The 108791-nt window shown below is 70.4% G+C and carries 113 protein-coding genes and 1 tRNA gene (2 of these 114 running past the window's edge); 64 read left to right on the top strand and 50 right to left on the bottom strand.

Features of this window, described 5'->3' with window-relative positions:
- The 4 genes in view from dnaX to F0415_RS03080 are tightly spaced (at most 19 nt apart) and all read left to right on the top strand, a layout consistent with a single transcriptional unit that may run on beyond the window.
- Positions 1-1286, top strand: the 3' portion of a protein-coding gene (dnaX, locus tag F0415_RS03095) for a DNA polymerase III subunit gamma/tau (RefSeq protein ID WP_149859742.1). 439 nt of this gene lie to the left of the window's left edge; only the last 1286 of its 1725 coding nucleotides appear in the window; its start codon lies off the left edge, out of view; its stop codon occupies positions 1284-1286.
- A gap of 19 nt (positions 1287-1305) precedes the next feature.
- On the top strand, positions 1306-1632 hold the full coding sequence (locus tag F0415_RS03090; protein WP_149859741.1) for a YbaB/EbfC family nucleoid-associated protein: 327 nt from the start codon (positions 1306-1308) through the stop codon (positions 1630-1632).
- Between the two features lie 16 nt (positions 1633-1648).
- On the top strand, positions 1649-2251 hold the full coding sequence (recR, locus tag F0415_RS03085) for a recombination mediator RecR (protein WP_149859740.1): 603 nt from the start codon (positions 1649-1651) through the stop codon (positions 2249-2251).
- An 11-nt stretch (positions 2252-2262) separates the two neighbouring features.
- Positions 2263-2607 (top strand): histidine triad nucleotide-binding protein, encoded by a 345-nt coding sequence (locus F0415_RS03080; protein WP_149859739.1) that lies wholly within the window; start codon positions 2263-2265, stop codon positions 2605-2607.
- 13 nt (positions 2608-2620) lie between these two features.
- Here the strand turns inward: F0415_RS03080 and F0415_RS03075 are convergent, their stop codons facing one another.
- Genes F0415_RS03075 through F0415_RS03060 form a run of 4 tightly spaced genes read right to left on the bottom strand, consistent with a single transcriptional unit; the run spans position 2621 to position 6997 of the window.
- Complete coding sequence (locus F0415_RS03075; RefSeq protein WP_149859738.1) at positions 2621-3100, bottom strand: Slp family lipoprotein; 480 nt, start codon at positions 3098-3100, stop codon at positions 2621-2623.
- Positions 3101-3135: 35 nt separating this feature from the next.
- Positions 3136-5076: a transglutaminase TgpA family protein gene (locus F0415_RS03070; RefSeq protein WP_149859737.1), complete on the bottom strand. Its 1941-nt coding sequence runs from the start codon at positions 5074-5076 to the stop codon at positions 3136-3138.
- The gene (locus F0415_RS03065) at positions 5069-6037 is read right to left on the bottom strand and encodes a DUF58 domain-containing protein (RefSeq protein WP_246149838.1); all 969 of its coding nucleotides are present in this window, start codon (positions 6035-6037) and stop codon (positions 5069-5071) included. Before F0415_RS03065 ends, F0415_RS03070 begins: the two co-directional genes overlap by 8 nt.
- Positions 6038-6043: 6 nt before the next feature.
- Complete coding sequence (locus tag F0415_RS03060; RefSeq protein ID WP_149859736.1) at positions 6044-6997, bottom strand: AAA family ATPase; 954 nt, start codon at positions 6995-6997, stop codon at positions 6044-6046.
- Between the two features lie 38 nt (positions 6998-7035).
- On the opposite strand from F0415_RS03060, the gene F0415_RS03055 reads away from it, so the two are divergent.
- Positions 7036-8877 carry an ArnT family glycosyltransferase gene (locus F0415_RS03055; protein ID WP_149859735.1) on the top strand — a complete coding sequence of 614 codons (1842 nt, stop codon included), beginning with the start codon at positions 7036-7038 and terminating at the stop codon, positions 8875-8877.
- Positions 8878-8879: 2 nt separating this feature from the next.
- On the opposite strand, the gene F0415_RS03050 is transcribed toward F0415_RS03055, so the two are convergent.
- Together F0415_RS03050 and F0415_RS03045 are read right to left on the bottom strand one after the other, a co-directional pair.
- On the bottom strand, positions 8880-9458 hold the full coding sequence (locus tag F0415_RS03050; protein ID WP_149859734.1) for a Maf family protein: 579 nt from the start codon (positions 9456-9458) through the stop codon (positions 8880-8882).
- On the bottom strand, positions 9455-9940 hold the full coding sequence (locus tag F0415_RS03045) for a hypothetical protein (RefSeq protein WP_149859733.1): 486 nt from the start codon (positions 9938-9940) through the stop codon (positions 9455-9457). The genes F0415_RS03050 and F0415_RS03045 overlap by 4 nt, the downstream gene beginning before the upstream one ends.
- Positions 9941-10056: 116 nt before the next feature.
- Here F0415_RS03045 and F0415_RS03040 point away from each other — a divergent pair, with 116 nt between their 5' ends.
- From F0415_RS03040 to F0415_RS02975, 14 genes are all read left to right on the top strand, one after another.
- On the top strand, positions 10057-10566 hold the full coding sequence (locus F0415_RS03040) for a YceD family protein (RefSeq protein WP_149859732.1): 510 nt from the start codon (positions 10057-10059) through the stop codon (positions 10564-10566).
- Positions 10567-10582: 16 nt separating this feature from the next.
- On the top strand, positions 10583-10777 hold the full coding sequence (gene rpmF, locus F0415_RS03035) for a 50S ribosomal protein L32 (RefSeq protein WP_149859731.1): 195 nt from the start codon (positions 10583-10585) through the stop codon (positions 10775-10777).
- Between the two features lie 123 nt (positions 10778-10900).
- The gene (locus F0415_RS03030) at positions 10901-11875 is read left to right on the top strand and encodes a beta-ketoacyl-ACP synthase III (RefSeq protein ID WP_425457810.1); all 975 of its coding nucleotides are present in this window, start codon (positions 10901-10903) and stop codon (positions 11873-11875) included.
- Positions 11876-11879: 4 nt separating this feature from the next.
- Entirely contained in the window at positions 11880-12599 is a 720-nt protein-coding gene (locus tag F0415_RS03025; protein ID WP_149859730.1) for a BUD32 family EKC/KEOPS complex subunit, read from the top strand.
- 73 nt (positions 12600-12672) lie between these two features.
- Positions 12673-13614: an ACP S-malonyltransferase gene (gene fabD, locus F0415_RS03020; protein ID WP_149859729.1), complete on the top strand. Its 942-nt coding sequence runs from the start codon at positions 12673-12675 to the stop codon at positions 13612-13614.
- 38 nt (positions 13615-13652) lie between these two features.
- Positions 13653-14396 carry a 3-oxoacyl-ACP reductase FabG gene (gene fabG / locus F0415_RS03015; RefSeq protein ID WP_149859728.1) on the top strand — a complete coding sequence of 248 codons (744 nt, stop codon included), beginning with the start codon at positions 13653-13655 and terminating at the stop codon, positions 14394-14396.
- Between the two features lie 132 nt (positions 14397-14528).
- On the top strand, positions 14529-14768 hold the full coding sequence (gene acpP / locus F0415_RS03010) for an acyl carrier protein (protein ID WP_149859727.1): 240 nt from the start codon (positions 14529-14531) through the stop codon (positions 14766-14768).
- Between the two features lie 120 nt (positions 14769-14888).
- Entirely contained in the window at positions 14889-16127 is a 1239-nt protein-coding gene (gene fabF, locus F0415_RS03005) for a beta-ketoacyl-ACP synthase II (protein ID WP_149859726.1), read from the top strand.
- Between the two features lie 23 nt (positions 16128-16150).
- Positions 16151-17524 carry an aminodeoxychorismate synthase component I gene (locus tag F0415_RS03000; RefSeq protein ID WP_149859725.1) on the top strand — a complete coding sequence of 458 codons (1374 nt, stop codon included), beginning with the start codon at positions 16151-16153 and terminating at the stop codon, positions 17522-17524.
- Positions 17521-18354: an aminodeoxychorismate lyase gene (pabC, locus tag F0415_RS02995; protein WP_149859724.1), complete on the top strand. Its 834-nt coding sequence runs from the start codon at positions 17521-17523 to the stop codon at positions 18352-18354. The genes F0415_RS03000 and pabC overlap by 4 nt, the downstream gene beginning before the upstream one ends.
- Before the next feature lie 57 nt (positions 18355-18411).
- Positions 18412-19407 carry an endolytic transglycosylase MltG gene (mltG, locus tag F0415_RS02990; protein WP_149859956.1) on the top strand — a complete coding sequence of 332 codons (996 nt, stop codon included), beginning with the start codon at positions 18412-18414 and terminating at the stop codon, positions 19405-19407.
- Positions 19404-20030, top strand: a complete 627-nt coding sequence (tmk, locus tag F0415_RS02985) for a dTMP kinase (protein WP_149859723.1) — start codon at positions 19404-19406, stop codon at positions 20028-20030. The genes mltG and tmk overlap by 4 nt, the downstream gene beginning before the upstream one ends.
- On the top strand, positions 20027-21025 hold the full coding sequence (gene holB / locus F0415_RS02980) for a DNA polymerase III subunit delta' (protein WP_149859722.1): 999 nt from the start codon (positions 20027-20029) through the stop codon (positions 21023-21025). Before tmk ends, holB begins: the two co-directional genes overlap by 4 nt.
- A 2-nt stretch (positions 21026-21027) precedes the next feature.
- Complete coding sequence (locus F0415_RS02975; RefSeq protein WP_149859721.1) at positions 21028-21384, top strand: PilZ domain-containing protein; 357 nt, start codon at positions 21028-21030, stop codon at positions 21382-21384.
- Between the two features lie 12 nt (positions 21385-21396).
- Here F0415_RS02975 and F0415_RS02970 read toward each other — a convergent pair whose 3' ends face one another.
- From F0415_RS02970 to F0415_RS02945, 6 genes are read right to left on the bottom strand one after another with little or no spacing between them, the layout of a single operon-like run.
- The gene (locus tag F0415_RS02970; protein WP_149859720.1) at positions 21397-22542 is read right to left on the bottom strand and encodes an RNA polymerase sigma factor; all 1146 of its coding nucleotides are present in this window, start codon (positions 22540-22542) and stop codon (positions 21397-21399) included.
- Positions 22543-22601: 59 nt separating this feature from the next.
- On the bottom strand, positions 22602-23282 hold the full coding sequence (locus tag F0415_RS02965) for a hypothetical protein (protein ID WP_149859719.1): 681 nt from the start codon (positions 23280-23282) through the stop codon (positions 22602-22604).
- A complete protein-coding gene (locus tag F0415_RS02960) occupies positions 23279-23857 on the bottom strand; it encodes a hypothetical protein (RefSeq protein ID WP_149859718.1) in 579 nt (192 codons plus the stop codon). The genes F0415_RS02965 and F0415_RS02960 overlap by 4 nt, the downstream gene beginning before the upstream one ends.
- Positions 23858-23917: 60 nt before the next feature.
- On the bottom strand, positions 23918-24313 hold the full coding sequence (locus tag F0415_RS02955) for a pathogenicity-like protein (RefSeq protein ID WP_149859717.1): 396 nt from the start codon (positions 24311-24313) through the stop codon (positions 23918-23920).
- Positions 24313-25194, bottom strand: coding sequence for an acyl-CoA thioesterase II (gene tesB, locus F0415_RS02950; protein WP_149859716.1), 882 nt, complete (start codon positions 25192-25194; stop codon positions 24313-24315). Before tesB ends, F0415_RS02955 begins: the two co-directional genes overlap by 1 nt.
- A 50-nt stretch (positions 25195-25244) precedes the next feature.
- Positions 25245-25820 (bottom strand): N-acetylmuramoyl-L-alanine amidase, encoded by a 576-nt coding sequence (locus F0415_RS02945; protein ID WP_149859715.1) that lies wholly within the window; start codon positions 25818-25820, stop codon positions 25245-25247.
- A 76-nt stretch (positions 25821-25896) separates the two neighbouring features.
- Between F0415_RS02945 and F0415_RS02940 the strand changes: the two genes are divergently transcribed.
- The gene (locus F0415_RS02940) at positions 25897-26418 is read left to right on the top strand and encodes an alpha/beta hydrolase (RefSeq protein WP_149859714.1); all 522 of its coding nucleotides are present in this window, start codon (positions 25897-25899) and stop codon (positions 26416-26418) included.
- Positions 26415-28550 (top strand): bifunctional 23S rRNA (guanine(2069)-N(7))-methyltransferase RlmK/23S rRNA (guanine(2445)-N(2))-methyltransferase RlmL, encoded by a 2136-nt coding sequence (rlmKL, locus tag F0415_RS02935; protein WP_149859713.1) that lies wholly within the window; start codon positions 26415-26417, stop codon positions 28548-28550. The genes F0415_RS02940 and rlmKL overlap by 4 nt, the downstream gene beginning before the upstream one ends.
- Position 28551: 1 nt before the next feature.
- Here rlmKL and F0415_RS02930 read toward each other — a convergent pair whose 3' ends face one another.
- Positions 28552-28956, bottom strand: a complete 405-nt coding sequence (locus F0415_RS02930) for a DUF6491 family protein (protein ID WP_149859712.1) — start codon at positions 28954-28956, stop codon at positions 28552-28554.
- A 100-nt stretch (positions 28957-29056) separates the two neighbouring features.
- On the opposite strand from F0415_RS02930, the gene F0415_RS02925 reads away from it, so the two are divergent.
- Complete coding sequence (locus F0415_RS02925; protein ID WP_149859711.1) at positions 29057-29686, top strand: class I SAM-dependent methyltransferase; 630 nt, start codon at positions 29057-29059, stop codon at positions 29684-29686.
- A 61-nt stretch (positions 29687-29747) separates the two neighbouring features.
- On the opposite strand, the gene F0415_RS02920 is transcribed toward F0415_RS02925, so the two are convergent.
- Together F0415_RS02920 and F0415_RS02915 are read right to left on the bottom strand one after the other, a co-directional pair.
- Positions 29748-30893 (bottom strand): polyamine ABC transporter substrate-binding protein, encoded by a 1146-nt coding sequence (locus F0415_RS02920; protein ID WP_149859710.1) that lies wholly within the window; start codon positions 30891-30893, stop codon positions 29748-29750.
- Between the two features lie 70 nt (positions 30894-30963).
- Positions 30964-31581, bottom strand: a complete 618-nt coding sequence (locus F0415_RS02915; protein ID WP_149859709.1) for a GNAT family N-acetyltransferase — start codon at positions 31579-31581, stop codon at positions 30964-30966.
- 183 nt (positions 31582-31764) lie between these two features.
- On the opposite strand from F0415_RS02915, the gene F0415_RS02910 reads away from it, so the two are divergent.
- A complete protein-coding gene (locus tag F0415_RS02910) occupies positions 31765-32613 on the top strand; it encodes a pirin family protein (protein WP_149859708.1) in 849 nt (282 codons plus the stop codon).
- 26 nt (positions 32614-32639) lie between these two features.
- On the top strand, positions 32640-33041 hold the full coding sequence (locus F0415_RS02905; protein ID WP_149859707.1) for an OsmC family protein: 402 nt from the start codon (positions 32640-32642) through the stop codon (positions 33039-33041).
- Positions 33042-33054: 13 nt separating this feature from the next.
- Here F0415_RS02905 and F0415_RS02900 read toward each other — a convergent pair whose 3' ends face one another.
- The 5 genes from F0415_RS02900 to F0415_RS02880 form a co-directional block, all read right to left on the bottom strand.
- A complete protein-coding gene (locus F0415_RS02900; protein WP_149859706.1) occupies positions 33055-33918 on the bottom strand; it encodes a pirin family protein in 864 nt (287 codons plus the stop codon).
- A 14-nt stretch (positions 33919-33932) separates the two neighbouring features.
- The gene (locus F0415_RS02895) at positions 33933-34415 is read right to left on the bottom strand and encodes a SixA phosphatase family protein (protein ID WP_149859705.1); all 483 of its coding nucleotides are present in this window, start codon (positions 34413-34415) and stop codon (positions 33933-33935) included.
- Positions 34415-34699 (bottom strand): hypothetical protein, encoded by a 285-nt coding sequence (locus F0415_RS02890; protein WP_149859704.1) that lies wholly within the window; start codon positions 34697-34699, stop codon positions 34415-34417. The genes F0415_RS02895 and F0415_RS02890 overlap by 1 nt, the downstream gene beginning before the upstream one ends.
- An 82-nt stretch (positions 34700-34781) precedes the next feature.
- On the bottom strand, positions 34782-38237 hold the full coding sequence (gene mfd, locus F0415_RS02885; RefSeq protein WP_149859703.1) for a transcription-repair coupling factor: 3456 nt from the start codon (positions 38235-38237) through the stop codon (positions 34782-34784).
- 45 nt (positions 38238-38282) lie between these two features.
- Complete coding sequence (locus tag F0415_RS02880) at positions 38283-38873, bottom strand: GNAT family N-acetyltransferase (RefSeq protein WP_149859702.1); 591 nt, start codon at positions 38871-38873, stop codon at positions 38283-38285.
- Between the two features lie 78 nt (positions 38874-38951).
- Between F0415_RS02880 and F0415_RS12570 the strand changes: the two genes are divergently transcribed.
- On the top strand, positions 38952-39302 hold the full coding sequence (locus F0415_RS12570) for an MmcQ/YjbR family DNA-binding protein (protein WP_188310283.1): 351 nt from the start codon (positions 38952-38954) through the stop codon (positions 39300-39302).
- A 12-nt stretch (positions 39303-39314) separates the two neighbouring features.
- On the opposite strand, the gene F0415_RS02870 is transcribed toward F0415_RS12570, so the two are convergent.
- The gene (locus tag F0415_RS02870) at positions 39315-39716 is read right to left on the bottom strand and encodes a VOC family protein (protein WP_149859700.1); all 402 of its coding nucleotides are present in this window, start codon (positions 39714-39716) and stop codon (positions 39315-39317) included.
- A gap of 100 nt (positions 39717-39816) precedes the next feature.
- On the opposite strand from F0415_RS02870, the gene F0415_RS02865 reads away from it, so the two are divergent.
- The 3 genes from F0415_RS02865 to F0415_RS02855 all read left to right on the top strand — a co-directional run bounded on the left by F0415_RS02865 (position 39817) and on the right by F0415_RS02855 (position 42645).
- Positions 39817-41463: an isovaleryl-CoA dehydrogenase gene (locus F0415_RS02865; protein WP_149859699.1), complete on the top strand. Its 1647-nt coding sequence runs from the start codon at positions 39817-39819 to the stop codon at positions 41461-41463.
- 73 nt (positions 41464-41536) lie between these two features.
- On the top strand, positions 41537-42286 hold the full coding sequence (locus tag F0415_RS02860) for a DUF481 domain-containing protein (protein ID WP_188310269.1): 750 nt from the start codon (positions 41537-41539) through the stop codon (positions 42284-42286).
- Positions 42287-42393: 107 nt separating this feature from the next.
- On the top strand, positions 42394-42645 hold the full coding sequence (locus tag F0415_RS02855; protein ID WP_149859697.1) for a hypothetical protein: 252 nt from the start codon (positions 42394-42396) through the stop codon (positions 42643-42645).
- Here F0415_RS02855 and map read toward each other — a convergent pair.
- Entirely contained in the window at positions 42642-43454 is an 813-nt protein-coding gene (map, locus tag F0415_RS02850; RefSeq protein ID WP_149859696.1) for a type I methionyl aminopeptidase, read from the bottom strand. The two genes, F0415_RS02855 and map, sit on opposite strands and share 4 nt — an antisense overlap.
- A gap of 88 nt (positions 43455-43542) precedes the next feature.
- On the opposite strand from map, the gene F0415_RS02845 reads away from it, so the two are divergent.
- From F0415_RS02845 to F0415_RS02825, 5 genes are all read left to right on the top strand, one after another.
- Positions 43543-44496: a DUF2268 domain-containing putative Zn-dependent protease gene (locus F0415_RS02845; protein WP_149859695.1), complete on the top strand. Its 954-nt coding sequence runs from the start codon at positions 43543-43545 to the stop codon at positions 44494-44496.
- 220 nt (positions 44497-44716) lie between these two features.
- Positions 44717-45406: a YIP1 family protein gene (locus F0415_RS02840; protein ID WP_188310268.1), complete on the top strand. Its 690-nt coding sequence runs from the start codon at positions 44717-44719 to the stop codon at positions 45404-45406.
- A gap of 19 nt (positions 45407-45425) precedes the next feature.
- On the top strand, positions 45426-46634 hold the full coding sequence (locus tag F0415_RS02835; RefSeq protein WP_149859693.1) for an efflux RND transporter periplasmic adaptor subunit: 1209 nt from the start codon (positions 45426-45428) through the stop codon (positions 46632-46634).
- Positions 46631-47329 carry an ABC transporter ATP-binding protein gene (locus tag F0415_RS02830; protein ID WP_149859692.1) on the top strand — a complete coding sequence of 233 codons (699 nt, stop codon included), beginning with the start codon at positions 46631-46633 and terminating at the stop codon, positions 47327-47329. The genes F0415_RS02835 and F0415_RS02830 overlap by 4 nt, the downstream gene beginning before the upstream one ends.
- Positions 47329-48549 carry an ABC transporter permease gene (locus tag F0415_RS02825; RefSeq protein ID WP_149859691.1) on the top strand — a complete coding sequence of 407 codons (1221 nt, stop codon included), beginning with the start codon at positions 47329-47331 and terminating at the stop codon, positions 48547-48549. The genes F0415_RS02830 and F0415_RS02825 overlap by 1 nt, the downstream gene beginning before the upstream one ends.
- 3 nt (positions 48550-48552) lie before the next feature.
- On the opposite strand, the gene F0415_RS02820 is transcribed toward F0415_RS02825, so the two are convergent.
- Positions 48553-49413: a 23S rRNA (adenine(2030)-N(6))-methyltransferase RlmJ gene (locus F0415_RS02820; protein ID WP_149859690.1), complete on the bottom strand. Its 861-nt coding sequence runs from the start codon at positions 49411-49413 to the stop codon at positions 48553-48555.
- Positions 49414-49518: 105 nt separating this feature from the next.
- On the opposite strand from F0415_RS02820, the gene F0415_RS02815 reads away from it, so the two are divergent.
- A complete protein-coding gene (locus tag F0415_RS02815) occupies positions 49519-50115 on the top strand; it encodes a GNAT family N-acetyltransferase (protein ID WP_149859689.1) in 597 nt (198 codons plus the stop codon).
- Between the two features lie 59 nt (positions 50116-50174).
- On the opposite strand, the gene F0415_RS02810 is transcribed toward F0415_RS02815, so the two are convergent.
- The 7 genes from F0415_RS02810 to F0415_RS02780 all read right to left on the bottom strand — a co-directional run bounded on the left by F0415_RS02810 (position 50175) and on the right by F0415_RS02780 (position 59298).
- Positions 50175-50708: a phosphatase PAP2 family protein gene (locus F0415_RS02810; protein WP_425457808.1), complete on the bottom strand. Its 534-nt coding sequence runs from the start codon at positions 50706-50708 to the stop codon at positions 50175-50177.
- The gene (locus F0415_RS02805) at positions 50705-51838 is read right to left on the bottom strand and encodes a glycosyltransferase family 4 protein (RefSeq protein ID WP_149859954.1); all 1134 of its coding nucleotides are present in this window, start codon (positions 51836-51838) and stop codon (positions 50705-50707) included. Before F0415_RS02805 ends, F0415_RS02810 begins: the two co-directional genes overlap by 4 nt.
- Positions 51839-51913: 75 nt before the next feature.
- Positions 51914-53434 (bottom strand): exopolyphosphatase, encoded by a 1521-nt coding sequence (ppx, locus tag F0415_RS02800; protein WP_149859688.1) that lies wholly within the window; start codon positions 53432-53434, stop codon positions 51914-51916.
- 3 nt (positions 53435-53437) lie between these two features.
- Complete coding sequence (ppk1, locus tag F0415_RS02795; protein ID WP_149859687.1) at positions 53438-55519, bottom strand: polyphosphate kinase 1; 2082 nt, start codon at positions 55517-55519, stop codon at positions 53438-53440.
- A 5-nt stretch (positions 55520-55524) separates the two neighbouring features.
- The gene (gene phoR / locus F0415_RS02790) at positions 55525-56871 is read right to left on the bottom strand and encodes a phosphate regulon sensor histidine kinase PhoR (RefSeq protein WP_149859686.1); all 1347 of its coding nucleotides are present in this window, start codon (positions 56869-56871) and stop codon (positions 55525-55527) included.
- Positions 56872-56890: 19 nt separating this feature from the next.
- The gene (gene phoB, locus F0415_RS02785; RefSeq protein ID WP_149859685.1) at positions 56891-57583 is read right to left on the bottom strand and encodes a phosphate regulon transcriptional regulator PhoB; all 693 of its coding nucleotides are present in this window, start codon (positions 57581-57583) and stop codon (positions 56891-56893) included.
- Between the two features lie 71 nt (positions 57584-57654).
- Positions 57655-59298, bottom strand: coding sequence for a M48 family metalloprotease (locus F0415_RS02780; protein WP_149859684.1), 1644 nt, complete (start codon positions 59296-59298; stop codon positions 57655-57657).
- A gap of 132 nt (positions 59299-59430) precedes the next feature.
- Between F0415_RS02780 and grxC the strand changes: the two genes are divergently transcribed.
- The 3 genes from grxC to F0415_RS02765 all read left to right on the top strand — a co-directional run bounded on the left by grxC (position 59431) and on the right by F0415_RS02765 (position 61241).
- A complete protein-coding gene (gene grxC / locus F0415_RS02775) occupies positions 59431-59691 on the top strand; it encodes a glutaredoxin 3 (protein WP_342780490.1) in 261 nt (86 codons plus the stop codon).
- 47 nt (positions 59692-59738) lie between these two features.
- Positions 59739-60083, top strand: a complete 345-nt coding sequence (locus tag F0415_RS02770) for a carboxymuconolactone decarboxylase family protein (RefSeq protein WP_246149862.1) — start codon at positions 59739-59741, stop codon at positions 60081-60083.
- Positions 60084-60230: 147 nt separating this feature from the next.
- Positions 60231-61241, top strand: coding sequence for an isocitrate dehydrogenase (locus F0415_RS02765; RefSeq protein WP_149859681.1), 1011 nt, complete (start codon positions 60231-60233; stop codon positions 61239-61241).
- A gap of 58 nt (positions 61242-61299) precedes the next feature.
- Here the strand turns inward: F0415_RS02765 and F0415_RS02760 are convergent, their stop codons facing one another.
- From F0415_RS02760 to F0415_RS02725, 8 genes are all read right to left on the bottom strand, one after another.
- Complete coding sequence (locus F0415_RS02760; protein WP_188310267.1) at positions 61300-62286, bottom strand: alpha/beta fold hydrolase; 987 nt, start codon at positions 62284-62286, stop codon at positions 61300-61302.
- Positions 62287-62443: 157 nt separating this feature from the next.
- Positions 62444-63199, bottom strand: coding sequence for a Bax inhibitor-1/YccA family protein (locus tag F0415_RS02755; RefSeq protein ID WP_149859679.1), 756 nt, complete (start codon positions 63197-63199; stop codon positions 62444-62446).
- A 114-nt stretch (positions 63200-63313) separates the two neighbouring features.
- Positions 63314-65032, bottom strand: a complete 1719-nt coding sequence (locus F0415_RS02750) for a SulP family inorganic anion transporter (protein ID WP_149859678.1) — start codon at positions 65030-65032, stop codon at positions 63314-63316.
- Positions 65033-65048: 16 nt separating this feature from the next.
- Positions 65049-65327, bottom strand: a complete 279-nt coding sequence (locus tag F0415_RS02745) for a helix-turn-helix domain-containing protein (protein WP_149859677.1) — start codon at positions 65325-65327, stop codon at positions 65049-65051.
- 98 nt (positions 65328-65425) lie between these two features.
- Positions 65426-66238 carry a bifunctional hydroxymethylpyrimidine kinase/phosphomethylpyrimidine kinase gene (thiD, locus tag F0415_RS02740; protein WP_149859676.1) on the bottom strand — a complete coding sequence of 271 codons (813 nt, stop codon included), beginning with the start codon at positions 66236-66238 and terminating at the stop codon, positions 65426-65428.
- A gap of 8 nt (positions 66239-66246) precedes the next feature.
- Positions 66247-67644 (bottom strand): PhoH family protein, encoded by a 1398-nt coding sequence (locus tag F0415_RS02735; RefSeq protein ID WP_149859675.1) that lies wholly within the window; start codon positions 67642-67644, stop codon positions 66247-66249.
- A 91-nt stretch (positions 67645-67735) separates the two neighbouring features.
- Positions 67736-68218 (bottom strand): peroxiredoxin, encoded by a 483-nt coding sequence (locus F0415_RS02730; protein WP_149859674.1) that lies wholly within the window; start codon positions 68216-68218, stop codon positions 67736-67738.
- 8 nt (positions 68219-68226) lie between these two features.
- Positions 68227-68787 (bottom strand): glycine cleavage system transcriptional repressor, encoded by a 561-nt coding sequence (locus F0415_RS02725; RefSeq protein ID WP_149859673.1) that lies wholly within the window; start codon positions 68785-68787, stop codon positions 68227-68229.
- Positions 68788-68900: 113 nt separating this feature from the next.
- Between F0415_RS02725 and dapA the strand changes: the two genes are divergently transcribed.
- Positions 68901-69791: a 4-hydroxy-tetrahydrodipicolinate synthase gene (gene dapA, locus F0415_RS02720; RefSeq protein ID WP_149859672.1), complete on the top strand. Its 891-nt coding sequence runs from the start codon at positions 68901-68903 to the stop codon at positions 69789-69791.
- Positions 69792-69843: 52 nt separating this feature from the next.
- Entirely contained in the window at positions 69844-70392 is a 549-nt protein-coding gene (locus F0415_RS02715) for a hypothetical protein (protein ID WP_149859671.1), read from the top strand.
- Between the two features lie 104 nt (positions 70393-70496).
- On the opposite strand, the gene fdxA is transcribed toward F0415_RS02715, so the two are convergent.
- Both fdxA and F0415_RS02705 read right to left on the bottom strand, forming a co-directional pair.
- On the bottom strand, positions 70497-70820 hold the full coding sequence (gene fdxA / locus F0415_RS02710) for a ferredoxin FdxA (protein ID WP_149859670.1): 324 nt from the start codon (positions 70818-70820) through the stop codon (positions 70497-70499).
- A 168-nt stretch (positions 70821-70988) separates the two neighbouring features.
- Positions 70989-71064, bottom strand: a tRNA-Glu gene (locus tag F0415_RS02705).
- 111 nt (positions 71065-71175) lie between these two features.
- Here F0415_RS02705 and pcnB point away from each other — a divergent pair.
- From pcnB to pgi, 5 genes are read left to right on the top strand one after another with little or no spacing between them, the layout of a single operon-like run.
- Positions 71176-72528 (top strand): polynucleotide adenylyltransferase PcnB, encoded by a 1353-nt coding sequence (gene pcnB / locus F0415_RS02700; RefSeq protein ID WP_149859669.1) that lies wholly within the window; start codon positions 71176-71178, stop codon positions 72526-72528.
- Positions 72525-73025, top strand: a complete 501-nt coding sequence (gene folK / locus F0415_RS02695; protein ID WP_149859668.1) for a 2-amino-4-hydroxy-6-hydroxymethyldihydropteridine diphosphokinase — start codon at positions 72525-72527, stop codon at positions 73023-73025. The genes pcnB and folK overlap by 4 nt, the downstream gene beginning before the upstream one ends.
- A gap of 22 nt (positions 73026-73047) precedes the next feature.
- The gene (panB, locus tag F0415_RS02690; protein WP_149859667.1) at positions 73048-73875 is read left to right on the top strand and encodes a 3-methyl-2-oxobutanoate hydroxymethyltransferase; all 828 of its coding nucleotides are present in this window, start codon (positions 73048-73050) and stop codon (positions 73873-73875) included.
- Positions 73872-74723 (top strand): pantoate--beta-alanine ligase, encoded by an 852-nt coding sequence (gene panC / locus F0415_RS02685; RefSeq protein ID WP_149859666.1) that lies wholly within the window; start codon positions 73872-73874, stop codon positions 74721-74723. The genes panB and panC overlap by 4 nt, the downstream gene beginning before the upstream one ends.
- A gap of 1 nt (position 74724) precedes the next feature.
- Positions 74725-76248, top strand: a complete 1524-nt coding sequence (pgi, locus tag F0415_RS02680; protein WP_149859665.1) for a glucose-6-phosphate isomerase — start codon at positions 74725-74727, stop codon at positions 76246-76248.
- A gap of 75 nt (positions 76249-76323) precedes the next feature.
- Here pgi and queG read toward each other — a convergent pair whose 3' ends face one another.
- Entirely contained in the window at positions 76324-77415 is a 1092-nt protein-coding gene (gene queG / locus F0415_RS02675) for a tRNA epoxyqueuosine(34) reductase QueG (protein ID WP_149859953.1), read from the bottom strand.
- 22 nt (positions 77416-77437) lie between these two features.
- Between queG and F0415_RS02670 the strand changes: the two genes are divergently transcribed.
- From F0415_RS02670 to F0415_RS02645, 6 genes are all read left to right on the top strand, one after another.
- Complete coding sequence (locus F0415_RS02670; protein ID WP_149859664.1) at positions 77438-78916, top strand: NAD(P)H-hydrate dehydratase; 1479 nt, start codon at positions 77438-77440, stop codon at positions 78914-78916.
- A complete protein-coding gene (gene tsaE / locus F0415_RS02665; RefSeq protein WP_149859663.1) occupies positions 78913-79410 on the top strand; it encodes a tRNA (adenosine(37)-N6)-threonylcarbamoyltransferase complex ATPase subunit type 1 TsaE in 498 nt (165 codons plus the stop codon). The genes F0415_RS02670 and tsaE overlap by 4 nt, the downstream gene beginning before the upstream one ends.
- Before the next feature lie 87 nt (positions 79411-79497).
- Positions 79498-80832, top strand: coding sequence for an N-acetylmuramoyl-L-alanine amidase (locus tag F0415_RS02660; protein ID WP_149859662.1), 1335 nt, complete (start codon positions 79498-79500; stop codon positions 80830-80832).
- Between the two features lie 70 nt (positions 80833-80902).
- Positions 80903-82705, top strand: coding sequence for a DNA mismatch repair endonuclease MutL (gene mutL / locus F0415_RS02655; protein WP_149859661.1), 1803 nt, complete (start codon positions 80903-80905; stop codon positions 82703-82705).
- Positions 82706-83677 (top strand): DUF1684 domain-containing protein, encoded by a 972-nt coding sequence (locus tag F0415_RS02650; protein ID WP_149859660.1) that lies wholly within the window; start codon positions 82706-82708, stop codon positions 83675-83677.
- Positions 83678-83685: 8 nt separating this feature from the next.
- Entirely contained in the window at positions 83686-84573 is an 888-nt protein-coding gene (locus F0415_RS02645; RefSeq protein WP_149859659.1) for a TraB/GumN family protein, read from the top strand.
- Here F0415_RS02645 and rsxB read toward each other — a convergent pair.
- Genes rsxB through metG form a run of 3 tightly spaced genes read right to left on the bottom strand, consistent with a single transcriptional unit; the run spans position 84552 to position 87780 of the window.
- A complete protein-coding gene (rsxB, locus tag F0415_RS02640; protein ID WP_149859658.1) occupies positions 84552-85097 on the bottom strand; it encodes an electron transport complex subunit RsxB in 546 nt (181 codons plus the stop codon). The genes F0415_RS02645 and rsxB overlap by 22 nt on opposite strands.
- Position 85098: 1 nt before the next feature.
- Entirely contained in the window at positions 85099-85683 is a 585-nt protein-coding gene (rsxA, locus tag F0415_RS02635; protein ID WP_149859657.1) for an electron transport complex subunit RsxA, read from the bottom strand.
- A gap of 6 nt (positions 85684-85689) precedes the next feature.
- Positions 85690-87780 carry a methionine--tRNA ligase gene (gene metG / locus F0415_RS02630; RefSeq protein ID WP_149859656.1) on the bottom strand — a complete coding sequence of 697 codons (2091 nt, stop codon included), beginning with the start codon at positions 87778-87780 and terminating at the stop codon, positions 85690-85692.
- Positions 87781-87893: 113 nt separating this feature from the next.
- On the opposite strand from metG, the gene apbC reads away from it, so the two are divergent.
- Entirely contained in the window at positions 87894-88979 is a 1086-nt protein-coding gene (gene apbC, locus F0415_RS02625) for an iron-sulfur cluster carrier protein ApbC (protein WP_425457807.1), read from the top strand.
- 52 nt (positions 88980-89031) lie between these two features.
- Complete coding sequence (gene dcd, locus F0415_RS02620; protein WP_149859654.1) at positions 89032-89598, top strand: dCTP deaminase; 567 nt, start codon at positions 89032-89034, stop codon at positions 89596-89598.
- Positions 89599-89679: 81 nt separating this feature from the next.
- Here dcd and F0415_RS02615 read toward each other — a convergent pair whose 3' ends face one another.
- Positions 89680-90123: an HIT domain-containing protein gene (locus tag F0415_RS02615; RefSeq protein ID WP_149859653.1), complete on the bottom strand. Its 444-nt coding sequence runs from the start codon at positions 90121-90123 to the stop codon at positions 89680-89682.
- A gap of 1 nt (position 90124) precedes the next feature.
- Complete coding sequence (locus F0415_RS02610; protein ID WP_149859652.1) at positions 90125-90787, bottom strand: dienelactone hydrolase family protein; 663 nt, start codon at positions 90785-90787, stop codon at positions 90125-90127.
- A 97-nt stretch (positions 90788-90884) separates the two neighbouring features.
- On the opposite strand from F0415_RS02610, the gene rimO reads away from it, so the two are divergent.
- Positions 90885-92225, top strand: coding sequence for a 30S ribosomal protein S12 methylthiotransferase RimO (rimO, locus tag F0415_RS02605; protein WP_149859651.1), 1341 nt, complete (start codon positions 90885-90887; stop codon positions 92223-92225).
- A gap of 37 nt (positions 92226-92262) precedes the next feature.
- Here the strand turns inward: rimO and greB are convergent, their stop codons facing one another.
- From greB to F0415_RS02590, 3 genes are all read right to left on the bottom strand, one after another.
- A complete protein-coding gene (gene greB, locus F0415_RS02600) occupies positions 92263-92763 on the bottom strand; it encodes a transcription elongation factor GreB (protein ID WP_149859650.1) in 501 nt (166 codons plus the stop codon).
- Positions 92764-92766: 3 nt separating this feature from the next.
- Entirely contained in the window at positions 92767-94347 is a 1581-nt protein-coding gene (locus F0415_RS02595; RefSeq protein ID WP_149859649.1) for an AbgT family transporter, read from the bottom strand.
- A 143-nt stretch (positions 94348-94490) separates the two neighbouring features.
- Positions 94491-96002 carry a helicase HerA-like domain-containing protein gene (locus tag F0415_RS02590; RefSeq protein WP_149859648.1) on the bottom strand — a complete coding sequence of 504 codons (1512 nt, stop codon included), beginning with the start codon at positions 96000-96002 and terminating at the stop codon, positions 94491-94493.
- Positions 96003-96126: 124 nt separating this feature from the next.
- On the opposite strand from F0415_RS02590, the gene F0415_RS02585 reads away from it, so the two are divergent.
- Together F0415_RS02585 and F0415_RS02580 are read left to right on the top strand one after the other, a co-directional pair.
- Positions 96127-97551, top strand: coding sequence for a transglycosylase SLT domain-containing protein (locus F0415_RS02585; protein WP_149859647.1), 1425 nt, complete (start codon positions 96127-96129; stop codon positions 97549-97551).
- A gap of 67 nt (positions 97552-97618) precedes the next feature.
- Entirely contained in the window at positions 97619-99082 is a 1464-nt protein-coding gene (locus F0415_RS02580) for an amidohydrolase family protein (protein WP_210244147.1), read from the top strand.
- Between the two features lie 60 nt (positions 99083-99142).
- Here the strand turns inward: F0415_RS02580 and F0415_RS02575 are convergent, their stop codons facing one another.
- The gene (locus F0415_RS02575) at positions 99143-101182 is read right to left on the bottom strand and encodes a 3-hydroxyacyl-CoA dehydrogenase NAD-binding domain-containing protein (protein ID WP_149859645.1); all 2040 of its coding nucleotides are present in this window, start codon (positions 101180-101182) and stop codon (positions 99143-99145) included.
- Between the two features lie 150 nt (positions 101183-101332).
- Here F0415_RS02575 and rpoE point away from each other — a divergent pair, with 150 nt between their 5' ends.
- The 9 genes from rpoE to rnc all read left to right on the top strand — a co-directional run.
- Positions 101333-101926, top strand: a complete 594-nt coding sequence (rpoE, locus tag F0415_RS02570) for an RNA polymerase sigma factor RpoE (protein WP_149859644.1) — start codon at positions 101333-101335, stop codon at positions 101924-101926.
- On the top strand, positions 101923-102588 hold the full coding sequence (locus tag F0415_RS02565; RefSeq protein WP_188310266.1) for a sigma-E factor negative regulatory protein: 666 nt from the start codon (positions 101923-101925) through the stop codon (positions 102586-102588). The genes rpoE and F0415_RS02565 overlap by 4 nt, the downstream gene beginning before the upstream one ends.
- The gene (locus F0415_RS02560) at positions 102585-103511 is read left to right on the top strand and encodes a MucB/RseB C-terminal domain-containing protein (RefSeq protein ID WP_149859642.1); all 927 of its coding nucleotides are present in this window, start codon (positions 102585-102587) and stop codon (positions 103509-103511) included. Before F0415_RS02565 ends, F0415_RS02560 begins: the two co-directional genes overlap by 4 nt.
- Positions 103504-103947, top strand: coding sequence for a SoxR reducing system RseC family protein (locus F0415_RS02555; RefSeq protein ID WP_188310265.1), 444 nt, complete (start codon positions 103504-103506; stop codon positions 103945-103947). The genes F0415_RS02560 and F0415_RS02555 overlap by 8 nt, the downstream gene beginning before the upstream one ends.
- Positions 103948-103962: 15 nt before the next feature.
- Positions 103963-105387, top strand: coding sequence for a DegQ family serine endoprotease (locus F0415_RS02550; protein ID WP_149859640.1), 1425 nt, complete (start codon positions 103963-103965; stop codon positions 105385-105387).
- Between the two features lie 98 nt (positions 105388-105485).
- Entirely contained in the window at positions 105486-107279 is a 1794-nt protein-coding gene (gene lepA / locus F0415_RS02545) for a translation elongation factor 4 (protein ID WP_149859639.1), read from the top strand.
- 34 nt (positions 107280-107313) lie between these two features.
- The gene (gene lepB, locus F0415_RS02540; RefSeq protein ID WP_425457814.1) at positions 107314-108129 is read left to right on the top strand and encodes a signal peptidase I; all 816 of its coding nucleotides are present in this window, start codon (positions 107314-107316) and stop codon (positions 108127-108129) included.
- Between the two features lie 30 nt (positions 108130-108159).
- A complete protein-coding gene (locus F0415_RS02535; protein WP_149859637.1) occupies positions 108160-108537 on the top strand; it encodes a DUF4845 domain-containing protein in 378 nt (125 codons plus the stop codon).
- Positions 108534-108791 carry the start of a ribonuclease III gene (rnc, locus tag F0415_RS02530; protein WP_149859636.1) on the top strand. Its footprint extends 399 nt past the window's final position, so only the first 258 of its 657 coding nucleotides appear in the window; the start codon lies at positions 108534-108536; its stop codon lies off the right edge, out of view. The genes F0415_RS02535 and rnc overlap by 4 nt, the downstream gene beginning before the upstream one ends.

The following is a 108791-nucleotide window of genomic DNA, read 5'->3' as shown; positions in this document are numbered from 1 at the left end:
CGGAGCACGTGAAGTTCCTGCTGGCCACCACCGACCCGCAGAAGCTGCCGGTCACCGTGCTGTCGCGCTGCCTGCAGTTCAACCTGCGCCGGCTGGAGCAGGAGCAGATCGCCGGGCAGATGCGCCGCATTCTCGAGGCCGAGGGCGTGCCGGCCGAGGCCGGCGCCATCACCCTGCTGGCCAGGGCGGCCGACGGCAGCCTGCGCGACGGTCTGTCCCTGCTGGACCAGGCCATCGCCTTCACCGGCGGCAAGCTGGACGAGGCGGCGGTGAACGCCATGCTGGGCACGGTGGACCGGGCCCGTGTGGGCGAGCTGCTGGAAGCCTTGGCGGCCGGCGACGGCGCCGCCCTGATGGCCAGGGTGGAAGACCTGGCCGCCTATTCGCCCGACTACGGGCACGTGCTCGAGGATCTGGCCACGGCCCTGCACCGGATCCAGCTGCAGCAGCTGGTGCCGGGAGCTGTCGCCGGCGACGAGCGGGTGGACCTGGCAGGCCTGGCCGGCAAGCTTGCGCCCGAGCTGGTCCAGCTCTGGTACCAGATGGCCGTCTCCGGGCGTCGTGATCTCGGCCTGGCCCCCAGCCCGCGCACCGGCTTCGAGATGAGCCTGTTGCGCATGCTGGCCTTCCGGCCGGCGGGTGGCGGCAGCGGCGGCGGCCTGCAGCACAGCGCCGGCGCAGCGGCTTCGCCCGCTCCGGCTGCGTCACCGGTGTCGGCGGTGCCTGCTTCGGTCGCGGCGCCGGCCTCCGACCCCGCCTCCGACGCCGCGCCCGCTCCGCAGGTAGCGCCGGCGCGGCGGCCTGAAGGCCTTGCCGCCGCGCCGCTCGCGTCCATTTCCACAGCCGCCCGGTCCGGCAACGGGTCGGGCAGCGTCCCGGGCGCCGGCCGCCGCCTGGCCAGCGCGGAAGACTGGCTGTCCCTGGTCGCCGGCGCCGGCCTCAAGGGCCCGGTGCGGGAACTGGCGGCGCACTGTGCATTTTGCGGCCATGCCGAGGGCGTGTTGTCGCTGTCGCTGCCCGACAGCTTCGAGCACCTGCGCAGCGACAGCCTGGTGCGGCAGCTGGCCCGGGCCCTGGCAGGGCCCCTGGGAGGCGAGCCGCGCATCCGCTTCGAATCAGCCCGCGCGGCCGACGGCGAAACCCTGCACGCGCGCAACGAGCGCGAGCGCGGCGAACGCCAGGCCGAAGCCGAGTCGGCTTTCCTGGCCGATCCCGTGGTGGCGAGCCTGGTCAGCCAGGGCGCCACCGTCCTCCCCGACACCATCCGTCCGCTGGACGATCACTGAGCACACGAAGGACACGACCATGCGAGGCAACATCGCCCAACTCATGCAGCAGGCCCAGCGCATGCAGGACAACCTCAAGAAGGCCCAGGAGGAACTGGCCGCGCTGGAGGTGCAGGGCCAGTCCGGCGGCGGCATGGTCAGGGTGAGCCTGACCGGTCGCATGGAATGCCGCGCGGTGCGCATCGATCCCTCGGCGCTGGCCGACGCGGAGATGCTCGAGGACCTGATCGCCGCCGCCTTCAACGACGCGGTGAACAAGGCCAACGAGGAAAGCCAGAAGCGCATGTCGGCAGCGACTGCCGGCCTGCCGCTGCCGCCGGGCATGAAGCTGCCGGGCATGTTCTGAGCGGGTAACACCGGCCGTGTCCGCCTCGCCCTTGCTGGAGCAGCTGATCGAAGCCCTGCGCTGCCTGCCGGGGGTCGGTCGCAAGTCTGCCCAGCGCATGGCCTACCACCTGCTCGAGCGCGACCGCGAAGGCGGCCTGCGTCTGGCCGGCGCACTGGCCGAGGCGGTGGAGCGGGTCGGGCATTGCGAACAATGCCGCGACTTCAGCGAGACGCCGGTCTGCCCGATCTGCGCCAGCGCTTCGCGGGAGCGCAGCCAGCTGTGCGCCATCGAATCGCCGGCCGATCGCCTGGCCATCGAGACCGCCACCGGCTACCGCGGCCTGTACTTCGTGCTGCAGGGCCGGCTCTCGCCGCTGGACGGCATCGGCCCGCGCGAGCTGGGCCTGGAGCGGCTGGCGGCGCGCCTGGCCGCCGGCGAGGTGCGCGAGCTGATCATTGCCACCAACCCGACGGTCGAGGGCGAGGCCACGGCTCATTACCTGGCTCAGCTGGCCCGCCAGGCCGGAGTGCGACCCAGCCGGTTGGCGCATGGCCTGCCCCTGGGCGGCGAACTGGAATACGTGGACCGCGGCACCCTGGCCCATGCCTTCGGGTCGCGCACCGAGATCCTTCCCTGAGGAGCAGCGACATGGCCGGCAGCATCTTCGACAAGATCATCGCCCGGGAAATCCCCGCCGACATCGTCCACGAGGACGAAGACGTCCTGGCGTTCCGCGACATCAACCCGCAGGCGCCGGTGCACGTGCTGTTCATTCCCAAGCGGCCGATCGCCACGCTCAACGACCTGCGGGCGGGCGACGAGGCGCTGGTCGGTCGCCTGGTCATGGCGGCGGCAGCCTGGGCCAAGGCGCAGGGCTTCGCCGAGAACGGTTACAGGTTGGTGATGAACTGCAACCGCGACGGCGGCCAGACCGTTTTCCACATTCACCTGCACCTGCTGGCCGGGCGAGCCATGCACTGGCCGCCGGGGTGAGCGTTCAGGCCGCTTACCACCACCAGTAGGGGTACCGTTCGATCACCACCACATCGCGGCGCTCCGGCCACAGGTACACGACCTCGGCGGCCAGGCGCGGGTACCGGTAGCCGTAGTCGCCGACCTTGCGGTGTTCGAAGCCGTCGATGCGGCCTACGAAAGACACGTCGCGGCCGGGACGGAACACCTCGGGGTCGTAGAAACCGGCCCTGCAGGCGATGAAACGGCCGGTGCTGCCGTCCCGGTCGACCGGCCGGCCGTCGCCGGCCAGCGGCCGCGAAACCACTTCGAAACAGCTTTCCTCCGCCAGCGGTTCGACGCTGACGATGCGGCCGCCCCAGCGCACGCGCTCGCCGAGGCTGCCGGCGCGTACCGCATCCGCGGGCGAGAGGGCGACGAATTCACCCTGCAGGGGTTTTGGCGCACTGGCGCAGGCGGCCAGCAGCAGTCCGGCCAGCGCCGTTACCGTCGTGCGAAGCGGGGACCGGTGCATGGGGTTCTCCTGGATCCATTGCGAATGCGATTGCTTCAGCGACCGCGGCCGGAAGGCCGGAACGCGTCCAGTTCGTCCGCCAGCCGGGTCTGTTCCTGTGCCGGCAATCCGCCCGGAGCGTAGCGGTGCCGGGCGTAACGTCCGCTGAGCGAGCGCAGGATCTCGGCATGGGCGGGAAAGGCGGCGGCGGCGCGTTCGCCGAAGCTCAGCGGCGGCTCCCAGGGGTGGCGCGCCAGTCCGGCCCTGGCCAGCCGGCGATCGAAACGGCGCCAGGCGGCCCGCAGGGGGTCGTGCGGCTGCCGGCGCCCACGCAGCATGAGCCACAGGGTCAGGCCCAGCGCCAAGGCGGCACCGGCGGCGAATGCGGCAGCCAGCTGCAGCGCGTCGGCGCGGTCCAGGCCCAGGGGGCGCAGCAGGCCGGCCTGGCGCTCGGCGTTGAAGCCAAGGAAAAAATCGTTCCAGCCGCGACGCACCCAGTCGGCGACGTTGCGCAGGGGCAGCAGGGCATCGGGCGGCAGCAGGGCCTCGCGTCGGGCGAGGTCCTGCACCGTGTCGAGCACGCGTTCTGGCCGTACCGCCGCAGTCGGATCCACGCGCACCCAGCCGCGTCCTTCGAGCCAGATCTCGGTCCAGGCGTGCGCATCCATCGAACGCACGATCCAGTAGCCGCCGATCGGGTTGCGATAACCGCCTGCGTAACCGATCACCACCCGCGAGGGAATGCCGGCCGCGCGCATCAGTACCGCGAAGGAGGAGCTGAAGTGCTGGCAGAAGCCAACCCGGGAGTCGAACAGGAACTCGTCCACGGCGTGCCGCCCGGAAGGGGGCACATGCAGGCTGTAGCTGAAGTCGCTGGCGATCCAGTCCAGTGCCCGGGCGACCAACGCGGTGTCGTCTTCGCCAAGCTCCCGGCGCCATTGCCGGGCCAGGGCCAGGGTGCGGGGATTGAGGTCCGGCGGCAGCGACAGCAGCTGCCGGCGGGCGACACCCGTCGGCGCGTCGGTGATGGTGCCGCCCGGCGCTGACAGGGCGTCGTAGCTGACCAGGCGGCTGACCGGCGCCGACGCCAGCACCGTGCCGTCGCGCCGCAGCTGGCCGTCGGCGGGCGAGGCCAGGGGTATGTCCAGGGTGACCAGGTAGCGGCGGTCGGTGGGTTCGAGCGTCACCCGGTAGCGCAGCGGCGGCAGCGGTGAACGCACCCGCGGCGGTTGCGGCTCGGGCGCCAGGCCGCGATCCCAACTGCGGCCGTCGAAGCGCGACAGCACCTGGGCGCGCCAGTACAGCTCGGGCCGGGCGGGCTCCTGGCCGTCGAAGCGCGCGCGCAACACCGGCGCGTCGTCGGCGAACAGGTCGATCCAGCGATCCGGCGTCATGCTTTCACCCAGGCCGCTGCGACCCAGGGCGTTTTCCGGCATGCCCCAGAGCGGGCTGGCCAGACGCGGGAACAGCCAGAAGCCGGCAGCGGCCAGGGGCAGCGCCATCAGCAGGGTGAAGCCGACCTGGCGCAGCCTGGCCCGGCCCGAGCCGGGCGACCTGCCGTCGCCGCCCTCGGCCAACAAGGCCAGCACCGCCAGCACCACGGCGACCGCGGGCAGGGCCAGGCCCAGGCTCAGCGGCCCCTGGTCCTGCAGGAAGGCGGCAAAGGGTGCGAACAGGGAAAAACCCAACAGGGAATGAGCATCGCGCACGCTGCGCGTTTCCAGGGGCTTGATTGCCAGCAGGCAGGCCAGCAGGGCGCAGCCGGTATCGCGGCCCAGCCGGAACTCATGGCTGGCCAGCACGTAGCCCACCAGGCAAGTCAGCAGCAGGCCGCGCAGCCAGCCGGGCCAGGGGCGATGCACGGCCAGGCCCAGCGCGGCCAGGGCCAGCGAGACCATCGCCAGGCCCGGCGGCACCAGCGGCAACAGCGGCAACAGACAGGCGAGGGCGGCCAGGACCGCCCAGCGCCGCAGGCCGATCGGCAAGGTCTCAGGCATGCGGCATCAGCGCCAGCGCGCGCAGGCAGGCATGGCGATGCTCGGGACCGCGTCCGGGGCCGATCCGCTGTCCCGGCAGGCTCAGGCGATAGCGTCGCCCTTCGCGCTCGGCTTCGATCACCCAGCGGGTCAGGCGGCGGATTCGGGCCTCGTGCGCCAGGCCGGTCAGGGCGTACCAGTCCAGGTCCAGTTCGCGCTGGGCGCTGGCCTCGTACTCGCGCACCAGCAAGCGCTGGTTGCGAGCCGAGGACTTCCAGGCGATCTGCCGCATCGGATCGCCCGGGCGGTACTCGCGCAGGTGATCCGGTTGTTCGCCGCTGCTGCGGCTGCGCCGCGCCGCTCCCTCGCCGCCGCTGTCGGGCAAGGGCACCGGTTCCGCTTCGGGCGCCGGATAGACCAGCAGGCGGACGTCCGGCTGCAGCCAGCACCAGGCCCTGGCCAGGCCCAGCGGGCGGATGGTCGAGAGGCGGATCCGGCCAGGACGCAGCCAGCCGCGCTGCCGGGTGGGGCAGGGCAGGCCCACTTCGCGGCGCTCGCCCGGCGCCAGGTCGAAGCGGGCGTGGGCGTCGCCCAGGCGCAGTTCCAGGCCGGGACGGTCGTGTTTGCCCTGGGCTTCGAAGGCCAGGCGCAGGCGCAGCGGCTGGCCCGCGTGCACCGGCTCGGCGTGCAGGGCGCGCAACCGCAATCCCGACAGCAGCAGGTGCGATTGCACCAGGCTGTTGTGCGCCACCGCCAACAGCAGGAAGGCCAGCAGCAGGGCCGGGTTGTTGTTGTAGTTCAGACCGCCGACCAGCATGGCCAGCAGCATCAGGCCGAGGAACAGCCCGAAGCCGGTGGGCAGGATGTAGACCCGGCGCCGGTCCACGCGGACGGGCAGGACTTCCGGGCGGCGTGGCCGCACCAGCGGCAGCGAGGAAAGCCGCTCGCTGAGCCGTTCGACCAGGTCCGGTGCCGGCGTCACGGCCGCTCAGTCCACCGGAACCGCCCGCAGGATGCCCTCGGCCAGCGCCTCGCGGCCTTCGGCCTCGGACTCGGGCACCAGGCGGTGGGCGGCGACCGCCTGGAACAGCGCCTGAACGTCCTCGGGCAACGCGTGGTCGCGCCCTTCCAGCAAGGCCAGGGCACGCGCGCCGCGCAGCAGGCCCAGGCCGGCCCGCGGCGACAGACCGACCTGCACACCGGCATGGCGGCGGCTTTCCTGCAACAGCGCCTGCACGTAGGCCACCAGCGGTGCGCTCGCGTGCACGCCTTCGGCGGCCGCCCGCAGGGCCAGGACGTCGTCGGCGCCCAGGCAGGGCATGCACTGGGCGATCAGGTCGCGGCGATCCTCGCCGGCCAGCATCTCGCGCTCCGCCTGCGCGTCCGGATAGCCGAGGCGCAGGCGCAGCAGGAAGCGGTCCATCTGCGAGTCCGGCAGGGGGAAGGTGCCGGCCAGGTCCACCGGGTTCTGGGTGGCGATGACGAAGAAGGGCTGGGGCAGGGCGTGGGTCACGCCGTCCACGGTGACCTGCTGCTCGGCCATCGCTTCCAGTAGCGCGCTTTGCGTGCGCGGCGGCGCGCGGTTGATCTCGTCGGCCAGCAGCAACTGCGTGAACACCGGCCCCGGATGGAAACGGAACTCGCGGCTGGCCTGGTCGAAGATGGAAACGCCGACGATGTCGGACGGCAACAGGTCGGCGGTGAACTGGCTGCGCTGGAAATCCAGGCCGAGCGTGGCGGCCATCGCCCGCGCCAGGGTGGTCTTGCCCAGGCCCGGCAGGTCCTCGATCAGCAGATGGCCGCCGGCCAACAGCGTGGTGAAGGCCAGGCGCACCTCCCGCGGCTTGCCCAGCACCAGCCGGTTCACTTGCGCCTCGGCATCGGCCAGGGCCCGGCGGCGGCGCTCGGGTAGGATGTCGGCAGGCAGGGGCGATACGCTCATCGGCAGGTCCTGGCGGGAATCACGAGGCAAGCATACCCATGGATGGTGGCATCCCGTCCGGTTCCGTGCGCGTGAAGCCGGTCGCGCTCTGGTTGCTGCTCTCGCTGGCCAAGCTGTGGCTGGCCGCCCGCTTGCCTGCCTTCGGCGACGAGGCCTTCTACATCCAGGAAGGCAGGCGCCTGGCCTGGGCCTATTCCGATCTGCCGGGGCTCACGGCCTGGCTGACCCGGCTGGGTCAGGAGATCTTCGGGCAGGGCCTGTTCGCGGCACGCCTGCCCTTTTTCCTGCTCGGCGCCCTGCTGCCCTGGCAGCTGTGGCGGATCTCGGCGCGCTGGTTCGGCCCGGAGGTGGCCGACCGGGCGGCGCTGCTGGCGATGCTGATGCCGCTGGGCGGCCTGATGGGCGTACTGGCGCTGCCGGACGTGCCCCTGCTGGTGGCAGGATTGCTGTGCGTGGACGGCCTGGCCGCGATGATGGCCGGCCGCCGCGGGGCAGGCGCCACGGCCCTCGCCGCAGGCCTGGTGCTGGGCGCCTTGGCCCACTACCGGTTCGCCGCGTTCCTCGCGGCCGGTCTGGCCGGCCTGCTGCTGGCGCCGGCGGGAAGACGCCTGCTGCGCGAACCCCGGCTGTGGCTGGCGCTGGCCGCCGGCGCCCTGGCCTGGTGGCCACTGCTGCGCTGGAACCTGGACCATGCCGGCGCCGGTCTCGGCTTCCAGTTCGTGGACCGCCATCCCTGGACCTGGCATGCCGAAGGCCTGGTCTGGCCCTTGATCCAGGCAGTGCTGTTGACGCCGCTGTTGTTCGCGGCGCTGCTGGGCACGCTGGTGGAAGCCTGGCGCCGACGCCGGGAAGGCGCGGCCTGGCCATTCCTGTTCGGCGCCGGCGCGATGGCGACGCTGGGCTGGTTCCTGCTCGGTTTTTTCGCCGACAGCGATCGGGTCAGCTTCCATTGGCCGCTGGCCGGCTGGTTGCTGGCCTGCTGCGCCGCGCCCGTGCTGCTGTGGCGGTGGCGAAGGCCATGGCGACGACTCTGCCTGGGAATGGCCGCTGCCGGATCGTTGGCCTTGCTGGCGTATCTCGCCGTGCTGGCCGATCCGGACGGGCGTCGCGCGCTGGCAGGCTCGCCGGCATACGCCGACAACTTCTCCGGCTGGAGCGAGGTGGCGGAAGCCACGCGCCGGCGCCTGCAGGCCATGCCGACGGGGACCCGGCTGGTGGCAGACAACTTCATGCTCGGTGCCCAGCTCTCGCTGGCGCTCGGCCGCGACGACGTGCTGGTGCTGGAGCATCCGCTCAATGCCAAGCATGGGCGCGCGCCGCAGTTGCGGCACTGGGGCCTGCTGGCCGAACACAGGCCCGGAGGATCGGTGCTGGTGGTGCTGGAGGACACCGCCCGGCCGGGCAAGCATCGCCTGCGTGCTTACCGCGCCTTGTGCGAATGGGCCGGCAGCCTGGATTCGCCGGAGGTGTTGAACGTGGACCATGGCAGGAAGCGCTTCCTGCTGTTCGCCTTGCCGGCGCCGGAGCGGGGGGGCTGCGTGCTGCCGGCGATGGCGGACCTGGAGTCGCCGCGCCCGGGTCAGCAGCTCGAATCCGCCTTCGAGGTTGCCGGCTGGGCGATCAAGCCCGGCGCCGGCGTCGCCCGCGTCGAGGTGCTGCTGGACGGCGAACCGGTGGCGGAGGCGATCTATGGTCATGCCCGCCCCGATGTCCTCGACTACTGGGGACTTCTGCGGGACGGCGCCGACACCGGCGTCGGCTTGCGCGCCCGTGTCGAGGCCGGCAACCGGTCGGGCGCGGCGTGGCTGTCACTGCGCGTGCATGGCCGGGACGGCAGCGTCGAGGAGCTGCCGGCGATGCCCGTACGGTTCGCCCGCTGAGATCAGGGCAGTGCGAAGCCGGCTTCGCGCAGGGCGCCGGTCAGGGCGATCAGTGGCAGACCAATCAGTGCAGTCGGGTCTTCGCTGCGGATGGCGGCGAACAGGCTGATGCCCAGCCCTTCGCTCTTGAAGCTCCCGGCGCAGTCGTAGGGCTGTTCGGCGGCGAGGTAGCGGAGGATCTCGTCATCGGCCAGTGCGCGGAACCGGACTTCGGTCAGGTCGCAGTGTTCGAAACGGTCATGGCCTCCGGCCCGCAGCAGGCAGAACGCGGTGTGGAAGCGCACCTGTCGGCCGGAGGCCGCCCGCAGTTGCGCGAAGGCGGCATCTGCGCCACCGGGCTTGCCGATGGCGCGGCCGTCCAGTTCGGCCACCTGGTCGGAGCCGACGATCCAGGCGTCCGGATGACGCCCGGCCACCGCTTCGGCCTTGGCCGATGCCAGCCGGCGGGCGAGCGCTGCGGGCGCCTCGCCGGGAAGCGGCGTTTCGTCCGCGTCGGGGCGGTCGCAATCGAAGGGCAGGCGCAGCCTGGCCAGCAGCTGGCGCCGGTAGGGCGAGGTGGAGGCCAGGATCAGCCGGTTCATGCCTGTCCGGGCGGCCGGCGCAGCCCTGCCGGCTCCCGGCTGGCCGCGGCGGCGCTGGCTTCGGTGGCCTCGGCCAGTTCGGCGCCGGCCTGCTCCAGGTCGGCCAGCTGTTCGGCCAGACGACTGCGAGCCCGATCCAGTGCCTCGCAGGCGGCATCCAGTTCGGCCTGGCTGGCGGCGTCGCCGTGATGTTTGATCCACAACCGGTGCTGCAGCAGGTCGCGCTTGGCCTCGCGCACCGGCAGTGGGCCGTCCAGCGAGGCCTGGGCGACGGCGCCGATGTCGGCCGGCACGCGGCCGACCACGGCATGCAGCGCCTGCATGCGCACCTGGCTGCGGTCCAGCAAGGCCTCGACCTCGTCGGCCAGATCCAGCAGGCGCTCCAGGCTGCGGTCGCGGCGCCGGCCGCGGCGGATCAGCAGGATCAGGACGGTCGCCAGGGCCAGGGCGGCCAGGGCGAGCAGGGTGAACAGTTCGGGCATGGGCGGATCCTGGTCAGGGGCCAGTCTGCACCAGCCCTTCGGCGGGCGGCAAACCCCAAGCCCGGCGGGCAGTTAAGTTTGACAGTGGCAGGTCTCGCGCCTATGATGCAGCGCTTATGTCCGCGACCCTGCCCCCGGTGCTCGACGCTTGGCGCATGGTCGCGGCCAGGCGCCTGTTCGAGGGCCGTTTGCCGCTGGCCGGGATGCCCCGGTTGCGCGAGGTCCTGGAAGGCGCCGAGGGTGACTGCCGGTACGAGCTGGAGTTCGGCCGCGACGCGCTCGACATTCCCTATGTCGAGCTGCGCCTGCAGGCGGAACTGCCCTTGCTCTGTCAGCGCACCCTGGAGCGGTTCCTGTACCCGGTGCGGCTGGTGCAGCGACTGGGTCTGGTGACCGACGAATCGCAGGAAGCGGCGCTGCCGGGGGGCATGGAACCGGTCCAGCCGGGCCCGGGCGGCGAGCTCCATCCCGCCGGGCTGGTAGAGGACGAGCTTCTCCTTGCCATCCCGGTAGTGCCGATCAATCCGGCTTCGGCGCCGGTCGAGGCCGAATGGCCCGCCGGAGACGAACCGGGCCGACCGAACCCTTTCGCCGCGCTCGCCGCGTTGAAGGCACAGAAGAAGTAGTTTTTGGAGACAGACCATGGCCGTCCAGAAGTCCCGCGTCACCCCGTCCCGCCGCGGCCAGCGCCGCTCGCACGACGCCCTCGCCGCCAAGCAGCTGGCCACCGACCCGACCACGGGCGAGACCCATCTGCGCCACCACGTGACCGCCGACGGCTACTACCGCGGCCGCAAGGTCGTGGACACCAAGTCCCAGGTCGTCAGCGAGGACTGAGCGATCCGCCCTCGGGGCGAACTCGCGGTGTAATCTGCACGCGGCGGGCCGGTCCCGCCGCGTGCTTTTTCACGTCCCGGCGTGGCCGACAGCGCCGGCAGGCAGCAGCAAGAGGAAGTGCAGATGGGCGTTTACTCGCGTATCGCCGGCACGGGCAGCGCCCTGCCGGAGAAGGTTCTTAGCAACCACGACCTGGAAAAGCTCGTGGACACCAGCGACGAGTGGATCGCCACCCGTACCGGCATCCGTCAGCGCCATGTCGCCGCCGAGGGCGAAACCACCTGCGACCTGGCCGAGCGCGCCGCCCTCGCCGCCATGGAGGCGGCCGGCGTGCAGGCGTCCGGGCTGGACATGATCGTGCTGGGCACCACCACGCCCGACATCATCTTCCCCTCCACGGCCTGCCTGCTGCAGCACCGCCTCGGTGCCAATGGCTGCGCCGCCTTCGACGTCAATGCCGCCTGTTCCGGGTTCATCTACGCGCTGAGCGTCGCCGATGCCTTCATCCGCGCCGGCACTGCCCGCACGGTGCTGGTGGTCGGCGCCGAAACCCTGACCCGCATGCTGGACTGGTCCGACCGCAGCACCTGTGTGTTGTTCGGCGACGGCGCCGGCGCCGTGGTGCTCAAGGCCGATACGGAGGCAGGCGTGCTGTCCACCCATCTGCATGCCGACGGCGGCAAGAAGGAACTGCTGTACAACCCGGTTGGCGTCTCGGTCGGCTTCAAGCCAGGCGAGGAGAACGCCGGCGTGCGCGTGCTGATGACCGGCAACGAAGTGTTCAAGCACGCGGTGAAGGCCCTGGATGCGGTGGTGGACGAAACCCTGGCCGCCAATGGCCTGGACAAGTCGGCGATCGACTGGCTGATCCCGCACCAGGCCAACCTGCGCATCATCGAAGCCACCGCCAAGCGGCTGCAGATGTCGATGGACCGCGTCATCGTCACCGTGGACCGGCATGGCAACACCTCGGCAGGCTCGGTGCCGCTGGCGCTGGACGAGGCCGTGCGTTCGGGCAGGGTGCAACGCGGCCAGTTGCTGTTGCTGGAAGCCTTCGGTGGAGGCTTCACCTGGGGCTCGGCCCTGATCCGCTACTGAATCCATGGCCGACACCCGGGTCCGCCGCGAACAGGCCGCGGGCCGGATCGCCTGGCGCAAGACCTATTCCGACGGCGGCCGACGCAAGCGCATGGCCGTGTTGCGCTGGCTGGCCCGGCGCCTGGGCGCGAATGCGCTGCTGGCGCCGATCCCGCTGAGTCCCGAAGCGGCGTGCCGGACCGAGCAGCGGATGATCCGCCGTCTCGCCGCGCTCGGTGCGCGGGTCCCGCAGATTCTGGAGGCGGGCGAGCGCCACCTCCTGCTTTCCGACCTCGGTCCGACCCTGTCCGCGCTCTGTCGGGCCGAGTCCGATCCTGGGGAGCGCGAGCGGCTGCTGCGGCAGGGGCTCGGAGCGATCCTCCGCCTGCACGCCAAGGGCGGCTATCTCAGCCAGGCCTTCGCACGCAACCTCACCCTGGAAGGGAACGACGTCGGCTTCATAGACCTGGAGGAGGATCCCGCCGAGGTCATGCCCCTGGCGGCGGCCCAAGCCCGTGATCTGCTGTTTTACGCCCATTCCACCGCCCGCTTCCTGGCAGACCGGCCGGGCGCACACGCGCGCATGATGGCCGAGGCCCTGGCCGGCGCTTCGGAAGCGGTGCGGACGGAAGTGACCCTGGTGGCGCGCCGCTTGCGCTGGCTGGCGCCGGTGTCGCGCCTGCTCGGCGGCCGCGCCGGCGAGGTCGCGCTGGCCCTGGACAGCCTGCACCGGGCCAGTGCCTGACCCTACGCGCCGGTACAGACGCCCGGCTGCCGCGGTGCCGTATCATGCCGCCTCTTTGCTGCACGGAGGGCCCATGGGCCAGTCGCTTGCCTTCGTATTTCCCGGCCAGGGCTCGCAGTCCCTGGGCATGATGGCCGAGTTGGCGGCCACGCATTCCGAGGTGCGCGCCGCCTTTGACGAAGCCTCGGCCGGCGCCGGCCTCGACCTGTGGCAACTCTCGCAGCAGGGGCCGGAGGAACGGCTCAACCAGACCGAGTTCACCCAGCCGGCCCTGCTGGCCGCCGGTGTGGCCGCCTGGCGCGCCTGGCGCGCGCGCGGCGGCGCGATGCCGGCGGTGCTGGCCGGGCACAGCCTGGGCGAATACAGCGCGCTGGTGGTGGCGGGCTCGCTGTCGCTGGCCGACGGTGCCCGCCTGGTGCGCGAACGTGGCCGCCTCATGCAACAGGCCGTCCCGGCCGGCGCCGGCGCGATGGCGGCAGTGCTCGGCGCCGACGACGCCGTGGTTGCCGAGGTCTGCAAGGCCGTTTCGGGAGAGGACGTGGTGGTGCCGGCCAACTACAACTCGCCCGGGCAAGTGGTCATCGGCGGCCATGCGGCTGCGGTCGACCGCGCCCTGGCGGAGCTGTCGGCCCGCGGCGTGCGCAAGGCGGTCAAGCTGGCGGTGTCGGTGCCTTCGCATACCCCGCTGATGCGCGAGGCCGCCAACCGACTGTCGGAAGTCATGGCAGGCCTGGCCTGGTCGGAGCCGGCGATCCCGGTAGTGCAAAACGTGGACGGCGAGGTGCACGAGGGCGTGCAGTCCATCCGCGACGCCCTGGTCCGTCAGCTCTATCTGCCCGTGCGCTGGACGGAGTGCGTGCAGGCCCTGGCCGCCCGCGGTGTCACCCGCATTGCCGAGTGCGGCCCGGGCAAGGTCCTGACCGGCCTGGCCAAGCGCATTGAAAAGTCCCTGGACGCCCGCGCCATCGGTACCCCCGCCGACTTCGACGCTGCGCTGGGCGATTGGAAGGAATGAGTTTTGACGGCGGCAAACAACACTGATGGAGAACCGCAATGTCTGAGGTGCTGAAGGGGGAGGTCGCGCTGGTGACCGGAGCGAGCCGTGGCATAGGCGCGGCGATTGCCGACGAGCTGGCGGCGCAGGGCGCCACCGTGATCGGCACGGCGACCAGCCCGGCCGGAGCCGCCGCCATCGAGGAACGGCTGACCGCCCGAGGTGGCGTCGGCCGCGTGCTGGACGTCACCGACGGCGCCGCCGTCGATGCCCTGATCGAGAGCATCGGCAAGGAGTTCGGTCCGGTGAGCATCCTGGTCAACAATGCCGGCATCACCCGCGACAACCTGCTCATGCGCATGAAGGACGAGGACTGGCAGGCCATCCTCGACACCAACCTCAGCAGCGTCTACCGGACCTGCAAGGCGGTGATGCGCGGCATGATGAAGGCGCGCAAGGGCCGTATCATCAACATCGCCTCGGTGGTCGGCCTGACCGGCAACGCGGGTCAGGCCAACTATGCGGCGGCCAAGGCCGGCATCATCGGTTTCAGCAAGTCGCTGGCCAAGGAGATCGGCAGCCGCGGCGTCACCGTCAACGTGGTCGCGCCAGGCTTCATCCGGACCGACATGACCCGCGACCTGCCCGAGGCTTCGCGCCAGGCGCTGGAAGGCCAGATCGCGCTGGGCAGGCTGGGCGAGCCCGCCGACATCGCCCGGGCTGTGGCCTTCCTGGCCGGCCCGGCGGCGTCCTACATCACCGGCGAGACCCTGCATGTCAATGGCGGCATGTACATGCCCTAAGCCCTTGCCGGACCGGGATTTGCGCTAGAATCCCGCCCCCAGGCACAGGCCGTGGCGAGACCGGCGCCCGCGGCGGCCGACTTTGATTACAATGCGCCCGCACCATATGCCCTCCGGGAGGAGACCATTCAAATGAGCAGCATCGAAGAACGCGTCAAGAAAATCGTCGTCGAGCAGTTGGGCGTGAAGGAAGAGGAAGTCACCGCCAACGCTTCCTTCGTGGACGACCTCGGCGCCGACTCGCTGGACACCGTCGAGCTGGTCATGGCTCTCGAGGAGGAGTTCGAGTGCGAGATCCCGGACGAGGAAGCCGAGAAGATCACCTCGGTCCAGCAGGCCATCGATTACATCAAGGCCCACGTCAAGGCCTGACCGCCTGATGTCATGCCTGCCGGGGCCGCGCTTGCGCGGCCCCGTGCGTTTGCGGCGCCGGTCCCCGCCGGGCGCCGCTGCGGCCTCCGGCCGCCCCTGTCACGCAAGCGGAGCCACGCCATGAGCCATCGTCGCGTCGTCGTCACCGGAATGGGCATCGTCTCGCCCATCGGCAATACCCTGGCCGCCGCCTGGGACAGCATCAAGGCCGGCCGCAGCGGCATCGGTCCGATCACCCATTTCGATCCGGCGGCCTACGCCACCCGCATCGCCGGCGAGGTGCGCGATTTCGACGCCAAGTCCTTCCTGCCGCCGAAGGACGTCAAGAAGATGGACACCTTCATCCACTATGGCCTGGCCGCCTGTTTCCAGGCCATGGAAGATGCAGGACTGGAGGTAACCGAGGACAACGCCGAGCGTATCGGCGCCCTGATCGGCTCGGGAATCGGCGGCGTACGCGGCATCGAGGAAACCGCCATCGGCCTGCATGAAGGCGGTCCGCGCAAGGTTTCCCCCTTCTACGTGCCGAGCACCATCATCAACATGCTGCCCGGCCAGCTGTGCATCATGAAGGGTATCAAGGGGCCGAACTTCTCGGCGGTCTCGGCCTGCGCCACCTCCAACCATTCCATCGGCATGGCCATGCGCATGATCCAGTACGGAGACGCGGACGTCATGATCGCCGGCGGCGCCGAGCACGGCTGCACCCCGACCTCGGTGGGCGGCTTCTGTTCGATGAAGGCCATGTCCACCCGCAACGACGATCCTGCCCGCGCTTCCCGCCCATGGGACAAGGACCGCGACGGTTTCGTGCTGGGCGACGGCGCCGGCATCCTGGTGCTGGAGGAATACGAGCATGCCCGCCGCCGCGGTGCCCGCATCTACTGCGAGCTGGCCGGTTTCGGCGCCAGCTCCGACGCCTTCCACATGACCGCGCCCAGCGAGAACGGCGAGGGCCCGGCCCGCTGCATGCTGGCCGCGCTCAAGGACGCCGGCGTGAATCCCGACCAGGTCGGCTACCTCAATGCCCACGGCACCTCCACGCCCTTGGGCGACGTAGCCGAAACCCTGGCGGTCAAACGCGCCTTCGGCGATCACGCCTACCGGACCATGGTCAGCTCCACCAAATCCATGACCGGCCACCTGCTTGGCGCCGCCGGCGGCGTCGAGGCCATTTTCACGGTGATGGCGCTGCACACCGGCATCGTGCCGCCGACCATCAACCTGGACGAGCCGGGCGAGGGCTGCGACCTGGATTACGTGCCCAACACCGCCCGCGAGGCGAAGCTGGAAGTGGCCATGTCCAACGGTTTCGGTTTTGGCGGCACCAACGGCACCCTGGTGTTCCGCCGGATCTGATTCCGGCCGGCTCGGCCGCCGCGATGCCCGTCTGCGAACTGCCCGTCGGCACCGACCTGCTGCGCCTGCAGTCGGCCGATCCCGCCGCCTTTCCGCTGCTGCTGGAAAGCGTGGCCGGCGGCAATGCGCTTTCGCGCTGGGACCTGTTGCTGGCCACGGACGGTAGTGGCCTGTGCCTGGACCGCCTGGACGCGCCGGTGCGGCGCCTGGGGGGCGGGGAGGCCGGCGACGATTTCCTGGCGGCCCTGGATGCCGACTTTCTCGCCGAACCGGCGCCGGTGCCTGAATCCGGACCCGCAACCGGCCTGCCGTTCCAAGGCGGCTGGGCCCTGTTCCTGGCCTATGAACTGGCAGGGCAGGTCGAACCCGGCCTGCGCCTGCCGGCGGCGCCGGGGCCGCTGCCGGTTGCTTTGGCCTTGCGCTGCCCGGCGGCGGTGCTGCGCGATCGCCGCGACGGACGTTGCCTGGCGGTGGCGGAAGCGGGTGCCGAGGCGGCCTTGGCACGGATCGCCACTGCCGCCGCGATGGCGACCGGGCCGGGTGAGGTGGAGGAGGCGGCCCCGAATGTGCCGGTCCGGTTGGAGGAAGAACCGCCACAAGGTTTTCTGGACGGCATCGCCCGCATTCACGATTACCTGCGCGCCGGCGACGTGTTCCAGGTGAACCTGTCGCGCGCCTGGCGGGCGGAGTTCGCCGCCGCGCCGGATCCGGCCGGGCTGTACGCCAGCCTGCGGCGCGCCAACCCGGCTCCCTTTGCCGGCCTGCTGCGCCTGGGCGAAGCCGCGCTGCTGAGCAGTTCGCCGGAGCGCCTGGTCTCGGTGCGCGGCCGGCGGGTGGACACCCGTCCCATCGCCGGCACGCGGGCGCGTTTTCCCGGTGACGACGAGGCCGAGCGCATCCGCGAACTGGTCGGCCATCCCAAGGAACGGGCCGAACACATCATGCTGCTGGACCTGGAGCGCAACGACCTGGGCCGGGTCTGCCGGCCGGGCAGCGTGCGCGTGGACGAGCTGATGGTGGTGGAGACCTACCAGCACGTGCATCACATCGTCTCCAACGTGACCGGCGAGCTGCGCCCGGAGATCACTCCCGGCCGGGTGATCCGGGCGGTGTTTCCGGGCGGCACCATCACCGGCGCGCCCAAGGTGCGCTGCATGCAGATCATCGCCGAGTTGGAGGGCGAAGGTCGCGGGCCCTACACGGGCGCGTTCGGCTACCTGGACCGCAGTGGCGACATGGATCTCAACATCCTGATCCGGAGCGCCTGGTTGCATGGCCGCCGGCTGCAGCTGCGCACCGGCGCCGGCATCGTTGCCGACAGCATCGCCGAGCGCGAGCTGGACGAAACCCGGGCCAAGGCCCGGGGCTGGCTGCGTGCATTGGGTCTGGCCGGATGAGGGCACTGGCGGTCCGGGCGTTCGTCGGCGGCGAACCGGTGCCGGCCCTGTCGCCGCTGGACCGCGGCCTGGCGTACGGCGACGGCCTGTTCGAGACGATGCGCCTGCACGCGGGCCAGCCGGTATGGTGGGAAGCGCATGTCGCCCGGCTGGCCGCCGGCTGCCGGCGGCTCGGCCTGCCGATGCCGGACGCCGGCTGGTTGCGCGGGCAGTTGCAGGCCCTGTGTGCGCAGGCGCCCCAGGCCGGCGTCGCCAGGCTGACGCTGACCCGTGGCGAGGGAGATCGCGGTTACGCGCCGCCGGAGCAGCCTGCCCCGGGGATGGTGCTTTCCCTGCATCCGTCGCCGCCGGCCCCGCCGGCGGACGGTCTGAATCTGCGCTGGTGCCATACCCGCTTGGCCCTGCAACCGGCGCTCGCCGGTCTCAAACACCTCAACCGCCTGGAACAGGTGTTGGCCCGGCGCGAGTGGAACGATCCGGACGTGCACGAGGGCCTGATGCTGGACGGCGATGGCCTCGTTGTCTGCGCCACGGCCGCGAACCTGTTCGCATACGTGGACGGCGAGTGGCTGACACCGCCGGTGGACCGCTGCGGCGTCGCCGGCGTTTGCCGCGGCTGGCTGCTGGCCGCCGGTCTGGCGCGGGAAGCGCGCCTGAGACCGGAGACGGTCGAGGCGGCGGCGGCACTTTTCCTCTGCAATGCCGTGCGGGGTATCCTGCCGGTCCGCCGCCTGGAGTCGCGCGATTGGTCGGCGCATCCGGCAGTGTGGGCCGTGCGCGAACGGCTGGGCCGGGAGGTGCCGGCCTTCCTCGAGCGAGGACCCGTCTGAGCACCCGCGAGGAGTTCCGGTTTGGCAAAGAAATCGCCGTACAAGTTGCTCAAGGCCATGCTCGCGCTGAGCCTACTGGCCGCTGTCGCGATCGGCGGCTGGGCGTGGCAGTGCTACCAGCGCTTCGCCGACACCCAGATCGCCCTGGCCGGCGGCGAACGTATCCTGGTGGTCGAGCGGGGCGATGGTTTCCGCGACATCCTGGGCAAGCTGCGCGGCCTGGGCGTACACCAAGGCCACGATCTGGAGTGGAAGGCCCTGGCGCACGAGATGCAAGTCGTCTCCCGCCTGCAGGTGGGCGAGTACGCCATCGGTCACGGCATCACGCCGCGTGAGCTGCTGCGCAAGCTGGAGAGCGGTCGGGTCATCCAGTACCGTTTCACCCTCGTCGAGGGCTGGAACTGGCGCGAACTGCGGGCCGCCCTCGCCCGCGACGAGGTGCTGCGTCAGACCCTGCCGGGAATGGACGACGCTGCCGTGATGGCGGCCCTGGGCCGACCCGGACAGCATCCCGAGGGCCGCTTTCTTCCGGAGACCTACCACTATGCCCGCGGCATGAGCGACCTGGATCTGTTGCGTCGGGCCATGCTGGCCATGGACCGGGCGCTCGCCGAGGCCTGGGATAGCCGGGACGCCGATCTGCCGGTGGAGACGCCGGAACAGCTGCTGATCCTGGCCTCCATCGTCGAGAAGGAAACCGGCAAGGCCGAGGAGCGGCCACAGATCGCCGGCGTGTTCGCCCGCCGGTTGAAGCTGGGCATGAAGCTGCAGACCGATCCGACCGTGATCTACGGCATGGGCAGCGCCTACGACGGCAACATCCGCCGTCGTGACCTGGTCACCGACACTCCCTACAACACCTATACCCGGACCGGCTTGCCGCCGACGCCGATCGCCATGCCGGGGCGCGACGCCCTGATGGCCAGCGCCAGGCCCGCGGACGGTGACGCCCTCTACTTCGTCTCGCGCAACGACGGCAGCCACGTGTTCTCGGCCACACTGCGCGAGCACAACCGGGCGGTGGACTGCTACCAGCGCAGGCGTTGCCGATGAGCGCGCGTGGGCTGTTCATCAGCATCGAAGGCGGCGAGGGCGCCGGCAAGTCCACCGTCATCGCCGCACTGCGCGAAGCCTTGCAGGCGGAAGGCCGCGAGGTGGTGCTGACCCGCGAGCCCGGCGGCACACCCGAGGGCGAGGCGATCCGTGCCCTGCTGCTGGACCCGGGCAGTGACCTCGCACCGGAAACGGAGCTGTTGCTGATGTTCGCCGCCCGTGCCCAACTGGTGCGCAGACTGATCCTGCCATCGCTGGCGCGCGGCGCAGTGGTGATCAGCGACCGTTTCACCGACGCCAGTTACGCCTACCAGGGCGGCGGTCGCGGCATGGACATGGGCCGCATCGCCGAGCTCGAGCGCTGGGCCGCAGGCATCCGTCCGGACCTGACCCTGCTGCTGGACGTCGGCGTGTCCCAGGGGCTGGCTCGGGCCCGCGCCCGCGGCGGCGAACCGGACCGGATCGAACGCGAGCGCGAGGATTTTTTCCAGCGGGTGCGCGACACCTACCTGGCCAGGGCGGCGGCCGAGCCCGACCGCTTCCGGGTGGTGGATGCCGGCCGGCCGCCCGGCGAGGTGCGCGCGGCCGTGCTGACGGCGCTGGCGCAATGGCGCGGACGATGAACGCGCCGGACCGCTTCCCGCCTTGGCAGCGCCGCCCGCTGCAAGCCGCCCTGTCGGCGCTGGCCGAGGGCCGGCTGGGCCATGCCCTGTTGCTGTGCGGGCCGGAGAGCATGGGCAAGCGCGAGGTCGCCCGGGTATTGGCGGCCCGGCTGCTCTGCGCCACTCCCGGTGGCGACGGTCTGGCCTGCGGCCATTGCCGCGGCTGCGACCTGTTCGCCGCCGGTACCCATCCCGACCTGCAGCCGGTCAGCTACGCGATAAACGAGAAGACCGGCAACCCGCGCAGCGATATCATCGTCGAACAGATGCGCGAACTGTCGGAGTGGTTCGCGCTGACGCCGCAGCTGGGCGGCGCCAAGGTGGCGCTGATCCAGCCGGCCGAGGCCCTGAACGCGGCCGCCTCCAACGCCCTGCTCAAGACCCTGGAGGAACCGTCCCGGGACCGTTATCTGTTGCTTGTCAGCGACCGCCCCGGCCAGTTGCTCGCCACCCTGCGCAGCCGCTGCCAGCGGCTGGAGTTCCGCCTGCCGCCCGCCGAGGAGGCACACGCCTGGCTGGCGGCATGCGGCCACAGGGAGCCGGCGCTGGGGCGGGCCCTGCATGCGGCCCGCGGCCATCCCGGGCTGGCCGCGGAATGGCTGGAGCAGGATGGCCTGGCGCTGCGCGAGTCGGTGCGGAAAGGGCTGGAGGCGCTGGCGGCCGGCCGCGAGCCCCCGGTGGCGCTGGCCCAGGCCTGGTTGGCCGACGAGCGGGCCGCCCTGCGCCTTCGCTTCGCCGCCGAACTGGCGCTGGACAGCTTTGCGGCCGGCGTCGGCGCCGGCGGGCGCGACCGCTTGACCACGCCGGCCGATTTCCCGAAGCTCAGCGACTGGTTCGACGCCATCAACTTGGCGCGCGCCCAGTTGCAGGTGCCGGGCCTGCGCCACGACCTGGTCCTGGCCGGGCTGCTGCTCGAATGGCGTAGCCTTATGGGCAGGGAACGCGGGAGGGCGTGACGATGATCGGAGGCGCGGGCGCGAGGCAGGGCATCCTGTCGCTGGCCATCAAGGACAAGGCGGCGCTGTACAACGCCTACATGCCATTCGTGAAGGGTGGCGGCATCTTCGTGCCCACCAGCAAGCGCTATGCGATCGGCGACGAGGTCTTCATCCTGCTTACGTTGATGGAGGAGAAGGATCGCCTGCCGGTGGCCGGCAAGGTGGTCTGGATCACGCCGGCCGGGGCCCAGGGCAATCGCACCGCCGGCATCGGCGTGCAGTTCGCCGACAGCGCCGAGGCCGAGGCGGTCAAGGGCAAGATCGAGACCCTGCTGGCCGGTACCCTCGAGGCCGACAAGCCGACCCAGACGATGTAAGGGCGCCGCCGCTCAGCCCATCCGGCCGCCGAGCCACAGGCCCAGCAGCAGGCCGGCCGTTCCCAGGCCGTAACCCAGGACCAGGCCGATCCGGCCACGGATACGTTCGCGCCGTTCCCGACGCTCTGCCGCCACCGGGTCGCGGGCGCGCTCGGCCGCCCGGCGGCGGGCCAGGATGCGCGGCAGCCACAGGCCGCAGCACAGGCCGATGCCGAGCATGAAGGCCAGCGACAGTGCGAAGTGCGGAATCCAGCCCGGCACGCCGGCCAGCAGGGTGATGCCGATGCTGAAGCCGACGACCAGCCCGCTGCCGACCGTGGCATAGGCGAGCAGCCCGCGCCGTTCCCGTTCGTCGAAGGGATCCTCGAGAAAGCGGCGCACTCCCAGCCAGATGCCGGCCAGACCGCCGACGATGCCCGCCGCGGCAGCACCCAGCGCGCCCAACCCGAGTTTGGCCAGGCCTTTGGCGGTGCCCAGGGCGCCGAGGCCGAAGGCCGTGGCCGCCGCTGCAGGCGGGCTGGCGACCGCCAGCGCCGCTGCCACCGCAGCGGTGAAGCCGGCACCCGGGGCGGTAGTGCGGGCGAAGTCGCCCAGGCGCTGCAGCAGGCCCTCGCGCACCCGCTCCCGGGCGCGCGACAGGCGCTTGCGCACAGCCGCGTCCTGCAGGCCCAGCAGGGCCGCGACCTGGCGCGAACTCCGGCCCTCGCGGTAGTAGAGCAGCAGCACTTCGCGGCTCTCCTCCGGCAGGGCGTCGATGACGCCGGCCGCCACCGCATGCGCCTCCGCCTCCGCCAGCCGCTCGTCCGGGCCCGGGCTCGGGTCGGCCAGCCTGGCCAGGAGTCCGTCCACGTCCAGTGCCGGCGCCGCCGCGCGCCGGGCCTGCTGGCGCAGATGGTCGCGGGCCAGGTTACGGGTGATCTGGCGCAGCCAGGGCAGGAAACTGGCGGGGTTGCGCAGCCGGTCCAGTTCCTGCCAGGCCTTCAGGAAGGCTTCCTGGGCCACGTCCTCGCTGGCCTGCACGTCGCGCACGATGGCCAGGGCGATGCTGGTCACCGTCGACTGGCAACCGGCGACGATGCGGCCATAGGCGGCGGCATCGCCGCGGGCCGCGGCCGGCAGGTGGGTGTGGACCAGGGTTTCCAGCACCTGGGCGTCCATGGCGCTCTCCTCGCAGGCTCAGGCCATGGACGCGCGACGGCGCCGGATGTGACTACGGATCATTCCGGCGCGGACTGGTACTTGGCCTTCATGAAGTTGTGGTAGATCCAGCCGTAGCGCTGGTACCAGTCCTGCTCGCCGTAATGCTCGGCCTCGCAGCGGCCGAGTTCCTGCAGCGCGCCCTCGAGGTTGCGCAGGTAGATGGCCGCCTTGTCGGTATAGGTTTTCTTGAGCTTGTTCACCGCTTCCTGGATCTGTGGCTTGCCCTCCAGCTGCCAGGCCAGGCCGGTGACCGCGTGGATGCCCGAGGAGCTGTCGCCGAAGGCCATGGCGGAGTTGGCCATGCGCACGTTGGCGGCAGTGATGCAACGGGCCCGTTCGATGTAGTAGCGGTTGAAGTTGATCTTGGCGACCGCGTCCTCGTAGCAGCGCAGGCAATCCTCGCCTTCGGCGCAACGCGAGGGCACGGTCGGGCCGGAGGCGTCGGTATAGGCCGAGCCGCAGGCCGCTTCCTCGCTGTCCAGCGCCTCCCAGTCGCGCAGGAAGGCATCGGCGTCGCGGGTGACGTCGATGGCGTCGCTGTCCACGATCACGTCGATCAGGTCGAGGTTGCGGTCCAGGTCCAGGCCGTCGCTGAACGAGGTCCAGTCACCGCCGGTGGGGCCGTCCTGGGCCGGCGCCGGCGCCGGCAGGCACAGCAGCGGCAGGCAGGACAGCAGGATGCGGAGCATGCGCGTCATGACGATTTCCTCCGGAATGCCAGTACCGCCAGCAGGGCCAGGATGCCGGCCAGCACTGCCGCGATCACCCATGGCACCGGCGAACCGCTGCCGGCGCCGGCTTGCCCGAACCCGCTGGCCTTGACCACCACCGGCGCGAAATCGGGTTTGGTCTCGTCGCCCACCCACACCAGCAGGCGATAGTCGGTGCCCGGCTGCGGCGCGCTGACGCTGACCTGGAACTCGCCCTCGGTACGGAAACCGTAGCGGAGGATGTCGCCGTCGGTGTTGCCCTGGCGCAGCGGCCGGTTCCAGGCGTACTTGGTGATGCTGAGGTCCACCCGCTCGCCCCGGCGCACCGGCCGCAGGGCCACCGCCACCGGTTGCATGTAGGTGATGCTGTCGAGCATGAAGCGGTGCGGCTCGGCACCGGCGCGGCCCTTGACCACCACCGCCTTGCCGCGGTCCACGCCGGCCATGGGCTTGGGCTCGAGCCGGATGACGTTCGGCCTGGGCGCCTGGGCCGCGGCGACCGCGGCGGCAAGCAGCAGCAGGGCGGCCAGGGGCCGCAGCGGACGACGGAAGGACCTGCGCATGGCGGACTCCCGGGGGGCTTGGCCGGCAGTCTGGCCCGGTCCGGGCCTCGGGGCAAGGGCTCAGGAGAACAGCATCCGAAGCACCAGCAGGCCACCGGCGGCGGCCACTGCGGCCAGCAGCACGAGGCGGATGCGGGCGATCCTGCGGGCCGGGTCGGGCGGCGTCCCGTCCTGGCCGCGCAGGGCCTCGGGCAGGTAGGAAGGTTCGCGGGAGGACTCCAGCAGACCGGCCTCGTGCAGGATCTCGCGGGCGCGCTTGTAGTCGTCGGGCCGGATCACCCATACCGCCGGCTGTTGGCTCGGATCGTGCTTGCGGTCGCTGTAGCTGAAGGAGCGGCGACTGGCCCCCTTCCAACTGCGGCCCTGGGTGATCCTGGTCTCGATGCCGGCCTCGGCGAGCAGTCGCTGCACGCCCTCGACGTTCTCCAGTCGGTGGGAGGTGAATATCTGACGCATCAGCGGCTCTCCTTGCGTTCGGGCAGCACGCGGATCAGGCCTTCCTGGGCGGTCGAGGCGACCAGGCGGCCGTCACGGCTGTAGATCATGCCCCGGGCCAGGCCGCGCGCGCCCTGGGCGCTGGGGCTGTCCAGCGAGTACAGCAGCCATTCGTCGGCGCGGAACGGCCGGTGGAACCACATGGCGTGGTCGAGCGAGGCCATCTGCACGTTCGGGTGGTAGTAGCTGATGCCGTGCGGAAAGGTGGCGGTACCCAGCAAGTGGAAATCGGAGGCGTAGGCCAGCAGGGCCTGATGCAGGACAGGCGAATCACCCACCGGCCCGCCCAGCCGGAACCATACCTGCTGGAAGGGCGGGCGCTTGGGCGGGCGCAGCTCGTCGCGCGGGTAGACCGGGCGGATCTCGAAGGGACCGACCCGGTTCAGCCATCGCTGGGCCTTCGGCGGCAGCTGGGCCAGTTGCTCCGGCGTCGGCGCCGGTACCGGCTCGATGTCCTCGGGCTGCGGGACCGCCGGCATCGGCAACTGGTGCTCGTTGCCGGGTTCGTCTTCGTGAAAGGAGGCGGCGAACACGAAGATCGGCTTGCCGTGCTGGATGGCGCTGACCCGGCGCACCGAGAAACTGTTGCCGTCGCGGGTACGGTCCACGTCGTAGACGATCGGCGCCTCGACGTCGCCGGCGCGCAGGAAATAGGCGTGGATGGAGTGTACGTGCCGGTCGCCGTCCAGGGTCTGCTGGGCGGCCGACAGGGCCTGGCCCAGCACCTGGCCGCCGAACACGTACTTGGTGCCGATGTCGCGGCTCTGGCCGCGGAACAGATTGTCTTCCAGGCGCTCCAGGCGCAGCAGTTCGACCAGTTCGGCGACAAGGGCGGCGTTCATGGCGGCTCCGGTGTGAACGGCCGCGGATTATACCGGGCCAACCGCCCGGCTCAGGGCCGGATCCGCGTCAGCGGCACCTCCTGGAGCAGGCGCGACCAGGGGAAGCGCGGGCCCGGATCGCGCTTGCGCCGGACGGTACGCGTCGGGTCGTCGCTGGCCGGTACCTCCTCGCGGTCCAGGTCCTCGTGGCCGGCGATGAACTCCAGGCTCGGGATCTCTCGCCGCAGCTCGTGCAGCAGGGCTACCAGGGCCTGAATCTGCGCCTCGGTATAGGGCTCGACCATGTCCTGATGGCGGGAGTCCAGCCAGTGCGGATAGCGGCCGGCGTTGATCAGCTCGATGCCGATCGAACGCGGGTTGTAGCCACGGACATGGTGGGCGACGCGCTCGGGGCCCACGAACAGGTGCACGCTGCCGTCCCGGTCTATGTAGTAGTGGCCGCTGTTGCCGGTGCCGTCGCCGTAATGGACGCGCTCGCCGTACTCGCGCGCCATTGCCAGGTCGGGCAATTCAGTACAGTGGATGACCACCAGGTCAATCCGGGGCAGCGGCCGGGCCTCCAGGCGCTGCTCATAGGGCAGAGGCCATTCGTTGATCGGCGGCGCGGGCGGCAGGTCGGGGCTCATGACCGCATGCTAGCATTGCGCCGCTCCCGCGGCCGCCGCGCCAGGCCGGGCGCCAACGATACGCAGAGGATGCCGCATGGCCGGCCACGTCATCATTTCCCACGGCCTGGACTCGGGCCCCGAGGCGAGCAAAGCCACCGCCCTGGCCGAGGCGGCGGAGTCGTTGGGCTGGAGCCACGAGCGGCCGGATTACCGCGACCTGGATGCCAGAGGCGAGCTGGGCGACGTCGAGGGAAGGATCCGTCGCCTGCTCGAACGGGCGCGCGAGGCGCCGCGGCAGCCGCTGGTGCTGGCCGGTTCCAGCATGGGCGCCTATGTGTCCGGACACGCCTCGCTGCAGGTGCCGGTGGCAGGCCTGTTCCTGATGGCGCCACCGGTGGCGTTGCAGGCTTCGCCGCCGGTGCTTCGGGCCGCCGCGGTCCCGACCCGCATCGTCCACGGCTGGGAAGACGAACTGATTCCAGCCCTGGCGGTGGTGCGCTGGGCCGAAACGCGGCGCGATCTGCTGGTGCTGGTGCCCGACAGCCATCGGCTGGCCGGGCACGTCCGCTTCTGCGCCGAGGAGTTCGCTCGCTTCCTGCGGTCGCTGCCGGCGTGAAGTTCTTCGCCGCCTGCGCCCGCGGCCTGGAGTACCAGCTGGCCGACGAGCTGGCGGCCCTGGGTGCCGCATCGGCCACGGCCGCAATCGCCGGCGTCAACGCCGAGGGCGACCAGGGCATGGCCCTGCGGGCGGTGATGCACTCGCGCCTGGCCAGCCGGGTCTTGTGGCCGCTGGCCGAATTCGATTGCCCGGACGAACGGTCGCTGTACCAGGCCGTGCACGTCCTGGACTGGTCGCGCCACCTCGATCCCGACGGCAGCCTGGCAGTGGACGCGCACGTCAGCGGTCCGCAGCTGACCCATGGCCGTTACGCCGCGCAGAAGGTGAAGGATGCCGTGGTGGACCGCCTGCGCGCCGAACACGGCCGCCGCCCCTCGGTGGATACGGAGTCGCCGGATCTGCGCCTGGACCTGGTGCTGCGCAAGGGCAGGGCCGTGCTGTCGGTGGATCTGGGTGGCGGCGCCCTGCACCGGCGCGGCTGGCGGCTGGAGCGGGGCGAGGCGCCGCTGAAGGAAACCCTGGCCGCCGCGATGCTCATGCGCGGCGATTGGCTCCGTCGCTACGGCGACGGTGGCGCCTTGCTGGATCCGATGTGCGGCAGCGGCACCCTGCTGATCGAAGGCGCGCTGATGGCCGCCGACGTCGCCCCCGGCCTGCAGCGTCATGGCGACCGCCCGCCCAGCCGCTGGCTCGGATTCGACACGGCGGCATGGGCGAAGATCCGTGCCGAGGCGGCCCGACGTGCCGAGGCGGGCCGTGCGGCCTTGCGACAGGCGTTCTTCGGCTTCGATGCCGACGCGGGCGCGGTGGCGGCCGCCCGCGCCAACGCGGCCCGGGCCGGTGTCGCCGAGGCCATCCGCTTCGATCGCGCCGACATCCGGCTACTTGCGCCCCCGGGTCCGTCTGCGGGTCTGGTCGCCAGCAATCCTCCTTACGATGTCCGTCTGGCGGCCGACCCGGCGCTGTACCGCCTTCTCGGCGAGTCCCTGCGCCGGGCGGTGCCGGACTGGGCAGCGGTGCTGCTGTGCGGCGATGAGGAGCTGGCCCGGGCCACCGGCCTGCGCGCGCGCAGGACCTATGCCCTGCGCAACGGGACCCTGGACTGCACGCTGCTGGTGCTGGACCGGATCCTGCCGCCCGAGCGCGAGCCGCGTCCACCGCGGCCGCTGTCCGAAGGGGCGCTGATGGTGGCCAACCGCCTGCGCAAGAACCTGCGCCACTCCCGCCGCTGGCGCCAGCGCGAAGCCGTCGCCTGCTTCCGCGCCTACGATGCCGACTTGCCCGAGTACGCTGCCGCGGTGGACGTCTACGTGGAGGAGGGCAGCCAGGCGCGCACCTTCCTGCACGTGCAGGAATACGCCGCCCCGGCCAGTGTGCCCGAGGCCGATGCCCGCCGCCGCCTGGGCGAGCTGCTGGATGCGGTCCGCGACGTCTTCGCCGTGCCGCCGGCCCAGGTGGCGGTGAAGCGGCGGCAGCGCGGCAAGGGCGGCAGCAGGTACGGGCGCCTGGACCGGCGCGGCGAGTTCTTCGTCGTGCGCGAGGGCGGCGCGCGGCTGTGGGTCAACCTGTTCGACTACCTGGACACCGGCCTGTTCCTGGACCATCGGCCGCTGCGCCTGCGCATTGCCGCCGAAGCGAAGGACAAGCGCTTCCTCAACCTGTTCTGCTACACCGGCGCCGCGACCGTGCAGGCTGCCGTCGGCGGCGCCGCTTACACCACCAGCGTGGACCTGTCGGCGACCTACCTGGACTGGGCCGGCCGCAACCTGGCGCTCAATGGCATCGCCGGCCCAAAGCACCGGCTGGTGCAGGCCGATGCCCTGGCCTGGCTGGAAGCGGATCGCGGCCAGTACGACCTGGTCTTCTGCGATCCGCCGACGTTCTCGAACTCTGCCCGGGCCGAGGACTTCGATACCCAGCGCGACCACGTGCGGCTGTTGCGGGCGGCCGCCGCCAGGCTGGCGCCGGACGGGCTGCTGCTGTTCTCGAACAACTACCGGCGGTTCCACCTGGACGAGGACGCCGTATCCGGTTTCGCCGAGGTCCGCGAGATCAGTCCTGACACCATCGGTCCGGACTTCGCCCGCAACCCGCGCATCCACCGGTGCTGGGAGCTGCGACGACGCTGATTCATCCGTCGTCGTCGGCGGGATTCCGGCGAGGCGACTCGCCGATGGCCTGCCTCCAGGCGTCCGGGTCCAGCATCTCGATGTCGTTGATGCGGCAGATGCGTCCACGCGAGATCAGCTGGTCGCCGGCGTTCCCGCACACCCGGTTGCCCAAGCCCGCGCCCTGGAGCACGATCACCGGGTCGGTACCGAGTTCGTTGCAGCTTTCGGCCAGGCGGATGCGGTATTTGCGCCGGCCGGCGTCCACCAGCAGCTCGCCGCCACCCGGGTGGTGCCAGCTGCGCGCCGCCGCGGGGTCCAGGCAATCGCCAGCGCTCAGGAGTTGTCGGCGCGGGCCATCCGCCGTGCCGGCACAGGCGGCGAGGACGGGCAGGGCGATCAGCAGGAATAGGGGGGTCGGACGCATGGCGGACACTCCCGAGCGGAAAGCCGACGCGGCGGCAGGCAGTGTTTTACCCTGCCGCTTAACCTGTGCGAAACATCGTTCGGGGCAGTATGCTCCAGCCATGACCCGCCCCGGCCCTTCCGCCCTCGCCAGTACCTGGACCTTCTTCCGCCAGTGGCTGAAGAACCCGCTGGGCGTCGCGGCCATCTCTCCGTCCAGCCGTCAGCTGGCCAGGCAGATGATGGCCGAACTGCCGTATTCGGCCCGCCGGGTCATCGAGCTGGGCGGCGGCACCGGCGTATTCACCCAGGCCTTGCTCGACCATGGCGTCGCTCCGGCCGACCTGCTGGTGCTGGAACTGAACGAAGAACTGCATCAGCATCTGGTCAAGCGGTTTCCGCAGGTCCAGATCGCCTGTGCCGACGCCCGCGACCTGGTTCGGGTGGCGGGCGAACGCGGTTTCGGGCCGGATGCGCCGGCCCATGCCGTCGTCTCCGGTCTGGGGCTGCTGTCCATGCCGCGCCAGGATCAGCGCGCGATCCTGGCGGCGGCCTTCGACTGCCTGGTCCCGGACGGACGTTTCGTCCAGTTCACTTACGGGCCGGCCAATCCGGTGGCGAAGGAAGTGCTGGATTCGCTCGACCTCAGCAGCCGGCGCGCCAGTTTCACCTGGTGGAACGTGCCGCCGGCCACCGTCTACGTGTACGCCCGCAGGTTCTCCCGGGCGATCCGGCCGCGGTCCATGCGCTGAGCCGCGGCAGCGGCGGGCGGCGCCAGGAGCGCCGTCGCGCGGACACGCCGGCCTCGTCCGGTCACTGCCCGGTCTTGATCGCCGTCCAGGCCCGCACCCGTTCGCGGGTGACCTCGGCCGGCAGGGTCTGCGGGTCCACCAGCTTGGCCATGACCTCCTCCGGGGGGTACACGGACGGGTCTTCCGCCACCTCGGGGTCCAGCAGCGGACGGGCCGCCAGGTTCGGACTCGCGTAGGCGACGTAACTGCTGATCGCCGCCGCGACCTCGGGCCGGAGCAGGTAGTCGATGAAGACGTGGGCCTCGTCAGGATGCGGGGCGTCCTTGGGCATGGCGATCAGGTCGACCCAGCGCAAGGCGCCTTCCTTCGGAATCACGTAGACGATCTCGAATCCGGTCTCGGCCTCGTCGGAGCGGGCAGCCGCCATGGCGACATCGCCGGAATAGCCCATGGCAAGGCACAGGTCGCCGTTGGCAAGGTCGTCTATGTAGCGGCTCGAGTTGAAGTAGCGGATGTGCGGCTTGATGGCCTGGTAGGCCTGGGTGACGAGTTCGACCTCGCGGCCGGTGACCGCGTTCGGGTCCATGCCTTTCCAGATCAGGGCGGCTGCAAAGGCCTCCTGCTCGTCGTCCAGTACCGAAATGCCGCATCCGGCCAGCTTTTCCGCGTTGACCGGATCGAACAGCAGCGACCAGGAGTCCAGCGGCACGTCCTCGCCCAGGGCCTCGCGTACCTTGGCGAGGTTGATGCCCAGGCCGGTCGTGCCCCACATGTAGGGCAGCGTGTGGGCGTTGCCGGGGTCCACATCCCGGAGACCGGCCATCAGGCGCGGATCCAGGTTGTCCAGATTGGACAGCCTGTCCTTGTCCAGGGGGCGGTATACGCCGGCCTCGATGTGGCGCTGGGCGAAGGGCCGGGCCGAGGGGAAGACCACGTCATAGCCGGAGGCGCCGGCCAGCAGCTTGGCTTCCAGCATCTCGTTGCTGTCGTAGACGTCGTAGACGACCTTGATGCCGGTATCCCGCTCGAAGTTGGCCAGGGTGTCCTCGGCGACGTAATCGGACCAGTTGTAGACGTAGACGACGCGATCGCCGGAGCGGCCGGTCTGCTTGCCGGCTTCGGACCGGGCTTCGGGTCCGGCGGGCTCCGGCCGGCTGCAGGCGGCCAGCAGCAGGGCGACGGCGAGAAGGCTCGGGCGCAGGGTCATGGCGCGTCTCCGTGATGCGGGGGAGGCCATGGTCGGCACCGGGGCGGATGCTGTCAAACCGGCACGGGCCTCAGTGTGCGGGTGGCCATTCGCCGGCCAGCAGGCCCATGATCACGCTGTCCTGCAGCTCGCCTGCCACCTTCCAGCGTTGCCGCAGATAGCCCTCGCGGCGGAAGCCCAGCGACTCCAGTGTTCGCAGCGAGCCCCGGTTGCGCGGGTCCACGTCGGCCTCCAGGCGGCGCAGGCCCAGGCTGCCGAAGGCGTGCTCGAGCAGCACCGTCAGCGCTTCCTGGGCGTAGCGTCGGCCCCAGTGCGGCCGGGCCAGGGCGAAGCCGAGCTCGGCACGGCCCTGGTCGTGGTCCAGGCCGGACAGGGTGGCGGTGCCGATGACCCGGTCGCTGGCACGCAGGGCGATGCCCCATTGGAGCAGATCACCCCGTTCGAAGCCGCGCTGGACGGACTCCAGGTAGATCTCGGCTTCGTCCCGGCGCGGCCAGCTGCCGTGGATCCGGTAGCGCGTCACCTCGGGGTCCGAGAACACGGCGCACAGGTCGTCCAGGTCGCGCGGCTCCAGCCAGCGCAGGCACAACCGGGGCGCCACGAGGGTCGGCAGACGTGGGACGGCCACCGGCGTCGGCGTCGGTGTTTCCTGGGGGAGGCTGGTGCGGGGCATCAGGCCGAGTGCCATGGGGGCGTGGCTGGCGGAGTTACTGGCGGATACGTATTTTTTGCCGGCCACCGGCCGGTCGGGGTTGCGGCCGGGCCGCCGCGCAACCCTGCGTTGCGGGCCTCGCGCTGTGGCCCGCCCCGACCGGCACTACATTGGGCCCCGGGGGCGCCGTCCCGGCGCCGACTCTCCAAGGAATACGCCATGCACAGCCAGGTTCGCCAGGTTCGCCGCATCCTTCGCGGCATGCCCACGTCCGATGGGGCCGGGGTCCGGCTTACCCGGGTCATCGGTACGCCGCAGTTGCCCCAGCTCGATCCCTTCCTGATGCTGGACGAGTTCGGTACCGACCGGCCGGAGGACTACATCGCCGGGTTTCCGTCCCATCCGCACCGCGGTTTCGAGACCGTCACCTACATGCTCGACGGGCGCATGCGCCATCGCGACAATCATGGCAACGAAGGCGTGCTGGTCCCCGGAGGCGTGCAGTGGATGACCGCCGGTCGCGGCATCGTGCATTCGGAAATGCCCGAGCAGCAGGAAGGCCGCATGCGCGGTTTCCAGCTGTGGGTGAATCTGCCGGCGAAGGACAAGATGACCGAGCCGCGATACCAGGAGTACGGCCCGGAGCGTTTTCCGGAAGTGGCCGTGGGCGACGGTGCGTGGGTGAAGGTGATTGCCGGCAAGGTGGAAGGCGTGGCCGGCCCGATCTCGCAGCCCGCCACCGATCCCACTTACCTGGATGTCCGCCTGGGCGCCGGCGCCGCCTTCGGGCATGTGTTGCCCGAGGGCCACAATGCCTTCCTGTACGTTTACGAGGGCAGCGCACGGGTCGGCGAAGGACAGGAGGCGGCGACCGTCGGCGCCGGTGAACTGGCCGTGCTGGGTCCGGGCGAGCGGGTTCGGGTCGAAGGCCGTGAGGCCGACACCCGCCTGATCCTGGTGGCCGGCCGTCCGCTGAACGAACCCGTTGCGCGTTACGGCCCTTTCGTCATGAACACCCAGGCCGAGCTTCGCCAGGCCTTCGAGGATTACCAGGCCGGGCGCTTCTGAGCCCGGCCGGCACAGGGAGCATCCACATGAGCCGCACCGCCACCGTCCGCTACGGCGCGACCTATCCGCCCTACGCCACCCAGCTGATCGTCGGCCGCCACCACACCGTGGCCGACGAACCGGTGGACCTGGGCGGCGCCGACACCGGTCCCGCGCCGGACGAACTGGTGCTGCAGGCGCTCGGCGCCTGCACCGCCATCACGCTGCGCATGTACGCCGAACGCAAGCAATGGCCGCTGGAGGGCGTGGAGGTCAGCCTGGACTACGGTCACCGCGACAAGGAAAGCGCCGTGATCGAGCGTCGCCTGAGCCTGCGCGGCCCGCTGGACCAGGCCCAGCGCGAGCGCCTGTTGCAGATCGCCGATGCCTGCCCGGTGCACCGGCTGTTGACCGGCAAGGTCGAGGTGAAGACATCCACCTCCGGCTGAACGCAGGCGCCGGTCAGCGCTCGGGCAAGGGGATGAATTCGTCGTCGCCGGGCACCTTGCCGAAGCGCCCTTCGCGCCAGTCGGCCTTGGCCTGCTCGATGCGTTCGCGCGAGCTGGAAACGAAGTTCCACCACATGAAGCGCGGGCCATCCAGCGGTTCGCCGCCGAGCAGCATCACCGTGGCGTCGGTCTTTGCCGTCAGCACCGGTTCGCCATCGGCGTCGAGCACGGCCAGGCGCTCCTGCGGCAGGCCTTCGTCCTCGAGCGTCACGTCGCCGCTTACCGGATAAAGCGCGCGCTCCGGGTGCTCGGCCGGGATGCGCAGGCGGGCGCCCGCCTTCAGGGCGACGGACACGTAGAGGGTGTCGCTGAACACCTGCACCGGCGAGGACCGGCCGAAGGCGCGGCCGGCCACCACTGTCAGGCGCAGGCCGTCGCCGTCCACGGCCGGCAGGCTGGCGGCAGGGTGGTGGGCGAAGGCCGGTTCCGCCTCTTCCCTTTCCCTGGGTAGCGCGACCCAGGTCTGCAGGCCGTGCATGCGCTGCGGTTTGCCGCGCAGGCGGTCCGGCGTGCGCTCGGAGTGCACGATGCCGCTGCCGGCAGTCATCCAGTTGACGTCGCCGGGGCGGATTTCCTGCACGGAACCGAGACTGTCACGATGCAGGATCGCCCCTTCCCAGAGAAAGGTGACGGTGGCCAGACCGATGTGCGGGTGCGGGCGCACGTCCAGGGCCTGGCCCGGCCCCAGGTCGGCAGGGCCGATGTGGTCGAGGAAGACGAAGGGGCCGACGCTGCGCTGGCTGGCATGCGGCAGCAGGCGCTTGACCAGGAAGCCGTCGCCGAGATCGTGCACGCGCGGGGGCAGCAGCCGGGGCATGGCGTGTCTCCGGTTCAGTAGCGACGGACGTCGACGGCGGTATTGCCGTCGGTGCCGATGCGCACCAGGGTCCAGCGGTCGTACTCGCTTTCGGGCATGGCCTCCGCGGCCGTGCCGGACAGCCGCCGCACCAGGTCCGGCACGGTGTTGCTGTGGCCCACCACCAGCACCTGCGCGTCCGGCGGCAGCGCACGGATCTTCCCGACCAGTTGCTCCGGCCGCGCCGGATCGTAGAGGCGTACGACCACGCCCGCCGCCTCGGCGGCAGGACGGGCGGTTTCGATGGCGCGGCGCCAGGGGGTGGCGTAGACCACGTCGGGCCGGAAACGCCCGGCTATGGCAGCGGCCCGGTTCTCGCCGGCAGGGCTGAGGCCCGGGTCGGGGCCGGTTCCGCTCTGCTTCTCGGCATGACGCAGCACCAGGATCTCCATGGCGTTGGCGGCTCCGGTAAGGACCAGCAACAGGATGGCGATCGGCAGGCCGCGGAAACCGCCCATCACATCTGGTCCAGCATGGCCAGCGCGCCGACGAACAGCGCCAGGCCGATGAAATAGACCACCGGCGAAACCAGAAGTGCGCACACCAGCTGGGCGATGCCGTGGCCCGTGGCGCCCTTGGCCAGCACCACGATGGACAGTACCAGCGCAACCACATTGGCCACCCAGCCCAGGATGCCGAAGCCTGGGAAGGGAATCAGGAACAGGATCCAGGTCACCACCAGGGTGATCCAGCCGGCCAGGACCGGCGCGTCCTGGGCCGGTGACGGTTGCACTGCGTTCATGTCGGTGTCTCCCCCGTTGGCGTCGCCGGGCAGCCTAGCCCGGGTCGGCGCCCGGGCCAAGTGCGCTCGCCCGCGGGCCGGTTCAGTCGCGCGCGAGCAGGCTCAGCAGGCCGCGGGCGGTGCGCAGGCGCGAGGCGGCGTCGGGCAGCTCCATGCGGATGCGCAGCTTGTCCGGGCCGTCCATCGAATAGATCTTCGGCTGCGACTGGATCAGCCGGATCACCGACATCGGGTCCACGGCCGGCCTGGCGACGAAGGCGACCCGGCCGCCGGCCGGGCCCAGTTCCAGACGCCGGATGCCCAGGGGCGTGGCCTGCAGTTTCAGGGCGGCAGCAGCGAACAGCTGTTTGGCCGGTTCAGGCAGCATGCCGAAACGGTCCACCATCTCCGCCTGCAGTTCCGCCAGCGCGTCTTCGTCGCGGGCACCGGCAATGCGCTTGTACAGGGTAAGGCGCGCGTGCACGTCCGGCAGGTAGTCGTCGGGGATCAGGGCCGGCACGTTCAGCTCGATCTCCGCGCCATGGCGTTCGGTCGGGTCGGCATCCGGCAGCTGGCCGCTGCGGATCGCCTTGACCGCGCGTTCCAGCAGCTCGGTGTAGAGGCTGAAGCCGATCTCGGCCATCTGTCCGCTCTGCTCCTCGCCCAGCAGCTCGCCGGCACCGCGAATCTCCATGTCGTGGGTGGCCAGGGTGAAGCCGGCGCCCAGCTCCTCCAGCGAAGCCAGGGCCTCCAGCCGCTTGCGCGCGTCGCCAGTCATGGCGCGCTTGTCCGGAACCACCAGGTAGGCATAGGCGCGGTGGTGGCTGCGGCCGACGCGGCCGCGCAACTGATGCAGCTGGGCCAGGCCGAAGCGGTCGGCGCGGTGGATGATGATGGTGTTGGCGCTTGGAATGTCGATGCCCGATTCGATGATGGTGGTGCAGACCAGCACGTTGAAGCGCTGGCGGTGGAAGTCCAGCATCACCTGTTCCAGCTCGCGCTCGGGCATCTGGCCATGGGCGATGCGGATGCGTGCCTGCGGTACCAGCTCGCCGAGTTCGCGCGCCATCTTCTCGATGGTGTCGACTTCGTTGTGCAGGAAGTAGGCCTGGCCGCCGCGGGCCAGCTCGCGCTGGAATGCTTCGCGCAGCAGGCCGGGATCCCATGGCGTGATCACCGTCTGCACTGCCAGTCGATGCGCAGGCGGGGTGGCGATGATGCTCAGTTCGCGCAGACCGCTCATGGCCATGTTCAGCGTGCGCGGGATCGGCGTGGCGGTGAGCGTGAGCAGGTGCACCTCGGCGCGCAGGGCCTTCAGCGCCTCCTTCTGGCGGACGCCGAAGCGCTGCTCCTCGTCCACGATCACCAGGCCCAGGTCGCGGAACCTCACGTCCGCCTGCAGCAGACGATGGGTGCCGACGATCACGTCGATCTCGCCCGCCTCCAGACGGGCCAGCACCGCCTTGGTCTCCTTGGCCGACTTGAAGCGGCTCAGGACCTCCACCCGGATCGGCCAGTCTGCGTAGCGGTCGCGGAAGTTGCGGTAGTGCTGCTCGGCCAGCAGGGTGGTCGGCACCAGCACCGCCACCTGCTTGCCGGCGCTGGCGGCGACGAAGGCGGCGCGCACGGCCACCTCGGTCTTGCCGAAGCCGACGTCGCCGCAGACCACCCGGTCCATGGGCGCGGGCTGGCCGAGGTCGGCGATCACCGCCTCGATGGCGGCCAGCTGGTCGGGCGTTTCCTCGAAGGGGAAGCTGGCGGCGAAGGGCTCGTACATGGCCCGGTCCACCGGCAGCGCCAGGCCCTTGCGCGCCTGACGGCGTGCCTGGATTTCCAGTAGCTCGGCGGCCACGTCGCGGACCTTCTCGGCGGCGCGGCGCTTGGCCTTCTCCCAGGCCTCGCCGCCCAGGGAATGCAGCGGCGCGTGTTCCGGCGAGGCGCCGGCGTAGCGGCTCACCAGGTGCAACTGGGTCACCGGCACGTACAGCCGGTCGCCCTTGGCGTACTCGATCTGCAGGAACTCGCCGGGCACGCCGCCGGCTTCCAGCGCGACCAGGCCCTGGTAGCGGCCGACGCCGTGGTCCTCGTGCACGATCGGCGCGCCGATGGCGATCTCGGAAAGATCGCGCAGCACCGTGTCCGGGTCGCGCACCGGCTTGCGCCGGCGCCGCGACTGATCGGCGCGCTCAGGAAAGAGCTGCCGCTCGGTCAGCACGGCCAGTCGTGGCGATGTCAGGACGAAGCCGTCCTCCAGCGCTGCCACCGTGATGGCGAAACGGTCCCGGCCTTCCGCGAAGGCCTGCCAGCCCGGCAGTACCTCCGGCCGCAGATCGGCAGCGCGCAGCAGGTCCAGCAGGGCCTCCCGGCGGCCGGCCGAGTCGGCCGCCAGCAGCAGCCGGCCCGGCCAGTTCAGCAGGTAATGGCGCAGGGCGGCGCCGGCTTCCTCGCCCTTGCGGTTCCAGGGCAGTTGCGGCGCTTCCTGCTCCGGCAGCGCATGTGCCTGCCCGTAACGCGGATGGCCTTCGCCCACCACCTCGGTGCGCGGCAGGCGGTTGAGTTCGGCGCGCAGTTCCTCCGGCGGCAGGAACAGCTCGCCCGGGGCCAGTACCGGTCGCTCGATGTCGTGCCGGCGTTGCTCCCAGCGGTCGTGGGTCTGGCCCCAGAACTCCTCCGCCGCCTCCATGACGCCGGCCGCCAGCACCACCAGGGCGCCGGGCGCCAGGTGCCGGAACAGCGGCGCGGTGCGCTCGAAGAACAGTGGCAGGTAGTACTCGGCGCCGGCCGGCGCGGTGCCTTCCTTCAGGTCCTGGTAGAGCGGGCAGTGGCGCGGATCGAAGTCGAAGCGCTCGCTCAGGGCCTCGCGGGCACGGCGCATCGACCTCTCGTCCATGGGGAATTCGCGCGCCGGCAGCAGCCGGATCGATTCCACCGGTTGCTCGGAGCGCTGCGTCTCCGGGTCGAAGCTGCGCAGCGAGTCGATCTCGTCGTCGAACAGCTCGATGCGGCAGGGCCGGTCGGCGCCCATCGGGTAGAGGTCGAGCAGGGCACCGCGCACGGCAAAGTCGCCCGGGTCCATCACCTGGCGCACGTGCCGGTAGCCGGCCGCCTCGAGGCGGCGCCGTTCGGCGTCCAGGTCCAGCTTCTGGCCGCGGTGCAGGTCCAGCACGTTGCCGGCGATCCATTCCTGCGGTGGCAGCCGCTGCATCAGCGAGGCGACCGGCACCACCAGCACGCCGCGCTTCTGCGTCGGCAACCGCGACAGGGCGGAAACTCGCTGCGAGACGATGTCCGGGTGCGGGCTGAACAGGTCGTAGGGCAGGGTTTCCCAGTCGGCGAAATGCAGCACCGGCAGCCCGGAGCCGGCAAACACCCGCAGGTCGTGTTCCAGCGACTGCGCCGAATGGCTGTCGCGGGCCACCGCCAGGACCAGGCCGTCGTGGCCGCGGGCGAGCTCGGCCACCGCCAGGGCCAGGGCGCTGGCGCTGTACGGAGCGCGCAGGTACGCGCGCTGCTGGCCAGGCCGGGGGCGCGGCGCGGAGGGAAGGGTGGGGGTCTCCATGGGGGCGCGAAGTTTAACGCAGGCGGCCGTGCCGGACCCGTGGCCTCAGCGGCGGGGCATCCTGCGCTTGCGCGGTGCGTCCAGGTCCAGCACTACGCGCACCAGGCCGCCGCCGGGCGCGGTCTTGCGTTCGGTCCGGAAGCCCATCAGCCGGCACAGGGCCAGCATCGGCACGTTGTCCTCGAGCACGTCGCCGCGGATGCTGCGGATGCCGTTGGCCCGGGCCCACTCGACCAGCCGGTCCATCAGCAGCCGGCCCAGGCCCTGGCCGGCCAGGAAGTGCGAGACCAGGATGGCGAACTCGGCGCCGTCGCCGTCCGGGTCCCGGCTCAGGCGGGCCAGGGCGCCGACCAGGGCCTGGCCCGGCGGCAGCGGTTCGGCGGCGACCACCGCGAAGGACCGGCCGGGCTCCGGGTTCACCAGCCGCCGGAGATAGGCCGGATCCAGTGACTTCACCGGATGCAGGTAGCGGCGCCGCACCTCCTCTTCGTTCAGCAGTGCGAAGCCGCCGGCTATCGGACCGGCATCGGCCGGGTGCACCGGCCGCACCCATACCTCGCGGCGGTCCGGCAGGCGCCGGACTTCGGTGCGTTCGGGGCGACGCGACGGCCGCCGGGGCTGGCGCAGCGGTTTCATGGCCGGAAGCGTGGCAGGGCCGGTTCGGGTTCGTGCTCTAATCCTGCCGACAAGATTCCAGGCAGGCGAGGTGCGGACGTGGACGAAACCTGGCTCCGCCGGCTCTACGGCCCCTGGCCCGGCGTCGGCACCGACATCAAATGGGATGACGACCTGGTGTTCATGGTGGACGGCAAGATGTTCGCCTGCCTGTGCATCGGCGGTAAGAGCCGCGGCAAGCTGGCCTTCAAGGTCGAGCCCGAGCGCTTCCTGGAGTTCACTGACCGCCCCGGCATCGTACCGGCGCCCTACATGGCCCGGGCGCACTGGATCGCCATGGACGACCCGGGCGTGATGCCGAAGGCGGAACTCGAGGTCCTGCTGCGCTGGGCCTACGAGCTGGTGCGGGCCAAACTGCCGAAGAAGCGCCAGCGCGAGCTGGCCGACTGAGGGTCGGCCGTCTCAGCCTTCCTGCTCGCCGAAGCGGGCGAAGGTGACCACATGGCCGCCGGGCTCGCGGTAACCGACCTCGGTGGCGCCGTAGAAGGTCTGCCGGCGCGGCAGCACCACCGGATAGGCCGACAGCGCCTGCTCGACCGGTTCCAGCTCGGCCACTTCCACGTACAGGAAGGCGCGGCCCTGGCGGGCATCTTCGGCCAGGGCGGGCACGTCTTCGGCCACCGAGGCGTGGCTCTGCAGCATCAGCTCGATGCCGTGGCCAGCCAGGATCACGAAGCCCAGCGACTCGCCGTGCGGCACTTCCACCGTGCGGGTGAATCCGACGGCTTCCCAGAAGGGCAGGCTGGCTTCGATGCTCGGCACCGGCAGGACCGGCGTGGACTTGCGCAGGACGGGCTTCTTCATGGGGAACCTCCGGGGGGCCTGGCCGGAGTTTAGGCAGCCGCGCGGGGGCGCGGGCAAGCGCCGGCTTGCACCGGCCGCCGGCCTGGGCTGTCATGCACGCATGGAAAGCCGGACTCGCTTCGATACCCACCGGGTCGAGAACCAGCCGCTGCCGCTGGAACCCTACGACGCCTGGGCCACCGACCTGCCGCTGCGCGAGGCCGTCGGCCGCGAGGGCGGCGACTGGGCCACTGCCGAACTGGCCGCCTATGGCCGGCTGGCCGGCGGCGAGCTGATGGAGCTGGGCCGCCTGGCCAACGAGAACCGCCCGCGCTTCCGTCCCTTCGACCGCTACGGCCGGCGGGTGGACGAGGTCGAATTCCACCCGGCCTACCACCGGCTGATGGAGGCGGCGATCAGCCACGGCGTCACCGGCTTCGCCTGGCGCCATGCCGACCAGGCCGGCGCGCACGTGGCGCGCGCGGCGCTGATGTACCTGCACTACCAGGCCGACCAGGGCACGGCCTGTCCGCTGACCATGACCTATGCCTGCGTGCCCAGCCTGCGCGCCGAGCCCATCCTGGCCCGCGAGTGGCTGCCGCGGGTGGTGGCGCCGCATTACGACCCGGCGCAGCGGCCGGCCTGGGAAAAGGCCGGCAACACGCTCGGCATGGGCATGACCGAGAAGCAGGGCGGCTCGGACGTGCGCGCCAACTCCACCGTGGCCACGCCCACCGGCGATGGCATGTACGCCCTGGTCGGGCACAAGTGGTTCTTCTCGGCGCCGATGTGCGATGCCTTCCTGGTGCTGGCGCAGGCGCCGGGCGGGCTGACCTGCTTCCTGCTGCCGCGCTTCGCCCCCGACGGTTCGCGCAACGGCCTGCGCCTGCAGCGCCTGAAGGACAAGCTGGGCGACTGGAGCAATGCCAGCAGCGAGGTCGAGTTCCAGGATGCCCTGGCCTGGCGCGTGGGCGAGGAAGGCAGGGGCGTGGCCACCGTGCTGCAGATGGTGGCCCTGACCCGGCTGGACTGTTTGCTGGGCTCGGCGGCGCTGATGCGGCAGGCCCTGGTACAAGCCCTGCACCACTGCCGACAGCGTCGTGCCTTCGGGAAGCCGCTGGCGGAGCAGCCGCTGATGCGCAACGTGCTGGCCGACCTGGCCCTGGAATCGGAGGCGGCGACAGCGCTCGCCTTCCGCGTCGCCCGGGCCGTGGATGCCGGCGGCAGGGACCCGTCCGAGGCCGCCCTGGCGCGCTTGGGCACTGCGCTGGGCAAGTATTGGGTGTGCAAGCGCGCGCCGGCCTTCGTCAACGAGGCCCAGGAGTGCCTGGGCGGCATCGGCTACGTCGAGGACACGCCGATGCCCAGGCTGTACCGGCAGGCGCCGCTGAACTCGATCTGGGAAGGCAGCGGCAACATCCAGTGCCTGGACGTGCTGCGTGCCCTGCAACGCGAGCCGGAATGCGGGCGGGCATTGCTGGCCGAGCTGGAGCCCGCACGCGGTGCCCATCCGCAGCTGGACGCGATGACGGCCCGGCTGCGCGAAGCCTTGCAGCCCTGTGGGGACCGCGAGGCGCAGGAAGCAGGCGCCCGTCGGCTGGTCGGGCGCATGGCCCTGGCCCTGCAGGCGACGCTGCTGTTCCGCGCCGGCCGTGCCGACCTGGCCGCGGCCTTCTGCGACTCGCGCCTGGGCGAGGCGACCGGCGTCTACGGGATGCTTCCCGCCGAGGCGCCGATAGCGACGCTGCTGGAGCGTGCGCTGCCCTGAGCCGCCGCGGCTGAGGCTTCGTTCATGGATGGCCGGGTGTAATGTGCGACCGGTTGACATGGACGATATCGGCATGAAGCAGCATGTATTCCCGGCCGTGCTGGCCGTTTCGGCGGTGCTGGCCGCGCCGGCGCGGGCCGACCTGCCCAAGGTCGACCCTTCCCTGCAGGGCTGGAAGCCGGAAGCGGAGCTGGGCCTGGTGGCCACCACAGGTAACTCGGACACCGCCAGCGCGCGTGGACGTTTCGGCCTGAAGGGTGTGACGGCCGCCTGGCTGCACGATCACTACCTGTCCGTACTGCGTGCCGAGGAGTCCGGCCAGGCCACTGCCGACCGGTTCGAGGCTGGCGCCAAAGTCGGGCGCCTGTTCGGCGAACGTCGTTATCTGGCCGGTGTCGGCCGCTACGAGAACGATGATTTCGGCGCCTATGCCCATCAAAGTACGCTGGCGCTGAACTACGGCGCCTGGCTGATACGGGACGAAGACAAATCCCTGCAGGCGGAGTTCGGCCCGGGCCTGCGCCAGGCCCGCGACGCGGAAACCCGGGAATTCCAGCGCGACGGCCTGCTGCGCGGTTACGCCGACTATCGCCACCAGCTGACCGGCACGACGCGCTTCTTCAACACCTTCCTGGTCGAGGCAGGCAGGGACAACATCTTCGCCCAGAACGACATCGGCCTGCAGGTCAGCATCAATGCCTCGCTGGCGCTCAAGGCCAGCCTGCAGGCCCGGCACAACACCGAGGTGCAGCCCGGAACCGAGCGGACCGACACCCTGAGTTCGATCACCATCGTCTGGTCGCCCGCGCCCAAGGCGGACTGAAGGGAAACTGTCTGATACATCAACGGGTTGCCGGCATGACTTCCGGCCCATTGCGGGACTGGGTAGGTGTTGTAGTCTACCAGCACACCAACTCACGAGGCCCGACCATGAAGACCCTGAGCGACTTCTACCGGCTGTTCCCCGCCCGCCCGGCCCTGCCGGCGCGGTCGTCCCGTCCGGCGGTCACGACCGCCGCCGACATCCCGGCCCCCGCGACCTCCAGCCCATCCGCGGCGCCCATCCGGCCCGACCGCTACCGCGAGCGCACCGTCGGCCGCGGCTATGGCCGCAGCAGCGGCTACGCCGCTGCGCGCAGCTATGTGGACGGTAACGGCCTGCGCCTGGTCCGGGTTGGCTAGGCAGCCCGGGCCAGGAAGGCGGCGTTGTCGTCCCCGGGCAGCATGGTCAGGACCTCGACGCCGTCGGCCGTCACCGCCACGGTGTGCTCCCATTGCGCTGACAGCGACTTGTCACGGGTCACCACGGTCCAGCCGTCGGGCAGCAGGCGGGTATCGGGCCGGCCGGCGTTGAGCATCGGCTCGATGGTGAAACTCATGCCCTCGCGCAGGACCAGACCCTGGCCCGGCCGGCCGTAATGCATCACCTGCGGCGGCTCGTGGTAGACCCGACCGATGCCGTGCCCGCAGTAGTCGCGCACCACCGAGAACCGGGCCGCCTCGGCGACCTGCTGGATGGCGTGGCCGACATCGCCGAGCGTGGCTCCCGGGCGCACTGCACGGATGCCGGCGAACATCGCCTCGCGGCAGGTTTCCACCAGCCGCCGCGCCAGCACCGAGGGCGTGCCCACGTAGTACATGCGGCTGGTGTCGCCATGCCAGCCATCCTTGATGACGGTGACGTCGATGTTCACGATGTCGCCGTCCCGGAGAATCTTCGACGCGCTCGGGATCCCGTGGCAGATCACGTTGTTGACCGAGGTGCAGACCGCGCAGGGGAAGGGAGGGCGGCTGCGGTCGCCGCCATAGCCGATGTTGGCCGGGACGGCGTTCTGGACCTTGACGATGTGTTCGTGGCAGATGCGGTCCAGTTCGGCCGTGCTGACCCCTGGTTTCACGTGCGGGGCCACCACCTGCAGCACCTCGGCGGCCAGCCGGCCTGCCACGCGCATGGCGGCGATCTCCTCAGGGCGCTTGATCGTGTAGTCCATGCCGGAATTATGCCAGCCCCGCGCTGGATGAAACCTTCGGGTGGCACATGGCATCCATGCTCCCGATCCCCCGGAAACGAGGCAGGCCATGTACCGACGATTGCTCCCGATACTGTTGTCCCTGCTGTTGGCCGGACGGCAGGTCCTGGCGGCCGATGCCGTGCCCCGCCTGGTCTCCGAGGACCTGGCCCGGTTCTGGCGGGCGCATGACCTGGCTGCGCACGAGTCCGATCCGGCCCGGCGGGCCGCCATCTACCAGACACAATACCTGGACCAGGGCAGCCCGGGCCTGCGCGCCTTCGCCGAACTACGGATCGGCGACGGTGCCAGCCTGGCAGCGGCGGTGGATGCCGCACCGGCGTACTACGCCTCCCTGCGGTGGCAGCAACGGCGCCTGGCGGAGACGGAACCGGCGATACGCCGGGTGTTCGCCGGCATGTCGCGATTGCTGCCGGACGCGAGGATTCCCGACGTCTACTTCCTGATCGGGCGGATGAACTCCGGCGGGACGCTGGCGGACACCGGATTGCTGATCGGCCTGGAGATGTACGGCCGCGAAGCCGGTGCTCCCGAACACGAACTGGGCCAATGGCACCGCCAGGTCCTGCGCGGCATGGACGCGCTACCCGCCATCGTCGCCCACGAGTTGGTGCACTACCAGCAGCGCGGGTCCCTTTCCGGCCAGCCCACCTTGCTGCAGGCGGTCCTGAACGAGGGCGTGGCCGACTTCGTCGGTGAACTGGTCGCCGGCAGCCACATCAACAGCCATGTGCACGAGTGGGCGGAACCGAGGGCGGCCGAGCTCTGGGAGGAGTTCCGGCGGCGCAAGGACGGTACGGATCTCGCCGGATGGCTGTACGGCGGCCAGGTGGAAGGCCGCCCCGCCGACCTCGGCTACTGGATGGGTTACCGCATCGCCAAGGCCTATTACGAGCGGGCGGAAGACAAGTCCCAGGCCCTGCGCGACATGCTGGCCATCGAGGACGCAGAAGCCTTCCTGGCCAGCAGCGGCCTGGCCCGGCAGTTCTCCGGCCAGCCTTGAGCCCCACGGGCGAGCGGTCCGCCCGGCCGTGCGCCCCGTCGATCGCCCGGACGGCGAAGGGCCGGTCACATCGGATTCCGTCCGCCCGTCATCGGGTTCGTCGCCGTCACAGGGACATTCGTCGCCAGTTCGCCTGCGCAGGTGGCAGGCGCGTATGCTTCCGGCGCCGAACCGCGTCGCGCGATGGCGCGACTGTCCGTCCCCTGACCAGGAGCCGTCCATGTCCCAGCTGATCAACATCTTTCTCGAGCCGGCCAAGGCCTTCCGCGCGCTGCAGGACAAGCCCGGCTTCGTCCTGCCCATGTTGTTGCTGGCGGTCGGTTCGGGCCTGTTCGGGCTGCTGTATTTCCTGTACGTGGATCCGGAGTGGTTCGCCCGCCATCAGGAGGCCCAGGTGTTGGCCGGCAATCCCGACATGAGCCCGCAGGAGCTGGAGCAGATGCGCCGGTTCATGCCTGGCGCCCGCACCCTGGCCTGGATCACCGCGCCGATGGCCATCGTCACCGTGGTCGTGGTCAACCTGATCATGGCCCTGTACTACCTGCTGGCCGGCAAGGTCACCGGCACCGGTATCAGCTTCCGGCGCGGCCTCTGCCTGTCTGCCTGGGCCGGTCTGCCCGGCGTGCTGGGCGTGCTCGCCGGCCTGGCGGCCATGTACGCGGGTTCCAACCAGGTGGGCTTCGAGTCCTTGCAGATGCTCAATGTGGATCCGCTGTTCGTGCAGTTGCCCATGGACCATGACTGGGCGCGGCTGGCCAAGTCCTTCAGCCTGCTGAACCTTTGGAGCTGGTTCCTGGCGGCGCTGGGCTGGCGCACCTGGTTCAACACCGGTTGGGGCCAGGCAATCGTCGTGTCGGTGCTGCCGGGCGTGCTTGTCTACGGCGTCATGGCGATCTTCGCCATCCTCTGATCCGGATCGGGAACTTTCGATGAAGTTGCACAGGAAATGGCTGGCCGCCGGCGTCGTGCTGGCGGTGATCGTGCTGCCGGTGCTGATCAAGTCGGTGCGTGGCGAGGCCCGCACCGAGGTCGAGGTGGTCACGGCCGCAGAGCAGGAGATCAACCCGACCATCCTTGCCTCGGGCACGGTGAACTACCTCACCGAGGTCAACCTGACTTCCGAGGTGGTGGCCAAGGTCGAGGAGATCCTGGTCAAGGAAGGCGACCAGGTCGAGGCTGGCCAATTGCTGCTGCGCCTGGATCCGGAAACCTACCGCAACGCGGTCGAGCGCGAGGAGGCCAGCCGCCGGCAGAGCCTGATCAGCATCGAGCGCCAGCGCCTGGCTCTGGCCCTGGCCGAGAAGAAGCTCGAGCGCGGCGCCCGGCTGCTGGAGCAGCGTATGATCGGTCAGGAGCAGTACGACGAGCTTCGCAACGCCCGCGACCTCGCCAAGGTCGAGCTGCAGGGCAGCGAAGAGGCCCTGCGCCGGTCCGAGGCGGTGCTGGGCGAGGCCCGCGAGCAGCTGGCCAAGACCGACATCCGCGCACCCATCGCCGGCACCATCGTCAGCCTGCCGATCAAGGTCGGCGAGACGGCGATTCCCTCCACCAATGCCCTGGCCGGCTCGGTGCTGATGACCATTGCCGACACCTCGGCCATCGAGGCGCGCATGAAGGTGGATGAGGCGGACATCGCCCGCATCCGGCTGGGCCAAAAGGCCGACGTCTACGCCGCCGCCTTCCAGGACACCGGTGTGCCGGGCGTGGTGCGGCAGATCGCCCTGGCCCCGACCGTCGAGGCCCAAGGCCGTGCCTACGAGGTCAAGCTGCTGCTGGACGTGCCCGAAGGCCTGGCACTGCGTTCGGGCATGAGCGCCCGCGCCGACATCCATCTGGGCGACGGCGGCCGTTCGCTGGCAGTACCGGTGGAGGCCGTCGTCGTCGAGGAGGGCGAGGACCGGCAGGTGCGCCGGCATGTCTGGCTGGAGCGCGAGGGCCGCGCCGAGAAGCGCGCCATCGAAACCGGACTGTCGGACGATCGCTGGGAAGCCGTCAGCTCCGGCCTGCAGGCGGGCGACCGGGTGATCACCGGCCCGGCCAAGGCCCTGCGTACCCTGCGCGAGGGCGACGCGGTGGCGGTCAAGGAGAAGGGCGCGGAGGACAGGGCCGGCTCGACCGTGGAGGCGGCGGCCGAATGATTTCCCTGCGCGGCATCAGCAAGCGCTACCAGATGGGCGAGGAGGAGGTTCTGGCCCTCGACGGCGTGGATCTGGACATCGGCCGGAACGAATACGTCGCCCTGGTCGGCGCCTCCGGTTCGGGCAAGTCCACCCTGATGAACCTGATCGGTTGCCTGGACACGCCCAGCAGCGGCCGCTACCTGCTCAACGGCCGCGACACCTCGACCCTGCGCGATACCGAACTGGCGCAGGTGCGCAACCGCGAGATCGGCTTCGTGTTCCAGAGCTTTCACCTGCTGCCGCGCATGAGCGTGCTCGACAACGTCGCCCAGCCGCTGGTCTACCGCGGCGTGCCGCGTGCCGAACGGCGCCGGCTGGCAGCCGAGGCGCTGGAACGGGTGGGCCTGGGCAACCGCCTCGGCCATCGGCCCAATCAGCTCTCCGGCGGACAGCGCCAGCGCGTGGCGGTGGCGCGGGCCCTGGTCGGCCGGCCCTCGCTGCTGCTGGCCGACGAGCCCACCGGTAACCTCGATTCGCGGACGTCCGCCGAGATCATGGCGCTGTTCGACGAGTTGCATCACGACGGCCAGACCGTGCTGCTGGTGACCCACGAACCGGACATCGCCGCCCATTGCGAGCGCATCGTCCGGGTCAGCGACGGCCGCGTCGTCGAGGACGCGCCGAATCCTGGCCGCAAGCGGGGGACACACTGATGCAGGCCTATCTCGAAGCACTGCGTGCGGCCCTGGCCAACCTGTCGGCGCACCGGATGCGCAGCTTCCTGACCACTCTCGGCATCCTCATCGGCACCGGCTCGGTGATTGCGGTGGTGTCGCTGGTACAGGGTTTCTCCGCTTCCATTTCCGACCAGTTCGCCGACATGGGCGGCAGCACCTTGACCCTGCACGCGGTCAACACCAACGAGAACTTCCGTACCGGAAGGCTCAACTTCATCACCTTCGACGACGTGGACGTGCTGCGTTACCGGGTGCCCGGCGTGCAGCAGGTAACGCCGACCATGCAGATCAACGCCGCCGGCGTCAGTTACCGCGGCCGCACGATCAACCCCTCGGTGGTCGGCACCACCTCGGAGTTCCAGGTGGTGCAGGGGCGTTACGTGGAGCGGGGCCGGTTCATCGTGGCCAGCGACGACCGTGGCCGGCGCCGGGTCGTGGTGCTGGGCAGCAAGGTGGTCGAGGACCTGGACATGCCGGCCGACCCGATCGGCGAGTACGTCCGTATCGGCAGCGAGTGGTTCAAGGTGGTCGGCGTGCTGGAGCACCGCGGCGAGATCCTGGGGTTTTCCCAGGACAACTTCGTGGTGATCCCGTTCGAGGTCGGCCGGGCCATGTCCGGCGACCGCACCCGGCCCTTCATGTCCATCAGCTTCAACGTCGCCGATCTGACCGAGGTCGAAGCGGTGCGCGAGCGGGTCAAGCGGGCGGTGCGGCTGTCGCGCAAGCTCAAGCCGGGTCAGCCGGACGACTTCCGGGTCGAGGCAGCGGACTCCTTCGTCAAGCAGTTCGAGCAGGTGGCCGGCACCGCCACCGCGGTGGTGGCGGGCGTCGTCAGCATCTCCCTGCTGGTCGGCGGTATCGGCATCATGAACATCATGCTGGTGTCGGTGACCGAGCGGACCCGGGAGATCGGCATCCTCAAGGCCCTGGGCGCGACCAGGCGCGACATCCTGGTACAGTTCCTGCTGGAAGCCGGCCTGCTGGCCCTGCTGGGCGGCCTGATCGGCATCGTCCTGGGTTACGGCGCCGGCGTCGGCGTGGCAGCGCTGATTCCCGGCTTTCCGCCGGCCCAGGTGCCGTTGTGGGTGGTGGTGGCGGCGGCGGGATTCTCGGCGCTGGTGGGCGTCGTGTTCGGCATCATGCCGGCATCCAAGGCGGCCAGCCTGGACCCGATCGAGGCGCTGCGCTACGAGTGAGGCTCAGCCCGGCTCGCGCCGGATCCATTCCAGGCGCGAGCCGGCGCCGTTTTCGCCCAGCAGGCGCACCAGTGCCGGCAGGGCGGGGGCGATGCGCTCGTCGAACCGCCAGGGCGGGTTGACCAGCAACATGCCGCTGCCGTTCATGCGCAGCGGCGAGTCGTCCGGGCGTACCAGCAGCTCGGCCACCAGCAGCGAGCGGACCGGCATGCGGGCGGCCTCGCGCAGGAACGGCGCCAGCGCGGCGCGCCGCTTGATCGGATACCAGACCGCGAACTGCGCCTGCGGCATGCGCGCCAGGCCTTCGCGCAGGGCCTTCAGCACCTTCGGATACTCCGCCTCCTGCGCTTCGTAGGGCGGGTCGATCAGCACCAGGGCGCGACCGATGCGGCGTTCGCCCTCGCGCGGCGGCAGCAGGGCTTTCACCGCCGCGTAGCCGTCGCGCCGGTGCACGTGGCAGCGGCGGTCGCCGGCCAGGCAGGCTTTCAGAGCCGCCGCTTCCTCCGGCTGCAGTTCGCAGGCAGCCAGTCGGTCGTCGGCGCGCAGGGCGGCGGCGACCAGGCGCGGCGAGCCGGGATAGTCGCCGGGGCTCTCCGACTGCGCTGCGGCGACCGCCTCGAGATAGCGGCGCAGTGCCGGCGGCCCGTCCGGAGCCGCCGCCTGCAGGCGCAGGATGCCGCCGGCAGCCTCGCCGGTGCGCTGCGCCGGCTCAGCGGCCAGCGGGTAGTTGCCGCGGCCGGCATGGGTGTCGAGCACGAAGTAGGGCGCGTCCTTGCCCCGCAGCGCGTCCAGCAGCGCCAGCAGCACCAGGTGCTTGAGCACGTCGGCGTGGTTGCCGGCATGGAATCCGTGGCGGTAGTTCATTGCGGCTCCGCGGGCGGGGCACGGTCGCGCCTGCGACCGGAATGCGGCGGGAGTCTACGCCAGCCGGCCGCTACAATCGCCGGCATCGGCGACGGAGGACACCCCATGCAGGACGACATCCGGATCCGGCGGCTGAGCGGAAGCGGGATCGCCCCCTGGCTGGATGCCGTGGCCCGGCTGCGGGTAGCGGTGTTCCGCGACTGGCCCTACCTGTACGAGGGCGACTTCGGTTACGAGCGTGACTACCTGCGAGCCTATGCCGAGTCGGCCGACAGCGTGTTCGTGCTGGCCATCGCCGGCGACGAGGTCGTGGGCGCTTCGACCGGCCTGCCGCTGGCCGACGACACGCCGGAATTCCGCCAGCCCTTCGTCGAGGCCGGACGTCCGTTCGAGGACGTGTTCTATTTCGGCGAATCCGTGCTGCTGCCGGCCTGGCGCGGCCGCGGTATCGGCCATCGCTTCTTCGACGAGCGCGAGGCCCATGCCCGCGCTCTGGGCCGCTTCGCCTGGACCGCCTTCTGCGCCGTGGACCGCGACCCGGACGACCCGCGCCGGCCAGCCGGTCATCGCGGCAATGAGGCCTTCTGGGCCCGGCGTGGTTACGTCCGCCAGCCTGGCATGACGGTGCGCCTGGCCTGGCGGGAGATCGGCGAGGCGGTCGCCAGCGAGAAGCCGCTGACCTTCTGGCTGCGTCGGCTGTGAGCCTTGCCGGCGGCGCGCCGGGTCCTGTGTCGCGGTCCGGACGGCGGCGCGGACGACCCTCAGCCGACCGGCCAGAGCAGCAGGGAAATGCCTGCCAGGAGCGCGCCGATGCCGGTGGCCGCCAGCACGTCGCTGGGGTAATGCAGGCCAAGGACCACCCGCGACAGCGCCACGCAGCCGGTGAAGGGCAGCAGCAGCGGTGCCAGGGCCGGATAGTGGGCCAGCGCGACCAGGGTGAAGGCGACGGCATGCAGGGTGTGGCCGGAAGGGAAGCTGTATTCATCCAGCGGCGCGATCCAGGCGCGGATCCGGCCGTCCACCGCGAACGGACGCGGCCGGCGCGTCCAGCGCTTCAGGCGGCGGTACAGCAGCAGAGCCACCAGTCCTGTGGCCGCCAGCTGCGCCGAGGCGGCAAGGCCGCGCCAACCGTCCAGCAGTACCAGGCCCGCCATCAGCGCGTACCAGAACATTCCGTCGCCCAGGCGGCTGACCAGGCGGAACCAGGCGCGGACTGCCGCCCGCGCGCCCAGACGATTGGCGGCCAGGCACCAGACCTGCTCCTGCCGCGCCAGCCGGCGGGCGCGGGCGTTCACGCCGCCCGCTCCCGACGTGGACCCAGGGCCGCCAGCAGGCTGGCCAGATCGCCCGCCACCGCCAGCGGGTGCAGGTGTTCCACGGCCTTGCGGGCCGCAGCGCCCATGGCGGCGCGCCGTGGGTGCAGCGCGGTCCGGACGAAGGCCTGCACGAACCCGTCTTCGTGGCCGAAGGGCACTGCCGCGCCATGCTCGCCGTCGCGGAGGTGTTCGCGGGCGGCACCGTAGTCGAAGGCGACGGTGGCGACGCCACTTGCCATGGCCTCCAGGGTGACATTGCCGAAGGTTTCCGAGAGGCTGGGGAAGCAGAACAGGTCGGCGCTGGCGAAGTGGCGCGCCAGGTCGTCGCCGCGCCGTATGCCGGCGAACAGGAAGTCGGGATTGGCGGACTGCAGGCGTTCCCGCGCCGGGCCATCGCCGACCCAGACGAAACGGGCATCCGGCCGTTCGGCCTGCAGGGCGCGGAAGGCCCGTACCGCGAGCTCCAGGTTCTTTTCCGGGGCGATCCGGCCCACGTGCATGACCACCGGCGTGTCCGGACCGGCCTGCCAATCGGCACGCAAGGCCGAATCGCGCCAGCCGGGGTGGAAAGTCCGGGTGTCCACCGCCCGCGCCAGCCGGACCGGATGCCGGAAGCCGTTCCGGAGCAGACTCTCCCGCAGCTCCTCGGTAGGCACCAGGGTAGCATCGGCCCGATTGTGGAAACGGCGCAGCCAGGCCAGCACCCAGGGGCCGAGGAAGCCGGCACCGTAACGGCCGACATAGTCGTCGAAACGGGTGTGGAATCCGGTCGCCACCGGAATGCCCAGGCGCCGGCAGGTGCGCAGCGCCGACCAGCCCAGCGGGCCTTCGGTGGCGATGTATACGGCATCGGGCCGGGCGGCCGACCAGCGTGCCGTCAGTCGCCGCCCGGCCGGCAGGCCGAAGCGCAGCCCGGGATAACGCGGCATCGGCGCGCCTTCCACCAGCATCAGCATCGGATCCGGTCGGGGCGATTCTTCAGGCCGCTCCGGTCGCACCACCCCGACCTGGTGGCCGAGCTGGCGCAGACCCTCGGCCATGGACTGGACGGTCAGGGCCACCCCGTTGACCTCGGGCGGCCAGGTCTCGGTGACCAGTTCGATGTGCATGCGCGCGTCCATGGCGCCATGCTGGTGCCCGGCCATGCCAGGACCGTGACGCTGCGATGACGCCGAGGTGACGGCTCAGACCGCCCTGATCGAAAGCCGGCGGCCGATGTCCTGCAGATGTTCGCGTTCGGTGTCGAGGTCGGCGCGGGTGAGCGGATGGGCGTCCAGCCAGCGCCTGGACAGGCGCAGCACCATCTGGCCTTCGCCGATGTCCAGCTCGACCACCGGCAAAGGCTCCCGGTGGTGGCTGCGGTGCAGCAGCACCGCCAGGCGCAGCAGCAGTGCGCAGTTGACCGCATTGGCCATCAGCCGGTCGGGCAGGCGATCGAAAGCGGCCAGATACAGACTGCGGCGCTGGTTCCGGAGCAGGGCAGCCAGCCATTGCTGTTCGGTGCGGGAGAAACCTGCGATGTCGGAGTGCTCGGCCAGATAGGCGCCGTGGACGTGGTACTGGCTATGGGCGACGGCCAGGCCGATCTCGTGGATGCGCGCCGCCCAGCCGAGCAGCCGGCGTTCGTCGGGTTCAAGCTTCCAGTCCGCCTGCACCTGGTCGAACAGGCGCAGGGCAGTGGCTTCGACCCGTCCTGCCTGCTCGAGGTTGACGCCGTACCGGTCGCACAGCGCCTGGATGGACGCTTCGCGCGGATCTTCGTCGCGGCTGCGCCCGAGCAGATCGTAGAGCACGCCCTCGCGCAGCGCGTAGTCGCTGACGTACATGCGTTCGATGCCGAGTTCGGCGAAGGCGGCATCCAGCACCAGCAGGCCACCGGCGAGGATGGGCCGGCGGTCGCCGGACAATCCGGGCAGCTTCACCTCGGCGACCCGGTCGAACTCCAGCACCCGCTCGCGGATCTCGGCCAGCGATTCGGCGGTGATCGAGGCCTTGGTCAGCTTCAGCGCGATGGAGATGTCGCAGACCGACTTGATCGTGCCGGAGGATCCCATCGCCTCGTCCCAGCCGCGGGCGCGGAACAGTTGGGCGAATTGCTGGAACTCCGCCGTGATCTCGGTGCGCGCCTCCTTCCAGCGCTTGCGCGAAAGCTTGCCGTCGGGGAAGAAGCGCCGGGTGCTGGCGATGCAACCCATCTGCAGGCTCTCGCGTTCGATCGGTTCGAAGCCCTGGCCGACGATGAACTCGGTGGAGCCGCCGCCGATGTCGATCACCAGGCGCCGTTTGCCGGGCGGAAGCTGTTTGCCGTGGGCGACACCCAGGTAGATCAGGCGCGCTTCCTCGCGGCCGGCGACGACGTCTATGCCATGGCCCAGGGCCGTTTCGGCCGGCAGCAGAAAGGCCTGCGGATTGGCCAGCTGGCGCACGGTATTGGTGGCGATGGCCCGGACCCGGTGCGGCGGGATGCTGGCGATGCGCTGGCCGAAACGGGCCAGGCAGTCCAGGGCGCGCGGCATCACGGCCGGGTCCAGGCCACCGCGGCCGTCCAGGCCTTCGGCCAGGCGCACGGTCTCCTTGATGCGGTCGACGATGCGCAACTGGCCGAGTACGTGTCGGGCGACCACCATGTGGAAGCTGTTGGAACCCAGGTCCACCGCCGCCAGCAGTTCGCCGTCCTCCAGTGGTGGCAGGGCGCGGGCCGGCATGGCTCAGCGGCAGAACCTCGCCAGCAGAGCCGCCTGGGCCGAATGCGGCATCTCGTCGCCCTCTGGCCGCACGCGCTCGTAACTGCCGTCCGGCAGCAAGCGCCAGGCCTGGAGGTTGTCGGCCAGGTAGTTGGCCAGTTCCTCGTCGAACACGCGCGCCGCCAGCTTCGGATCCAGGATCGGGAAACAGGTTTCCACCCGGCGCAACAGGTTGCGTTCCATCCAGTCGGCGCTGGAACAGAAGATCTCCGGTTTGCCGGCGTTGCCGAACCAGTACACCCGGCTGTGTTCGAGGAAACGCCCGACCACCGAGCGCACGGTGATGTTGTCGGATACGCCGGGTACGCCCGGCCGCAGGCAGCAGGCGCCGCGCACGATCAGTTCGATGCGGGCCCCGGCCCGGGAAGCCTCATACAGCGCCCGGATCACGCTGGCTTCGTTGAGCGCGTTCATCTTGGCGATGATGTGGCCGCCGCGGCCGGCGCGGGCATGTTCGGCCTCGCGGGCGATCTTGGCCAGCAGGCTCTTGTGCAGGGTGAAGGGCGATTGCAGCAGACGGCGCAGCTTGATCGCCGGCGACAGCCCGGACAGCTGCTGGAAGATGTCATGGACGTCGGCGGCGATGTCGGCGTTGGCGGTCATCAGGCCGATGTCGGTGTACATGCGGGCGGTGCCGGCATGGTAGTTGCCGGTACCCAGGTGCGCGTAGCGACGCAAGCGCCCGCCTTCGCGCCGGACGATCAACATCATCTTGGCGTGGGTCTTGTGCCCGACCACGCCGTAGGTCACCTGCACGCCCGCTTCCTGCAGGCGGTCGGCCAGACGGATGTTGGCCTCCTCGTCGAAACGTGCGCGCAGCTCCACCACCACGGTCACGTCCTTGCCGTTGCGCGCGGCGGTGATCAGATGCTCGATGATCTTGCTGTCCTTGCCGGTGCGATACAGCGTCTGCTTGATCGCCAGCACGTCCGGGTCGTTGGCGGCGGCCTGCAGCAGATCCAGTACCGACTGGAAGCTCTGGTAGGGATGGTGCAGCAGCACGTCGCCCTTGCGCAGGGTCTCGAACGGCGCTTCGGGATCGAGCCTGGCGACGCCCTGGGTGAAAGGCGGGAACTTCAGCTCGGGGCGGTCGGTGACCAGGTCGTAGACCTGGATCACCCGGTTCAGGTTGACCGGGCCGTTGATGCGGTAGACCGCGTTTTCGCTGAGGCCGAAGTTCTCCAGCAGCGTGTCGACGATGTGGCGCGGGCAGTTGTCGGCGATCTCCAGGCGCACCGCCGGCCGGAAGCCGCGGCTGGCCAGTTCGTCCTTGAGCGCGCTGGCAAGGTTCTCGACTTCCTCCTCGTCCACGAACAGTTCCGAGTTGCGGGTCACCCGGAACTGCCAGGCCCCCTTGACTTTCATGCCCCGGAACAGGTCGTCCACGAAGGCGGTCAGCACTGCCGACAGCAGGACGAAGTCATAGGGTCCGCCGGAAACCTCCGGCGGCAGGTGGATGATCCGCGGCAGCGAGCGCGGCGCCCGGACGATCGCCATGCCGCCTTCGCGCCCGAACGCGTCCTTGCCTTCCAGCACCACCACCACGTTCAGCGACTTGTTGAGGATGCGCGGGAACGGATGCACCGGGTCCAGCCCCAGCGGCGACAGCACCGGCAGAAGCTCGTCACGGAAGTACTTGTGCAGCCAGCGTTTCTGCCTGGCGTTCCAGCTGTCCCGGGCCAGGATGCGGATGCCGGCACGGTTGAGTTCGGGGCGGAGCGTTTCGTTCCAGTAGCGGTACTGGGCGTCGACCAGGCGGCCGGCCTTTTCGTGGATCAGCTCCAGCGCGCGCGCCGGCGCGATGCCGTCCGGCGGCGTCGGCCCACCGAACTGCAAGGCGGTGCGAACGGTAGCGGCGCGGATTTCGAAGAATTCGTCCAGGTTGGTACAGCTGATGCACAGGTAGCGCAGGCGTTCGAGCAGCGGCACCGAGGGATCCTGGGCCTGGGCCAGGACGCGGAAGTTGAACTCCAGCTGCGACAGCTCCCGGTTCAGGTACAGCTCGGGGGACTGCAGGTCTACCGGTTCGGGCAGGTCGGGGCTCATGGCGGCTAGTCTACGCTGCCGCCGGCCCCGGCTTCAGCCGTTTCCCGCTGCCGGACCCGGGCCGGCCCGAACGCACATGCGAAGGTGCTGCCGCGGCCGACCTCGCTTTCGATTTCCAGCCTGGCCTGATGCAGGCTGAGCACGTGCTTGACGATGGACAGGCCCAGACCGGTGCCGCCGGATTCGCGCGAGCGGCTGGTGGATACCCGGTAGAAGCGCTCGGTGATGCGCGGAAGGTGCTGGGCGGGGATGCCATAGCCGCTGTCCTGCACTGCCAGCCGCGCGCCGCCGTCGGCGCTGCGCTCGAAGCGGATCAGGATACGGCCGCCGGTCGGCGTGTAGCGAACCGCGTTGCTGACCAGGTTGGAGAAGGCGCTGTGCAGTTCCTTCGTGGAGCCGGTCAGGTCCACGCCGGCACGGTCCTCCACCAGGACCTGGTGCCGTCCCTGGCTCAGCGCCTCGGCTTCGCGGCGCAGGGTCACCAGCATCGGCGCCATCGCCAGCGGTTCTTCCGGCAGGGATTCCTGGGCCTCGAGTCGCGACAGGGTCAGCAGATCCTCGACCAGCTGGGTCATGCGCTGGGACTGCCGCCGCATTTCTTCGACCATGTGGGCCAGTTCGGGGTGCTCGTCCGGCTCGATCATGTCCAGGTAGCCGTGCACCACGGTCAGGGGCGTGCGCAGCTCGTGCGAGACGTTGGCGACGAAATCCCGGCGCACCTGCTCCAGCCGCATCAGCTTGGTGACGTCGCGCACCACCACCAGCCACTGGGTCGGCGAATAGGGGATCAGGCGCAGGCTGAGCCGGGCCATCGGCTCGGCCGGGCTGGGCAGGTCGGTCAGCGGCTCGTCGGTGATGCCGGCGGCGAACCAGTCCCGCACCCGCGGCTGGCCCTCGAACACCTCGGCCAGCGGCGTGTCCAGGCTTTGCGGGTAGCGCAGGCCCAGCAGGTGGCGGGCGGTCTTGTTGAACCAGACCAGGCGGCCGTCGTGCCGGTTCACGATCAGGGCTCCGTCGGGCATGGCGGTGGCCGCCTGCCGGTAGGCGCGCAACAACCGCACCAGCCGGCGGGTCCGCGCCCGGTTTTCGGTCTGGCGCCGATGGATCAGGGTCTCCAGCGCAGCCCACAGGCCCTGGCCGTCCACGGTCTGCAGCTGTTTGCGCCAGTCCAGGAAACGAAGCACCCGGTACAGCCGCCAGTAGGCCCGTAACGCCACGACGGCCGTGGCCAGGCCCAGGGCCCACCAGGGCTCGTCCAGGGCCAGGCCGACGGCCAGGGCCAGGGCGTAGAACAGCAACAGGCGGATCAGGGACTGTCGCCAGGCCAGGCGCAGCAGCAGGGACAGGCTCATGCGAGGCCGCCGCCCCCGCTCAAGTGGTGGCAGCCGAGAAGCGATAGCCGGAGCCGCGTACCGTCTGCACCATCCCGTCCAGCCGATGTGGCTCCAGGGCCTTGCGCAACCGCCGGATGTGCACGTCCACCGTACGCTCCTCCACGTAGACGTTGCCGCCCCAGACGTGGTCGAGCAGCTGGGTCCGGGTATAAACCCGGTCGGTGTGGGTCATGAAGAAGTGCAGCAGCCGGTATTCGGTCGGGCCCAGATGCACCGACTGCTCGCCGGCGAAGACCCGGTGCGCGGCGCCGTCTATGCGCAGGCTGCCGACCGTCACCGAACCGTCATCGTCGTCCTCGCGGGAGCGCCGCAGTACCGCCCGGATTCGCGCCAGCAGTTCCCGGGCCGAGAAGGGCTTGACGACGTAGTCGTCCACACCCGATTCCAGGCCGCTGACCCGATCGTTCTCCTCGCCGCGGGCGGTCAGCATGATGATCGGGATGTCCCGGGTCAGTTCGTCCTTGCGCCAGCGCCGGGCCAGCTCCAGGCCGCTGGCGCCGGGCAGCATCCAGTCCAGCAGGATCAGGTCCGGCACCTTCTCGGCGATGGCGGTCTGGGCCTCGCGGGCGTCCCCGGCATGTACCGGCTCGTATTCGCCCTTGCGCAGGGCGAAAGCGACCATTTCGCGGATGGCGGGTTCGTCGTCGACGATGAGGATGCGCTTCTGCACGGACGGGGTCGCCGGGTGGGCCCGGAGGCATTAGATATCACTTTCGTGACGGTCCGGTGACACCGGCATCGTCAGGGACCGGCGGGCTGTCTTCCCGGCTCGATGCCGCGTCGGCGCATTTCCAGCACATAGGGGGTGATGGCCGCGATCCGGGCTTCGATGCGGGCGCGCTGGTAGTAGTCCAGGTCTTCCTCTTTGAGCAGGCGGTCCAGCAGGCCCAGGGCATCGATGGCCCGGCCGGTCAGAAAGGCCGCTTCCGCGTGCGCCTCGCCCGCCCGGACCAGGTCCCCGGCCAGCTCGCAGGCGCGAGCGAAACTGCGCTGGAACAGCGGGTCGTCGCCACTTTCGGCCAGCAAGGGTCGCAGCACCTCCTGGGCACGGCGGCCCGAGGCCGCCGTACCACGTTCGCCGAGGACGTCGGCGTAGGCAAGGCGGACCGCCCGGCTGCCCGTGTGGCGGCGCAGGAGACGCTCGAAGCGTTCGGTGGCTTCTCCCTCCCGGCCGGCCCGGGCCAGGGCCTCGGCCAGGGCCAGTTCGATCCACAGGTGACCCGGATGCCGCGCCAGCAGTTCTTCGAATTCGCCGATCGCCAGGTCCGGGTCGCCGGCCCGGACGCGCGCCAGGGCCAGCCCGTAACGGCGCGGATCGCTGGGGCGGGCACCCGGCGCCCCGGCCAAGGCCTCGTATTCCCGGACGGCGGCCTTGGCATCGCTGGCGCTCAGCACCCGGAGCCGCTCGCGCGCCCATTCGAACTGATCGCCCGGCGACTGCTGGCCCAGGCCGGCGCCACTCAGCCGGTAGCGGTCCGGCAACAGCGGACTGACCACCCCGGGGGACGGCGATGGGGAAGCGCCGGGCCCGGCCGCGGCCAACTGCGCGGCACGCTGCCGGGCCTCGCTGATGCGGGTGATGGTGACCGGGTGGGTGCGCAGGTACTCGGGCAGCTGGTAGCCGCCGCTGTTGCTGCGATAGGCACGCTGCATGCGCTCGAAGAAGTCACCCATGGCCTCCGGCGGGTAACCTGCCCGGGCCAGGGTCTGGATGCCGATGCGGTCGGCTTCGGACTCGTTGGAGCGGGTGTAGTCGATCTGCCGCTGCTGGATCAAGGCCATGGCGCCGGCAACCGCGGCGGCCGAGGCGTTGCTGCGCGAATTGTCGGTGCGCGAGTCGGTGTTGATCGCCTGCGACGCGGCGATGGCGCCCAGCATGGCCAGCAGGATCGGCACCTGGTCGCGCTTGGCCCGCTCGATGCCGCGCAGCACGTGCTGCTGGCTGACGTGGGCGATCTCGTGCGCCATCACGCTGGCCACCTCGCCCTCGCTCTCGGCGGTGAGCACCAGGCCGGAGTTGACGCCGATGTAGCCGCCCAGGGTGGCGAAGGCATTGATCTGCCGTTCGCGCATCATGAAGAAGGTGAAATCCTGATTCGGCGTGTCGCTGGCGGCGACCAGGCGGTAGCCCATGCCCTGCAGCCAGCCATCCAGCAGGGGGTCTTCCAGCACCAGGCCCATGCGCCGCAGCTCGTACAGCACGTAGGCGCCATAACGGGCCTCGGTCGCCGGATCCACCACCTCCCCGGCGGAGGAGCCGATGTCGGGCAGGCGACTGTCCTGTCCGTGCGCATCCCGGGCAAGGCCCAGGGCGAAGACGACGGTGCAGGCGAGGGCGGCGGGGATACGCACGGGAGCTCCTGGTCGGCTGTCCGGCCGCAGCATACCGGCTGCGTCCCGGTCCGGGTGAATCCGTCCTGACCCATGCCGGCGCGGTGGCCCGCTGCGTTGCAGCCGCCGGCTGGAAAAGCGCCGGCCCGACCGCCACACTTGCCGCGGTCAAACCGGAGGACTAACGTGTCCGGCATCACCCTGTACACCACCGGGCTGTGCGGCTACTGCGTTGCCGCCAAGAACCTGCTCAAGAGCCGCGGCGCCGCCTGGACCGAGGTCCGGGTGGATCTGGATTCCGCCGCCAGGGAGCGCATGCAGCGCCTGACCGGCCGCAGCAGCGTGCCGCAGATATTCATCGGCGACCGCCATGTCGGCGGTTACGAGGAGCTGGCGGCCCTGGATCGGGCCGGTGAGCTCAAGCCCCTGCTGGAGGCGGTGTCGTGAGCGGCGGCGAGGACCGGATCAAGGCCTTCACCGAGTTCCGGCAGCGCATGAACGAGCGCATCCTGGCCGAAGACAACCAGGTGGTCCGGCGTTTCTTCGCCCTGGACACCCAGGCCTACCGGGCCGGCGCCCTGGACGTGAAGACCAAGGAACTCCTCGGCCTGGTCGCCTCGCTGGTGCTTCGCTGTGACGACTGCATCAGCTACCACGTCGCCCAGTGCCGCGAGGCAGGCGTCACCCGCGAGCAGTTCTTCGAGGCATTTTCCGTTGGCCTGGTGGTCGGTGGCTCCATCGTCATCCCGCACCTGCGCAGGGCGGTTGACTTCCTCGACCGGCTCGAAGCCGGCGAAGCCGGAGAGCCCGGCGGCCAGCCCGGTCACTCGCACGGCTGAATCCGTGGTCGGCCCGGGGTTCCGGCGCCGCCCCCCGTCCGGGTGTCGACCAAGGTCCAGTACGGCGGCGTACCGTCGTCTCTGGCATAATGTCCGGCTTCCGGCGACCGCTCCGGTCGCCGTGATCCTCATCGGAATCGGAATCTTATGACCCAGACCATCGCGGTGATCCGCGGCGACGGCATCGGCCCGGAGATCATGGACGCCACCCTGCAGGTGCTGGATGCCCTGAAGCTGGGCCTGCAGTACGAGTTCGTCGAGGCCGGCCTCGGCGCCTACGAAAAGCAGGGCGAGCTGTTACCGGCAGCCACCCTGGACGCCATCCACCGTCACCGCATCGCCCTCAAGTCGCCGCTGACCACGCCGGTCGGCGGCGGTTTCAGCTCGATCAACGTCGAGTTGCGCAAGCGTTTCGACCTGTACGCGAACGTGCGGCCGGCGATCAGCTTCCCGAATACCCGTTCGCGCTATACCGACATCGACCTGATCACGGTGCGCGAGAACACCGAGGGCGCCTACATCGGCGAAGGCCAGCAACTCAGCGCCGACGGCGAAACCGCCACCCTGACCCAGAAGATCACCCGCCGCGGTTCCGAGCGCATCGTCCGCTACGCCTTCGACCTGGCCAGGCGCCTGGGCCGGAAGAAGGTGACCGTGGTGCACAAGGCCAACATCCTCAAGACCACCTCGGGCCTGTTCCTGAAGGTGGCGCGCGAGGTGGCGCAGCAGTACCCGGACATCGAGTGCAACGAGGCGATCGTGGATGCCTGCTGCATGAAGCTGGTGATGGACCCGCAGCAGTTCGACGTGATCGTTACCACCAACCTGTTCGGCGACATCATCTCCGACCTCTGCGCCGGCCTGGTCGGTGGTCTGGGGCTGGCGCCCGGAGCCAACATCGGCACCGAGGCGGCGATCTTCGAGGCCGTGCACGGATCGGCTCCGGACATCGCAGGCAAGGGCATCGCCAATCCCTGCGCGCTGTTGCTGGCTGCCGGCCAGATGCTCGACCACATGGGCCGCTGCGACGAGGCAAGGCGCCTGCGCCAGGCCATTGTGGACACCCTGCAGGCGAGGGACGGTCTGACTCCCGACCTGGGCGGCAGCGGCACCACCCAGGACTTCGCCAGGGCGATCGCCGCGCGCGCGGCCGGCTGAGTCCGGCAGCCGGCGACGCCCGGGCAGAGGGTGCCTTTCGGCGCCGGGAAAATGGCGGTCAGCGCTGCGCGAAGAAATCCAGCAGCGCGCGATTGACCAGTGCCGGTTGCTCGTAGTGTGGCAGGTGCGCCGCCTGCTCGACCACCAGCAGGTCCCGGGCGCCGGTCAGGCGGCGCAGGCGATCGCCGGCGGCGATCGGCACGATCCGGTCGTGCCTGCCCCAGACCAGAAGGATCGGGATGCCCAGGCGGCGCAGCTCGCGGTAACGGTCGCCATAACGATCCCATGGCAGGCGGCGAAGGCCCTGCAGCACCGCGTCGCGGGAGCCGCGAAAACGTATCGAGTCCAGGTAGGCGGCATCGAGGTCGGGGTGCCTGTCCGGCGCGAAGAGCATGTTTCGCGACGGACGCAGCAACCGGGTGCCGGCGACTTCCAGCAGGTATTCGCCGACCCAGGGCGTTCTGGCGATCCGCGCACTCAGCGGCAGGTCGGTTTCCAGGCCGGCCGGACTCACCAGCACCAGGCGGCGGACCGCGCCAGGGTAGCGGCGGGTGTATTCGGCGGCGATGATCGCGCCGATGGAATGGCCGACCAGGTCCACCGGCTCGCCTTTCGCCACCTCGTTCAGCAGTTCCTCGAGCTGGCCGACGTACAGGTCCAGCCCGTGTCGGCGCGCCGGCCGGTCGGAATAGCCGCGTCCATAGAGGTCGAAGCTGAGTACCCGGTATCCCGCGTCCGCGAGCTCCGGGATGTTATGGCGCCAGACCAGCCCGGGCAGGATGGCGCCATGCACCAGCACCACCAGGCGGCCCCGCCGCGGTCCGTGCAGCTGGTAGTGGGTACGGCCGGCCGACAGCTCGGCGAAGCGGCCGGGCGCGGCCGTGCGGGCGGTGGCATCCAGGCGCAGGGGCTCGGGATGCGAGAGCAGCCAGGGCGCGCCCAGCAGCAAGGCCAGGGTGGCCGCGGAGGCAAGCACGGCTCGCCGCCAACGGATGCTCCGCACCGGCTTGCCGCCCACCAGCACCACCATCCCGCCACGCCGCATAGGCCGCCCTCCGGGCATCGTGCTTCGCCGGGGAGGGTGCCATGGCCGTCCGCGCCGTGCGACTCCGGCCGCGGGGTGCCCCTGGATGCTTCCGCGAGCGCGGAAAAGAGAAGGCCGGGCATGGCCCGGCCTTCCTTGTCGGCATCGTGTGCCCGCTTCAGTCGCGCGATTGCAACTTGGCCAGCAGGCGCAGGATTTCCAGATACAGCCAGACCAGGGTGACCACCAGGCCGAAGGCGCCATACCACTCCATGTACTTGGGCGCGCCCGCTTCGGCGCCCGACTCGATGAAGTCGAAGTCCAGCACCAGGTTCAGGGCGGCGATGATCACCACGAACACGCTGAACACGATGCCCATGGTGCTGGACTCGTGGATGAAGCCGAAGCCCTCGAAACCGAACAGGCGCAGGCCGATGTTCACCAGGTACAGCAGGGCGATGCCGCCGGTCGCCGCGACCACGCCCAGCTTGAAGTTCTCCGTGGCCTTGATCAGACCGGACTTGTAGGCCAGCAACAGGGAGGCCAGCACGCCCAGCGTCAGCATCACCGCCTGCATCACGATGCCGGGGAAGCGCGCCTCGAAGAAGGCCGAGATGCCGCCGATGAACAGGCCTTCCAGGGCCGCGTACAGCGGCGCCGTGACCGGCGCCCACTGCTTCTTGAACACGGTGACGATGGCGACGACGAAGCCGCCGATACCGCCGGTCAGCATCCAGGGCATGGTCGCCGAGGGGTTGTAGGGGTCGAACAGGCTCCAGGTGTAGCTGGCGGTCAGCACCACCAGCAGCAGGAGCAGGCCGGTCTTGTTGACCGTCCCGTTCAGGGTCATGACGTCGCCGCCGCGGGCCAGCACCTGGCCACTGCCGACGTCGAGGAAGGTGTTCTGGTTGAGGGCGGGGTTGCCGCTGCGCATCTGTCGCTCCCGGATTTGCGGTTCGTGGCCGGCCCTGCGCCGGCGCCGCCCGAGCATAGCTCATGCCGGCGCCGCAGCGACAGCGGTGATGCCCGTCTCCGCTGCCGGCCAGGCCTAGGCGTCGGGCGCCGGCATGGTGAGCAGCCGTTCCGCCAGGCGACGTGCCTCGTCGAAGTCGGCGGCCAGGTACAGCGCGCCTTCGCACGGCTGCAGGCCCATCCGCCTCAGCACCTCGTGCGGCTGCTCCTGCAGGCCGGAGAGGATCAGGACGATACCCTGCCGACGGCAGCGTTCGGCCAGGTTGGCCAGCGCATGCACGCCGCTGGCGTCCACGATGGGGACCATGCGCATGCGCAGGATGAACACCTTTGGCTTGGGTACAAGCCGGTCCAGCAGATTGTCCAGGCGGTTGGCGGCGCCGAAGAACAGCGGCCCGGCGATGCGGAACACCTCCACGCCCGGCGGCAGGCCGATGCGCTGGCGGGCGTCCTCGCTGGCGCGGCGGGCCGCCTCGGCGTCGATGTCCTCGTCCTCGTCCACCAGGGTCAGGCCGGCGCCGACCTGCACCGCCTCCGACATGCGGTACATGAACACGAAGGCAGCGACGACCATGCCGACCTGGATGGCCAGGCTCAGGTCCACGAACACGGTGAGCAGGAAGGTCAGCAGCAGCACGGCGCGGTCGCCGCGCGGCGCCGAGCGCAGCACGTGGCGGAAATGGCCGTGTTCGCTCATGTTCCAGGCCACCACCACCAGCACGCCGGCCAGGGCCGGCAGCGGCACCCAGGCGGCCAGCCTGGCGCCCGCCAGCACGAACAGCAGCAGGAACAGCGCATGCAGCATGCCCGCCACCGGCGTGCGGGCGCCGGCGCGGATGTTGGTGGCGGTGCGGGCGATGGCGCCGGTGGCCGGCAGGCCGCCGAACAGGGCGGAGGCGGAGTTGGCCAGGCCCTGGGCGACCAGTTCGGTGTTGGAGCGGTGCCGGCCGCCGCTCATGCCGTCGGCGACCACGGCCGAGAGCAGCGACTCGATGCCGGCCAGGAAGGCGATGGTGAAGGCTGCCGGCAGCAGTTCCACCATTCGCGCCCAGTCCAGCGAGGGCAACTGCGGCGCCGGCAGCGAGGTCGGGATGCCGCCGAAGCGCGAGCCGATGGTGTCCACCGGGATGCCGGCCGCCGCCACCAGCACCGAGGCGGCCACCACCGCGATCAGGAAACCCGGTGCCGTCTGCGACAGCCGGCGCAGGCCGATGATCAGCGCCACGCAGCCGAGGGCCAGGCCGAAGGCCCAGGGATTGAACTCGCCCAGGTGCTGCCAGAGCACCTCGAGCTTGGGCAGGAAGTCGGCCGGCACGTCGGCCACCTGCAGGCCGAGCAGGTCCTTGAACTGGCTGGCCAGGATGATCACGGCGATGCCCGAGGTAAAGCCGGTCACCAGCGGCTGCGGGACGTATTTCATCAGCGTGCCGATCCGCAGCAGGCCGGCGGCCACCAGCATCACGCCGGCCATCAGCGTCGCCAGTACCAGTCCGTCGAAGCCGTGCCTGGCGATGACGGCATAGACCACCGGTATGAAGGCGCCGGTGGGGCCACCGATCTGGAAACGTGAACCGCCCAGGGCCGAGATAAGGAAGCCGGCGACGATGGCAGTTAGCAGGCCGGTCTCGGGCTTGGCGCCACTGGCGATGGCCAGGGCCATGGCAAGGGGCAGGGCGACGATGGCGACGGTGAGGCCGGCGACGGCATCGGCGCGCAGATCGCGCAGTCCGTAACCCTCTCGCCAAACGGTCAGCAGTTTGGGCAGGAATACGGGCGGCTCGGGCAAGGGCGGCATCGGCCCGGGCTCCGGCTCAGCCTTCGGTGTGGCCGGTGCCGGCCGTGGGCGGTTCCTTCAGGCGCACGCCGCGTCCGCGCCCGTGGCTGGGCTGTTCGTTGCCGATCAGTTCGACGCCGGCGTTCTCCAGCGCGGTCACGATGCGCGTCAGCGTTTCCACCGTCGCCCTGACCTGGCCGGGGCTGGCCTCCATGCGCTGCACCGTGGGTACGGAAACGCCGGCAAGCGCGGCCAGGCGGCGCTGGTCCAGGCCGAGCAGGGCACGGGCGGCGCGAAGCTGGGCGGCGGAGATCATGCTGGGGGCTCCCGGTAAGGCGGGTGCCATTATTCCACGACAGGCTATCGGAATGCAGGCCTGAACCATTCATTGTGATGCACCAGGCATCACAGGGCTCAGCCGGCCCGCAGCCAGAAATGGTCAAGCACCGCCACCTCCGAGCGTCCCGGTCGGCAGGCCTGGCGCAGCGCGCCGTGCACGTAGTCGGCGGCAGCCGCGCAGGCGTCGGGCAGGTCGTGGCCCAGGCACAGGTTGGCGGCGATGGCCGAGGCCAGGGTGCAGCCGGTGCCATGGCCATTCACCGGCAGGCGCGGATGCCGGAAGCGGGCAATGCGTTCGGCGTCGCGGAAGCAGTCCACCATCTCGCCGTCGCCGGGCAAGTGGCCGCCCTTGAGCAGCACGGCACGGGCGCCGGCCTGGAGCAATTCCCCGGTAGCGGCCTCGGCGCCGGCCTGGTCGTGGATGCCCCGGCCCAGCAGCAGCTCCGCCTCCGGAACGTTGGGCGTGACGATGTCGGCCAGCGGCAGCAGCCGGACGCGCAGCGCCTCCAGGGCATCGTCGGCCAGCAGCTTGGCGCCGGAGGTGGCGACCATCACCGGATCCAGCACCACCCGGGGCGGGCGGTGCGCATCCAGCGCGTCGGCGACGGCATGGATGACCTCGGCCGTGGCCAGCATGCCGAGCTTGACCGCACCGATACGGAAGTCGTCGAAACAGGCGTCGATCTGGGCGCGCAGGAAGGCCGTCGGCGGTACGTGCACGGCGGTGACGCCACGGGTGTGCTGGGCGGTCAGCGCCGCCAGCGCCGACAGCCCGTGCACCCGGTGCGCGGCAAAGGTCTTCAGGTCGGCCTGGATGCCGGCGCCGCCGCCCGAGTCGGAACCGGCGATGGTCAGGGCGCAAAGCGGACGCGGGTCGGAACTGGCCATCGCCGGTCTCAGAGCACTTCCGAAGCGTAGTCGGCCAGGCGCGAACGCTCGCCGCGACGCAGCGTGATGTGGGCGCTGTGGTCCCAGTTCTTGAACCGGTCCACGGCGTAGGTCAGGCCCGAGGTGGTTTCGGTGAGGTAGGGCGTGTCTATCTGTTCGACATTGCCCATGCAGATGATCTTGGTGCCCGGGCCGGCGCGGGTGACCAGGGTCTTCATCTGCTTGGGCGTGAGGTTCTGCGCCTCGTCCACGATCACCCAGCGGTTGAGGAAGGTTCGGCCGCGCATGAAGTTCATCGAGCGGATCTTGATCCGGCTGGCCAGCAACTCGTTGGTGGCGCCGCGGCCCCAGGCGCCATGGTCCTCGGTGTGGGTCAGCACCTCCAGGTTGTCCGTCAGGGCGCCCATCCAGGGCGTCATCTTTTCCTCCTCGGTGCCGGGCAGGAAACCGATGTCCTCGCCGACGCTGACCGTGGCGCGGGTCATGATGATCTCGCGATAGCGCTGGATGTCCATGGTTTGCGTGAGCCCTGCCGCCAGCGCCAGCAGGGTCTTGCCGGTGCCGGCGGTGCCGAGCAGGGTGACGAAGTCGATCTCCGGGTCCATCAAGGCGTTGAAGGCGAAGTTCTGCTCGCGGTTGCGGGCATTGATGCCCCAGACCTGATGCTGCGGGTTGCGGAAGTCGTCGACGATCTGCAGCACTGCCCGGTCGCCCTCCAGCCGGGCCACCTTCATCTCGACCTCTTCCTCGCCAGGCATGTACAGGAACTGGTTGGGAAACCAGCCGTCGTCGTCGGTGCGGCGAACCTCATAGAACGTACGGCCCCGGTCGGTCCAGCTGCGCAGGCTGCCTTCGTGCCGCTCCCAGAAATCCGCCGGCAGTTCGCTGGCACCGGTGAACAGCAGGTTGAAGTCGTCGATGGCGCGATCGTTCTCGTAGTCCTCGGCCTTGACCCCGCAGATCGAAGCCTTGATGCGCAGGTTGATGTCCTTGGAGACTAACACCACCGGCACCTTCGGGTGGTCCTCGATCAACTGCAGGATCGCGCCGAGGATCTGGTTGTCCGGCAGCACGTTGCCGAAACGCTTGCCCACCTCCACCGGCTTGAGCTGGAACAGCAGACGGCCGGCGGAATCGGGTGCGCGCAACTGCAGGCCGCTGGGCCGTTCCAGCCTGATGCCGCCATCCAGGCGCTCGCCGCCGTGCGCCTCGATGATCTCGTTGAGGAAGCGACTGACCTGACGGGCATTGCGGCTGGCTTCCGAATGGCCCTTCTTGGCGTTGTCCAGTTCCTCCAGCACCATCATCGGCACGAACACGTCGTGCTCCTCGAACTTGAACAGCGCGGTCGGGTCGTGCATCAGCACGTTGGTGTCCAGGACGTAGATGCGCTTGCTTCGGGTCATGGGTTTCTCTGACTGGGGGCGCCGGCCCCGGAAACGGCAGCGCCGCCGGTACCCGCGCTGCGGGCCGGCGGCCGGATGTGCTGGATCGGAATCACTTTGCCCTTGCGGCCTTGGAAAGTTGCTGCAGCGCGGCCAGCACGGCTTCGGCGTGTCCGGGCACCCGGACCCCGCGCCAGGCCCTGGCGACCCGCCCCGACGGGTCGAGCAGGAAGGTGCTGCGTTCGATGCCAAGCACCTTGCGGCCGTACATGTTCTTTTCCTTGATCACCCCGAAGGCCCGGCACAGCGTTTCGTCCGGATCGGAGACCAGGTCGAAGCGGAACCCCTGCCGGGAACAGAAGTTCGCGTGCGACTTCACCGAATCGCGCGAGACCCCCAGCACGTCGCCGCCGGCACGACGGATCCTGGTCAGCAGGGCATTGAAATCCAGCCCTTCGGCGGTGCATCCGGGCGTGTTGTCCTTCGGATAGAAGTACAGCACCAGCCACCTGCCGCGATAGTCGGACAGGCGGGCGGTCGCGCCGTTGCCCAGGGCCAGCTCCAGATCGGGTGCCTTGTCGCCAACGTCGAGCATGCCGGGCCTCAGAACTTCATCGGATCCATGATGGCATCGAGGTTGAGGTGATCGCAGAACTCGAGGAAATCGTCGCGCAAGGCGGCGATGTGCATGTTGGCCGGAATGCCTATGGTGATCTGCGCCGAGAACATGTCCGCTCCGGTTTGCATGGCCCGGTAGCGGCTGGAGTGCAGGTTCTCGATGGTGATGCCCTGACGGTCGAAGAAGTCGGCCAGCTGGAACAGGATGCCCGGCTTGTCGGCCGCGACCACTTCCACCACGTAGGGCAGCAGGTTGGATTGCAGCGGCTTGGGGCCGGTGCGGTACCAGACCAGCTTGAAGCCCTCCTCGCGCTCGAGCCGGGACAGCATGGCCTCGAGCTTGGCCACCGCGTCCCAGGAGCCCACCGCCAGCGCGGTCACCGAAACGTCGCGGCCGACCGTGGCCAGGCGGGCGTCCAGCAGGTTGCAGCCGCTGTCGGAAATGCGGCGGGTGACCGCCAGCAGGGGCGACTGCGGATGCGTGGTGTACGCGCTGATCAGCAGGTGGTTCTCGTTGGCGGTCGGGCGCGCGGCGGGAGAGCTCAATGCAGTGGTCCTGGCAGCGCCGGAAAGCGGCGCTCGAAATACCCGGCCAGCATACTTGCCGGCGCTTTCCGGCCGCAAGTAACATCGCCGGCAACCACGAGAGGCCGACTTCCTTGCATCTTTCCGGCAGCATCACCGCGCTGGCCAGTCCGTTCGCGCCCGACGGCCGGCTCGACATGGACGCCTGGGCGCGGCTGCTCGCCATGCAAGTGGAGGCCGGCACCGCCGCGGTCGTCGTGGCCGGCTCGACCGGCGAGGCTGCCGCCCTGTCCGAAGAGGAATACGGCCAGCTCCTGCGTGCAGCCGTCGCCAGGCTCGGTGGCCGCATCCCGGTCCTGGCCGGTACCGGCCAGTCCGCCACCGCCGCCACCATCGCCCGCACTCGCCTGGCTCGCGACCTCGGCGCCGATGCCGCGCTGGTGGTGACGCCACCGTATGTGCGGCCCACCCAGGAAGGGCTGGTGGCCCACTACACCGCGGTGGCCGATCAGGGCGGCCTGCCGGTGGTGCTGTACAACGTGCCCGGCCGCACCGGCTGCGACATGCAGCCGGAGACGGTGGCGCGCCTGTGTCGGCATCCGAACATCATTGCCCTGAAGGAAGCGCGTGGCGACGAGCAGCGCTGGAACGCGCTCTATCCGCTGGCCGGCTCCGACTTCAGCCTGCTAAGCGGCGACGACCCGACCTTCGTGCGGGCCGTGCTGGGCGGCGCCCGGGGGGTCATCTCGGTGGCCTCGAACGTGGTACCGCGTGCCTTCGCCGTTCTGTGCACGCTGGCCGCGGAGGGCAGGGCGGAGGAGGCGTGGGCCCTGGATGCGCGTCTGCGCGGGCTCTACGACTTCCTCGGCGTCGAACCCAATCCCATCCCGGTGAAGGCGCTTCTGGCCCTGCAGGGCATCGGCCACGGCCTGCGCTTGCCGCTGCTGCCGCTGTCGGCCGCGTACCGGGAGCAGGCCCGGGCCATGGCCGAAGCCTGTGCGCAGCTGGAAGCCGAACTGGCGTAAGCTTACCGACCGATCGCCGTGCCCCTCGGCCCGGCCCCCTGGAGACCCGCGAATGACCCCGACCCGCTCCCTCGCCCGCGCCGCCCTCTCGGCCGTCCTCGCCGCCGCCCTGGTCGGCACCAGCGGTTGCAGCTGGCTGCGCAGCAAGTTCGGTACCGAGAACGCCTACCAGCGCAGCGTGCAGAATCGGCCGCTGGAGGTGCCGCCGGGTCTTGACACGCCGTCCACCGCCGGCGGCGTGGCGATTCCGGAAGTGTCGGCCAGCCCCCGTGCGAGCGCGCCGGTCGAAGGGCCGGTGCCGGGCGGTCCCGGTGCGGCCGCCACCGTTCCGGCGATGGACTCGTTCACGCTCGAAGACTCGCTGGCCAGCGCCTGGCGGCGCATCGGCCTGGCCTTGGGCAAGATCGAAGGCGTGACCGTGGACGAGCGCGCGCAGCTGCTCAACAGTTACAGCGTGCGTTACCAGGGCCAGGCCTTCCTGGTGCGTGCGGAACAGGTCGGCGAGGCCGTGCGCGTGGTCGCACTCGGCGCTGACGGGCGTCCGCTGAGCGGCGGCGCCGCGGCCCGCTTGCTGGGCCTGCTGAAAGCCCGTCTCGGCTGACCCCCGGCGACTCGCCGGTTGCCTGCGGCGGCGTTCGGGTTCCGGCGGCCGGGTCGGGTGCGGGCGCGAAACCCGCGAAACCCGTTCGGACGCCTCGCCCGCGCTCAGCGCTCCAGAAACTGCAGCTTGCCCGGCTTGCCGTCCCAGTCGGCGGCATCCGCCGGCGGCTCCTTGCGGGTCGTGATGACCGGCCAGGTCCTGGACAGTTCGGCGTTGAGGGCGATGAAGCCTTCCTGGCCGGCTGGCACGTCGTCTTCCGGATAGATGGCCTTGGCCGGGCATTCCGGCTCGCACAGCGTGCAGTCGATGCATTCGTCCGGGTCGATCACCAGGAAGTTCGGCCCTTCGTGGAAACAGTCCACCGGGCAGACCTCCACGCAGTCGGTGTACTTGCAGCGGATGCAGTTTTCGGTGACGACGAAGGGCATGGCCGTGTTTCCGGTGGCTCGAACCCGGCGATTCTAGCCGGCGCGCCGGCGTGACGCCCAGCCTGGAGTCCGGGGGCGTGACCAGTGCTGCGCCCGGCGGTGGCCCTGAAACGCGGGCACAACACAAAACGAAGGAAACCCGGCGCGGGCCGGGTTTCCGGAACAGGGTGGCGCTCCCTACGAGGTTCGAACTCGTGTTCCCGCCTTGAGAGGGCGGTGTCCTGGACCACTAGACGAAGGGAGCAGCGATGGCGGAGCCATGAAGCGGGCGGTAGTATAACGGGCTTTCCTTGGGCCGGGAAGTCCTCGACACGCCCCGGCCACGCCGCGCAAGGACCACGCGCCGCCCGAACCCATGACGGATACCCCCACGCCCACTCCCGCCCAGCCGCTGCTGGTGCCGCGCGCCGAGCACGGCATCTCGCGCAAGGACATCAGCCCCAATGCCCTGCGCGTGCTGTACCGCCTGCGCGATGCCGGCTTCCAGGCATGCCTGGTCGGCGGCGCCGTGCGCGACCTGCTCATCGGCGGGCATCCCAAGGACTTCGACGTCGCCACCGACGCCACGCCCGAGCAGATTCGTGGCCTGTTCCGCAACTGCCGGCTGATCGGCAGGCGCTTTCGCCTGGCGCACGTGGTGTTCGGCCGGGAGATCATCGAGGTGGCCACTTTCCGCGCCAACAGCGCCGCCGACGACGACGATCGCGAGACCGACGATGGCGGCCGTCTGCTGCGCGACAATGTCTACGGCACTATCGAGGAAGACGCGGTCCGGCGCGATTTCACCGCCAACGCGCTCTACTACGCCATCGAGGATTTTTCAGTGCGCGACTACGTGGGCGGGTTCCGCGACGTCCGCGAACGCGTGCTGCGCCTGATCGGCGATCCGGTGCAGCGTTACCGCGAGGATCCGGTGCGCATGCTGCGGGCGGCGCGACTGGCCGCCAAGCTGGATTTCCGCATAGCCGACGATGCCGCCGCGCCCATTCCGGAGCTATCTCACCTGCTGGCCGGCGCGCCGCCGGCCAGGCTGTTCGACGAGTGCCTGAAGATGTTCATGGCCGGGCACGCCGAAAAGAGTTTCCTCTTGCTGGAACAGTTGCGGTTGCTGCCCGCGCTGTTTCCCGAATCGGCCCGGGCCATCGCCACCAATCGCAGCGGCGCCTTGCGGACGATGGTGCTGCAGGCCTTGCGCAACACCGATCGGCGGGTGCGCGAGGACAAGCCGGTGACGCCGGCCTTCCTGTTCGCCGCGCTGTTGTGGCCGGCCTATTGCCGCGAACTGGCAGTGCTGCAGAAGCAGGGCGTCGATCCCCTGGCCGCCCAGCAACGCGCCGCCGACCGGGTCACCCTGCATCAGGCGCAACGCATCGCCTTGCCGCGCCGCTTCTCGCTGCCGATGCAGGAGATATGGCTGCTGCAGCCGCGTTTCCAGCAACGGACCCGGAAGCGGGTGTTCCGCCTGCTGGCGCACCCGCGGTTCCGGGCCGCCTTCGACTTTCTCGAGCTGCGCGCCTCGGCGGCGCCGGAACTCGCGGAAGACCTGGCGTTTTGGCGCGATGCCCAGAGCCAGGCGCCGGAGCAGCTTGCCGAGCGGCTGGCACCGGCGGCCGGCGGCGGGGAAGGCTCCGGGCGCCGACGCCGGGGTCGGCGCCGCAAGCCTCGCGCCGGCGAGGGTGCGCTGGAGGACGAGGGCGGCGAGGCGTGAACGCCGCGGCGCCGGAGCAGGCCTGGGTGGCGCTGGGCGGCAACGTCGGCGACGTCGGCACCACCTTCGCCGAGGCCGTGCGAGCCATGGACGCGCTGCCGATGACCGGCGTCCTCCGGCGCTCGTCCGTTTACCGCACGCCGCCCTGGGGCGATCCGGGACAGCCCTCCTTCCTCAATGCCGCGGTCGAGCTGCGGACCCGGTTGCCGCCGGCGGCGCTGCTGGCACACCTGCTGGATATCGAACGACGGTTCGGTCGGGACAGGAGCGCCGAGCGACGTTGGGGGCCGCGCACCCTGGATCTGGACCTGCTGATGCAGGGCGACCGGCCCGTCGAGCTGCCCGGTCTGAGCCTGCCGCATCCGCGTCTGCACGAGCGCGCCTTCGTGCTGGTTCCCCTGGCCGAGATAGCCCCCGATCTGGTGATTCCCGGACGCGGCAGGGTCGCCGATCTGCTGGCGGCGGTGGATGCGGGCGGTATCGAAGCGATACCTTAGGGGCCCCCGCCCGGGAAACGCCATGTACGCCAATCCCACCAAGGCCCATGACCGGCCGCCGATCACCGTGCCGTCGCTGCGCCGGATGAAGGCCGAAGGCCGACGCATCGTTTCGCTGACCTGCTACGACGCCAGTTTTGCCCGCAGCATGGAAATCGCCGGCATCGACCTGGTGCTGGTCGGTGACTCCCTCGGCATGGTGTGCCAGGGCCACGCCAGCACCCTGGCGGTGAGCGTGGACGATATCCGTTACCACGTCGCCTGTGTGGCGCGGGGGCTGGCCACCGCCCTGCTGGTTGCCGACCTGCCTTTCCAGGCGGACGCGACCCCGGAGCGCGCGCTCGATGCCTCGACCCGTTTCCTGCAGGCGGGCGCCGCGATGGTGAAGCTGGAGGGGGCCGGACCGAAGCTGGACGTGATCCGCTTCCTGCACGAGCGCGAGATTCCGGTCTGCGCCCACCTCGGCCTGACCCCGCAGTCGGTGCTTCGCCTGGGCGGCTACAAGGTACAGGGCCGGGAAGAGGCCGCGGCGCAGCGGCTGCTGGCGGACGCCCACGCGGTGGCGCGGGCGGGCGCCGACCTGCTGGTGCTGGAATGCGTGCCTTCGGCGCTGGCATCGCGCATCACCGCCGAACTGGACATTCCGACCATCGGCATCGGCGCCGGCCCCGGTTGCGATGGCCAGGTCCTGGTGATGCACGACATGCTCGGTCTGGACAGCGGCCACCGCCGGCCGCGTTTCGTCAAGGACTTCCTGGCCGAGGGCGGGTCGGTGCTCGGCGCCTTCACGGCTTACGCCGAGGCGGTCCGTGGCGGCGGCTTTCCCGGGCCGGAGCACGGTTACGAATGATCAAGGTGCACGAAACCGTCGCCGGCCTGCGCGCGCAGGTACGGCAGTGGCGGGAAGAGGGAGCGCGCATCGGCTTCGTGCCGACCATGGGCAATCTGCACGCCGGCCACCATGCCCTGGTGCAACTGGCGCGCCAGCATGCCGACAAGGTGGTGGCGAGCATCTTCGTCAATCCGACCCAGTTCGGGCCGAACGAGGATTACGCCCGTTATCCGCGTACGCCGGAGCGCGACATCGAGGGATTGCAGGCGCAGGGCTGCGACCTGGCCTTCCTGCCGACGGTGGATCAGATGTATCCCTTCGGCACCATCGGCTGTGTACAGATGCACGTACCCGGCATCACCGACATCCTGTGCGGCGCGCACCGCCCGGGCCATTTCAACGGCGTGGCGACGGTGGTGGCCCGGCTGTTCAACATGGTGCAGCCGGATCTGGCGGTGTTCGGACGCAAGGATTACCAGCAGCTGCAGGTGATCCGTTACATGACCCGCGAGCTGAGCTTCCCCATCGAGATCGTGCCGGCGCCGACCCTGCGCGAAGCCGACGGTCTGGCGATGAGCTCGCGCAACCAGTATCTCGAGGGCGAGCAGCGTCGTACCGCGGTGCGCATCTACGAGACCCTGTGCTTCATGCGCGAGGCGGCCAGGCAGGGTTTGCCGCTGGCCGGCATCGAGGACGAGGCGCGGGAGCGGCTGGAGGCGGCCGGCTTCGAGGTGGACTACAGCGAAATCCGCCGCGCCGACCTGTCCCGGCCGCGCACGGCCGACGAGCCCGGCCTGCTGGCCCTGGTCGCCGCCCGCCTGGGCCGTACCCGCCTGATCGACAACCTAGAGTTCGACACTCCCTGAGATGTTTGGCGACCAGCACTGGAATGAGATTCGCCGTCACGCCGAACGGCTGCGTGGACAGGCCCTGAAAACGCTGACGGCAGTGCAGGGACGGACAAGGGCAATGTCCCTGGCCGTGGGTCCCGTCCACGCCTGCTTCGCCCGTCAGCACATCGACGGGGAGGCCTGGTCGATGCTGCTGGCGATGGCGGCGGAGGCCGGCCTCGGCGACGCGCTGCGATCGCTGTTCGACGGCGAAGTGGTCAATCCGAGCGAAAGCCGGCCGGCCTTGCACATGGCCCTGCGCGCCGGCGCCGGCCGCGGTCCGGCCGCCGCTGCGGCCACGGCCCTGGCAACGCAGGCCGGCGAGCGCATGGCCGCGCTGCACGGCGCGCTCGCCGACAGCCCGGTCACCGACATCGTGCACGTGGGCATCGGCGGCAGCGATCTGGGCCCGCGTCTGGTCGTGGATGCGCTGCGGGAGTTCGACGCCGGCCGTTTCCGCATCCACTTCCTCTCCAACGTGGACGGCAGCGCTGCGGGCCGGCTGCTGCCGCGGCTGGATCCGGCCCGGACCGCCGGCATCCTGGTCTCAAAGAGTTTTGCCACCCGGGAGACGCTGCTCAACGGCGCCATCCTGCGCGACTGGCTGGGCGGGTCCGAGCGTCTTTACGCGGTCAGCGCCAACACCGCCGGCGCCCGGGACTTCGGCATCGCGCCGGAGCGGGTGCTGCCGATGTGGGACTGGGTGGGCGGGCGCTATTCGCTTTGGTCGGCCGTCGGTTTCTCGATCCGGCTGGCGCTGGGCGAGGGCGGTTTCACCCGCCTGCTGGCCGGCGCCGCCGACATGGACAGACACGTGCGCGAGACGCCGGTGCAGCGCAACCTCGCGGCCTGGCATGGCCTGACGGCGGTCTGGAACCGCAACGCCCTGGGTTTTCCCACCCTGGCGGTGCTCCCCTACGACCAGCGGCTGGCCCTGTTGCCCGCGTACCTGCAGCAGCTGGTGATGGAAAGCCTGGGCAAGTCGGTGCGCACGGACGGCGCCGCGGTGCCGGTGGCCACCTCGCCGGTGATCTGGGGCGGCACCGGCACCGACGTCCAGCACAGCTTCTTCCAGGCCCTGCACCAGGGCACCGAGATCGTGCCGGCCGAGTTCGTCGGGGTGGCGCGACCGATGCACCCGTACGCCGACAGCCATCGCGCCCTTCTCGCCAACCTGCTGGCCCAGGCCGAGGCTCTGGCCAACGGCGCCGACCCGGGCGAGGCACACCGCCGCCACCCGGGCGGGCGCCCGAGCACCCTGCTGTTGCTGGACGCGCTGACGCCGGAATCGCTGGGCGCTCTTTTGGCGCTGCACGAGCACAGCGTCTACGTCCAGGCCTGCCTGTGGGGCATCAACGCCTTCGACCAGTGGGGCGTGGAGCTGGGCAAGCGCATCGCCGGGGAACTGGAATCCCCGCTGGCCGGCGAAGGCGAAGCGCAGGATCCGGTTACCCGCGACCTCGTCGCCGAGATCCGCAGGCGCTGGCCGGGCCGGGCCTAGCCGCGACCCTGCCGCAGGTCCGTGCGGCAGGGCATCGGCGAAAGACTCCTGCCGGGGAAGGGGCGGGGCGGAACTTCATCCGCGCTCGTCCACTTCCGCGGCCTTCCGCGCCCCGTGATGGCGGGAAAGGGCCCAGGCGACGTGCTCGCGGACCAGTTCGCTGGGGTGGTCGCGGCGTGAGGCGAGGGCGGACAGCACTTCCGGCGAGGTGGGGGCGTTGCCCAGTGCCACCGCCAGGTTGCGCAACCAGCCTTCGTAACCCGTGCGCCGGATCGCCGAACCCTCGGTGCGTTGCAGGAACTCCTGCTCGCTCCAGCCGAAAAGCTCGACCAGGCCGGCCCTGTCCAGGCCGTGGCGCACCCGGAAGTCGGGCTCCGGGCTGCGCACGGCGAACTTGTTCCATGGGCAGATCAACTGGCAATCGTCGCAGCCGAACACCCGATTGCCGATCAGCGGCCGCAACTGTTCGGGAATGGCGCCGCGCAGCTCGATGGTCAGGTAGCTGATGCAGCGGCGCGCGTCCACCCGATAGGGCGCGACGATGGCGCCGGTCGGGCAGATGTCGATGCAGCGGCGGCAGGTGCCGCAATGGGCACTGGCCGGCTCGTCCACCGGCAAGGGCAGATCGGTGAAAAGCTCGCCCAGGAAGAACCAACTGCCCCCGTGCCGGTTGATCAGGCAACTGTGCTTGCCGATCCAGCCCAGGCCGGCGTCCCGGGCAAGGGCCCGCTCCAGCACCGGCGCCGAATCCACGAACACCCGGTAGCCGAATGGCCCGGCCTCGGCGGCGATCCGGTCGGCGAGCCGTTGCAGGCGCTTGCGCAGGACCTTGTGGTAGTCTCGTCCCAGCGCGTAGCGGGCCACGTAGGCGCGGTTTCCGTCGGCCAGCGCCGCCCAGGCCTCATCGTCGCCGCCGCTGCCGTAGTCCATGCGTACCGAGATCACGCGCAGGGTGCCTGGGACCAGCCGGTCCGGCTGCTCGCGCTTGTCGCCATGGCGCGCCATGTAATCCATGGTTCCGTGCTGACCCTTGGCCAGCCAGTCGCGCAGGTGGGCGACGTCCCGGTCCAGGTTCGTGCCGGCGATACCGACCTGCTGGAAGCCGAGTTCGCTTCCCCAGTCCTTGATGGCCCGTGCCAGGGCCTGCATGTCGTCCGGCGTGCGCATGGCGCAAGTATAGAATCCGGTCATGACCGGGCCCCTGCCGCTGTACCGCCCCGACCAGGTGCGCGCGATGGACGAATATGCCATCGGCAAGCTTGGCATCCCCGCCTACGAGCTGATGTGCCGGGCCGGCGCTGCCGCTTTCCGGCACCTGCGCGAACGCTGGCCCGCCGCTGCCCGGATCGGCGTGGCCTGCGGGCCAGGCAACAACGGCGGCGACGCCTACGTGCTGGCGCGCCTGGCGCGCGAGGCCGGGCTGGAGGTGCAGGCGCTGATGCCTCCGGGCGGGCATCCGCGCACGCCGGCGGCACGTCAGGCCCTGGCCGACTGGCGCGCCGCCGGCGGCCGCGTGCTGGCCTTCGACGGCAGTCTGCCGGAGGCGGACCTGTGGGTGGATGGTCTGTATGGCATCGGCCTGAGCCGCCCGCCGTCGGACGCGGCCTGTTCGATCATCGAGCGCATGAACGCCAGCCGCCGGCCGGTGCTCGCCCTGGACGTTCCCTCGGGCCTGGACGCCGACACCGGGCATGCGCCAGGGACGGCCGTGCAGGCCGAACTCACCGTCAGCTTCATCGGCGGAAAGCGTGGCTGTCACACCGGGGCCGGCCTCGATTATGCCGGCAAGGTGGTGATCGAGCCGCTGCAGCTGCCCGACGAAGTGTTCGTCCGCGTTTCGCCGGCCGCCTGGTGGGCCCGGGCAGGCGATCTCGGAACCTGGCTGGGACCGCGCCATGCCAATGCGCACAAGGGCGAGCACGGCCATGTGCTGTGCGTCGGCGGCGAGGTCGGCATGGGCGGTGCCGTGCGCCTGTGCGCCGAGGCCGCACTGCGTACCGGCGTCGGCCTGGCCAGCGTTGCCACCCGAACCGCCGGCGTCGCTGCACTGGTCGCGGCCCGGCCGGAGGCCATGACCCACGCCGTCGAGGATGCCGCCGCCCTCGTCCCGCTACTGGAGCGGGCGGACGTGGTGGCCGTGGGGCCGGGGCTGGGTCAGGGCGCCTGGGGACGTTCCCTGCTCGAAGCGGCGCTGGCCTCGGGCAAACCCGTGGTGCTGGACGCCGACGCCCTGAACCTCCTGGCGACCCGCCCCGGTCCCTTGCCGCAGGCCATTCTCACCCCGCACCCGGGGGAGGCGGGCAGATTGCTGGGCATCGCCAGCGGAACGGTTCAAGCCGACCGTTTCGCCGCCGCCGAGGCCCTGGTGCAGCGCTATCGCTGCGTGGTGGTGCTTAAAGGTGCCGGAACGATCGTGGCGGCGCCGGGCGAGGTGCCGACGGTGATCGGCGCCGGCAACCCGGGCATGGCGACCGGCGGAATGGGCGACCTGTTGTCAGGCGTGATCGCGGCCTTGCGCGCCCAGCATCTGCCGGCCTACTTTGCCGCCGTGGCCGGGGCGCTCCTGCACGCGGCCGCCGGTGACGAGGCGGCGCGGATCGGGGGAGAGCGCGGCCTGCTGCCCTCGGACCTGTTTCCACACCTTCGACGGATGGCCAATCCCGAATGAAGCGCGAGCTCGACCTGCCCGATCCGGACGCAACGGCTGCCCTGGCGGCCGATCTGGCCGGCTGCCGGCCCGCCTGGGCGGTGGTGTATCTGGAAGGCGGCCTGGGGGCCGGCAAGAGCACCTTGGCCCGGGCCCTGTTGCGTGCCCTGGGCGTGAAGGGGGCGGTGCGCAGCCCGACCTACACCCTGGTCGAGCGTTATCCCATTCCCGGCGGCGAGGCGGCCCACCTCGACCTGTACCGCCTGGCCAGCGCCGCCGAACTGGACTTCCTGGGTCTGGACGAGCTGGCCGCCGACGCCACCCTGTGGCTGGTGGAGTGGCCGGAGCGCGGCAAGGGCCTGCTGCCGCCGGCCGACCTCCGGATCCAACTGGCGGTGCACGGCAAGGGCCGACGGGCGAAACTGGTGCCCGGCACCCAGTCCGGCGAGGCCTGGCTGGGCCGCCTGGCCGAGCTTCGACAGGGGGGCGGCCAAGGCGTTCCGGGCATTTCCTGAAGCTGATCCGAGGAAGATTCCCCAGTCTTCGGATTCCAAAGGGAAAAGTGCTTGCCTTCCCGGCCCGGCGGTGATTCAATCGCGGCCATGCGCCGGATGCCTGCCCTCGCCGCGGTCCTGATGCTGGTCCTTTCGGGCCTGCCTGCCTTTGCCGCGCAGTTGAAGGGGGTACAGGTCCTGGCCGGAGAAACGGGCACCCGGGCCGTGCTCGAGCTGGACCGCCCCGCCGACTACAAGCTGTTCACCCTGGGCGGCCCCGATCGTCTGGTCCTGGACCTGGCCGACACCCGCCTGGCCTCCGGCTTCAGTGCGCCGCCGCCCAACGGCGTGGTCACCGGCGTCCGCACCGGCAAGCCGGAGGAGCGCCTGTTGAGGGTGGTGCTGGACCTGCAGGGCGCGGTGAAGCCGCGTTCCCGCATCGAGCGCGAGGGCGACCGTACCCGCCTGGTGGTGGAGCTGATGGACGGTCAGGCGGTGGCCCAGGCGCCGGCGCGCACCATCGAAGACGTGATCGGCGCCGGCGAGCGCAAGCTGGTCATCGCCATCGACGCCGGGCATGGTGGCAAGGATCCCGGTGCGATCGGGCTCAGCGGCAAGCGCGAAAAGGACATCACCCTGGCCGTGGCGCGTGAGCTGGCCCGGCTGGTAGATGCCGACCCCGGCATGCAAGCGGTGCTGATCCGCGACAGCGACGTGTTCATTCCGTTGCAGCAGCGCTACATGAAGGCGCGCGAGGCCCAGGCCGACCTGTTCATCTCCATCCATGCCGATGCCGCGCACAATCGTTCGGCGACCGGCGCCTCGGTGTACGTACTGTCGCTGCGCGGCGCCTCTTCCGAGGCCGCGCGCTGGCTGGCCGACCAGGAAAACGCTGCCGACCTGGTCGGCGGGGTCGAACTGGATGCCCGCGACCGCAACCTCGCGGCCGTGCTGCTGGACCTTTCGCAGAACGCGACCATGCGCGTGTCCGACGACATCGCCAGCCAGGTGTTGGCGGCGCTCAAGGGCGTGGGCAAGGCGCACAAACCTCAGGTCGAGAGGGCGAACTTCGTGGTGTTGCGTTCGCCTGACGTGCCGTCGCTGCTGGTGGAAACCGGCTTCATCTCCAATCCGGGCGAGGAAAGCAAGCTCTCCGATCCGAAGTACCGTTCGCGCCTGGCCGCGGCCATCGTGGATGGGGTACGCAACTATTTCTCCGTCCAGGCGCCGCCCGGCACCTGGTATGCAGCCCGTCAGGGCCAGCTCGGCGGCAACCGCCAGCACGTGGTCGCGCGTGGCGAGACGCTCAGCCAGATCGCCGCCCGTCACGGCGTACCCATGGCCAGCATCCGCGCCGCCAACGGGCTCAGGGGCGACATGGTGCGTGCCGGCGAGCGCCTGACCATTCCGGTGCCGCCCCAGGTCGCAGCCGCGCCGGACTGAGCGCTGCCCGGGCCGGGCCCCTCCGTGCCGCTGCTATCATCCGGAGCCATTGCTCCGGAAATGAAGCGACGTGCCGATCCAGCCCCTGCCCGACACCCTGGTCAACCAGATAGCCGCCGGCGAGGTGGTGGAGCGGCCGGCGTCGGTGGTCAAGGAGCTGGTCGAGAATGCCCTGGATGCCGGTGCTGCCCGCATTGACATCGAGCTGGAGGAGGGCGGCGTCCGCCTGATCCGTGTCCGCGACGACGGCGGCGGCATTCCGGCCGACGAGCTGCCGCTGGCGGTGGCGCGTCATGCCACCAGCAAGATAGCCAGCCTGGAGGATCTGGAGCGGGTGGCCACCCTCGGCTTTCGTGGCGAGGCCTTGCCGTCCATCGCCTCGGTGTCGCGTTTCACGCTGAGTTCGCGCGTAGCCGGGTCCGGCCACGGTGCTCGCCTGGAAGTGGAAGGCGGCAAGGCCGCGCCCGTGCTGCCGCATCCGCACCCGCTCGGGACCACGGTCGAGGTGCGCGACCTGTTCTACAACGTGCCGGCCCGGCGCCGTTTCCTGCGCGCCGAACGCACCGAACTGGGCCATATCGAAGATTGGTTGCGGTCGCTGGCCCTGGCCCGGCCGGGAGTCGAACTGCGCGTCAGCCACAACGGGCGGCTGTCCAGACATTACCGGCCGGTGGCCGACGCCGGCGAGCGCCTGCGTCGCCTGGCCGAGGCCCTGGGCGATGACTTCACCCGCCAGTGCCTGCAGATCGAGCATGCCGCCTCCGGGCTGCGCCTGTACGGCTGGGTCGGCCTGCCGACCGCGGCCCGTTCCAGCGCCGACCAGCAGTTCTTCTACGTCAACGGCCGCGCGGTGCGCGATCGCACGGTGGCGCACGCGGTGCGTCAGGCCTACGCCGACGTGCTTTTCCACGGCCGGCATCCGGCCTTCGTGTTGTTCCTGGAATGCGATCCGCGCCAGGTGGACGTGAACGTGCACCCGGCCAAGCACGAAGTGCGTTTCCGCGAGCAGCGGCTGGTGCACGAGTTCATCTACCGTAGCCTGCACGAAGCCCTGGCCGGCGCCCGCGCCGGCGCCGTGGGCGGAGAACCGGTGGCCTTGCCGGCAGCGCACCCCCTGTCTTCCGGGGTGGCCGCGGCCGGCGCGGCTAGCGGGAACATGCCGGGATGGGCGCCATCGCCACGCCAAGGTGGCCTGGGCCTGGCGGAAGCGGCAGCCGCTTATGCGGCCTTGTACAAGGCGCCCGCACCGCCGGCTGCGGCCGTGGCGGGTCCGGCGGAAGCGGGCGGAACACCGCCGCTGGGCTACGCGCTGGCACAGTTGCACGGCGTATTCATCCTCGCCGAGAACGCCGAAGGCCTGGTGCTGGTGGACATGCACGCCGCCCATGAGCGCATCACCTACGAGCGCTTGAAGGCTGCCCGCGACGGCGAGGGACTCCGCAGCCAGCCCCTGCTGGTGCCGGAGACGCTGTCGGTCAGCGAGCGCGAAGCCGACATCGCCGAGCAGCAGGCCGAGACCCTGGCCGGCTGGGGCTTCGAGCTGCGCCGTTCCGGTCCGCAAAGCCTGAGCATCCGTGCGGTGCCGGCCCTGTTGGCCGACCTGGATCCGCGCGCCCTCGTGCTGGACGTGCTGGCGGACCTGCGCGAACACGGTGACAGCCGCCGGGTGGAGCAGGCCCGCAACGAGCTGCTGTCCACCCTGGCCTGCCACACATCGGTGCGGGCCAATCGGCGGCTGACCGTTCCGGAGATGAATGCACTGTTGCGCGACATGGAGTCCACCGAGCGCAGCGGTCAGTGCAATCATGGCCGTCCGACCTGGGTGCAGCTCACCAGGGCCGAACTCGACCGACTTTTCCTGAGGGGACGCTAGATGAGCGGATTAAAGCGACTTGCACGCCCCGTCCTGGCCGCCGCCTTGCTGGCAGGCGTGGCCGCCTGTGGCGGTGGCGGCGACGCCGCCCCGGACGACGCCGAGGCGCGTGCCGCCGAAGCGGCCAGGCATGCCTACGAGAAGACGATCCTGGACTGGCGCGAACAGCGCCTGCGCTCGCTGCAGCGGCCGGACGGCTGGTTGTCCCTGGTCGGCCTGCACTGGCTCAAGCCGGGGACCACCTTCGTCGGCAGCGCCCCTGACAACGGCACCCGCCTGGCGCTGGGCCCGCCCTACCTGGGCACGCTGCACGTGGGCAAGGACGGCACGCTTCGCCTGGACATCCATCCTGGCGCCGAGGGCGAAGTCACCGTCGATGGCGAGCCGGCCAGCGGCCGGGTGCTGCTGCGCAGCGACCGCCAGGCGGAAAAGGCGACGGTCGTCGGCTTCAACCGCGGCGATGCCAGCTTCATCGTGATCGAGCGCGGCGGCCGCTTCGCCCTGCGCGTGCGCGACGCAATGGCGCGCACGCGCACGCAGTTCCCGGGCATCGCCTATTTCGACATCGACCCGGACTACCGCTTCCGGGCCCGGCTGGAACCGGCGCCAGCCGGCGCCACCATGGAGATCATCGACGTCAACGGCATGGTCGAGAAGATGCCGCACATCGGTCGCGTGCACTTCGAGAAGGACGGCAAGGCCTACAGCCTGGAGGCAGTGGACCAGGGCGACGGTCGCCTGTTCTTCACCTTTGCCGACCGCACCAGCGGGCACGAGAGCTATGCCGCGGCCAGGTTCCTGTACGCCGATCCGCCCGGACCGGACGGCCTCGTGGATCTGGACTTCAACCGGGCTTACAACCCGCCCTGTGCCTTTACCGAGTTCTCCACCTGCCCGCTGCCGCCGCCGGAGAACCGGCTTGACCTGCGGGTGACGGCAGGCGAAAAGAAACCCTTGCCCTATCAGCCATGAGGTGAGGGATGCTCGCGAGCGCGGTCCGCCTGCTGCTGGTCCTGTTCCTGGCGGCGACCGCGTCCGCCTGTGCCGAGCCACCGCCGCGGCCCCTGCTGTGGAAGGTTGGCGACGGCGACAACCATCTGTACTTGCTGGGCTCCTTCCACCTGCTGAAGGAGAGCGACTATCCCCTGGATCCGGCGACCGACCTTGCCTTCGAGGATGCCGAGCGCCTGGTCTTCGAGCTGCCGCCCGATGCCATGGCCGATCCGGCCACGACCCGGCTGATGATCCAGGCCGCGCAACGCACCGACGGCAGTCGTCTGCGCGACGAACTGCCGGAAGCGGCCTGGGAACGTCTTCAGGCGCATGCCCAGCGCCGGCGTCTGCCCCTGGAGCCCATGCAGAACCTCGAGGCCTGGTACGTCGGCCTGATGGTGAGCCTGTCGGAGATGCAGGCCCAGGGCATGCTGCCCGAGCATGGTCTGGACAAGCACTTCGCCCGACGCGCCGCCGCCGCGGGAAAACCCGCCGAGGGGCTGGAAACCGTCGCCGAGCAGATCGCCCTGTTCGACGACATGGACCCGGAGCTGCAGGTGCGCAGCCTGGAGCGGACCCTGGAGGAGATCGAGGATCTGCGCGGGCGGGTCGAACGCATGCATGGGCTGTGGCGCGATGGCGACGCCGACGGCCTGTACGCCATGACCGGCGCGGAGATGAAAGCCGAACAACCCGAGCTGTACGCGCGGGTCAATACCGAGCGCAACCGGGCCTGGCTGCCACGCCTGAAAGCGATGCTGGACGGTTCGACGGACCAGGACGTGCTGGTGGTGGTCGGCGCCCTGCACCTGCTGGGCGAGGACGGGCTGGTGGCCTTGCTGGAGGCGGAGGGCTACACGGTCGAGCGGCTCTGAGGCGCCGGCCAGGCCGGCCGGCTCGGCTTCGGCGCCGGCGGCACCATCACGATGCAGTCCACCGGGCAGGGTGGCAGGCACAGCTCGCAACCGGTGCAGAGCGCAGGGATTACGGTGTGCATCAGCCTGGGCGCGCCGACGATCGCGTCCACCGGGCAGGCCTGGATGCACTTGGTGCAGCCGATGCAATCCTCCTCGACGATCAGCGCCACCAGGGCGGGCTTTGCCTCGCCGTTGTCCGGGTTGAGCGGTTTGGGCTCGCGGCCCAGCAGCTCGGCCAGGGCGCGCACGCCGGCCTCGCCGCCGGGAGGGCACTGGTTGATGTCGGCCTCGCCCCTGGCGATGGCCTCGGCGTAGGGCCGGCAGCCTGGGTAGCCGCACTGGCCGCACTGGGTCTGCGGCAGCAGCCGGTCGATGCGTTCCACCATGGGGTCGGCCCCGACCCGGAACCGCACCGCCGCCCAGCCGAGCAAGGCACCCAGCGCGGCCGCCAGCAGGCCCAGGGCGAGCAGGGCGGTGGCCATCTCAGGCCGGGACCATGCCGGCGAAGCCCATGAAGGCCAGCGACATCAGCGCGGCTGTCGCCAGCGCCACCGGCGCGCCGCGCCAGGCGGCAGGCACGTCGGCGGTTTCCAGCCGCTCGCGCATGGCCGCGAACAGTACCAGCACCAGGCCGAAGCCGAGGGCGGCGCCGAAGCCGTACAGCACCGCCTCGAAGAGTCCGCGCCGGGCCTGCACGTTCAGCAGCGCCACCCCCAGTACGGCGCAGTTGGTGGTTATCAGCGGCAGGTAGAGGCCCAGCACGCGGTAAAGCCGCGGACTCTGCTTGTGCAGCACCAACTCGGTGAACTGCACCACCGCCGCGATCACCAGGATGAAACCGAGGGTGCGCAGGTACTCCAGGCCCAGCGGCAGCAACAGCCAGTGGTGCACGGCCCAAGCCAGGGCAGACGACAGCGTGAGCACGAAGCCGGTCGCCAGCGCCATGCCGTAGGCGGCGTCCAGCCTGCGCGAGACGCCCATGAAGGGGCACAGCCCCAGGAACTTCACCAGCACGAAGTTGTTGACGAAGGCCGCGCCGACCAACAGCAGGGCGATTTCGTCGAGCATCGCGGCCTACCTCACGGGCATGCCGGCCTGCGCGCCCTCGTCCACGCCCAGCAGGGCCAGGGACCCGCCGTCGAAGCCGGCCGAGAGGATCATGCCCTCGGACACACCGAAGCGCATCTTGCGCGGGGCCAGGTTGGCGATGAACACCACGTGCCGGCCGACCAGCTTCTCCGGCTCGCCGTAGCTGGCGCGGATGCCGCTGAATATCTGCCGCTGGCCGAGCTCGCCGGCGTCGAGCAGGAAGCGCAGCAGCTTGTCCGAGCCCTCGACGAAGCCGCACTCCAGCACCTTGCCGATGCGCAGGTCGAGCTTGGCGAAGTCCTCGATGCCGACGTGCTGCACCGTGGCGGCATCGCCAGCGGCCGCCTTCTTTTCCGCGGCGGGCATGTCGGCCGCCTTGGCGGCTTCGGCTTCGGCGGGCTTGAGGTCTTCCTTGCTGGCGTCGGTCATGGCCTGGATCTGCCTGGGATCGATTCGGGTCATCAGGGGCTGGAAGGCATCGATGCGGTGGCCCAACAGCGGCTGCTTGGCGTCTTCCCAGCGCCGCACCGGCGCGCGCAGGAAGCCCTCGGCCTTCTCGGCCAGCGCCGGCAGTACCGGCTTGAGGCCGGCGGCCAGCACACGGAACAGGTTCAGGCCCTGGCTGCAGACCGCCTGCAGCTCGGCCTCGGCGCCTTCCTGCCGGGCGATGACCCAGGGTTTGCGTTCGTCGATGTAGCGGTTGGCCTCGTCGGCCAGGGCCATGAGTTGGCGGATCGCCTGGCCGTACTCGTCGCGGGCGTAGCTGGCGGCGATGTCGTCCAGGGCGGCGGCGAAGCGGGCCTGCATCTCCGGCTCCGGCAATGCCTCCGCCAGGCGGCCGTCGAAGCGCTTGCCGATGAAACCGGCGCAGCGGCTGGCGATGTTGACGAACTTGCCGACCAGATCGCTGTTCACCCGGGCGACGAAGTCGTCCAGATTGAGATCGAGGTCGACGATGCCGGCGCCGGTCTTGGCGGCGAAGTAGTAGCGCAGCGCCTCCGGGTCCAGGCCCGCTTCCATGTAGGTGCGGGCCATGATGAAGGTGCCGCGCGACTTGCTCATCTTGGCGCCGTTGACGGTGAGGTAGCCGTTGACGTGCAGCGCGGTCGGCGGGCGCAGGCCGGCGCCGTGCAGCATGGCCGGCCAGAACAGACCATGGAAGTTGATGATGTCCTTGCCGATGAAGTGGTGCATCTCGGTCTCGCCGGAGCGGTTGCGGGCTTCATCGGTAAAGGCGGCGAAATCAAGGCCGCGGCGTGCGCACCAGGCCTTGAACGAAGCCAGGTAGCCGATCGGCGCGTCCAGCCAGACGTAAAAGAACTTGCCCGGCGCGTCCGGGATCGGGAAGCCGAAATAGGGCGCGTCGCGGCTGATGTCCCAGTCGCGCAGGCCGCCCTCCAGCCACTCGGCCAGCTTGGCCTTCACCGCCGGATGCGCCACCTCGCCGGCCAGCCACCTGCGCAGGAAGTCCTCGAAACGGCCCAGCTCGAAGAAGTAGTGCTCGGAATCGCGTAGCTCGGGGCTGGCGCCGGAGACCACCGAGCGCGGGTTCTTCAGCTCGGTGGGCGAGTAGGCCTTGCCGCAGACCTCGCAGTTGTCGCCGTACTGGTCGGCGGCACCGCAGTTCGGACACTCGCCCTTGATGTAGCGGTCGGGCAGGAACATCTGCCGGACCGGGTCGTACAACTGCTGGATCGAACGCACGGCGATGGCCTTCGGTCCGTGCGTGCCGTCGCGCAGCCGGGTATAGATCAGCGAGGCGAGCTCGCGGTTCTCATCGCTGTGGGTCGAGTGATAGTGGTCGAATTCGACCGAGAATGCCTTGAAGTCGGCCTCGTGCCCGGCCTGGATGCCGCGGATGAAGTCTTCCGGGGCCATGCCGGCCCTTTCCGCCGCCAGCATGATCGGCGTGCCGTGGGCATCGTCCGCACAGACGAAATGGACCTCGCCGCCGGCCATGCGCCGGGCCCGTACCCAGACGTCGGCCTGAACGTAGCCGACCAGGTGGCCCAGGTGCAGCGGACCGTTGGCGTAGGGCAGGGCGGTGGTGACCAGGGCAGGGCGGGGTTGCGGCATCTTTCTGACCGGAATCAAGGAGGCGGCATTATCCCATGTCCGCGCCGCCGGCCGGGGGCCCGGGGCCGGTAGAATCGGTGCCGGCAGGCCGCATCCGGCCGAGGAGTATGGCAATGTCCCTGGAAAACACCGTGCGGGCGGCGCTGGCCGACCTGCAGGATCCCCATCTCGAGCGGCCCCTGGCCGACACCGGCGCGCTGCGTGGCATCGGCGTGGACGGCGAGGCCGTGGCCATCGAGGTTCGTTTGGACTATCCGGCTGCCGGCTGGCACGAGGTCCTGGCCGGGGAGATCCGCCGGCGCGCCCTGGCCGTGCCGGGCGTGGCCAGGGTCACTGTCGCGGTGTCCTCGCGTATGCTCTCGCACAAGGTACAGGGCGAGCTCACGCCCCTGCCGCAGGTCAAGAACATCATCGCCGTGGCCTCGGGCAAGGGCGGTGTCGGCAAGTCCACCACCGCCGTGAACCTGGCCCTGGCCCTGCAGGCCGAGGGCGCCCGGGTCGGCGTGCTGGACGCCGACATCTACGGTCCCTCCATCCCCAGGATGCTGGGCCTGGAAGGCCGGCCGGACAGCCCTGACGGCAAGTCCATCACCCCGAAGATCGGTCATGGCCTGCAGGCCATGTCCATTGGCCTGCTGGTCGGCGAGGACACGCCGATGATCTGGCGCGGCCCGATGGTCACCCAGGCCCTGCAGCAACTGCTGGGGGACACCCGCTGGGAAGGCCTGGATTACCTGGTCATCGACCTGCCGCCGGGCACCGGCGACATCCAGCTGACCCTGGCCCAGCGCATCCCGGTCTCCGGCGCGGTCATCGTCACCACGCCGCAGGAAATCGCCACCCTCGATGCGCGCAAGGCCCTGCAGATGTTCAACAAGGTGCAGGTGCCGGTACTGGGCATCGTCGAGAACATGGCCGTGCACGTGTGCCCGAACTGCGGGCACGCCGAGCACGTGTTCGGCGCCGGCGGTGGCGAGCGCATGGCGGCGCAATACGGGGTGCCGCTGCTGGCCTCGCTGCCGCTGGACATCCACATCCGCGAGCAGGCCGATTCCGGGGCGCCCACGGTGGCAGCCGAGCCGGGTTCGTCCCTGGCCGCGGCCTACCGGCTGATGGCCCGGCGGGCGGCGGCCCGGCTGTCGCTGCAGGCGCGCAACAAGGCCATCGGCCTGCCCAACATCGTGCTCAGCAACAGCTGAGCCGGTCCGGCTAGAATCGCCGCTTCCGTCCCACGCCTGGACCTTCCCGAGCATGAGCATCAAGTCCGACCGCTGGATCCGCCGCATGGCCGAGCAGGGCATGATCGAGCCCTTCGAGCCAGGCCAGGTCAAGCACGCCGCCGACGGCCATCGCATCGTCAGTTACGGCACGTCCAGCTACGGCTACGACGTGCGCTGCGCGGGCGAGTTCAAGGTGTTCACCAATATCAACTCCACCATCGTGGATCCCAAGGCCTTCGACCCGAAGAGCTTCGTGGACGTGAATTCAGAGGTCTGCATCATCCCGCCCAACAGCTTCGCCCTGGCGCGCACGGTGGAGTATTTCCGCATCCCGCGCGACGTGCTGGTCGTCTGCCTGGGCAAGAGCACCTACGCGCGCTGCGGCATCATCGTCAACGTCACGCCGCTGGAACCGGAGTGGGAAGGCCACGTGACCCTGGAGTTCAGCAACACGACGCCGTTGCCGGCCAAGATCTACGCCGGCGAGGGGGTGGCGCAGATGCTGTTCTTCCAGTCCGACGAAGCCTGCGAGACCAGCTACCGCGACCGCGGCGGCAAATACCAGGGACAGACCGGGGTCACCCTGCCGCGCACCTGAGCAGGTGCCGCCCGGCTCCATGCCGTCCTTCTGCAGGCCGCTGGTGTGCCGGCGGGCTCGCCGGCGTCCCGGGGCCGGCTCTCAGCCCGTCTCCGGCATGCGGACGGGTTCCTGGCCACCCAGGCGCTGCCGCAGCGCCCACAGCAGGGCCTCGCGCCGATCGGCCGGGTAGGGCTGGCGCGGGCCGCTGCCCCATACCGGCCCGGGCCAGGCGGCGTCGCCCTCCCGGCGGGCGACCACGTGCACGTGCAGCTGCCGCACCACGTTGCCCAGCTGGCCGATGTTGAGCTTGCCCAGGCCGGACACCGCCCGCAGCAGGTCGCTGGCCTGGTTGATCTCGGCCAGCAGCAGGCGCTGGCTGGCGCCGTCCAGGTCCACCCAGTTCTCGACGCCGGCGACCCGCGGCAGCAGCAGCAGCCAGGGGAAGCGGGCGTCGTCCATCAGCCGCAGCTGCGACAGCGGGCCCTCGGCGACCAGCAGGCTGTCCGCGGCCAGGCGCGGGTCCGGTTCGAAGGCGGCGGGCACGTCAGCGCAACACCTTCTGCAGGAACATCAGGGTGCGTTCCATGGCCAGGCGGTCGCTTTCGGCATGGAAATCCGGTCGGGCCGAGCAGGAAAAGCCATGGCCGGCGCCCGGCCAGACGTGGATTTCGGCCCCCGAGAGCGCCTCGCGGTGCTTCTCCACGTCGTCGGGCGGAATCAGCGGGTCCTCGGCGCCGAAGTGCAGCAGCAGAGGCGCCTTCGGCCGCTCGCCGAGGAAGGGCACGGTGCGGGCACCGTAGTAACTGACCGCGGGGATGCCCATGCGGGCATTGGCCAGGTAGGCGACGGTGCCGCCCCAGCAATAGCCGACCACGGCGACCCGGTGGTCGGCCTCGAGGTAGTCGTAGGCGCCGCGTACCCCGTCCAGGGCGCCGTTGAAACCCAGCTCCTCGACGATCTGCCGGCCCCGGGCCAGGCCGGCCTCGTCGTATTCGAGCACCGTGCCGGGGTGAACCCGGTCGAACAGGGCGGGCGCGAGGGTGACGTAGCCATAGTTGGCGAAGCGGTCGGCGGTCTGGCGCATGTGCGGGGTCAGGCCGAACACTTCGTGCACCAGCACCAGGGCGCCCCGGGGAGCGATGTGCGGCCGGGCGATCCAGCCGGAAATGCGGCCGTGGCGGGTGTTGAGCGAGATAGACTGGCCCATCGGCAATCCTCCCCTGCAGGTCGCGCGGCAACTAGCCTACACCGGCTGGCCCGGCCCGGGAGGCTATAATCCGCGCCCCTCCCGTGCCCGCGCCGCCATGTCCGCCAGCCAGCCCAAGGTGGGTTTCGTCAGCCTCGGCTGCCCGAAGGCCCTCGTGGATTCCGAACGCATTCTCACCCAGCTACGGGTCGAGGGTTACGACATCGTGCCCAGCTACGATGCCGCCGACCTGGTCGTGGTCAACACCTGCGGCTTCATCGAATCGGCGGTGGCCGAGAGTCTGGAGGCGATCGGCGAAGCCCTGGCCGAGAACGGCAAGGTCATCGTCACCGGCTGCCTGGGCAAGCGCCCCGAGCAGATCCGCGAGGCCCATCCGGATGTGCTGGCCATCACCGGGCCGCAGGATTACGCCTCGGTGATGGCGGCGGTGCACCAGGCCCTGCCGCCGAAACACGACCCCTTCCTGGACCTGGTGCCGGATTACGGACTGAAGCTGACCCCCCGCCACTACGCCTACCTGAAGATTTCCGAGGGCTGCAATCACCGCTGCAGCTTCTGCATCATCCCCTCGATGCGCGGCGACCTGGTCTCGCGGCCGGTGGACGAGGTGCTGCGCGAGGCCGAGCGGCTGGTCCGCGGCGGCGTGCGCGAGCTGCTGGTGATCTCCCAGGACACCAGCGCCTACGGCGTGGATCTCAAGTACTCCGAACGCAGCTGGCGCGAACGCCGCTACCAGACCCGCCTGAAGGCGCTGTGCGAAGGACTGGCCGAACTGGGCGTCTGGGTCCGGCTGCACTACGTCTACCCCTATCCGCACGTGGACGAGGTGATCCCGCTGATGGCCGAGGGCAGGCTGCTGCCCTACCTGGACATTCCCTTGCAGCACGCCAGTCCGCGCATCCTGAAGCTGATGAAGCGGCCCGGCGCGGTGGACAGGACCCTCGAGCGCATCCGCCGCTGGCGGGAGATCTGTCCGGAGCTGACCATCCGCAGCACCTTCATCGTCGGCTTTCCCGGCGAGACCGGGCAGGAGTTCGAGGAACTGCTGGCCTTCCTGGGCGAGGCGCAGCTTGACCGCGTCGGCGCCTTCGCCTACTCGCCGGTGGAAGGAGCCGCCGCCAATGCGCTGCCCGACCCGGTCCCGGAGCAGGTCAAGCAGGAGCGGCTGGCCCGCTTCATGGCGCGGCAGGCAGAGATCAGCGCGGCCAGGCTGGAAGCCAAGGTCGGCAGCGTGCAGCGCTGTCTGGTGGACGCGATCGACGGCGAGCTGGCCATCGCCCGTTCGATGGCCGACGCCCCGGAGATCGACGGTCTGGTACAGATCCAGGACGGCGCCGCCGCCGGTCTGAAGCCGGGAGACTTCTGCGACGTGCGGATCATGGGCAGCGACGAGCACGACCTGTTCGGCCTGGTCGGCGACCCGGACGACGGGGACTGACCGGCGCAAACCCTTGCCGCCGGCGCCGGCTGCCGCCTCAGTCGTACTCGATGGCGACGATCATGTAACGCACCGGTCCGGACGGCAGTTGCGCCTCGACTTCGTCGTCCAGGCGGCGGCGCAGCAGCGCCCGGGCCAGGGGCGAGTCCACGCTGATCAGGCCGGCGCGGGCATCGGCCTCGTCGGCGCCGACGATGCGGTAACGTACGATTTCGCCGTCGCTCATGCGTTCCAGCTCGATCCGGGCGCCGAAGTAGACGACCTCCGGATCGGCCGGACGGCCCTCCACTACCTTCAGCGTCTGCAGGCGCTTGCTCAGGTAGCGGACCCGCCGATCGATCTCGGCCAGTTGCTTCTTGCGGTAGGTGTATTCGGCGTTTTCGCTGCGGTCGCCTTCGGCGGCCGCGGCGGCCAGTGCCTTGACCACCTCCGGCCGGCGTCGGCGCCAGAGCTCGTCGAGCTCGGCACGCAGACGCTCGAAACCGGCACGGGTGATGATCGCCGTGGACTTCTCGCCGGGCGGCCGCCAGCGGCCCATGGCTCACTCCGCCGCGGGCGCCGCCGGAATGTAGGTCAGCGGCGCGTCGGGGCCTATCGGCAGTTCCAGCCAGATCCACAGGCCGAACATCGCGCTCCAGCCCAGCAGGAACACGAGCGAATAAGGCAGCATGGTCGCCACCAGGGTGCCGATGCCGGCCTTGGGTTCGTAGCGCTGGAAGAAAGCGATGATCAGGGCGAAGTAGCTCATCATCGGCGAGATGATGTTGGTCACGCTGTCGCCGACGCGATAGGCCACCTGGGTCATCTCCGGCGAATAACCCAGCAGCATGAACATGGGAACGAACACCGGCGCCATCAGCGCCCACTTGGCCGAGGCCGAGCCCATGAACAGGTTGACGGCGGCGGTAAGCAGGATGAAGCAGACGAACAGCGGAATGGTCGGCAGGCCCAGGGTCCTGAGGAACTCGGCGCCCTCGACCGCGAAGATCAGGCCCAGCTGGGTCCAGTTGAAGAAGGCGACGAACTGGGCGGCGAAGAACACCAGCACCAGGTAACCGCCCAGGGTGCTCATGCTGGCGGCCATGCCCTTGATCACGTCGCTGTCGGACCTGATGGTGCCGGCGCCGATGCCGAAGGCGACGCCGGCGATCACGCCGTACAGGAAGATGATCACCACCACGCCGCTGAGGAAGGGCGAGCGCAGCAGGTCGCCGTCCGCGCCGCGCAGGAAGCCGGCGCCGGGCAGGCTGCCCTGGGGCAAGGCCGCCCAGACCAGCAGCAGGGTGAACAGGCCGACCGCAGCCAGGGCGTAGAGCATGCCGCGCTTCTCCGCCGGGCTCAGGCGCTGGTCCTCCGGACTGGCGTCGTCGGCCATCTTCACCGTCGCCGGCGGAGTATCGGGGAAACGCGGGGCGACGATCTTTTCCGTGACGAACCAGCCCAGCAGGGTGATCACCGGGGTGGACACGATCATGAAGTACCAGTTCGCCAGCGGACTGACCGTGTAGTCCGGATCGATGATGCGGGCGGCTTCCTGCGACAGGCCGGCCAGCAGCGGGTCGATGGTGCCGATCAGCAGATTGGCCGAGTAGCCGCCGGAAACGCCGGCGAATACCGCCGCCATGCCCAGGATCGGGTGCCGGCCGGCGCTGATGAAGATCAGCGCGCCCAACGGCACCAGCAGCACATAGCCGATCTCGCTGGCCATGTTCGACATCACGCCGGCGAACACCAGCACCGGCGTCAGCAGGAAACGCGGGGCCGACAGCACCAGCAGGCGTAGCGAGGCGCCGATCAGGCCGCTGTGCTCGGCCACGCCGATGCCGATCAGGGCCACCAGTACCACGCCCAGCGGGGCGAAGCCGGTGAAGTTGCTGACCGCGCCGGTCAGCATCCGGTGCAGGCCTTCGATGCTCAGCAGGTTGACCGGAGCGACCGGCTCGCCGGTGGCCGGGTGGGCGACGCTGAGGCCCGCCAGCGAGGCCAGCCAGGACGCCAGCACCACCGCCAGGGCCAGCAGGGCGAACAGCGTGGCTGGATGCGGCAGGGCGTTGCCGCCGCGTTCGATGATGCCCAGGAATCGGTCCATGGCGCTGCGCTTGGCGGGCTTGGCGTCGGTCATGCGTGCTGACTCCCTGCTTGCGGGCGGAGGCCCGAAAGGGGGCGATGATACCCAAGCCATCATCCGGCTGCCCGGGGGTGCGGGCGTCCGGCCCTGCCGTTGCCAGCCTGCGGGGGCGGGCTGCGAGCGGTCGGGCAGTGGCCTCAGCGCTTCCCGCCCAGCAGACCGCCCAGCAGACCGCGCAGGATCTGCCGGCCGATGCCGTTGGCCACGGTCCGGGTCACGGATTTGGCCGCGGTCTCGACCGCGCCCTGGCGGCGCCCGGTGCCCCAGAGGAACTCGTCCAGTCGCGAGCGCGGCTGGTTGCCGGCCTGCGGCGCCGGCGTGCCGGAACGAGTTGGCGACGAGGGCGGTTCCGGCGCCGGTTCCGGCGCGGCCGCCTGCTGGGCGCGCCGGGCCAGCATCTCGAAGGCCGAGTCGCGGTTGAGCGGCATATCGTATTTGCCGCCCACCGGCGAGCGCGCCCGCACCACGGCGCGTTCCTCCTCGCTGATCGTGCCCATCCGGCAGCGCGGCGGACAGATCAGGGTACGCTGCACCGGCATCGGCACGCCCTTGTCCTGCAGGGTGGAGACCAGGGCCTCGCCTACGCCCAGTTCACCGATCACCCGGGCCACGTCCAGGTTCGGGTTGGGCACGAAGGTCTCCGCGGCCGCGCGCACCGCCTTCTGATCGCGCGGGGTGAAGGCGCGCAGGGCGTGCTGCACGCGGTTGCCGAGCTGGCCCAGCACCTCGTCGGGCACGTCGTCCGGGTTCTGCGAGCAGAAGTACACGCCCACGCCCTTCGAGCGGATCAGTCGCACCACCTGCTCGACCCGCTGGCGCAACGCCGGTGGGCAGTCGTCGAACAGCAGGTGCGCCTCGTCGAAGAAGAACACCAGCTTCGGCACATCCAGGTCGCCGACCTCGGGAAGGGTCTCGAACAGCTCGCTCAGCAGCCAGAGCAGGAAGCTGGAGTAAAGGCGCGGACGCAGGATCAGTTGATCGGCGGCGATCAGGTTGACGATGCCGCGCCCGGACATGTCCTGCCGCATCAGGTCGGCCAGCTGCAGCGCCGGTTCGCCGAAGAACTGCTTGCCACCGTCCTGTTCCAGGCGCAGCAGGGCGCGCTGGATCGCGGCGATGGACTGCGGGCTGACCAGGCCGTAGGCCTGCGAGATCTCCCTGCGTGCTTCGGCGACGAAGCCGAGCAGGGCGCGCAGGTCGTCCAGGTCGAGCAACAGCAGGCCTCGGTCGTCGGCCAGTTTGAAGGCGATGTCGAGCACGCCGGCCTGGGTGTCGTTGAGCTCGAGCATGCGCCCCATCAGGGTCGGGCCGACCTCGGACACTGTGGTCCGCAGCGGGTGGCCGAGCTTGCCGAACAGATCCCAGAACACCACCGGACTGGCTTCGTTGGCATAGCCTTCGAGGCCGATCGTGCGCAGCCTTTCCTCGATCTTCGGATTGGGCGTGCCTGCGACGGCCAGGCCGGCGATATCGCCCTTGACGTCGGCCATCACCACCGGCACGCCCAGACGCGAGAAGCCCTCCGCCATCACCATCAGGGTCACCGACTTGCCGGTGCCGGTGGCGCCGGCGACCAGGCCATGGCGATTGCCGTAGCGGCCGAGCAGGCGGACGGGCTGCTCGCCCTGGCCGATCAGGATGTCGCTCATGCGTGGTGCTCCGGGGCGGCTGGGATGGCCGGATTCTAGCCGTCACCCGCCAACGCGCCACGCTTGCGGCCGGCGCCGGGGCATCGCTAGGCTGCGCGCTGCGCTTTCTCCGCAAGTCCGTCACATGCCCCTGTCCCGATGCCTGGCCCTGGCGGCCCTGCTGCTGGCGCTGGCCAGCCCCGAAGCGTCGGCGCGCCGCCAGGCCCGCGCCGAAGCCCTGTACGTCGAACTCGATCACGCCAGCCAGGCCTATCGCCTGGGCCTGGAACAGGTCGCCGGCGGCGATGGCGAGCGGGGACGGGAAACCCTGCGCCAGGCGGCCGGCCAGCTGCTGGACGCCGCCGGCCGCTGCCAGGACACCCGCGGCTGCGATGTCGGCCGCTTCGTCGCCGCCTATGACGCGCTCCTGCATCTGGGCGCCGAACAGGCCGCCGGCGGCGGCGAGGGCTTCAGCCGCGAGAACGGCGACAAGGCCGGGGCCGGCGAGGGTGTGCTGGCGCACCTGCCCGAGGCCGCCCGCTCGGTCGCCACCTTGCGTGGCCGCGACCTGCGCGAGCTGATCGAGCTCAACGAACCGGTGCAGGCGGCCCTGATGGACTGGCTGACCTGGATGCGCCCCGCCCTGATGACCAGCTGGGAGAACTACCAGTACATGCGTTTCCTGATGTGGCCCGAATACGAGCAGGCGGGCCTGCCGGAGGCGCTGCTGTTCGGGATCCTGGCCAAGGAATCCAACGGCCGCGTGCACGCGGTTTCGCGTGCCGGCGCGGCCGGGCCGCTGCAGTTCATGCCGGCCACCGGCGCCCGCTTCGGCCTGGGCTGGCGCGACGGTTTCGACACCCGCTACGACCCGCAGCTGGCCGCACGCGCCAGCGTGCTGTACTTCAACGAGCGCTTCGCCGAACTGGGCGACGAGCTGGAATTCGCCCTCGCTGCCTACAACGGCGGCGAGGGCCGGGCCCGCCGGCTGAAGGAGTCCGCCGGCGGCAAGCCATTCTGGGATCCGGCGGTGTACGGCCAGTTGCCGCCCGAGACCCGCGACTATGTGCCCTACGTGCTGGCCGCGGCCTGGCTGTTCCTGCATCCGGAGGACTACGGCCTGGAGTTCCCGCAGGTGCAGGGCGCCGCCACGGTGATCAGGCTGGAGCAGCCGGCCTCGCTGTACCAGCTGGCGATCTGCCTGGGCGGGCCGGGCAACGGCTATTTCCGGGCCCTGCGCAACCTCAATCCGCGCTACGAGCCGCACCAGGGCCTGGCCGCCGGTACCGAGCTGCGCGTGCCGGTGGCGGTGCCGCCGGCCTATCGCGAGCATTGCCTGCAGGGCGAGCGGGCCGAGCTGGCGGCACGCCTGGTGGCCGCGCGCAAGCCGGCGCAATCGGCCTTGCCCGGCACCGGCAGTCACCGGGTCAAGGCAGGCGACACCCTGAGCGCAATCTCGCGCCGCTATCGTTGCCAAGGGCCGACAGCCCTGGCCAGGGCCAACGGCCTGCGCAAGCCCTATCTCATCCGGCCGGGGCAAACCCTGCGTCTCGAGGGTTGTCGAGGCTGAGCCCGCGGCGGCTTGCGTCCGCGCGCGGCCGAGCTAGGCTTGCTAGGTTCCGACCGGAGGCATGCCCATGCGTCGCCGCAACGATCCGGAAGGCCTGCGCCTGCCGATCAAGCTCGACAGCACCAGCAACGGCGAGTTCGAGCCGGTGCCCCTGCAGCCGCAGCACCTGCAGGCACGCCATCTCGCCCTGGAGCAGGCCGACCTCAACGCCCGGCGACTGCGTCTGTCGCGCCGCGACTTCCTGGTTTCGGCCTGCGGCGCCGCCACCACCCTGGCGGCGATGAACGCCGCCTATGCCGCTGCCGGCAAGGCGGGTGGTTACTTCGCGCTGCCGCCGGAGGCGCCGCTGGACCAGGCCGCGGCGGCGTCGGCGGTGGAGGGCAAGGAGTTCATCTTCGACGTGCAGGGGCACTTCGTGAACCCGACCGGCGCCTGGACCCGGCGCCTGCCGGAAGGCGCGCGGCCGCTGTCGGGCTTTCAGGCCGAGGGATGCGTGGCGGCGGCCCTGCCGGGGCCGCTGGACCGGCTGCAGTGTTTCGGGCCGGACACCTTCGTGCGCGACATCTTCCTGGATTCCGACACCGACCTGATGGTGCTGAGCTTCGTGCCCTCGACCCGCGAGGGCGAGCCGCTGACCATCGAGGAGGCGGCCGCCACCGCCGCCATCGTCGAACGCCTGGAAGGCACGCACCGGCTGTATCTGCACGGACGGGTCAACCCCAACCAGCCGGGTGACCTGGAGGACATGGAGCGGCTGGCCAGCCGGTTCCGGATCAGCGCCTGGAAGACCTACACCCAGTGGGGCCCGGACGGCCGGGGCTTTTGGATGGACGACGAGCCCGGCCTGGCCATGATCGAAAACGCGCGCCGGCTGGGCGTGCGCAACATCGCCATCCACAAGGGCCTGCCCTTCGGTCCGCGCAGCTACGAGCACAGTACCTGCGCCGACATCGGCCGGGTGGCGAAACGCTTCCCGGACGTGAACTTCCTGATCTACCACTCCGGTTTCGTCACCACCCGGGCGGAGGGTCCGCACGATCCACAGCGCAGCGACGGCGTGGATGGCCTGGTGAACGCGGTTCTGGCCGCCGGCCTGGGCAAGGGCGGCAACGTCTATGCCGAGCTGGGCTCGACCTGGCGCTTCCTGATGCGCGATCCGGACTCGGCCGCGCACACCCTGGGCAAGCTGCTGCTGCACCTGGGCGAGGACAACATCCTCTGGGGCACCGATTCGATCTGGTACGGCAGCCCGCAGGACCAGATCCAGGCCTTTCGTACCTTTCAGATCTCGCCGGCCTTCCGCGAACGTTACGGCTACCCCGAGATCACGCCGGCGATACGGGCGAAGATCTTCGGCCTGAACGCCCTGAAGCTGTACCCGGTGCCCGAGGAGGTGCTGGCCGTGCACGGGGCCGGCGACAGGGTGGCGCAGGAGCGCCAGCGCTATCGCGAGCGGCCCGATCCCGCCTTCCTCACCTACGGCCCCAGGACGCGCCGCGAGTTCCTCAACCTCAAGGCCTGGGGCGGCTGAGCCAGCGCTGCTCTCCGGCCACCTGCGTCCCGGCCGCGGCCGGCGGCCGGGGCGCGCCGCTCAGAGCGAATCCCAGCCCGGCGCCGGACTGAAGCGGCTACCGTAGCGGCCGGCCAGCTGCTCCAGGCGCGCCTTCAGTTTTTCGGCGCCGACGGTGCGGATGTGCGCGATCGGGCCACCCCGGAACGGCGCGAAGCCGGTACCGAAGATGACGCCGGCATCCAGCAGGTCGGCATCGGCCACGACGCCGTCGTGCAGGCAGCCCACCGCCTCGTTCAGCAACGGCAGGATCAGCCGGTCTTCCAGATCCTCCGGGGCCTGGTAACCCTTCGGCAGCTCGGGTTTTACCGGCTTGCCGTTCTCCCACTTGTACAGGCCCTGGCCATCCTTGCGGCCACGCTTGCCTTCCTCGACCTTGAAGGCGTCCGGCAGGGTCTGGCCCTTGAACTCGGCCATGATCCGGCCGACGCTGGCGGCCACGTCCAGGCCGACGGTGTCCACCAGCTCGATCGGGCCCATGGGCATGCCGAACTTCAGCGCCGCCTTGTCGATCGCCGGGCCGGGGATGCCCTCTGAGAAGGCGATGATCGCCTCCTGCATGTACGGCGCCAGGATGCGGTTGACCAGGAAGCCCGGCGTGCCCGCCACCGGCACCGGCAGCTTGTCGATGGCGCGGCAGAAGGCGGCCAGACGGCGCAGCGTGTCCTCGTCCACGCGGTCGTGCCGGACGATTTCCACCAGCGGCATCATCGCCACCGGATTGAAGAAATGCAGGCCGGCGAAGCGGCCCGGATCGCGGCGGCCCTCGCGCAGTTTCTCCAGCGGGATGGACGAGGTGTTGGACACCAGCAGGGCGCCCGGTTTCAGGCTTTCCTCGATTTTGGCGAACAGCCCCTGCTTGGCCTCCAGGTTCTCGAAGATGGCCTCGATGACCAGGTCGGCCTCGGCCACGCCGGCGCCCTCGACGTCCGCCCGCAGGCGAGCGGTGGTCTCGGCGCGCTTGCCCTCGTCCTTGACCTTCTTCTCGAACAGCCCGGCGGCGCGCTCCAGGGCCGGCTGCACGTACTGCAGTTCCCGGTCCTGCAGCGTCACCTCGAAACCGCGCAGGGCGCACCAGGCGGCGATGTCGCCGCCCATCACGCCGGCGCCCACCACATGCACCTTGCGGATGCCGTGCCCGGCGGGGTCCTTGCCGCCCAGGCCCTTGAGCCGGTCCATCAGGAAAAACACCCGCACCAGATTGTGCGCGGTGGGCGTACCGGCCAGTTTCACCACCGACTTCGCTTCCGCCTTCAGCGCGGCCTGCACCGGCAGGCCGCCGCTGCGACGCCAGGTGTCTATCAGGGCGAAGGGCGCGGGATAGTGCTCGCGGCGTGCCTTGCGGGCGACCTGCCTGGCCATCTGCGGCGCCAGCAGGGCGCGGGCCGGCGCCGTGTTGCTGGCCCAGGCCAGGAAGCGTTGCCTGAACGGCCGCCGCGTGCCGCGCTGGGCCAGCTTCACCGCCTCGTCCAGCAGCAGGGCCGCCGGCACGACCCGGTCCACCAGGCCCATGGCCCGGGCCGCCTTCGCCGACAGGGCGCGGCCGGTCAGCATCAGGTCCATGGCCGCCGGCGCGCCCAGCAGGCGTGGGGCGCGCACGCTGCCGCCCCAGCCGGGGTAGATGCCGAGCTTCACTTCGGGCAGGCCGATCCGGGTCTTCTCGTCGTCGCTGGCCACCCGGTAGCGGCAGGCCAGGGAAAGCTCGGTGCCGCCACCCATGCAATGGCCGTGGATGGCGGCCACGGTCGGGCAGCGCAAGTCGGCCAGGCGCTGGAAGACCTGCTGGCCGTGGCGGATCCAGGCCTCGATCTGGCCCTTGGCGGCGATCTGCTCGAAGCCCTTGATGTCGGCACCGGGAATGAAGCCGGCGGCCTTGCCGGAAAGGATCACCAGGCCCTTGGGCGGCTCCAGGGCGATGCGCTCGAGCATGGCGTCCAGCTCGTCCAGCACCGCCCGGTTCAGGGCATTCACGCCCAGGTCGGCGCGGTCCAGGCGCAGCAGCATGATGCCGTCCTGCCGGGCTTCCGGCTTCCAGTGCTGCAGGCGAAGTCCGTCGAACATGGCGGCTCCGTACGTCGGGGTAGGGAAGGAGTTCCGTATCATCCGGGCCGAGCCCCGGAGGGTCAACGCCGAGCAAACGGCCGGCGGAACTTTCCCGGAACGGTGATGTCACACGGTGCGGCCTGGACGGCCGCGGGAGCAGCGGCCCGGATGGGCGACGAAGAACTGGACCTGGCACTGGTCGGACGTGTGCAAGCCGGCGACAACGCGGCCTTCGACCTGCTGGTGCGCAAGTACCAGCACCGGATCGGCGCCGTGGTGGCCCGGTTCGTGCCGGACCATGCCGAATGCCAGGACGTGGTCCAGGATGCCTTCATCCGCGCCTACCGGGCCTTGCCCAATTTCCGCGGCGACGCCCGGTTCTACACCTGGCTGTACCGGATCGCCGTGAACACCGCCAAGAACCACCTGGTCGCCCGGAAGCGGCGTCCGCCGGCCAGCGATCTGGCCGCCGACCAGGCCGAGCACCTGGAGGTGGCCGCCCGCCTGCACGATCACGACACGCCCGAGCACCAGCTGCTGCGCCAGGAGATCGAACAGGCGGTCGCCGACACCGTGGCGCAGCTGCCCGAGGAGCTGCGCCAGGCCATCACCCTGCGCGAGGTGGATGGCCTGAGCTACGAAGAGATCGCGCAACTGATGCAATGCCCGATCGGCACCGTCCGTTCGCGCATCTTCCGCGCCCGCGAGGCGATCGACGCCCGCCTGCGCCCCCTGCTGGAACACGAGCGAGTGCGCCCATGAACCGCGATCAGCGCCATGAAGAGCTTCCCGCCGACCTGCGCGAGCAGCTGTGTGCCTGGATGGACGGCGAACTGCCGCCTGATCAGGCTGCCTTCCTGCAGCGGCGTCTGGCCCATGACCCCGATCTGCGGGCCTTGTGGGAGCGGTGGCAGCTGGCCTCGGCCTGCCTGCGCGGCCAACCGCTGCGCCTGATGCCGGCGGGGTGGCCGGCCCGCCTGGGCGAGCGGCTGGCGGCGTCGACCGCGATTCCGGACCGCCGACGGTCCTGGCCGTGGGCGCTGGGCCTGGCGGCTGCGGTGGTCCTGGCGGCACTGCTGCCGCGAATGGCCGGGCGGGAGCCGGGACCCGGCCTGCCGGACGCCCCGGCCCTGGCCGGAGAGGCGGCGCCCCTGGTCGCGCCGGCGTTGGGGCCGGTGTCGCCGGATCCGCGTCCGGCGACCCTGGCGGTCGCCGGGGGACCGCAGGCCAAACCCTGGCCGCGTTCGCCGCTGGCGCCGGGCGCCCGTGAAATGGAGGCCTACCTGGTCCGCCACAATGCCCTGGTCGGCGACCAGGGCCTGGGCGGCTTCATGCCTTACGTGGACGTGGTGGCGCACGACGCAGGCGACCCGGTGGTCGGGGAAGCGACCGCGGCGACGGTCGCGGAGGGCGACGGCAGGTGAGGCGCAGGCTTTTCCTGCTGGCTGCGCTGCTGGCGCTGCCCCTGCAGGCGCTGGCGGCCGGGGCGTGGCTGGCCAGGATCGGGCCGGCCCTGCGCGGCCTGGACTATCGCGGAACCCTGGTGGTGGTGGCCGAGGGCCGCATGGAAACCCTGCGTGTGTTCCATCGCAACGACGACGGCCGCGAACGCGAGCGGCTGGTGGCGCTGAGCGGACCGCCGCGGGAGCTGGTGCGCGACGGCGACCGGGTAGTCTGCGTCGGTACCGGCGGGGGTGATGCTGCCTACGCGCTGGACGGCAATGGCCACCTGCGGGCCGCGATCGCGCTGGGCGAGGGCGAACTGCCCAGGGGATACGATATTTCCCTCGGGGGTCAGGGTCGCGTGGCCGGCCATGCCGCCCGGATCGTCGACGTGCGCGCGACCGACCGCTGGCGCTACGGCTACCGGCTGTGGCTGGAGCAGGACAGCGGGCTGCCCCTGCGGGTGGATCTGCTGGATGCCGAGGGCAGGGCCGTCGAGCGGGTGGCCTTTACCGAACTGGAGCTCGGCGTGCGCCCGGACGATCGGGAGCTGACCGCCAGCGCGCCGGCGACCCCGGTGCCGGCGCCGGCGCGGCAGCCGACATCGCCGGCGGAGAACGCCCTCGCCTGGCGGGTCCGGTCGCCGCCGCCCGGTTTTGCCCTCCGTGCCGCCCGGGCACACGGCGGCGGCGCGCATCTGCTCTACAGCGACGGTCTGGCCAGCGTGTCGGTGTACGTCGAGCCGGTGCCGGCCGGGCTGCACGGCAGCGACGCCCGGCGACGCGGCGCCGTGCATTCCCGCGCTTTCTGGAGCGATGGCTGGCAGGTGCTGGCCATCGGCAAAGTGCCGGCGGAGACGGTGGACCGTTTCGCCCGCAACCTGCGTGCCCGCGACGATGGCTGAGCGACGGGCCAGATTGCTGGCGAACGAAGGTGGCCGGTTGCGACTGCGCCTGCTCGGCGAGGCCTGCAGCGGTTGCGGCGGCTGCGGCGGGCGCTGTCACCTGTTTGCCGCCGACGCCGGAGGCGAGCTGGAGGTGCCGGCGCCGGCGCAGTTCGCGGCGGCGCCCGGCCAGGAGGTGGTGCTTTCGCTGGATGATGCCGGCCTGCGTCGCCTGGCCTGGCGCGGCTACGGTCTGGCGCTGCTGGGCCTGGTGGCCGGCGCGATGCTCGGGCGTGGCCTGGCTTGGTGGCTGCAGGCCCCGCCGGACATCGCTACCGCGGTCGGCCTGTCGGCGGGAACTTTTCTTGCCGTGCGCGCCACCAAACGGCGTCTGCCGGATCCCGTCCTGCGGCCGGTGGCCGCATCGGCATCCGGTTCACAGGAATCGAATCGCTAAGGAGTGAGCCATCCCATGAAATTGCTTCCCCCCAGCCTGATGCTGCTGCTGGCCCTGCTGGCTTCGCCGGCATTCGGCCAGGCCGAGTCGGCCGCGCCGCTGGTGAACCTGCCCGACTTCACCCGCCTGGTGGAGCGGGCCGGGCCGGCCGTGGTCAACATCGAAGCCACCCTCGGCGAGCGCGGCGAGCGTTCGGCCCGGGCGCCGGAGCTGGAGGAGATGCCGGAATTCTTCCGCCGCTTCTTCGGCCAGCCGGGTATCCCGGTGCCGCCGGAGCGCGGCCCGCGCGGCGTGTCCCAGGGCACCGGCTTCATCATCTCGGCCGACGGCTACGTGCTGACCAACCATCACGTCATAGACGGCGCCGACGAAATCCTGGTGCGCATGGCCGACCGGCGCGAGCTCAAGGCCGAACTGGTCGGCAGCGATCCGCTTTCGGACGTGGCCCTGCTGAAGGTCGAGGCCAAGGGCCTGCCGACCCTGGCGATGGGCGATTCGCGCAACCTCAAGCCGGGCCAGTGGGTGCTGGCGATCGGTTCGCCTTTCGGCTTCGACCATTCGGTCACCGCCGGCATCGTCAGCGGCGTCGGCCGCCGTTCGCTCGACCCGAGCCAGCAGTACGTGCCCTTCATCCAGACCGACGTGGCGATCAACCGCGGCAATTCCGGCGGTCCGTTGCTGAACACCCGTGGTGAAGTGGTGGGAATCAACTCGCAGATCTTCTCCAACTCCGGCGGGTACATGGGGGTCAGCTTCGCCATCCCGATCGAGGTGGCGATGAACGCGGTGCGGCAGCTGCGCGAGACCGGCAAGGTGGTACGCGGCCAGCTCGGCGTACGCATCCAGGACGTGGATCGGGACATGGCCGGCGAGCTGGGCCTGGACCGTCCGGTCGGCGCCTTCGTGGTATCGGTGGAAAACGACAGTGCCGCCGCCAGGGCCGGCATTCGCCCCGGCGACGTGATCCTGGCCTTCAACGGCCAGCAGATTGCCCGATCGGCCCAGTTGCCGCCCCTGGTGGGCGCCATGGCGCCGGGCAGCCGGGCCAGCCTGGAGGTGCTGCGCGAGGGCAAGCGGCGCGATGTCGTGGTGGTGCTCGAGGCCCTGCAGGCGACCGAGGCGCTGACGGCTGCCACCGGTCCGGCCCAGGCGCCGGCACCCGACCTGCTGGGTCTGGCGGTCGAGGAGCTGAGCGCCGCCCGTCGCGCCGAGCTGGGCCTGGGCGCTGGCGAGGGCGTGCGCATCGCCCGGGTGACCGGGCTGGCGGCGCGCCAGGCCGGCCTGAATCCCGGCGATGTCATCCTGCAGGTGGGACGCGAGCAGGTCGGCTCGGTGGCCGAATTCCGACGGGCTGCCGAGGCCTACAAGCCCGGCGACGAGGTGCGCCTGCTGGTCCGCAACGCCCGCAGCACCGGCTTCGTCAGCTTCATACTGCGCTGAGCGCGGGCAGGGGCCCGGGGCGGGACGACCCGTCCCGGGAACCCCCGGGCCCGTGCGATAATGCCGTGTTTTCGCCCCCGTCCGGCGCCCGGCCCAGCATGCAGCACATCCGCAACTTCTCGATCATCGCCCACGTCGACCACGGCAAGTCCACGCTCGCCGACCGCATCATCCAGCTCTGCGGCGGGCTGGAGGCGCGCGAGATGGAGGCGCAGGTGCTCGACTCCAACCCGATCGAACGCGAGCGCGGCATCACCATCAAGGCGCAGTCGGTGTCGTTGCCGTACACGGCGCGCGACGGCAAGACCTACCAGCTCAACTTCATCGACACCCCCGGCCACGTCGACTTCAGCTACGAGGTCAGCCGCTCGCTGGCCGCCTGCGAGGGCGCGCTGCTGGTGGTGGACGCCGCCCAGGGCGTGGAGGCGCAGTCGGTGGCCAACTGCTACACCGCGGTGGAGCAGGGCCTGGAAGTGGTGCCGGTGCTCAACAAGATCGACCTGCCCACCGCCGACGTCGAGCGGGTCAAGAAGGAAATCGAGGCCGTCATTGGCCTGGACGCCTCCGATGCCGTCGCCATCAGCGCCAAGACCGGCCTGAACGTGCAGGAGGTGCTGGAGGCCATCGTCCAGCGCATCCCGCCGCCGAAGCCGCGTGACACCGACAAGCTGCAGGCGCTGATCATCGATTCCTGGTTCGACAACTACCTGGGCGTGGTCTCGCTTGTGCGGGTGATGCAGGGCGAGCTCAAGCCCGGCGACAAGATGCTGGTGATGTCCACCGGCCGCACCCACCAGGTCGACCAGGTCGGCGTGTTCACCCCCAAGCGCAAGGTGCTCGACCGCCTGGGCGCCGGCGAGGTGGGCTGGATCACCGCCTCGATCAAGGACGTGCACGGCGCCCCGGTCGGCGACACCCTGACCCTGGCCAACGACCCGGCCCCGCAACCGCTGCCCGGCTTCCAGGAGATGAAGCCGCGGGTGTTTGCCGGCCTGTTCCCGGTCGATGCCGAGGACTACCCGGCCCTGCGCGAGGCCCTGGAAAAGCTGCGCCTGAACGACGCCGCCCTGCGCTTCGAGCCGGAAAGCTCCGAGGCCATGGGCTTCGGCTTCCGCTGCGGCTTCCTCGGCATGCTGCACATGGAGATCGTCCAGGAACGCCTGGAGCGCGAGTACGACCTGGACCTGGTCACCACCGCCCCGACCGTGGTCTACGAGGTGCTGCAGACCGACGGCAGCATCCTGATGCTGGACAACCCTGCCAAGCTGCCGGCCGCGAACAAGGTCGAGGAAATCCGCGAGCCGATCATCCGCGCCAACATCCTCACGCCGCCGGATTACGTCGGCAACGTGATCAAGCTGTGCGAGGAGAAGCGCGGCAGCCAGATCGGCATCCAGTATCTCGGCTCTCAGGTGCAGATCAGCTACGAGCTGCCGATGGCCGAGGTGGTGCTGGACTTCTTCGACAAGCTCAAGTCGGTGTCGCGCGGCTACGCCTCGCTTGACTATCACTTCGAGCGCTTCCAGGCCGGGCCCTTCGTCCGGGTGGACACCCTGATCAACGGCGACCGGGTGGATGCGCTCAGCCTGATCGTGCACCGCAGCCATGCCGATCGGCGCGGCCGCGACCTGTGCGAGAAGATGAAGGAACTGATACCGCGGCAGATGTTCGACGTGGCCATCCAGGCGGCGATCGGTTCGCAGATCATCGCCCGCACCACGGTAAAGGCGTTGCGCAAGAACGTGCTGGCCAAGTGCTACGGCGGCGACGCCACGCGCAAGAAGAAGCTGCTGGAAAAGCAGAAGGAAGGCAAGAAGCGCATGAAGCAGGTCGGCCGGGTGGAAATCCCGCAGGAGGCCTTCCTCGCCGTGCTGCAGGTGGACAACAAGTGAGCGGCGCCGCCGCGGGAGATAGCCAAGCGTGAAGATCGACCTCGCCCTGATCCTGACCGTGCTGGCCGCCGTCACCGGCCTGATCTGGCTGCTGGACCACCTGTTCTTCGCCAGGCAACGCCGGCTCATGCGGGACGAGGGCGAAGAGGTGGCCGAGCCGACCGTCGTCGAATACTCGCGCTCGCTGTTTCCGGTGATCTTCGCCGTGCTGCTGTTGCGCAGTTTCGTCGCCGAGCCGTTCCGGATTCCCTCGTCTTCGATGATGCCGACCCTGCTGGTGGGTGACTTCATCCTGGTCAACAAGTTCGCCTACGGCCTGCGCCTGCCGGTGCTCAACAGCAAGGTGCTAGCGCTGGGCGAGCCGGAGCGCGGGGACGTGGTGGTGTTCCGCTACCCCGGCATGGGACCGGACGACGAGAACGCCGGCATGGATTACATCAAGCGGGTGGTGGGACTGCCCGGCGACCGGGTCGCCTTCCGCGACCAGACCCTGTTCATCAACGATCGGCCCGTGGCCAAGACGGCGGCCGGCGTGTACGTGGGCAGCGGCCGCGGCCGGGAGATGACCGGCGCCACGTTGTATCAGGTCGAACTGCCGGGCGGCCGCAGCCATGCCAGCCTGGAGGCGGCCCGTTTCGGCGACCCCCGGGGGGAGGGCAGCTGGGTGGTGGAACCGGGTCACTATTTCGTCATGGGCGACAACCGGGACCACAGCCTGGACAGCCGCTACTGGGGCCAGGTGCCGGAATCGGCCCTGGTCGGCAAGGCCTTCGTGATCTGGCTCAACTGCGAGGGCTGGTTCTGCACAGGCGCGTTTGACTACACCCGGATTGGCGATACCATCCGCTGAGCGGAAAGCCTGGGGAAAGGGGAAACGGACATGAAGCGCGAGCAGCACGGCATCACCCTGATGAGTTTCCTGATGGTCCTGGTCCTGGTGGGCTTCTTCGCCCTGATCGGGATGAAGCTGTTTCCGATGTACAGCGAGTACTACAACCTCAAGGGCGTGATGAAGGACTTTGCCGCCCAGCCGAACTCGGCCAGCCTGACCCCGGCCCAGATCCAGACCGACCTGTTCCGCCGCTTCAACATCGCCTACGTGGAATCGGTGAAGAAGGAAAACATCAAGGTAATCCGCACCGGCCGCACGGCCCAGCTGAACATCGCCTATGAGGTCCGTACCCCACTGATCGGCAACCTCGACGCGGTCGGCAAGTTCGACTACACCGTAGACCTTTCCGGCACCCCCGCGGAGTGATCGACAGGATCGGCCACCCGTTCCGGAACCCCGAACTGCTGCAGCAGGCCCTCCGGCACCGCAGCGCCGGGGCGCCGCACAATGAACGCCTGGAATTCCTCGGCGACGCCATGCTCAACCTGGTGGTCGCCGAGGCGCTTTATGCCCGCTGGCCCAAGGCCGACGAAGGCGCCCTGACCCGGGCCCGCGCCGCCCTGGTGCGCGAATCCGCCCTGGCCGAGCTGGCCAGGCGGCTGGAGCTCGGCCCCCGGCTC

This window comes from Arenimonas fontis, from assembly GCF_008386465.1.
Classification (GTDB): Bacteria; Pseudomonadota; Gammaproteobacteria; order Xanthomonadales; family Xanthomonadaceae; genus Arenimonas; species Arenimonas fontis.
Note: the sequence above shows the minus strand (reverse complement) of the source record. Positions and strands in the feature narration are given on the sequence as shown.

Bases quoted from the DNA above. Each gene is read 5' to 3' on its own strand.
- F0415_RS03055 (WP_149859735.1), top strand. From the start codon at position 7,036: ATGGATGGTGGCATCCCGTCCGGTTCCGTGCGCGTGAAGCCGGTCGCG.
- F0415_RS02820 (WP_149859690.1), bottom strand. From the start codon at position 49,413: ATGAACTACCGCCACGGATTCCATGCCGGCAACCACGCCGACGTGCTC.
- F0415_RS02805 (WP_149859954.1), bottom strand. From the start codon at position 51,838: ATGCACATCGAACTGGTCACCGAGACCTGGCCGCCCGAGGTCAACGGG.
- F0415_RS02555 (WP_188310265.1), top strand. From the start codon at position 103,504: ATGGCTGAGCGACGGGCCAGATTGCTGGCGAACGAAGGTGGCCGGTTG.
- queG (WP_149859953.1), bottom strand. From the start codon at position 77,415: ATGCGCACGCCGGACGACATGCAGGCCCTGGCACGGGCCATCAAGGAC.
- F0415_RS02855 (WP_149859697.1), top strand. From the start codon at position 42,394: ATGAAGACCCTGAGCGACTTCTACCGGCTGTTCCCCGCCCGCCCGGCC.
- tmk (WP_149859723.1), top strand. From the start codon at position 19,404: ATGAGCGCGCGTGGGCTGTTCATCAGCATCGAAGGCGGCGAGGGCGCC.
- rpoE (WP_149859644.1), top strand. From the start codon at position 101,333: ATGGGCGACGAAGAACTGGACCTGGCACTGGTCGGACGTGTGCAAGCC.
- pabC (WP_149859724.1), top strand. From the start codon at position 17,521: ATGAGGGCACTGGCGGTCCGGGCGTTCGTCGGCGGCGAACCGGTGCCG.
- F0415_RS03090 (WP_149859741.1), top strand. From the start codon at position 1,306: ATGCGAGGCAACATCGCCCAACTCATGCAGCAGGCCCAGCGCATGCAG.
- F0415_RS02645 (WP_149859659.1), top strand. From the start codon at position 83,686: ATGCTCGCGAGCGCGGTCCGCCTGCTGCTGGTCCTGTTCCTGGCGGCG.
- fdxA (WP_149859670.1), bottom strand. From the start codon at position 70,820: ATGCCCTTCGTCGTCACCGAAAACTGCATCCGCTGCAAGTACACCGAC.
- F0415_RS02945 (WP_149859715.1), bottom strand. From the start codon at position 25,820: ATGAGCCCCGACCTGCCGCCCGCGCCGCCGATCAACGAATGGCCTCTG.
- F0415_RS02565 (WP_188310266.1), top strand. From the start codon at position 101,923: ATGAACCGCGATCAGCGCCATGAAGAGCTTCCCGCCGACCTGCGCGAG.
- F0415_RS02770 (WP_246149862.1), top strand. From the start codon at position 59,739: ATGAACGAGCGCATCCTGGCCGAAGACAACCAGGTGGTCCGGCGTTTC.
- fabF (WP_149859726.1), top strand. From the start codon at position 14,889: ATGAGCCATCGTCGCGTCGTCGTCACCGGAATGGGCATCGTCTCGCCC.
- F0415_RS02975 (WP_149859721.1), top strand. From the start codon at position 21,028: ATGATCGGAGGCGCGGGCGCGAGGCAGGGCATCCTGTCGCTGGCCATC.
- F0415_RS02880 (WP_149859702.1), bottom strand. From the start codon at position 38,873: ATGAAACCGCTGCGCCAGCCCCGGCGGCCGTCGCGTCGCCCCGAACGC.
- F0415_RS02965 (WP_149859719.1), bottom strand. From the start codon at position 23,282: ATGACGCGCATGCTCCGCATCCTGCTGTCCTGCCTGCCGCTGCTGTGC.
- F0415_RS02915 (WP_149859709.1), bottom strand. From the start codon at position 31,581: ATGGCACTCGGCCTGATGCCCCGCACCAGCCTCCCCCAGGAAACACCG.
- rpmF (WP_149859731.1), top strand. From the start codon at position 10,583: ATGGCCGTCCAGAAGTCCCGCGTCACCCCGTCCCGCCGCGGCCAGCGC.
- F0415_RS02925 (WP_149859711.1), top strand. From the start codon at position 29,057: ATGACCCGCCCCGGCCCTTCCGCCCTCGCCAGTACCTGGACCTTCTTC.
- F0415_RS02535 (WP_149859637.1), top strand. From the start codon at position 108,160: ATGAAGCGCGAGCAGCACGGCATCACCCTGATGAGTTTCCTGATGGTC.
- F0415_RS02960 (WP_149859718.1), bottom strand. From the start codon at position 23,857: ATGCGCAGGTCCTTCCGTCGTCCGCTGCGGCCCCTGGCCGCCCTGCTG.
- F0415_RS02830 (WP_149859692.1), top strand. From the start codon at position 46,631: ATGATTTCCCTGCGCGGCATCAGCAAGCGCTACCAGATGGGCGAGGAG.
- acpP (WP_149859727.1), top strand. From the start codon at position 14,529: ATGAGCAGCATCGAAGAACGCGTCAAGAAAATCGTCGTCGAGCAGTTG.
- rimO (WP_149859651.1), top strand. From the start codon at position 90,885: ATGTCCGCCAGCCAGCCCAAGGTGGGTTTCGTCAGCCTCGGCTGCCCG.
- F0415_RS02590 (WP_149859648.1), bottom strand. From the start codon at position 96,002: ATGAGCGACATCCTGATCGGCCAGGGCGAGCAGCCCGTCCGCCTGCTC.
- F0415_RS02905 (WP_149859707.1), top strand. From the start codon at position 32,640: ATGAGCCGCACCGCCACCGTCCGCTACGGCGCGACCTATCCGCCCTAC.
- F0415_RS02670 (WP_149859664.1), top strand. From the start codon at position 77,438: ATGACCGGGCCCCTGCCGCTGTACCGCCCCGACCAGGTGCGCGCGATG.
- phoR (WP_149859686.1), bottom strand. From the start codon at position 56,871: ATGAGCCTGTCCCTGCTGCTGCGCCTGGCCTGGCGACAGTCCCTGATC.
- F0415_RS03025 (WP_149859730.1), top strand. From the start codon at position 11,880: ATGGCCGACACCCGGGTCCGCCGCGAACAGGCCGCGGGCCGGATCGCC.
- F0415_RS03060 (WP_149859736.1), bottom strand. From the start codon at position 6,997: ATGAGCGTATCGCCCCTGCCTGCCGACATCCTACCCGAGCGCCGCCGC.
- pcnB (WP_149859669.1), top strand. From the start codon at position 71,176: ATGACGGATACCCCCACGCCCACTCCCGCCCAGCCGCTGCTGGTGCCG.
- greB (WP_149859650.1), bottom strand. From the start codon at position 92,763: ATGGGCCGCTGGCGGCCGCCCGGCGAGAAGTCCACGGCGATCATCACC.
- F0415_RS02955 (WP_149859717.1), bottom strand. From the start codon at position 24,313: ATGCGTCAGATATTCACCTCCCACCGACTGGAGAACGTCGAGGGCGTG.
- F0415_RS02595 (WP_149859649.1), bottom strand. From the start codon at position 94,347: ATGACCGACGCCAAGCCCGCCAAGCGCAGCGCCATGGACCGATTCCTG.
- F0415_RS03080 (WP_149859739.1), top strand. From the start codon at position 2,263: ATGGCCGGCAGCATCTTCGACAAGATCATCGCCCGGGAAATCCCCGCC.
- F0415_RS02780 (WP_149859684.1), bottom strand. From the start codon at position 59,298: ATGCTGCGGCCGGACAGCCGACCAGGAGCTCCCGTGCGTATCCCCGCC.
- F0415_RS02575 (WP_149859645.1), bottom strand. From the start codon at position 101,182: ATGTTCGACGGACTTCGCCTGCAGCACTGGAAGCCGGAAGCCCGGCAG.
- lepA (WP_149859639.1), top strand. From the start codon at position 105,486: ATGCAGCACATCCGCAACTTCTCGATCATCGCCCACGTCGACCACGGC.
- holB (WP_149859722.1), top strand. From the start codon at position 20,027: ATGAACGCGCCGGACCGCTTCCCGCCTTGGCAGCGCCGCCCGCTGCAA.
- panC (WP_149859666.1), top strand. From the start codon at position 73,872: ATGATCAAGGTGCACGAAACCGTCGCCGGCCTGCGCGCGCAGGTACGG.
- fabG (WP_149859728.1), top strand. From the start codon at position 13,653: ATGTCTGAGGTGCTGAAGGGGGAGGTCGCGCTGGTGACCGGAGCGAGC.
- F0415_RS02910 (WP_149859708.1), top strand. From the start codon at position 31,765: ATGCACAGCCAGGTTCGCCAGGTTCGCCGCATCCTTCGCGGCATGCCC.
- F0415_RS02940 (WP_149859714.1), top strand. From the start codon at position 25,897: ATGGCCGGCCACGTCATCATTTCCCACGGCCTGGACTCGGGCCCCGAG.
- F0415_RS02890 (WP_149859704.1), bottom strand. From the start codon at position 34,699: ATGAACGCAGTGCAACCGTCACCGGCCCAGGACGCGCCGGTCCTGGCC.
- F0415_RS02610 (WP_149859652.1), bottom strand. From the start codon at position 90,787: ATGGGCCAGTCTATCTCGCTCAACACCCGCCACGGCCGCATTTCCGGC.
- F0415_RS02920 (WP_149859710.1), bottom strand. From the start codon at position 30,893: ATGACCCTGCGCCCGAGCCTTCTCGCCGTCGCCCTGCTGCTGGCCGCC.
- mltG (WP_149859956.1), top strand. From the start codon at position 18,412: ATGCTCGCGCTGAGCCTACTGGCCGCTGTCGCGATCGGCGGCTGGGCG.
- F0415_RS02815 (WP_149859689.1), top strand. From the start codon at position 49,519: ATGCAGGACGACATCCGGATCCGGCGGCTGAGCGGAAGCGGGATCGCC.
- F0415_RS03070 (WP_149859737.1), bottom strand. From the start codon at position 5,076: ATGCCTGAGACCTTGCCGATCGGCCTGCGGCGCTGGGCGGTCCTGGCC.
- tsaE (WP_149859663.1), top strand. From the start codon at position 78,913: ATGAAGCGCGAGCTCGACCTGCCCGATCCGGACGCAACGGCTGCCCTG.
- F0415_RS02825 (WP_149859691.1), top strand. From the start codon at position 47,329: ATGCAGGCCTATCTCGAAGCACTGCGTGCGGCCCTGGCCAACCTGTCG.
- F0415_RS02765 (WP_149859681.1), top strand. From the start codon at position 60,231: ATGACCCAGACCATCGCGGTGATCCGCGGCGACGGCATCGGCCCGGAG.
- F0415_RS02580 (WP_210244147.1), top strand. From the start codon at position 97,619: ATGCGTCGCCGCAACGATCCGGAAGGCCTGCGCCTGCCGATCAAGCTC.
- F0415_RS02930 (WP_149859712.1), bottom strand. From the start codon at position 28,956: ATGCGTCCGACCCCCCTATTCCTGCTGATCGCCCTGCCCGTCCTCGCC.
- F0415_RS02970 (WP_149859720.1), bottom strand. From the start codon at position 22,542: ATGGACGCCCAGGTGCTGGAAACCCTGGTCCACACCCACCTGCCGGCC.
- F0415_RS02895 (WP_149859705.1), bottom strand. From the start codon at position 34,415: ATGGGCGGTTTCCGCGGCCTGCCGATCGCCATCCTGTTGCTGGTCCTT.
- fabD (WP_149859729.1), top strand. From the start codon at position 12,673: ATGGGCCAGTCGCTTGCCTTCGTATTTCCCGGCCAGGGCTCGCAGTCC.
- F0415_RS02860 (WP_188310269.1), top strand. From the start codon at position 41,537: ATGAAGCAGCATGTATTCCCGGCCGTGCTGGCCGTTTCGGCGGTGCTG.
- F0415_RS02730 (WP_149859674.1), bottom strand. From the start codon at position 68,218: ATGCTCGACGTTGGCGACAAGGCACCCGATCTGGAGCTGGCCCTGGGC.
- F0415_RS02865 (WP_149859699.1), top strand. From the start codon at position 39,817: ATGGAAAGCCGGACTCGCTTCGATACCCACCGGGTCGAGAACCAGCCG.
- F0415_RS02735 (WP_149859675.1), bottom strand. From the start codon at position 67,644: ATGACCCGAAGCAAGCGCATCTACGTCCTGGACACCAACGTGCTGATG.
- F0415_RS02745 (WP_149859677.1), bottom strand. From the start codon at position 65,327: ATGATCTCCGCCGCCCAGCTTCGCGCCGCCCGTGCCCTGCTCGGCCTG.
- rsxA (WP_149859657.1), bottom strand. From the start codon at position 85,683: ATGCTCGACGAAATCGCCCTGCTGTTGGTCGGCGCGGCCTTCGTCAAC.
- F0415_RS02550 (WP_149859640.1), top strand. From the start codon at position 103,963: ATGAAATTGCTTCCCCCCAGCCTGATGCTGCTGCTGGCCCTGCTGGCT.
- F0415_RS02660 (WP_149859662.1), top strand. From the start codon at position 79,498: ATGCGCCGGATGCCTGCCCTCGCCGCGGTCCTGATGCTGGTCCTTTCG.
- F0415_RS02760 (WP_188310267.1), bottom strand. From the start codon at position 62,286: ATGCGGCGTGGCGGGATGGTGGTGCTGGTGGGCGGCAAGCCGGTGCGG.
- F0415_RS02715 (WP_149859671.1), top strand. From the start codon at position 69,844: ATGACCCCGACCCGCTCCCTCGCCCGCGCCGCCCTCTCGGCCGTCCTC.
- F0415_RS02870 (WP_149859700.1), bottom strand. From the start codon at position 39,716: ATGAAGAAGCCCGTCCTGCGCAAGTCCACGCCGGTCCTGCCGGTGCCG.
- F0415_RS02650 (WP_149859660.1), top strand. From the start codon at position 82,706: ATGAGCGGATTAAAGCGACTTGCACGCCCCGTCCTGGCCGCCGCCTTG.
- rsxB (WP_149859658.1), bottom strand. From the start codon at position 85,097: ATGGCCACCGCCCTGCTCGCCCTGGGCCTGCTGGCGGCCGCGCTGGGT.
- F0415_RS02755 (WP_149859679.1), bottom strand. From the start codon at position 63,199: ATGCGCAGCGGCAACCCCGCCCTCAACCAGAACACCTTCCTCGACGTC.
- ppk1 (WP_149859687.1), bottom strand. From the start codon at position 55,519: ATGAGCCCCGACCTGCCCGAACCGGTAGACCTGCAGTCCCCCGAGCTG.
- map (WP_149859696.1), bottom strand. From the start codon at position 43,454: ATGGACTACACGATCAAGCGCCCTGAGGAGATCGCCGCCATGCGCGTG.
- F0415_RS03050 (WP_149859734.1), bottom strand. From the start codon at position 9,458: ATGAACCGGCTGATCCTGGCCTCCACCTCGCCCTACCGGCGCCAGCTG.
- F0415_RS02585 (WP_149859647.1), top strand. From the start codon at position 96,127: ATGCCCCTGTCCCGATGCCTGGCCCTGGCGGCCCTGCTGCTGGCGCTG.
- F0415_RS03030 (WP_425457810.1), top strand. From the start codon at position 10,901: ATGGGCGTTTACTCGCGTATCGCCGGCACGGGCAGCGCCCTGCCGGAG.
- thiD (WP_149859676.1), bottom strand. From the start codon at position 66,238: ATGGCCAGTTCCGACCCGCGTCCGCTTTGCGCCCTGACCATCGCCGGT.
- F0415_RS02840 (WP_188310268.1), top strand. From the start codon at position 44,717: ATGTCCCAGCTGATCAACATCTTTCTCGAGCCGGCCAAGGCCTTCCGC.
- pgi (WP_149859665.1), top strand. From the start codon at position 74,725: ATGTTTGGCGACCAGCACTGGAATGAGATTCGCCGTCACGCCGAACGG.
- F0415_RS02750 (WP_149859678.1), bottom strand. From the start codon at position 65,032: ATGCCGCCCTTGCCCGAGCCGCCCGTATTCCTGCCCAAACTGCTGACC.
- dcd (WP_149859654.1), top strand. From the start codon at position 89,032: ATGAGCATCAAGTCCGACCGCTGGATCCGCCGCATGGCCGAGCAGGGC.
- panB (WP_149859667.1), top strand. From the start codon at position 73,048: ATGTACGCCAATCCCACCAAGGCCCATGACCGGCCGCCGATCACCGTG.
- metG (WP_149859656.1), bottom strand. From the start codon at position 87,780: ATGCCGCAACCCCGCCCTGCCCTGGTCACCACCGCCCTGCCCTACGCC.
- F0415_RS02845 (WP_149859695.1), top strand. From the start codon at position 43,543: ATGTACCGACGATTGCTCCCGATACTGTTGTCCCTGCTGTTGGCCGGA.
- F0415_RS03075 (WP_149859738.1), bottom strand. From the start codon at position 3,100: ATGCACCGGTCCCCGCTTCGCACGACGGTAACGGCGCTGGCCGGACTG.
- F0415_RS03040 (WP_149859732.1), top strand. From the start codon at position 10,057: ATGTCCGCGACCCTGCCCCCGGTGCTCGACGCTTGGCGCATGGTCGCG.
- tesB (WP_149859716.1), bottom strand. From the start codon at position 25,194: ATGAACGCCGCCCTTGTCGCCGAACTGGTCGAACTGCTGCGCCTGGAG.
- ppx (WP_149859688.1), bottom strand. From the start codon at position 53,434: ATGCCGGCCCGCGCCCTGCCACCACTGGAGGACGGCGAACTGCTGGCG.
- mfd (WP_149859703.1), bottom strand. From the start codon at position 38,237: ATGGAGACCCCCACCCTTCCCTCCGCGCCGCGCCCCCGGCCTGGCCAG.
- F0415_RS03045 (WP_149859733.1), bottom strand. From the start codon at position 9,940: ATGCCCGAACTGTTCACCCTGCTCGCCCTGGCCGCCCTGGCCCTGGCG.
- F0415_RS02900 (WP_149859706.1), bottom strand. From the start codon at position 33,918: ATGCCCCGGCTGCTGCCCCCGCGCGTGCACGATCTCGGCGACGGCTTC.
- F0415_RS02835 (WP_149859693.1), top strand. From the start codon at position 45,426: ATGAAGTTGCACAGGAAATGGCTGGCCGCCGGCGTCGTGCTGGCGGTG.
- F0415_RS03000 (WP_149859725.1), top strand. From the start codon at position 16,151: ATGCCCGTCTGCGAACTGCCCGTCGGCACCGACCTGCTGCGCCTGCAG.
- apbC (WP_425457807.1), top strand. From the start codon at position 87,894: ATGTCCCTGGAAAACACCGTGCGGGCGGCGCTGGCCGACCTGCAGGAT.